General features: G+C 66.8%; 103 protein-coding genes, 4 tRNA genes and 3 pseudogenes (1 of these 110 only partly in view). 61 read left to right on the forward strand and 49 right to left on the reverse strand.

All coding sequences use genetic code 11. The features are described 5' to 3' along the window. Window positions 1-118: 118 nt before the first annotated feature. The gene (locus tag LMJ29_RS01900; RefSeq protein WP_229603488.1) at window positions 119-1,252 is read right to left on the reverse strand and encodes an LLM class flavin-dependent oxidoreductase; all 1,134 of its coding nucleotides are present in this window, start codon (window positions 1,250-1,252) and stop codon (window positions 119-121) included. Between the two features lie 269 nt (window positions 1,253-1,521). Between LMJ29_RS01900 and LMJ29_RS01905 the strand changes: the two genes are divergently transcribed. From LMJ29_RS01905 to LMJ29_RS01920, 4 genes are all read left to right on the forward strand, one after another. Next, the gene (locus LMJ29_RS01905; protein ID WP_229603490.1) at window positions 1,522-2,034 is read left to right on the forward strand and encodes a flavin reductase family protein; all 513 of its coding nucleotides are present in this window, start codon (window positions 1,522-1,524) and stop codon (window positions 2,032-2,034) included. A gap of 69 nt (window positions 2,035-2,103) precedes the next feature. Further along, complete coding sequence (locus LMJ29_RS01910) at window positions 2,104-2,931, forward strand: SDR family NAD(P)-dependent oxidoreductase (RefSeq protein WP_229603491.1); 828 nt, start codon at window positions 2,104-2,106, stop codon at window positions 2,929-2,931. A gap of 14 nt (window positions 2,932-2,945) precedes the next feature. Next, on the forward strand, window positions 2,946-3,755 hold the full coding sequence (locus LMJ29_RS01915; protein WP_229603493.1) for an SDR family NAD(P)-dependent oxidoreductase: 810 nt from the start codon (window positions 2,946-2,948) through the stop codon (window positions 3,753-3,755). Window positions 3,756-3,758: 3 nt separating this feature from the next. After that, window positions 3,759-4,523, forward strand: a complete 765-nt coding sequence (locus tag LMJ29_RS01920) for an SDR family NAD(P)-dependent oxidoreductase (protein WP_229603495.1) — start codon at window positions 3,759-3,761, stop codon at window positions 4,521-4,523. 213 nt (window positions 4,524-4,736) lie between these two features. Here the strand turns inward: LMJ29_RS01920 and LMJ29_RS01925 are convergent, their stop codons facing one another. From LMJ29_RS01925 to LMJ29_RS01935, 3 genes are all read right to left on the reverse strand, one after another. After that, window positions 4,737-4,910: a hypothetical protein gene (locus LMJ29_RS01925; RefSeq protein WP_229603498.1), complete on the reverse strand. Its 174-nt coding sequence runs from the start codon at window positions 4,908-4,910 to the stop codon at window positions 4,737-4,739. Between the two features lie 274 nt (window positions 4,911-5,184). Next, window positions 5,185-6,108, reverse strand: coding sequence for an alpha/beta hydrolase (locus tag LMJ29_RS01930; protein ID WP_229603500.1), 924 nt, complete (start codon window positions 6,106-6,108; stop codon window positions 5,185-5,187). Next, window positions 6,098-6,931 (reverse strand): SDR family NAD(P)-dependent oxidoreductase, encoded by an 834-nt coding sequence (locus tag LMJ29_RS01935; protein ID WP_229603501.1) that lies wholly within the window; start codon window positions 6,929-6,931, stop codon window positions 6,098-6,100. The genes LMJ29_RS01930 and LMJ29_RS01935 overlap by 11 nt, the downstream gene beginning before the upstream one ends. Window positions 6,932-7,316: 385 nt before the next feature. On the opposite strand from LMJ29_RS01935, the gene LMJ29_RS01940 reads away from it, so the two are divergent. Next, on the forward strand, window positions 7,317-8,447 hold the full coding sequence (locus LMJ29_RS01940) for a helix-turn-helix transcriptional regulator (RefSeq protein ID WP_229603503.1): 1,131 nt from the start codon (window positions 7,317-7,319) through the stop codon (window positions 8,445-8,447). A 122-nt stretch (window positions 8,448-8,569) separates the two neighbouring features. On the opposite strand, the gene LMJ29_RS01945 is transcribed toward LMJ29_RS01940, so the two are convergent. Together LMJ29_RS01945 and LMJ29_RS01950 are read right to left on the reverse strand one after the other, a co-directional pair. Next, window positions 8,570-9,328: a hypothetical protein gene (locus tag LMJ29_RS01945; protein WP_229603505.1), complete on the reverse strand. Its 759-nt coding sequence runs from the start codon at window positions 9,326-9,328 to the stop codon at window positions 8,570-8,572. Window positions 9,329-9,807: 479 nt separating this feature from the next. Then, complete coding sequence (locus LMJ29_RS01950; RefSeq protein ID WP_229603508.1) at window positions 9,808-10,710, reverse strand: LysR family transcriptional regulator; 903 nt, start codon at window positions 10,708-10,710, stop codon at window positions 9,808-9,810. A 128-nt stretch (window positions 10,711-10,838) separates the two neighbouring features. Here LMJ29_RS01950 and LMJ29_RS01955 point away from each other — a divergent pair, with 128 nt between their 5' ends. Further along, window positions 10,839-11,669 carry an oxidoreductase gene (locus LMJ29_RS01955; protein ID WP_229603511.1) on the forward strand — a complete coding sequence of 277 codons (831 nt, stop codon included), beginning with the start codon at window positions 10,839-10,841 and terminating at the stop codon, window positions 11,667-11,669. 240 nt (window positions 11,670-11,909) lie between these two features. Here the strand turns inward: LMJ29_RS01955 and LMJ29_RS01960 are convergent, their stop codons facing one another. From LMJ29_RS01960 to LMJ29_RS01995, 8 genes are all read right to left on the reverse strand, one after another. Continuing rightward, on the reverse strand, window positions 11,910-13,244 hold the full coding sequence (locus tag LMJ29_RS01960) for an OprD family porin (protein WP_229603513.1): 1,335 nt from the start codon (window positions 13,242-13,244) through the stop codon (window positions 11,910-11,912). A 312-nt stretch (window positions 13,245-13,556) separates the two neighbouring features. Beyond that, window positions 13,557-14,378 carry an ABC transporter ATP-binding protein gene (locus LMJ29_RS01965; RefSeq protein ID WP_229603515.1) on the reverse strand — a complete coding sequence of 274 codons (822 nt, stop codon included), beginning with the start codon at window positions 14,376-14,378 and terminating at the stop codon, window positions 13,557-13,559. Window positions 14,379-14,395: 17 nt separating this feature from the next. Beyond that, window positions 14,396-15,187: an ABC transporter permease gene (locus tag LMJ29_RS01970; RefSeq protein WP_229603517.1), complete on the reverse strand. Its 792-nt coding sequence runs from the start codon at window positions 15,185-15,187 to the stop codon at window positions 14,396-14,398. A gap of 13 nt (window positions 15,188-15,200) precedes the next feature. Further along, window positions 15,201-16,046 (reverse strand): ABC transporter permease, encoded by an 846-nt coding sequence (locus LMJ29_RS01975; protein ID WP_229603531.1) that lies wholly within the window; start codon window positions 16,044-16,046, stop codon window positions 15,201-15,203. Beyond that, on the reverse strand, window positions 16,043-17,251 hold the full coding sequence (locus tag LMJ29_RS01980) for an MFS transporter (RefSeq protein WP_229603533.1): 1,209 nt from the start codon (window positions 17,249-17,251) through the stop codon (window positions 16,043-16,045). The genes LMJ29_RS01975 and LMJ29_RS01980 overlap by 4 nt, the downstream gene beginning before the upstream one ends. A gap of 7 nt (window positions 17,252-17,258) precedes the next feature. After that, complete coding sequence (locus LMJ29_RS01985; RefSeq protein WP_229603535.1) at window positions 17,259-18,323, reverse strand: ABC transporter substrate-binding protein; 1,065 nt, start codon at window positions 18,321-18,323, stop codon at window positions 17,259-17,261. Between the two features lie 279 nt (window positions 18,324-18,602). Continuing rightward, window positions 18,603-19,343: a sulfite exporter TauE/SafE family protein gene (locus tag LMJ29_RS01990; protein ID WP_229603538.1), complete on the reverse strand. Its 741-nt coding sequence runs from the start codon at window positions 19,341-19,343 to the stop codon at window positions 18,603-18,605. A gap of 134 nt (window positions 19,344-19,477) precedes the next feature. Beyond that, window positions 19,478-20,554: an ABC transporter substrate-binding protein gene (locus LMJ29_RS01995; protein WP_229603541.1), complete on the reverse strand. Its 1,077-nt coding sequence runs from the start codon at window positions 20,552-20,554 to the stop codon at window positions 19,478-19,480. A 365-nt stretch (window positions 20,555-20,919) separates the two neighbouring features. Here LMJ29_RS01995 and LMJ29_RS02000 point away from each other — a divergent pair, with 365 nt between their 5' ends. Beyond that, window positions 20,920-22,281 carry an LLM class flavin-dependent oxidoreductase gene (locus LMJ29_RS02000; RefSeq protein WP_229603543.1) on the forward strand — a complete coding sequence of 454 codons (1,362 nt, stop codon included), beginning with the start codon at window positions 20,920-20,922 and terminating at the stop codon, window positions 22,279-22,281. 508 nt (window positions 22,282-22,789) lie between these two features. Here LMJ29_RS02000 and LMJ29_RS21005 read toward each other — a convergent pair. Continuing rightward, on the reverse strand, window positions 22,790-23,902 hold the full coding sequence (locus tag LMJ29_RS21005; RefSeq protein WP_319942207.1) for a sigma-54 interaction domain-containing protein: 1,113 nt from the start codon (window positions 23,900-23,902) through the stop codon (window positions 22,790-22,792). Between the two features lie 295 nt (window positions 23,903-24,197). Here LMJ29_RS21005 and LMJ29_RS02015 point away from each other — a divergent pair, with 295 nt between their 5' ends. The 5 genes and pseudogenes from LMJ29_RS02015 to LMJ29_RS02035 all read left to right on the forward strand — a co-directional run. Then, a complete protein-coding gene (locus LMJ29_RS02015; RefSeq protein ID WP_229603545.1) occupies window positions 24,198-25,559 on the forward strand; it encodes an LLM class flavin-dependent oxidoreductase in 1,362 nt (453 codons plus the stop codon). A 57-nt stretch (window positions 25,560-25,616) separates the two neighbouring features. Beyond that, the gene (locus tag LMJ29_RS02020; protein WP_229603548.1) at window positions 25,617-26,531 is read left to right on the forward strand and encodes a TauD/TfdA dioxygenase family protein; all 915 of its coding nucleotides are present in this window, start codon (window positions 25,617-25,619) and stop codon (window positions 26,529-26,531) included. Window positions 26,532-26,678: 147 nt separating this feature from the next. Further along, window positions 26,679-27,299: a glutathione S-transferase C-terminal domain-containing protein gene (locus LMJ29_RS02025; RefSeq protein WP_229603550.1), complete on the forward strand. Its 621-nt coding sequence runs from the start codon at window positions 26,679-26,681 to the stop codon at window positions 27,297-27,299. 87 nt (window positions 27,300-27,386) lie between these two features. Further along, window positions 27,387-28,427: an NADP(H)-dependent aldo-keto reductase gene (locus LMJ29_RS02030; RefSeq protein WP_229603553.1), complete on the forward strand. Its 1,041-nt coding sequence runs from the start codon at window positions 27,387-27,389 to the stop codon at window positions 28,425-28,427. A gap of 26 nt (window positions 28,428-28,453) precedes the next feature. Then, window positions 28,454-28,856, forward strand: a pseudogene (locus LMJ29_RS02035) (2-hydroxyacid dehydrogenase); the annotation flags it as partial. A 1,516-nt stretch (window positions 28,857-30,372) separates the two neighbouring features. On the opposite strand, the pseudogene LMJ29_RS02040 reads toward LMJ29_RS02035, so the two are convergent. Further along, window positions 30,373-31,411, reverse strand: a pseudogene (locus tag LMJ29_RS02040) (IS110 family transposase). Between the two features lie 170 nt (window positions 31,412-31,581). Here LMJ29_RS02040 and LMJ29_RS02045 point away from each other — a divergent pair. The 3 genes from LMJ29_RS02045 (at window position 31,582) to LMJ29_RS02055 (ending at window position 33,462) form a co-directional block, all read left to right on the forward strand. Then, entirely contained in the window at window positions 31,582-32,355 is a 774-nt protein-coding gene (locus tag LMJ29_RS02045) for a hypothetical protein (RefSeq protein ID WP_229603556.1), read from the forward strand. A gap of 95 nt (window positions 32,356-32,450) precedes the next feature. Beyond that, window positions 32,451-32,951, forward strand: coding sequence for a hypothetical protein (locus LMJ29_RS02050; RefSeq protein ID WP_229603558.1), 501 nt, complete (start codon window positions 32,451-32,453; stop codon window positions 32,949-32,951). Window positions 32,952-33,054: 103 nt separating this feature from the next. Beyond that, window positions 33,055-33,462: a hypothetical protein gene (locus LMJ29_RS02055; protein WP_229603561.1), complete on the forward strand. Its 408-nt coding sequence runs from the start codon at window positions 33,055-33,057 to the stop codon at window positions 33,460-33,462. Between the two features lie 368 nt (window positions 33,463-33,830). Here LMJ29_RS02055 and LMJ29_RS02060 read toward each other — a convergent pair whose 3' ends face one another. The 7 genes from LMJ29_RS02060 to LMJ29_RS02090 form a co-directional block, all read right to left on the reverse strand. Further along, complete coding sequence (locus LMJ29_RS02060; protein WP_229603563.1) at window positions 33,831-34,424, reverse strand: nitroreductase family protein; 594 nt, start codon at window positions 34,422-34,424, stop codon at window positions 33,831-33,833. A gap of 229 nt (window positions 34,425-34,653) precedes the next feature. Then, entirely contained in the window at window positions 34,654-36,045 is a 1,392-nt protein-coding gene (locus LMJ29_RS02065; RefSeq protein ID WP_229603565.1) for an LLM class flavin-dependent oxidoreductase, read from the reverse strand. 2 nt (window positions 36,046-36,047) lie between these two features. Next, window positions 36,048-37,277: an SfnB family sulfur acquisition oxidoreductase gene (locus LMJ29_RS02070; protein WP_229603567.1), complete on the reverse strand. Its 1,230-nt coding sequence runs from the start codon at window positions 37,275-37,277 to the stop codon at window positions 36,048-36,050. A 10-nt stretch (window positions 37,278-37,287) separates the two neighbouring features. Further along, a complete protein-coding gene (locus LMJ29_RS02075; protein ID WP_229603569.1) occupies window positions 37,288-38,574 on the reverse strand; it encodes an SfnB family sulfur acquisition oxidoreductase in 1,287 nt (428 codons plus the stop codon). A gap of 53 nt (window positions 38,575-38,627) precedes the next feature. Continuing rightward, window positions 38,628-39,281: a methionine ABC transporter permease gene (locus tag LMJ29_RS02080; RefSeq protein ID WP_229603571.1), complete on the reverse strand. Its 654-nt coding sequence runs from the start codon at window positions 39,279-39,281 to the stop codon at window positions 38,628-38,630. Further along, the gene (locus tag LMJ29_RS02085; protein WP_229603572.1) at window positions 39,265-40,341 is read right to left on the reverse strand and encodes a methionine ABC transporter ATP-binding protein; all 1,077 of its coding nucleotides are present in this window, start codon (window positions 40,339-40,341) and stop codon (window positions 39,265-39,267) included. The genes LMJ29_RS02080 and LMJ29_RS02085 overlap by 17 nt, the downstream gene beginning before the upstream one ends. Window positions 40,342-40,345: 4 nt before the next feature. After that, on the reverse strand, window positions 40,346-41,179 hold the full coding sequence (locus LMJ29_RS02090; RefSeq protein WP_229603574.1) for a MetQ/NlpA family ABC transporter substrate-binding protein: 834 nt from the start codon (window positions 41,177-41,179) through the stop codon (window positions 40,346-40,348). A 458-nt stretch (window positions 41,180-41,637) separates the two neighbouring features. Between LMJ29_RS02090 and LMJ29_RS02095 the strand changes: the two genes are divergently transcribed. Genes LMJ29_RS02095 through LMJ29_RS02115 form a run of 5 tightly spaced genes read left to right on the forward strand, consistent with a single transcriptional unit; the run spans window position 41,638 to window position 46,432 of the window. Continuing rightward, a complete protein-coding gene (locus LMJ29_RS02095) occupies window positions 41,638-42,675 on the forward strand; it encodes an ABC transporter substrate-binding protein (protein ID WP_229603575.1) in 1,038 nt (345 codons plus the stop codon). Window positions 42,676-42,718: 43 nt separating this feature from the next. Beyond that, on the forward strand, window positions 42,719-43,549 hold the full coding sequence (locus LMJ29_RS02100; RefSeq protein ID WP_264758737.1) for an ABC transporter ATP-binding protein: 831 nt from the start codon (window positions 42,719-42,721) through the stop codon (window positions 43,547-43,549). A gap of 2 nt (window positions 43,550-43,551) precedes the next feature. Further along, window positions 43,552-44,331: an ABC transporter permease gene (locus LMJ29_RS02105; protein WP_229603580.1), complete on the forward strand. Its 780-nt coding sequence runs from the start codon at window positions 43,552-43,554 to the stop codon at window positions 44,329-44,331. Continuing rightward, window positions 44,324-45,244 carry a type 2 periplasmic-binding domain-containing protein gene (locus LMJ29_RS02110; RefSeq protein WP_229603583.1) on the forward strand — a complete coding sequence of 307 codons (921 nt, stop codon included), beginning with the start codon at window positions 44,324-44,326 and terminating at the stop codon, window positions 45,242-45,244. The genes LMJ29_RS02105 and LMJ29_RS02110 overlap by 8 nt, the downstream gene beginning before the upstream one ends. Window positions 45,245-45,280: 36 nt before the next feature. Next, a complete protein-coding gene (locus LMJ29_RS02115) occupies window positions 45,281-46,432 on the forward strand; it encodes an acyl-CoA dehydrogenase family protein (RefSeq protein WP_229603586.1) in 1,152 nt (383 codons plus the stop codon). A gap of 80 nt (window positions 46,433-46,512) precedes the next feature. On the opposite strand, the gene LMJ29_RS02120 is transcribed toward LMJ29_RS02115, so the two are convergent. Continuing rightward, window positions 46,513-47,418 carry a LysR family transcriptional regulator gene (locus tag LMJ29_RS02120; RefSeq protein ID WP_229603589.1) on the reverse strand — a complete coding sequence of 302 codons (906 nt, stop codon included), beginning with the start codon at window positions 47,416-47,418 and terminating at the stop codon, window positions 46,513-46,515. 151 nt (window positions 47,419-47,569) lie between these two features. Between LMJ29_RS02120 and LMJ29_RS02125 the strand changes: the two genes are divergently transcribed. From LMJ29_RS02125 to LMJ29_RS02200, 16 genes are all read left to right on the forward strand, one after another. After that, the gene (locus LMJ29_RS02125) at window positions 47,570-48,355 is read left to right on the forward strand and encodes a fumarylacetoacetate hydrolase family protein (RefSeq protein ID WP_229603592.1); all 786 of its coding nucleotides are present in this window, start codon (window positions 47,570-47,572) and stop codon (window positions 48,353-48,355) included. A gap of 15 nt (window positions 48,356-48,370) precedes the next feature. After that, entirely contained in the window at window positions 48,371-49,159 is a 789-nt protein-coding gene (gene dmpH / locus LMJ29_RS02130) for a 2-oxo-3-hexenedioate decarboxylase (RefSeq protein WP_229603595.1), read from the forward strand. A 20-nt stretch (window positions 49,160-49,179) separates the two neighbouring features. Beyond that, window positions 49,180-49,371 carry a tautomerase family protein gene (locus tag LMJ29_RS02135; RefSeq protein WP_229603598.1) on the forward strand — a complete coding sequence of 64 codons (192 nt, stop codon included), beginning with the start codon at window positions 49,180-49,182 and terminating at the stop codon, window positions 49,369-49,371. A gap of 41 nt (window positions 49,372-49,412) precedes the next feature. Then, window positions 49,413-50,354 carry an acetaldehyde dehydrogenase (acetylating) gene (locus LMJ29_RS02140; protein WP_229603601.1) on the forward strand — a complete coding sequence of 314 codons (942 nt, stop codon included), beginning with the start codon at window positions 49,413-49,415 and terminating at the stop codon, window positions 50,352-50,354. Next, window positions 50,351-50,659 carry a 2Fe-2S iron-sulfur cluster-binding protein gene (locus tag LMJ29_RS02145; RefSeq protein WP_229603604.1) on the forward strand — a complete coding sequence of 103 codons (309 nt, stop codon included), beginning with the start codon at window positions 50,351-50,353 and terminating at the stop codon, window positions 50,657-50,659. The genes LMJ29_RS02140 and LMJ29_RS02145 overlap by 4 nt, the downstream gene beginning before the upstream one ends. 46 nt (window positions 50,660-50,705) lie before the next feature. Continuing rightward, a complete protein-coding gene (locus LMJ29_RS02150; RefSeq protein ID WP_229603607.1) occupies window positions 50,706-51,629 on the forward strand; it encodes a catechol 2,3-dioxygenase in 924 nt (307 codons plus the stop codon). A gap of 30 nt (window positions 51,630-51,659) precedes the next feature. Beyond that, a complete protein-coding gene (dmpG, locus tag LMJ29_RS02155) occupies window positions 51,660-52,673 on the forward strand; it encodes a 4-hydroxy-2-oxovalerate aldolase (protein WP_229603610.1) in 1,014 nt (337 codons plus the stop codon). A 17-nt stretch (window positions 52,674-52,690) separates the two neighbouring features. Next, entirely contained in the window at window positions 52,691-53,800 is a 1,110-nt protein-coding gene (locus tag LMJ29_RS02160; protein ID WP_229603613.1) for a hypothetical protein, read from the forward strand. An 88-nt stretch (window positions 53,801-53,888) separates the two neighbouring features. Further along, entirely contained in the window at window positions 53,889-54,791 is a 903-nt protein-coding gene (locus tag LMJ29_RS02165) for a SphA family protein (protein ID WP_229603615.1), read from the forward strand. A 458-nt stretch (window positions 54,792-55,249) separates the two neighbouring features. Then, entirely contained in the window at window positions 55,250-56,146 is an 897-nt protein-coding gene (locus LMJ29_RS02170) for a TauD/TfdA dioxygenase family protein (protein ID WP_229603618.1), read from the forward strand. Between the two features lie 89 nt (window positions 56,147-56,235). Continuing rightward, window positions 56,236-57,279, forward strand: coding sequence for an ABC transporter substrate-binding protein (locus LMJ29_RS02175; RefSeq protein WP_229603621.1), 1,044 nt, complete (start codon window positions 56,236-56,238; stop codon window positions 57,277-57,279). Between the two features lie 4 nt (window positions 57,280-57,283). Further along, entirely contained in the window at window positions 57,284-58,147 is an 864-nt protein-coding gene (locus LMJ29_RS02180) for an ABC transporter ATP-binding protein (protein WP_229603624.1), read from the forward strand. A 46-nt stretch (window positions 58,148-58,193) separates the two neighbouring features. Further along, window positions 58,194-59,060 (forward strand): ABC transporter permease, encoded by an 867-nt coding sequence (locus LMJ29_RS02185; RefSeq protein ID WP_229603627.1) that lies wholly within the window; start codon window positions 58,194-58,196, stop codon window positions 59,058-59,060. Window positions 59,061-59,106: 46 nt separating this feature from the next. After that, window positions 59,107-59,865, forward strand: a complete 759-nt coding sequence (locus LMJ29_RS02190; protein WP_229603629.1) for an SDR family NAD(P)-dependent oxidoreductase — start codon at window positions 59,107-59,109, stop codon at window positions 59,863-59,865. Window positions 59,866-59,958: 93 nt separating this feature from the next. Further along, window positions 59,959-60,942 carry a 2-hydroxyacid dehydrogenase gene (locus tag LMJ29_RS02195; RefSeq protein WP_229603631.1) on the forward strand — a complete coding sequence of 328 codons (984 nt, stop codon included), beginning with the start codon at window positions 59,959-59,961 and terminating at the stop codon, window positions 60,940-60,942. A gap of 182 nt (window positions 60,943-61,124) precedes the next feature. Continuing rightward, window positions 61,125-61,910, forward strand: coding sequence for a sulfite exporter TauE/SafE family protein (locus LMJ29_RS02200; RefSeq protein WP_229603633.1), 786 nt, complete (start codon window positions 61,125-61,127; stop codon window positions 61,908-61,910). Between the two features lie 270 nt (window positions 61,911-62,180). Here LMJ29_RS02200 and LMJ29_RS02205 read toward each other — a convergent pair whose 3' ends face one another. The 4 genes from LMJ29_RS02205 to arsS all read right to left on the reverse strand — a co-directional run bounded on the left by LMJ29_RS02205 (window position 62,181) and on the right by arsS (window position 66,756). Next, window positions 62,181-62,666, reverse strand: a complete 486-nt coding sequence (locus LMJ29_RS02205) for a flavin reductase family protein (RefSeq protein WP_229603635.1) — start codon at window positions 62,664-62,666, stop codon at window positions 62,181-62,183. Between the two features lie 329 nt (window positions 62,667-62,995). Next, entirely contained in the window at window positions 62,996-64,288 is a 1,293-nt protein-coding gene (locus LMJ29_RS02210) for a tyrosine-type recombinase/integrase (protein WP_229603637.1), read from the reverse strand. A 319-nt stretch (window positions 64,289-64,607) separates the two neighbouring features. Further along, a complete protein-coding gene (locus LMJ29_RS02215) occupies window positions 64,608-65,693 on the reverse strand; it encodes an FAD-dependent oxidoreductase (RefSeq protein ID WP_229603640.1) in 1,086 nt (361 codons plus the stop codon). A gap of 97 nt (window positions 65,694-65,790) precedes the next feature. Beyond that, window positions 65,791-66,756 (reverse strand): arsenosugar biosynthesis radical SAM (seleno)protein ArsS, encoded by a 966-nt coding sequence (gene arsS, locus LMJ29_RS02220; RefSeq protein ID WP_229603642.1) that lies wholly within the window; start codon window positions 66,754-66,756, stop codon window positions 65,791-65,793. A gap of 98 nt (window positions 66,757-66,854) precedes the next feature. Here arsS and LMJ29_RS02225 point away from each other — a divergent pair, with 98 nt between their 5' ends. The 3 genes from LMJ29_RS02225 to phaR all read left to right on the forward strand — a co-directional run bounded on the left by LMJ29_RS02225 (window position 66,855) and on the right by phaR (window position 68,968). Beyond that, window positions 66,855-67,535: a TIGR04282 family arsenosugar biosynthesis glycosyltransferase gene (locus LMJ29_RS02225; RefSeq protein WP_229603644.1), complete on the forward strand. Its 681-nt coding sequence runs from the start codon at window positions 66,855-66,857 to the stop codon at window positions 67,533-67,535. Then, window positions 67,532-68,269, forward strand: coding sequence for a glycosyltransferase (locus LMJ29_RS02230; RefSeq protein WP_229603645.1), 738 nt, complete (start codon window positions 67,532-67,534; stop codon window positions 68,267-68,269). Before LMJ29_RS02225 ends, LMJ29_RS02230 begins: the two co-directional genes overlap by 4 nt. Before the next feature lie 159 nt (window positions 68,270-68,428). Beyond that, complete coding sequence (gene phaR / locus LMJ29_RS02235) at window positions 68,429-68,968, forward strand: polyhydroxyalkanoate synthesis repressor PhaR (RefSeq protein WP_229603647.1); 540 nt, start codon at window positions 68,429-68,431, stop codon at window positions 68,966-68,968. Between the two features lie 266 nt (window positions 68,969-69,234). Here phaR and phaP read toward each other — a convergent pair whose 3' ends face one another. Next, on the reverse strand, window positions 69,235-69,804 hold the full coding sequence (phaP, locus tag LMJ29_RS02240; protein WP_229603649.1) for a TIGR01841 family phasin: 570 nt from the start codon (window positions 69,802-69,804) through the stop codon (window positions 69,235-69,237). A gap of 462 nt (window positions 69,805-70,266) precedes the next feature. Here phaP and phbB point away from each other — a divergent pair, with 462 nt between their 5' ends. The 5 genes from phbB to LMJ29_RS02265 all read left to right on the forward strand — a co-directional run bounded on the left by phbB (window position 70,267) and on the right by LMJ29_RS02265 (window position 77,079). After that, complete coding sequence (phbB, locus tag LMJ29_RS02245) at window positions 70,267-71,016, forward strand: acetoacetyl-CoA reductase (protein WP_229603650.1); 750 nt, start codon at window positions 70,267-70,269, stop codon at window positions 71,014-71,016. An 89-nt stretch (window positions 71,017-71,105) separates the two neighbouring features. After that, the gene (locus LMJ29_RS02250; RefSeq protein ID WP_229603652.1) at window positions 71,106-72,284 is read left to right on the forward strand and encodes an acetyl-CoA C-acetyltransferase; all 1,179 of its coding nucleotides are present in this window, start codon (window positions 71,106-71,108) and stop codon (window positions 72,282-72,284) included. 83 nt (window positions 72,285-72,367) lie between these two features. Further along, window positions 72,368-74,074, forward strand: a complete 1,707-nt coding sequence (phaC, locus tag LMJ29_RS02255; protein ID WP_229603653.1) for a class I poly(R)-hydroxyalkanoic acid synthase — start codon at window positions 72,368-72,370, stop codon at window positions 74,072-74,074. Window positions 74,075-74,478: 404 nt separating this feature from the next. Then, entirely contained in the window at window positions 74,479-76,185 is a 1,707-nt protein-coding gene (gene phaC, locus LMJ29_RS02260; protein ID WP_229603655.1) for a class I poly(R)-hydroxyalkanoic acid synthase, read from the forward strand. 60 nt (window positions 76,186-76,245) lie between these two features. Further along, window positions 76,246-77,079, forward strand: coding sequence for a fumarylacetoacetate hydrolase family protein (locus tag LMJ29_RS02265; protein WP_229603657.1), 834 nt, complete (start codon window positions 76,246-76,248; stop codon window positions 77,077-77,079). Window positions 77,080-77,094: 15 nt separating this feature from the next. Here LMJ29_RS02265 and LMJ29_RS02270 read toward each other — a convergent pair whose 3' ends face one another. Further along, entirely contained in the window at window positions 77,095-77,760 is a 666-nt protein-coding gene (locus LMJ29_RS02270) for a dienelactone hydrolase family protein (RefSeq protein WP_229603659.1), read from the reverse strand. Window positions 77,761-77,966: 206 nt separating this feature from the next. On the opposite strand from LMJ29_RS02270, the gene LMJ29_RS02275 reads away from it, so the two are divergent. The 8 genes and pseudogenes from LMJ29_RS02275 to LMJ29_RS02310 all read left to right on the forward strand — a co-directional run bounded on the left by LMJ29_RS02275 (window position 77,967) and on the right by LMJ29_RS02310 (window position 89,769). Then, on the forward strand, window positions 77,967-78,455 hold the full coding sequence (locus tag LMJ29_RS02275; RefSeq protein ID WP_229603661.1) for a CBS domain-containing protein: 489 nt from the start codon (window positions 77,967-77,969) through the stop codon (window positions 78,453-78,455). Window positions 78,456-78,646: 191 nt separating this feature from the next. Continuing rightward, window positions 78,647-78,904 carry a hypothetical protein gene (locus LMJ29_RS02280; protein ID WP_229603663.1) on the forward strand — a complete coding sequence of 86 codons (258 nt, stop codon included), beginning with the start codon at window positions 78,647-78,649 and terminating at the stop codon, window positions 78,902-78,904. A gap of 76 nt (window positions 78,905-78,980) precedes the next feature. Beyond that, window positions 78,981-79,520 carry an Hsp20/alpha crystallin family protein gene (locus LMJ29_RS02285; RefSeq protein ID WP_229603665.1) on the forward strand — a complete coding sequence of 180 codons (540 nt, stop codon included), beginning with the start codon at window positions 78,981-78,983 and terminating at the stop codon, window positions 79,518-79,520. Window positions 79,521-79,574: 54 nt separating this feature from the next. Next, window positions 79,575-82,193 (forward strand): annotated as a pseudogene (mgtA, locus tag LMJ29_RS02290) (magnesium-translocating P-type ATPase); the annotation flags it as partial. A 246-nt stretch (window positions 82,194-82,439) separates the two neighbouring features. After that, complete coding sequence (locus LMJ29_RS02295) at window positions 82,440-83,558, forward strand: CapA family protein (RefSeq protein WP_229603669.1); 1,119 nt, start codon at window positions 82,440-82,442, stop codon at window positions 83,556-83,558. 33 nt (window positions 83,559-83,591) lie between these two features. Further along, entirely contained in the window at window positions 83,592-85,310 is a 1,719-nt protein-coding gene (gene polX / locus LMJ29_RS02300; RefSeq protein ID WP_229603670.1) for a DNA polymerase/3'-5' exonuclease PolX, read from the forward strand. A 346-nt stretch (window positions 85,311-85,656) separates the two neighbouring features. After that, entirely contained in the window at window positions 85,657-87,465 is a 1,809-nt protein-coding gene (gene ftsH / locus LMJ29_RS02305; RefSeq protein ID WP_229603672.1) for an ATP-dependent zinc metalloprotease FtsH, read from the forward strand. Between the two features lie 201 nt (window positions 87,466-87,666). Further along, window positions 87,667-89,769 (forward strand): putative bifunctional diguanylate cyclase/phosphodiesterase, encoded by a 2,103-nt coding sequence (locus LMJ29_RS02310; protein WP_229603674.1) that lies wholly within the window; start codon window positions 87,667-87,669, stop codon window positions 89,767-89,769. Window positions 89,770-89,799: 30 nt separating this feature from the next. On the opposite strand, the gene LMJ29_RS02315 is transcribed toward LMJ29_RS02310, so the two are convergent. The 5 genes from LMJ29_RS02315 to LMJ29_RS02335 all read right to left on the reverse strand — a co-directional run bounded on the left by LMJ29_RS02315 (window position 89,800) and on the right by LMJ29_RS02335 (window position 94,785). Next, window positions 89,800-90,270, reverse strand: coding sequence for a potassium channel family protein (locus tag LMJ29_RS02315; protein ID WP_229603676.1), 471 nt, complete (start codon window positions 90,268-90,270; stop codon window positions 89,800-89,802). Window positions 90,271-90,282: 12 nt separating this feature from the next. Then, window positions 90,283-91,317, reverse strand: a complete 1,035-nt coding sequence (locus LMJ29_RS02320; protein WP_229603678.1) for a DUF2955 domain-containing protein — start codon at window positions 91,315-91,317, stop codon at window positions 90,283-90,285. Continuing rightward, window positions 91,307-92,437 carry an HlyD family secretion protein gene (locus LMJ29_RS02325; RefSeq protein ID WP_229603680.1) on the reverse strand — a complete coding sequence of 377 codons (1,131 nt, stop codon included), beginning with the start codon at window positions 92,435-92,437 and terminating at the stop codon, window positions 91,307-91,309. Before LMJ29_RS02325 ends, LMJ29_RS02320 begins: the two co-directional genes overlap by 11 nt. After that, window positions 92,430-93,965, reverse strand: a complete 1,536-nt coding sequence (locus tag LMJ29_RS02330; RefSeq protein ID WP_229603874.1) for an efflux transporter outer membrane subunit — start codon at window positions 93,963-93,965, stop codon at window positions 92,430-92,432. Before LMJ29_RS02330 ends, LMJ29_RS02325 begins: the two co-directional genes overlap by 8 nt. A gap of 232 nt (window positions 93,966-94,197) precedes the next feature. Next, window positions 94,198-94,785 (reverse strand): NAD(P)H-dependent oxidoreductase, encoded by a 588-nt coding sequence (locus LMJ29_RS02335; protein WP_229603682.1) that lies wholly within the window; start codon window positions 94,783-94,785, stop codon window positions 94,198-94,200. A 174-nt stretch (window positions 94,786-94,959) separates the two neighbouring features. On the opposite strand from LMJ29_RS02335, the gene LMJ29_RS02340 reads away from it, so the two are divergent. After that, entirely contained in the window at window positions 94,960-95,367 is a 408-nt protein-coding gene (locus LMJ29_RS02340) for a MerR family transcriptional regulator (RefSeq protein WP_229603683.1), read from the forward strand. 307 nt (window positions 95,368-95,674) lie between these two features. Continuing rightward, complete coding sequence (locus LMJ29_RS02345) at window positions 95,675-96,058, forward strand: DUF3775 domain-containing protein (protein WP_229603685.1); 384 nt, start codon at window positions 95,675-95,677, stop codon at window positions 96,056-96,058. Between the two features lie 66 nt (window positions 96,059-96,124). Here the strand turns inward: LMJ29_RS02345 and LMJ29_RS02350 are convergent, their stop codons facing one another. The 3 genes from LMJ29_RS02350 to LMJ29_RS02360 all read right to left on the reverse strand — a co-directional run bounded on the left by LMJ29_RS02350 (window position 96,125) and on the right by LMJ29_RS02360 (window position 97,896). Beyond that, window positions 96,125-96,700, reverse strand: coding sequence for a PIN domain-containing protein (locus tag LMJ29_RS02350; RefSeq protein WP_229603687.1), 576 nt, complete (start codon window positions 96,698-96,700; stop codon window positions 96,125-96,127). Continuing rightward, window positions 96,697-97,164 (reverse strand): helix-turn-helix domain-containing protein, encoded by a 468-nt coding sequence (locus tag LMJ29_RS02355; protein WP_229603689.1) that lies wholly within the window; start codon window positions 97,162-97,164, stop codon window positions 96,697-96,699. The genes LMJ29_RS02350 and LMJ29_RS02355 overlap by 4 nt, the downstream gene beginning before the upstream one ends. A 117-nt stretch (window positions 97,165-97,281) precedes the next feature. Next, window positions 97,282-97,896 (reverse strand): alpha/beta fold hydrolase, encoded by a 615-nt coding sequence (locus LMJ29_RS02360; RefSeq protein ID WP_229603691.1) that lies wholly within the window; start codon window positions 97,894-97,896, stop codon window positions 97,282-97,284. Window positions 97,897-98,174: 278 nt separating this feature from the next. Here LMJ29_RS02360 and LMJ29_RS02365 point away from each other — a divergent pair, with 278 nt between their 5' ends. The 3 genes from LMJ29_RS02365 (at window position 98,175) to tal (ending at window position 101,472) form a co-directional block, all read left to right on the forward strand. Then, window positions 98,175-98,882, forward strand: coding sequence for an SOS response-associated peptidase family protein (locus tag LMJ29_RS02365; protein ID WP_229603693.1), 708 nt, complete (start codon window positions 98,175-98,177; stop codon window positions 98,880-98,882). Between the two features lie 582 nt (window positions 98,883-99,464). Beyond that, the gene (dusA, locus tag LMJ29_RS02370) at window positions 99,465-100,475 is read left to right on the forward strand and encodes a tRNA dihydrouridine(20/20a) synthase DusA (protein ID WP_229603695.1); all 1,011 of its coding nucleotides are present in this window, start codon (window positions 99,465-99,467) and stop codon (window positions 100,473-100,475) included. A 67-nt stretch (window positions 100,476-100,542) separates the two neighbouring features. Beyond that, window positions 100,543-101,472, forward strand: coding sequence for a transaldolase (gene tal, locus LMJ29_RS02375; RefSeq protein WP_229603697.1), 930 nt, complete (start codon window positions 100,543-100,545; stop codon window positions 101,470-101,472). Between the two features lie 58 nt (window positions 101,473-101,530). Here the strand turns inward: tal and rssC are convergent, their stop codons facing one another. The 3 genes from rssC to LMJ29_RS02390 form a co-directional block, all read right to left on the reverse strand. Continuing rightward, window positions 101,531-102,013: an anti-sigma factor antagonist RssC gene (rssC, locus tag LMJ29_RS02380; RefSeq protein ID WP_229603699.1), complete on the reverse strand. Its 483-nt coding sequence runs from the start codon at window positions 102,011-102,013 to the stop codon at window positions 101,531-101,533. Then, window positions 102,010-103,200 carry a two-component system response regulator RssB gene (rssB, locus tag LMJ29_RS02385; RefSeq protein WP_229603700.1) on the reverse strand — a complete coding sequence of 397 codons (1,191 nt, stop codon included), beginning with the start codon at window positions 103,198-103,200 and terminating at the stop codon, window positions 102,010-102,012. Before rssB ends, rssC begins: the two co-directional genes overlap by 4 nt. Window positions 103,201-103,387: 187 nt before the next feature. Beyond that, on the reverse strand, window positions 103,388-104,089 hold the full coding sequence (locus LMJ29_RS02390) for an MlaA family lipoprotein (RefSeq protein WP_229603702.1): 702 nt from the start codon (window positions 104,087-104,089) through the stop codon (window positions 103,388-103,390). Window positions 104,090-104,299: 210 nt separating this feature from the next. Between LMJ29_RS02390 and LMJ29_RS02395 the strand changes: the two genes are divergently transcribed. Further along, window positions 104,300-104,566 carry a DUF4404 family protein gene (locus tag LMJ29_RS02395; RefSeq protein WP_229603704.1) on the forward strand — a complete coding sequence of 89 codons (267 nt, stop codon included), beginning with the start codon at window positions 104,300-104,302 and terminating at the stop codon, window positions 104,564-104,566. 57 nt (window positions 104,567-104,623) lie between these two features. Here the strand turns inward: LMJ29_RS02395 and queF are convergent, their stop codons facing one another. The 3 genes from queF to LMJ29_RS02410 form a co-directional block, all read right to left on the reverse strand. Further along, window positions 104,624-105,454, reverse strand: coding sequence for an NADPH-dependent 7-cyano-7-deazaguanine reductase QueF (queF, locus tag LMJ29_RS02400; protein WP_229603706.1), 831 nt, complete (start codon window positions 105,452-105,454; stop codon window positions 104,624-104,626). A gap of 84 nt (window positions 105,455-105,538) precedes the next feature. Beyond that, on the reverse strand, window positions 105,539-106,318 hold the full coding sequence (locus tag LMJ29_RS02405) for an ABC transporter permease (RefSeq protein WP_229603708.1): 780 nt from the start codon (window positions 106,316-106,318) through the stop codon (window positions 105,539-105,541). Continuing rightward, window positions 106,319-107,248, reverse strand: a complete 930-nt coding sequence (locus LMJ29_RS02410) for an ABC transporter ATP-binding protein (RefSeq protein ID WP_229603710.1) — start codon at window positions 107,246-107,248, stop codon at window positions 106,319-106,321. Between the two features lie 166 nt (window positions 107,249-107,414). Here LMJ29_RS02410 and LMJ29_RS02415 point away from each other — a divergent pair, with 166 nt between their 5' ends. After that, window positions 107,415-107,822: a PA2817 family protein gene (locus LMJ29_RS02415; RefSeq protein ID WP_229603711.1), complete on the forward strand. Its 408-nt coding sequence runs from the start codon at window positions 107,415-107,417 to the stop codon at window positions 107,820-107,822. 94 nt (window positions 107,823-107,916) lie between these two features. Here the strand turns inward: LMJ29_RS02415 and LMJ29_RS02420 are convergent. From LMJ29_RS02420 to LMJ29_RS02435, 4 genes are all read right to left on the reverse strand, one after another. Next, window positions 107,917-107,992 (reverse strand) — tRNA-Gly (locus LMJ29_RS02420). A gap of 88 nt (window positions 107,993-108,080) precedes the next feature. Beyond that, a tRNA-Gly gene (locus LMJ29_RS02425) sits at window positions 108,081-108,156 on the reverse strand. An 88-nt stretch (window positions 108,157-108,244) separates the two neighbouring features. Then, window positions 108,245-108,320, reverse strand: a tRNA-Gly gene (locus tag LMJ29_RS02430). A gap of 4 nt (window positions 108,321-108,324) precedes the next feature. Next, window positions 108,325-108,400: transfer RNA gene (locus LMJ29_RS02435), tRNA-Glu, on the reverse strand. Window positions 108,401-108,677: 277 nt separating this feature from the next. Between LMJ29_RS02435 and LMJ29_RS02440 the strand changes: the two genes are divergently transcribed. Then, a complete protein-coding gene (locus LMJ29_RS02440) occupies window positions 108,678-109,337 on the forward strand; it encodes a glutathione S-transferase family protein (RefSeq protein WP_229603713.1) in 660 nt (219 codons plus the stop codon). Window positions 109,338-109,400: 63 nt separating this feature from the next. Here the strand turns inward: LMJ29_RS02440 and LMJ29_RS02445 are convergent, their stop codons facing one another. After that, window positions 109,401-110,285 carry an ATP-binding protein gene (locus tag LMJ29_RS02445; RefSeq protein WP_229603714.1) on the reverse strand — a complete coding sequence of 295 codons (885 nt, stop codon included), beginning with the start codon at window positions 110,283-110,285 and terminating at the stop codon, window positions 109,401-109,403. Window positions 110,286-110,393: 108 nt separating this feature from the next. On the opposite strand from LMJ29_RS02445, the gene LMJ29_RS02450 reads away from it, so the two are divergent. Next, window positions 110,394-111,213 carry the 5' end (the start) of a hybrid sensor histidine kinase/response regulator gene (locus LMJ29_RS02450; protein ID WP_229603716.1) on the forward strand. The gene runs 1,505 nt beyond the window's last position, so 820 of the gene's 2,325 nt are visible here — the first part of the coding sequence; its start codon is at window positions 110,394-110,396; the stop codon falls past the right edge of the window.

Below are 111,213 nucleotides of genomic sequence, written 5' to 3' on the forward strand. Positions count from 1 at the left end.
CAAGTCCGGCGTGCCGTTCGATCGCCAGCGAGCCATTGCTCACTGATGGGGAAGACGGTATCTACAAAGGCAGTCCGCGGCCCGATTCGGGCAACGGACTTCCGGGTGCTCCGCGTGATCAGCCCTGCTTCTGCTGGTTGCGGAAGTAGGGGATGACCTTCTCGCCGATGTTCTTAAGCGTTTCCAGCTGCGCCCACTGCGGCACGGTGCCCATCTGGCAGATGAACAGGATCTCGTCGGCGCCGGCGTCGATCAGGCGCTGCACGTAGCCGATGCAGTCCTCGACGGTGCCGTAGGCGTGGTTGGGGTTCATCATCGCCTGGGTCGGGTCGGAGAAGTCCACGGTCACCTCCTCGGAGGCGAAGCGCGACCGGATCACCGCCTGGCCGTTGCCGTCGACGAAGGTGTCGTCCTTCCACTTCTCCGGGTCCGGGCGCTCGCCGCCGGCGTACCAGTAGGCCAGCGACTCCATGAAGTAGCGCTGGCCGCGGATGCCGATGGCGCGCGCCTTGTCGTTGTCTTCGAGGACGATGGCCGGGCACAGCGCGGCGATGTGACGGTTCGGACGGAAGCCGACCTGGTTCTTCTCGTTACGGTTGTCCCAGGCCTCGTGGTACACGGCGACCTTCTTGGCGATCTCCTCCGGGCCGCCGAAGCCCAGCACCAACGCGCCCATGCCACGGCCGCCGGCGTTCTTCAGCGACTCGGTGTTGGTGCAGGCCAGGTACATCGGCGGGTGCGGGTCCTGGTAGGGCTTGGGATGGATCGGCCGCTTGGGGATCTTGATGAAGTCGCCGTGATGCTCGATCTCGTCCTGCACGAAGATCTTCGGGATCAGGTACATCGCCTCGTCGATCTGCGGGTGCAGGGTGGTCAGGTCGTAGCCGAAGGTGCCGGCTTCCTGCTGGGTGCCGCCCTTGCCCACGCCGAAGTGCACGCGGCCCTTGGACAGCAGGTCGAGGGTGGCGATGCGCTCGGCCACCTTGACCGGATGATTCATCGCCGGCGGCAGGCACACCACGCCGTGGCCGATGCCGATGCGCTCGGTCTTGCCGGCGACGAAGGCCAGCACGGTTTCCGGCGCGGACATGTGCGAGTAGTTGGTCAGGGCGGTGTGCTCGACGCACCAGAAGGTGTCGAAACCGAGCTTGTCGGCCAGCACGGCCTGCTCGACGGTCTCGTCGAACACGCGGCGGTCGCCCTCGCGGGAGGCGTCGAGCGTCTGGGCTTCGTAGATCAGGGAGAATTTCATGCGCAACCCCTTGTTGTTTTGGGAGTGGTCGGGTCCGGCTGTACCGGATCTCGGGCGCATGGTCGGAAATGAAGGAGGGGGCAGATACATCCGATCAGACTAGCCAATTCGGCCCGCCGCCCAGGCCGGGAATGCCCGGCCCACGCGGGCTCCGGGCGGGCGGGAGGCAGCGGCGAAAGCACCAATTTTTGCTAGTCCCATGGGACGATGCCGGTCGTTTGACGCAGATCAAGAATCGGCCCGACACAACCCATGAGGAGGGCCGAACCATGAGCCAGACCGATCTGAAATCCCAGATGCTCCAGGCGATGCGTCGCCTGGCCAAGTCGGTGACCATCATCACCACCAGCAACGGCAGCGAGCGCTTCGCCATGGCCGCCACGGCGGTCGACTCGCTGTCCACCGAGCCGCCGTCGCTGCTGATCTGCGTGAACCAGAGCGCCTCGCTGCACGCCGTGCTCGACGCCGGCGCCGACTTCTGCGTGAACATCCTCGGCCACGAGCAGGAATACCTGTCGCACCTGTGCAGCGGCCCGATCAAGGGCGAGGGGCGCTTCCAGCAGGGCGACTGGCAGACCAGCGCCGCCGGCACGCCGTACCTGGCCGACGCCCAGGCGGCGATCCTCTGCAAGCAGGACGGCAAGTTCCGCTACGGCACCCACACGGTGTTCATCGGCCGCATCGAGCAGATCCACCACCACGGCGAGATCAGCCCGCTGGTCTACGTGGACGGCAGCTACACCACCACGGCGATGCCCCTGCCGCTGGCCGCGGCCAGCTGAGCCGCGCCCGCCCATTCGCGAGCGGGGCGCCGCCTGCGCGGGCCGCCCCGCCCGATCCGAGGAATTCCCATGAGACTTGCTGACAAGGTCGCGCTGGTCACCGGCGCCGGCTCGGGCATCGGCCGCGCCACCGCCGAACTGTTCGCCGCCGAAGGCGCCCGCGTGGTGCTGGCGGACATCGACGAGGCGGCGGCGCGTCGCGTGCTGGCGGAAATGCCGGTGGGCACCGACGGCCTCGCCCTGGGCTGCGACATCGCCAACGGCGCCGCCGTGGAGCGGCTGTTCGCCGAGGTCGAGCGGCGCTACGGCCGCCTCGACGTGCTGGTCAACAACGCAGGAATAGGCCAGGTGCCCGGCGACGGTTTCGAGCACTACCAGCAGCGCATGACCCTGCGCAACGCGCAGTTGGCGGCCGGCAAGACGCCCGACGTGTTCACCGACATGATCGTCGACCTGACCGACGCCGGCTGGCAGCGCCTGCTCGCCATCAACGTCAACGGCGCCTTCTACTGCAGCCGCGCGGCGGTGCGCCTGATGATCGCCAGCGGCCGCCAGGGCTCGATCGTCAACGTCGCCAGCCTGTCGGCGCTGAGCGGCGAGGGGCCGCTGGCCTACTGCACGGCCAAGGCCGCCATGCTCGGCATGACCAAGTGCCTGGCCCGCGACCTCGGCCCGCGCGGCATCCGGGTCAACGCGGTGTGTCCGGGGCCGACCCGCACGCCGATCATGCAGTCGATCTCTGCCGAGTGGGTGCAGGCACTGGAACGCGCCATCCCGCTGGGGCACATGCTCGAGCCCGAGGAGATCGCCCGGACCTGCCTGTTCCTCGCCTGCGACGAATCCAGCGCCTTCACCGGCCAGACCCTGGCCGCCAGTGGCGGCATGTTGATGCTTTGACAAGGAGAACAACCATGAGTGTGAGCATGCAGGACAAGGTGGCGCTGATCAGCGGCGCCGGCACCGGTATCGGCGCGGCCACCGCGCAACTGTTCGCCGCCCAGGGGGCGAAGGTGATGATCTGCGGGCGCCGCCCGGCCCCGCTGGAGGCGGTGGTGGAGAAGATCCGCGCGGCCGGCGGCGAGGCCGACTGGGTGCAGGCCGACGTCACCGACGAAGCGGCCATCGAGCGCGCGGTGGCGCGTACCGTCGAGCGTTTCGGCCGCCTCGACGTGATGGTCAACAACGCCGTCAACTACACCTGGGGCCCGCTCGCCCAGCTCAGCACCGAGGACTGGCAGCGCAGCCTGCGCGGCAGCCTGGACGTGGCCTTCTTCGGCACCCGCGCGGCGTTCCGCGCCATGGCCGGCCGCGGCGGCTCGATCGTCAACCTCGGCTCGGTGGTCGGCCTGCTCGGCAGCCCCGGTCTGTCCGCCTATGGCGCGGCCAAGGCCGGCGTACTCAACTTCAGCCGCGCGGCGGCCCTGGAAGGCGCCGCCGAGAACATCCGCGTCAACGTGGTGATCCCCGGCGTGGTATGGAGCGAGGGCACCAGCGAGGCGCTGCGCAACGAGGAAATGGCCGCCGGCACCGCCCGCGCCGTACCCATGCGACGTATCGGCGAGCCGATCGAGGTGGCCAACGCCATCCTCTTCCTGGCCTCGGACGCCTCTTCCTACATCACCGGGCAGAGCCTGGTGGTCGACGGCGGCAAGACCTGCGAACTTAACGTCGGCGCCACCGACTACACCTCGCAGACATCCAGCGAACTCAGAGGAGAATAAGAAATGCACAATCTGTTGAACTCGCCGGCCAGCCCGGTACTGGTCACCGGCGGCGCTTCCGGCATCGGCGAAGCCTGCGCCGAGGCCCTGGCCGCGGTGGGCCGCCCGGTCATCATCTGGGACCTGCAGGAAGAGAAAGCGAAGGCCGTCGCCGCGCGCCTGGCCGAGCAGTACGCGGTGGCCTGCCTGGGGATCGGCATCGACCTGTGCGACGCCGAGGCCATCGCCCCGGCGCTGGCGCGCACCCGCGCCGAACTGGGTGCGCCGGGCGGCCTGGTGCACGCCGCCGGGGTGGTCGACCAGAGCGGCCTGGAAGGACTCACCGCGGCGCGCTGGGACGCGGTGCTGAACGTCAATCTGCGCGCCATGGCCCTGCTGGTGCAGGCCATGCTGCCGGACCTGCGCGCCAACCCCGGTTCCTCCGTGGTCGGCATCGCCTCGATCAACGCTACCCTGGGCAACGGCCTGATCCCGTCCTACAGCGCCTCCAAGGGCGGCATGCTGTCGATGGTGCGCTCGATGGCCGACGCCCTCGGCGCCGACGGCATCCGCGTCAACTCGGTGTCGCCGGGGCAGATCCTCACCCCGATGGTCGCGCCCATCGCCGCGGCCCATCCGGGTATGTTCGAGCGGCGCATCCTGCTTGGCCGCCTCGGCCAGCCCGAGGAGCTGGGCCGGGTGGTGCGCTTCCTGCTCTCCGACGAGGCCAGCTACATCAACGCGGCCGAGATCGTGGTGGATGGGGGCAATATCTCGTCGCAGCGCTGAAGCGGCTGACGAACGACGCCCGCCCCCAGGCACGTAAGTGCGTCAGGGCGGGCGTTGTGCTTTGTGGCTCCGGCAGAGCGGAGCGTGCGTTGTCGGGGCGAATTCATTCGCCTGGAGGCCGTGCAAGGGCGAATGAATTCGCCCCTACAGGGTCTGTGCGCGTGTCCGATTTCTTAGATCGCCGCATCTTGCAGGCATAGTGCCTTGCGGCGCTCAACAGATCAGGCCGTGCGCCTGCGCGGTCATCAGGGCGATGGCCGCCGCTTCGGCCTGTTGCTCGGCGGCCAGCGGAGGGCGGTTTTCCTGGTGCTTCTCGTCATCGGGGCGTACCGCTATCTCGTCGCGGCGCCGCCCCGCGAACAGCTCGGCGATGGCATTCAGCAGCATGGCGTTGGTCTTCCTTATGTCGGGGCGGATTCGTTCGCCTGAAAGCCCCGTAAGGGCGAATGAATTCGCCCCTACAGGTCATGGGCTGGCCCGGTCGTCCGGGTGAGCGCGCTGCATCCGCGAGCAGCTCAACGGTGGCATCCAACGGCATGGCGATGGTCTTTCGCCTGTAGGGGCGAATTCATTCGCCAAGCAGGCCCACAGCCTGCCCTGGGCAACGTCCGGGGGCCGCGTTGTGGCCCTTGGCGAATAAATTGCCCCTACAGGGTCATGCTCAGGCCAGCGCGTTGCGCAGGTCGGCGGCCGCGAGGGCGAGGGCCGCGGCGGCGCCTTCGACCACCGGGGCGAAGCTGATAAAGCCGTGGATCATCCCCGGGGCGCGCTGCACGCGCACTGCCACGCCGGCGGCTTGCAGGCGCTCGGCGAAGGCCTCGCCCTCGTCGCGCAGCGGGTCGAACTCGGCGCTGAGCAGGGTGGTGGCCGGCAACTGGGCGAAGTCGTCGGCGAGCAGCGGCGAGGCCAGCGGCTCCTCGGCCTGCTCGGGGCGCTCCAGGTACTGCTCGCGATACCAGTGCATCATCTCGCGACTGAGCAGGTAGCCGTCGGCGAAGGCGTCGTAGGAGGGGCTGGCGCAACGCAGGTCGGTGACCGGGTAGAACAGGCACTGGTAGGCGACGCGCGGGCCGCCCTGCTGCGCGGCCTGCAGGCAGGCGACGATGGCCAGGTTGGCGCCGGCGCTGTCGCCGGCCACGGCCAGGCGACTGGTGTCGACCTGCAGCTCGTCACCGCGCCCGGCCAGATCGCGCAGGGCGTGGAAGGCGTCCAGCGCCGCGGCCGGATAGCGCGCCTCGGGCGCGCGGCGGTAGTCCACGGAAACCACCACCGCGCCACTGAGCAGGGCCAGGCGGCGGCACAGCTCGTCGTGGCTGTCGAGGTCGCAGAGCACGAAGCCGCCGCCGTGGTAGAACACCAGCAGCGGCAAGCCGGGCTGCGCCTGCGGTCGGTACAGGCGCGCCGCCAGCGGGCCGGCGGCGCCGGCGACGCTCAGCTCGCGCACCTCGGCCAGCGGGGTCGGCGCGCACATCGGCGGCATGCGGGTGGCTTGGCGCAGGGTGGCGGCATCCAGGCGGGCGTAGTCGGGGGCCGGCTGGGCGGCCATCTGTTGCAGCAGGGCGGCGATCTGCGGATCAAGCGACATGGGCGTCTCCTTGCGGGTCGAAGGGGGCGAACTGCGGGTTGCGTTCCTCCAGCACCGACTGCAGGCGGGCGCGCAGCGCCGGCTTGAAGCCCTTGTGCGGCAGGATCCAGAAGCGTTTCTCGGCGATGGCGGCGAACACCCGTTCGGCCAGCTCGGCCGCGCTCATGCCCTGGCGGATCTGCCCGTCGAGCAGGCGATTGAGCTCGTCGCCGGCGCCCCGGCCCTGGTCGGAGGTCATGATTTCGCTGATCACCGGCCCCGGGCACAGCACGGAAACACCTACCTGCGTCTGCAGGGCGGCCATCTCGTAGTGCAGGCTCTCCGAGAGCGACACCACCGCCTGCTTGGTGACGTTGTAGGCGGCCATGAACGGGCTGTTGAGCAGGCCGGCGAGGGAAGCGGTGTTGACCACGTGGGCCGGCCGGCCCTGGGCCAGCAGCAGCGGCAGGAAGGCCCGCACGCCGTTGATCACGCCGCCCAGGTTGACCGCCAGGGCGCGCTGCCACTGCGCATCGCTGAGTTCCCAGCAGCTGCCGGTCTGCATCACTCCGGCGTTGTTGAACAGCAGGTCGACCGCGCCGAAGCGTTGCACGGCGGCGTCGCGCAGGCGCTCCACCTGCGCCGCGTCGGCCACGTCGGTGACCTGCGCCAGCACCTGCGCGCCCTGTTCGCGCAACTGCGCGGCGAGCCGCTCGAGCGCCTCGCCGTCGCGGTCGGCGAGGACCAGCTGCAGGCCCTCGGCCGCCGCCCGTTCGGCCAGGCCGCGGCCGATGCCGCTGGCCGCGCCGGTGATCACCGCGACCCGGTGCTGTGGTTGATTCATGTCTGCGTGCTCCTCGCCGGTCAGTCAATGCCTGCGGCTATTTTTCCGGCATGAGGATCCGCGGCATCGTCTGAGCGGACTAAGGCAAACAGCAAAACTGCGGGGACAATGCGCTGCAGCGTGCGCCTCCAACGGCCCGCCGGCCTAGCGGACGGGTGCTGCGGTTTTCACTGCCAGGGGGAACAGCTTGATGAATGCATCACAGCGGATCGTCGATTTCGCGAGTCCCGCAACCGCCGTGGCGGACCTGCCGGCGGCGTCGTCCGCGCGGTCCGCGGAGGGCCGGCGAGCCCCCGATTCCGCCCACCGCGCGGGCCGTTGCGCCTGCGTGGAAGGCAGTACTATGCTGAAATTCTCCGATAATAATTACAAAGATCCCTCGATCATGACTGCTTCTATCTCTCTCGAACATTTCAGCGAGATGCTCGGGCTTCTCTACCAGGGACCTTTGGAATCCGTGCCCTGGAATACCTTCCTGGACCGGCTCAAGGTTGCGCTGTCGTCCAAGTACGCCACCTTCATCCTGCGCCCGCCGAGCCAGCATGTGGACGGCCTGAGCATTACCACCGCGGGGTCCTCCGAGGAGGTCACCAGCGCCTACCACCAGCACTTCTACCGCCTGGACCCCTTCGTCGACCTGCCGAACCGCAAGGTGGTCTCGCTCACCGAGTTCGTCTCGATGAACGAGTGGCTGAAGTCGGACTTCTACAAGAGCTTCATGGAGCCGAGCGACGTGTTCCACGTGCTCGGCGCCGACATCAACACCCCCGACGGCGCGCAATGCCGCATCCGCATCAGTCGCGGGCGCAGCGACCCGGCCTTCGACCAGGCCGACAAGGACCTGCTGACCCTGTTGCTGCCGCACCTGGAACGCGCGGTGATCCTGCACATGCGCCTGAACCGCATGGAGAGCGAGCGCGACCTGTACGCGGGCGCGGTCGACCAGATGGCGGTCGGCACCATCCTGCTCGACTCGGACGGCAAGGTGCTGCAGATGAACCGGGTGGCCGAGCAGCTGGTGCAGGAGAAGGACGGCGTCAAGCTGGTCGCCGAAGGCCTGCAGGTCGGCACGCCGCGCGACGGCCAGCAGTTCCGCCAGCTGGTCAAGCAGGCCCTGCTGTCGCAGAAGAGCGGCAACCCCTCGGTCGCCGAGGCGATGCGCGTACAGCGCCCGTCCGGGCGCGCCGACCTCGGCATCGTGGTGCGCTCGGTGCCGCCGGGCGAGTGGAGCGAGGGCAAGCAGTGCCCGGCGGTGGCCATCTTCATCGGCGACCCGGAGCAGGAGTCGCGCGCACCGCAGGAGATCGTCCGCGCGCTGTTCGACCTGACCCCGGCGGAAACCCAGCTGGCCCTGCTGCTGGCCAACGGCCTGACCCTGGACGAGGCTTCCGACGAGCTGGGCATCAGCCGCAACACCGCTCGCGCGCACCTGCGCTCGACCTTCTCCAAGACCGGCGTGACCCGCCAGACCATGCTGGTGCGCCTGATCCTGCGCAGCGTCGCCACCCTCGGCTGAGGGTGGTCCGGCGCACGAGGGGCAGGGCGCGGCAAGCGGAGCTGCCGCAAGGCATTAACGAAAATGGCTCGGCCCGTACTTCCGCACAGGTCCGAGCCATTGCTCATGCGATAGGTTTGCCGCTACGGCGCTTTCTTCCGCTCGACGTTCTTGGCCAGCAGGTTGAGCTTTTCCACACTTCGCCCCAGATACATGATGGCGCTGCGGGAGATCAGCGTCTGGTTGCTGGCCTTCAATTTCTGGCGCACGAATCGGTAGTCGGTAATCGCTTCCCGGAGTTCGCTCTCCATGTTCGGCTCAAGCTTGAGCAATTCCTCGAAACGCGAACCGATGCGCTGGTCGATCGCCTCGAAACTGCCTTCGCCACTCTTCACCGAATATTCGCCGATATTGATGAACGCCTGGCTTTCATAGAGCAGCAGCATGCGTCCCATATCCAGGCTCAGCTGGTTAAGTCCGGCAACTACCGGGCTTGTCGCGCCCATCTTCAGATAGGCGCTTTCGGCGGCCTTTTCCAGGTCGCCATGAGCACGCAATATGGGCATCAACGACGAGGTATACAGGACGCGGACATCTTCCGGTTCCTTCTCGATAGAGTCGATTGTCGCCTTCAACTCCTGCAGGGAATCGGCGATGCCGGGCTGGTCGGCGACGCCGCCTGCCAGCGTATCGAGATCCCGCAGATTCAGCCGATACTCCTCGCGCACCTTGGGGTCGAAGGCCGATGCCGGGTCCTGACTGTTGAAATAGACCAGCAGGTTGGAACACAGCATGAATCCGTGGGTGCGGATCTCATGCAGTTGCTGGGCGACGGAGGAGTCCGCCCTTGCGGCTGAGGAAACGAGCAATAAGAGGACGGCGAGAATAATCCCGGGGTTCATGGGCATAATCCTTTTGGGCGTTCGGTAATAGCGTTGTTATTTTTCTGGCGAACAGTTCCACACTGCACGGAGTGATCCCTGCTGCGTGCTCGTCATGGCGAATGGGTGTCGGCAGTTGATTGAGGCATCTCGGCTGCCTGCCTGCGATGTTAGATCGCTCGCGCACACCCGCCTATAGTCCGCTCGGACGATATTGCAAATACCGAAATCCCTGGGCTCAATGCCGGATGCGAACGCGATAATCCATGACTATCCATGGAAAAGTGGATACTTGAACACACAAGTACCACAGGTATTTTTGCTGCCACTGGATATCGCGGCGGGCGGATGCTTTCGTTCGAGCGTCACACCCCCAGGCTGCACAATATCTGAGTGAAGTCCGACGACTCGCTGCACAATTAATTGCGCCCGGCTCTCTTTCAATTATTAATAAATTGATGCTGATCCCGAACACGCTGGCCTTGCCCTCGGCAGGCGGCTCACGGGTGGTCGCGGCGGGCGGCGCGGGCGAATTCGATGAAGGCCTTGAGCGGCGCGGGCAGGTGGCGGCGACTCGGGTAGTAGAGGTGCAGGCCAGGGTAGTGGGGGCACCAGTCGTCCAGCACCTGGACGAGGCGCCCGTCGGCGACCGGCTCGCGGACCATGTCCTCGAAGACGTAGGCCAGGCCGGCCCCCTGCAGCGCCGCGCCGACCATCAGGCCGACGTCGTCCAGAGTCAACGGCCCGTCCACGGCGATCTCCAGGGCGCTGCCGTCGCGCTCGAATTCCCAGCGATAGAGCACGCCGCCGGGGAAGCGATGACGGATGCATGGCAGACCGTGCAGGTCCTGCGGACTCTGCGGAACGCGATGGCGGGCAAGCAGCGCCGGCGCCGCCACCACCACCGAACGCAACGGAGGACCGATCGCCACGGACACCATGTCCGCCTCCAGGCGCTCGCCGAAACGCACGCCGGCGTCGAAGCCGGCGGATACCACGTCCACCAGCGCATCGTCCGAGACGATCTCGACGTGCACGTCCGGACAGGCTTCGAGAAAGCGGCTCACCAGCGGCAGCAGCACCAACTGGGTGGCGGCGCGGCCGGCGTTGATGCGGAGCGTCCCGGCGGGTTTAGCGCGGAAGTCGTTGAGGTCGTCCAGCGCATCGCCGATGTCGCGGAACGCCGGCCTGACGCGCGAATACAGGCGCTCTCCCGCCTCGGTCAGGGCCACGCTGCGGGTGGTGCGGTTGAACAGCCTGACCCCCAGGCGCTCCTCCAGGCCGCGTAGCGCATGACTGATGGCCGACGGCGACAGGCCGAGCTCGACCGCCGCCCGGCTGAAGCTGAGGTGCTCGGCGATGCTGAGGAAGATGGTCAGGTCGGCGAGGGCGACGGGCTTCATTGATGAACCATGCTCACAAGGTCATGTCGCTTTATTGGGATTATCACAGCAGTGCTCGAATCATAGAGTGACAGCAACTCATCGAGAAGGCCCGGCACGGTGCAGGGCCACTGAGTGGAGGAGTTGCCATGCGCACTTGGCTGATTACCGGGGCATCGCGGGGTTTCGGCGCCCTGATCGCAGAACAAGCCCTGCAGGCCGGCGATGCCGTCATCGCCACCGCCCGCAAGCCCGCCGACGTGATCGCCCGCCTCGGCGAGCAACCCAACCTGCTCGCCGTGCGGCTGGACGTCACCCGGGAAAGCGACGCGCTGGAAGCGGTGGCCGCCGGCATCGAGCGCTTCGGCCGCATCGACGTGCTGGTCAACAACGCCGGTTATGGCGTGCTCGGCGCGGTGGAGGAAACCAGCGCCGGCGAGGTCGAGCGGCTGTTCGCCACCAACGTGTTCGGCCTGCTCAACGTGACCCGCGCGGTCCTGCCCCATATGCGCCGGCAGCGTTCCGGCCACGTGATCAACATCTCCTCGATTGGCGGCTACCAGGCCTACCTGGGCTGGGGGGTATACGGCGCCACCAAGTTCGCGGTGGAGGGCATCACCGAGGCGCTGCACCAGGAGCTGGCGCCGCTGGGCATCCACGCCACGGTGGTCGAGCCCGGCTTCTTCCGCACCGACTTCCTCGACGAGCAGTCGCTGGTGAAAACCGCGCTGGAGCTGGCGGACTACGAGGAAACCGTCGGCGCCATGCGCCGCTTCGCCCACGCCGCCAACCATGCCCAGCCCGGCGATCCGCTCAAGCTGGCGGAAGCCATCCTCGCCCTGGTGAACGCCCCCAACCCGCCGCAGCGCCTGCCGCTGGGCAGCGATACGGTGGCGCGCATCGAGGAGAAGAACCGTCTCGTGGCGGCCGAGCTGGCCGAATGGCGGGCGCTGGCCATGTCCACCGACATCGGGGCGTGAGCCACTCCAGCCGCCATCCGGGGCGGCGGGCGCTGGCCAGGGGCCTGCCGGCCGACGAGCCTCGGCCCCCGCGGTGCCGGGGGCTGCGAGGAGGGACTGCCGGAAAGGGATACGACCGACAGTTTCCTTCGTGGGTGAAAAAAGGGCCTGTGCTGCTCGCCAGGCCCAAACCCCATGGGCGAGGGCTCCAAGGGGGAAAATCGTTGCTGCGGGGCGGCACCGCGGGCCGCCCGCGTGCGGTTACAGCAGCGGCAGGCTGTAGCTGACGATCAGGCGGTTCTCGTCGATGGCGGTGGTCACGTCGCTGCGCAGCGAGGCATTCAGCCAGGAGAAGGCGACACCCTTGAAGGCGCCGCTCTGCACCACGTAGTCGAGACGCAGGTCGCGTTCCCACTCGCCGACATCGCCCGAGCGGCCCGCCACGTCATAGTCCACGCCCTTGTTGTAGATCGCCTTGGCGGTCAGCCCGGGCACGCCGGCGGCGGCGAAGTCGTAGTAGTAGGAGGCGATCCACACGTCGGCGCCGGGGGTGCGGAAGCCGCCGATCTGCCGCTCGGCGATGGTGTAGGCGCTGACCCCGGCGCCCTGGTTGAGCAGGCCGAGGATGCTGTCGCCGCCGTTGTGCTGGTAACCGAGGCCCAGGGCGTGGCCGCCGACCTTCCAGGTGAACTGGGCGCTCGACAGCTGGCTGTCGATCTCGCCCTTGTCGGGGTCGCCTGCCGGGCGGGCGGTATCGCCGGCGACCGACCAGCCCTCGGCGCGCCCCGCGGCGCTGGCGTTCTTGCCGTCGGAGCTGCTGTCGAAATAGCGCAGGTCGCTGACCAGGCTGCCCAGCGGCAGGGCCAGGGTATGGGTCAGGCCGACGAAGTGCTGCTCGTAGTAGTCCTCGAGGTTGCCGTAGTAGTACTGCAGCAGCAGGTTCTTGCCGATCCGGTAGTCGGCGCCGCCGTAGTAGAACTTGTTGGTGTCCGGCTTGTTGGGGCCGGCGGCGCTCAGCCCTTGGCGATCGCTGGAGGCGCGCAGCTTGGTGTGTTCCAGCTGGCCGCCGATCAGGGTCAGGTTGTCGATCTCGTTGGAGGTGATCTGGCCGCCCTCGTAGGTCTGCGGCAGCAGGCGGCCGTCGTTGTAGACCACCACCGGCAGCTTGGGCAGCAGGGTGCCCAGGCGCGCCTCGGTCTTGGAGATGCGCGCCTTGCCGGTCAGACCCAGATGGCTGAACTCGTCCGCCGCCTTGCCGTTGCTTTCCAGCGGGAACAGCTGGCCGGGGGTGCGTTCGATGCCGGCCTTGCCTTGGCGGCCGCCGGAGTCGAGCTTGACGCCGAGCAGGCCGAGCGCGTCGACGCCGAAGCCGACCGCGCCCGGGGTATAGCCGGAGGTGTAGTTGAGGGTGAAGCCCTGGCCCCACTCCTTGACCGAGGGAAGGTCCTGGTCGCGGATGTCCTGATTGAAATAGAAGTTGCGCAGACCCAGGCTGGCCTTGCTGTCTTCGATGAAACCTTCGGCGGACGCCTGCTGCACGGTTGGCAGACCCACGATGCCCGCCACAATGGCCACGGCCAGAGTGGACTTGTTCATTGCTGATGCTCCAGATGATCGAATGCTGTGAGGCGGCCGTGCGGGCGTTTCGTGGTCGAATTGGCTGTCATGGCCGACTGGTTGAGCGACGTTTGGTGTCGGCGAGAGCAACGCTAAGCGAATCCCTATAATTCCAAAAAGAATTATTAATTTGGTGTTAATACTTCGTTTGAATATAAGAATTCGGGCGTGCGAAAGCGCCACCGGCAGTGCCGGCGGCGCCTCGCGGAAGAGGAAAAGGGACGGCAGGCGGTGTCCGCCGCAGCGGGCGGACGGAGCCCGGCCGGCGCGCGCAGACGCCGCGGTCGGGCGTTACCAGGCCATGGCGTAGCTGCGGAAGGCGCGCTGTTCGTGCTGCGGATGCAGCAGCGGCGAGGCCTGGTGCTGGCTGAAGTCCTGCAGGATGTCGTTGCGCAGCTCGGCCAGGCGGTAGTCCTCGCGGCGGCGCGGGTGCGGCGGGTCGATCTCGACGATGCGCTTGATCCGCCCCGGACGCGGCTCCATCACCACCACCCGGTCGCCGAGCAGCACCGCCTCGTCGACGTCGTGGGTGACCAGCACGGTGGTGATGCCCTCGGCCAGCCAGATGCGCGCCAGCTCCTCCTGCAACTGGGCGCGGGTGAGGGCGTCGAGGGCGCCGAAGGGCTCGTCGAGCAGGAGGATCTTCGGCCGGTTGACCAGGCCGCGGGCGATGGCCACGCGCTGGCTCATGCCGCCGGAGAGCTGCGCGGGATAGGCGCGGGTGAAGTTCTTCAGGCCGACCAGTTCGAGGTGGCGGTGCACGGTGTCCAGGCGTTCGGCCGGGGAGAGCGGCGAGTTGGCCAGCGCCAGCAGCACGTTGTCCTCGACGCTCAGCCAGGGGTACAGGCGGTGGTCCTGGAACACGATGCCGCGCTCGGGGTCGGTGCCGCGGATCGGCTCGCCGTCGAGCAGCAGGTGGCCGGCGCTGGCTTCCTCGAGGCCGACCAGCAGGCGCAGCAGGGTGGATTTGCCGCAGCCGCTGCCGCCGACGATGCTGATGAACTCGCCCTGGCGGATGTTCAGGCTGATGTTCTCCAGCACGCTGAGTTCGCCGTCCTTGACCGCGAAGCGCTTGTCGACCCCCTTGAGGGTCAGGAAATCGGTCTTGCTCATGGAAGTTTCCTTACGAATCAATGGGGGCGCACGCGCCAGGCCAGGGTGCGGGTCTCGATCCAGGCGGCCAGCCGGTTGAGCAGCAGGCCGACGGCGCCGACCACCACCAGGCCGTAGAGCACCTGGTCCATCTCGAAATGCTCGCGGCCGTCGATCATGGTGTTGCCGATGCCGGGACCGGCGGAGAAGAAGTATTCGGCGCCGATGGTCGCCAGCCAGGCGTAGATCAGCCCCAGGTGCAGGCCGGTGAAGATCGCCGGCGCGGCCGAGGGCAGCACCAGCTTGAACAGCCGCTGGGTGCGCGACAGGCCGAGCACGCGGGCCACCTCGTACAGCTCGACGCGGGTGGCGCGGATGCCCTCGAAGCTGTTCAGCGCCACCGGGTAGAACACCGCCAGGGCGATGAACGCCACCTTGGCCGGCTCGCCGAAGCCGAACCAGGCCGACAGCAGCGGAATCCAGGCGAACAGGGCGATCTGCTTGGCGGCATGGAAGGTCGGGCCGACCAGCCGCTCGGCCAGCCGCGACAGGCCGAGCAGGGTGCCGAAGGCCAGGCCGATCAGGCCGCCGACCACGAAGCCGGTGAGGTTGCGCTGCAGGCTGGCACCGAGGTTGTGCCACAGCTCGCCGCCGACCGCGGCCTGCCAGAAGGCGTCGAGCACCGCCGGCGGGCTGGCGACGATCTTGGTGTCCACCCACTGCAGCGCGGTGGCCAGCCACCACAGCAGCACCAAGCCGGCCGGCACCACGGCGCCGCGCAGATCGGGCCGGCGCTGGAGGAAGGGAAAGCGTTTCGCAAGGTCGGTCATCTTGTTGTTCTCCTCAGAACGCCTGGCGCTGCCAGCGTTGCAGGCGGGTTTCGATCAGCGCCAGGCCCTTGTCGAGCAGCAGGCCGACCAGGCCGATCACCAGCATCGAGACGATCACCAGGTCGAGCTGGAACATCTGCCGGCCGTCGACCATCAGGTAGCCGATGCCCTCGCTGGAGGCCAGCAGCTCGACGGTGACCAGGGCGATCCAGCCCTTGGTCAGGGCGAAGCGCACGCCGGTGAAGATGCTCGGCAGCGCCGCCGGCAGGATCACCCGGTGCAGGCGCTGCACGAGGTTGAAGCGGTACACCTGGGCCACCTCCAGGTAGCTCGCCGGGATGTTGCGGATGCCGGCGAAGGTATTGATGGTCATCGGCACCAGCACCGCCTTGGCGATCACCAGGTACTTGAGCCCCTCGTCGATGCCCACCAGCATCATCAACAGCGGAATCCAGCCGAGCACCGGCACCTGGGCGATGGCCTGGAACAGCGGCCACAGGTAGGCCTCGACCTGGCGCGACAGGCCCATCAGCAGGCCGAGGGCGAGGCCGACCAGGCCGCCGAGCAGCGAGCCGATCAGCACGCGTTGCAGGCTGATCGACAGCTCGAACCACAGGTCGCCGCTGCGCGCGAGATCGAGGAAGGTCTGCAGCACCAGCTCCGGCGGCGGCAGAATCTGCGCCGACACCCACTCGCGGGTCACCGCGGTGTGCCAGAGCAGCAGCAGGGCGGCCGGCAGCAATAGCGCGCCGGCCTTGACGCTCAGCCAGTTGAGCGGGCGGGCAAGCCCCGGCGACTGCCAGTGCCAGCGCCAGTGGGGCAACGAACGCGGCACCGCCGCGGCTCGGGTCGTGCTCATGGGGAAGTCCTCCGGGCGGAAAGATCGGGTAGCGGGCCGCGCAGCTGGCGCAGCAGGAAGCCGGCGAACGGCAGGATGAACAGCAGGAACAGCGGTTGCAGGCCGAAGCGGGTGCCGAGCAGGCCGCCGAGCAGGCAACCGCTCATGCTGCCGGCCGGGCCGACCAGCGCGGCGAGGCCGGCGACCCGGCCGTGGCCCAGGCGCAGGCCGCTGCGCGCGTAGCTGGACAGGGTGGTCACCTGCAACATGCCCAGGCTCGCGCCCAGCAGCAGGCCGCCGGCCCACAGCAGCGCCGCCTGCTGGCCGAGGCCGAGGATCAGCAGCGCGGCGATGCACAGCAGCAGGCTGGCGACGAAGCCGTTGCGGCTGCGCGCGCCGAACAGCCGGCCCAGCAGGAACAGCGCGAGGATGAACGCCAGGCCGTGGCCGCTGAGCAGGGCGGCGGCCTGCTGCGCCGACCAGCCGTAGTCCTGCACGGTGATGGCGACGATGAAGAAGGCGAAGAACACCGCCGCCGCCTGCACGCAGAAGTCCAGCAGGCTGTTGCCGCGCAGCTGGACGTCGCCACGCAACAAACCGAGCTGGCGGCCGACCGCGGCCAGGCTGAGCCGTTCGGCGACCTTGCGCTTCGCCGGGTAGCTGCGCAGTACCAGCGGCGCCAGCAGCACCGGCGCCACGAAGGCCAGGCCGATCAGGCTCCAGCTGCCGGCCGCGCCACGCCAGTCGACCAGCAGCGCCGCCAGGGTCGGGCCGATCAGCAAGAGGCCGATCATCTGCGAGCCGCGGAACCAGCCGGCGCGCGCCTCGCCCATCTGCGCCAGCTGCTGCATGAACACGGTGTTCAGCGACACGAAGCGGCACGGCATGCACAGACCCGCCAGCAAGGTCAGCGCCAGCAGGTACAGCGGGTGGGGCACCAGCGGCACCAGCTGGTAGACGCCGCCGGCCAGCAGGCTGCCGAGCACGAACAGGCGCAGCGGCCCCAACCGCTCGACCAGCACGCCGCACGGCAGGCTGGTGAGCAGCAGGCCGGCGGTCTGCGCGCCGGCGATCAGCCCCAGCTGCAGCGGCGAAGCCTGCAGGCTGATGGCGTACAGCGCGGTGGTCACCTTGGCCAGGCCGACGCCGATGCCGGCCAGGGTGGCCAGCAGGATGAAGCCGGCGAGGCTGCGCCCGTGCGCCAGTCCGGCGGTCGTCGTGGTCATGCGCGGCTCACCGGGTCAGCGGCTGGTTGGCGGCGTCGTATTCGGGCCACAGCTTCTGCAGGCCGAGCTGCTTGATCGCGGTGTCGACGTACTTGGGCTCGACCCAGGCGGTCACGTTGACGTCGCCGCGCAGCAGGCCCAGCTCCTTGGACTCGGCGACGGTGGCGCGGTAGCGGTCGACGAAGAACTCGTCGAGACGCGGCGAGTAGCGGCGCACCAGGGTCAGCTCGCCCTGCTCGGCGCGCAGCGACTCGACCGGCGTGCCGGACTTGGCCCACAGCTCGAAGGCGGCCTTGTCGTTCTCCGGCGCGGCCACCCAGGCGGCGGTCTTCACCAGGCCGTTGACCACCTTCTGGACGATCTCGGGGTGCTGCTGCTCGAAGTCGCCGTCGACCAGCACGTGGGTCTGGCGGGTCAGCCGGGCGTCCACCGCGCGGGTGTCGTAGATGATCCGGCCGACGCCGTTCTTCTGCAGTTCGAAGGCGGTGGACGACAGCCAGGCGCCGTCGATGTCCCTGGAGGCCAGCGCCGCGCCGGCGGTGGGGAAGTCCATGTTGAGGGTGCGGAAGTCGCGGTCGCTCAGCCCTTCGCGCTTGAGCGTTCGCGCGGTGGCCAGCTGCAGGTTGGTGCCCTTGAACTGGGCGACCTTCTTGCCCTTGAGGTCGGCCAGGGTCTTGGCCGGCGAGTCGGCCGGCACCACCAGGTAGTTGGAGGCGAGCAGGCCGTCGGCGGCGATCAGCCTGGTGTTCAGGCCGCCGGCCTTGCCGATCACCGCCGGCAGGTCGCCCTGCCAGGCGAAGTCCAGCTGCTTGTTGGCCAGCGCCTCGTTGACCGCGGGACCGGCGCCCTTGAAGTAGGTCCACTCGACCTTGATGCCGTCGGCCTTGAGCTCCTCCTCGATGGCCTGGCGCTGGTGGGCCAGGCTGGTGACGCTGGAGGAGGCGAAGGGGATGCCGCCCTTGCCCACGGTGGCCAGGCCAAAGCGGATCACCTGGGGTTCGCCGGCGAGGGCGGCGCCGAACCAGCTGGCGCCGAGGGCGGCGACGAGGGGGAGGAGCAGTTTGCGTTTCATGGGGAAATTCCTGTTTCCGTCGATGGGAGGCTTGCCGAAGCGCCGGGGCGCGGCAGGTACGGGGGACGTTGCAGGTGTTATGCCAATGACTTTCAAGTAGTTAAATTGAAATGCCATATGGACATAACGAAGCGAAAAAACGCCCGTCTGACGGGCGCGGCGCCGGTCGAGCGGGTGGCGCCGCTCTGGCGCCGGCGGGCCGCGCCGGCCGGGGGGTCTCAAGGCTGTGGGGAATTGCGCAGCGCGGGCGGCGGACTGTGGGAAAGTCCGCAGCGCCGCTCAGGTGCGCGTCAGGTTGGACAGGCTGAGCACCAGGCCCGAGGCCAGCAGCAGCCACAGCACCAGGTAGCGGAACTGGCGGTCGTCGACCCGCCGGTACAGGCGCATGCCGAGGAAGGTGCCGAGCATCATGGCCGGCGCGCACAGCAGGGTCAGCCGCCAGACCTCGCCGGTCAGCAGGCCCTGGGCGGCGTAGAGGCCCAGCGCGATGCACAGGATCACCAGGTTGTAGGGCTGGCAGACGCCGCGCTGCAGGTCGGCGCGCCAGCCGCGCAGGCCGCACCAGATGGTCGGCAGCGGCCCCGGCAGGCCGGACAGCCCGCCGAGCATGCCGCCGCCGGTGCCGACCACGCCGTCGGCCAGCCGGCCGCCCCAGGCGCTGAGCACCGGCAGCTGGCGCAGGCTGAGCATCAATCCGGCATAGCCGACCAGGAACACGCCGAGCAGGCCCTTGAGGAGCTGCGCATCCACCAGGCGCAGCGCCAGCACGCCCAGCGGCACGCCGGCGGCGCCGCCGATCAAAAACGGCCAGATGCGCGTCCAGGTGACCGCGCGGCGCACCATGCACAGCGACTGCACCTGGCCGATGACCGAGCAGGTCACCACCAACGCGGCGGCGATCGCCGGGTCCAGCACGTACAGCCAGAAGCCCAGGGCGGTGAGCCCGGTACCGAAGCCGCTGAGGCCGGTGACGAAACCGCCGCACAGGGCGCCGGCCAGGATGATCGCTTCGGCAAGCACGTCGGGGTTGTCTCCATGAGGGGAGCGCCGCGGGCGGGGGCGGCGGCGCAAAACAGGAAAGCCGCTCGGGCCTGATGGCCGGAGCGCCCTGGCGAGGCGAGCGCAGGCACGGCGGCCTGCGCGTTTGGGGAGGGTCAGCGGCTGCCCACGCGGTTGTCGGCGTCGTACACCGGCCACAGCGCCTGCAGGCCGGCCTGCTCGATGGCGCGCTCGACGTACTTGGGCTCGACCCACTGGGCGACGTCGACGTCGTTGCGGATCAGCCCCAGCTCCTTGGACTCCTTGACCGTGGTGCGGTAGCGCTCGATGAAGAAGGCGTCGATGCGCGGCGAGTAGTTGCGCAGGAACGACTGGCCGGCCTGCACCTGGCGCAGCGCTTCGACCGGCGTGCCGGAGTTGGCCCACAGCTTGAGCGCCTCCTCGCGGTTGGCGTCCGCGGCGGCCCAGGCGGCGGCCTTGACCAGGCCGTTGGCGACCTTCTGGACGATCTCGGGATGCTTCTGTTCGAAATCGCCGTCGACCAGCACGTGGGCCTGGCGGGTCAGGCTGGCGTCGACGGCGCGGGAGTCGTAGATGATCCGGCCGATGCCCTTGTCCTGGAACTGGAACGCCTCGGGGCCGAACCAGCCGCCGTCGATGTCCTTGGAGGCCAGCGCCGCCGAGGCGGTGGCGGTGTCCATGTTGACCAGGCGGAAGTCGCGGTCGCGGAAGCCCTCGCGCTTGAGGGCGCGCAGGATCACCAGGTGCAGGTTGGTGCCCTTGAACAGCGAGACCTTCTTGCCCTGGAGATCGGCCAGGCTCCTGGCCGGGGAATCGGCGGGCACCACCAGGTAGGTCGAGTTGAGCAGGCGGTCGGCGGCGATCAGTTTGGTATTGAGGCCGCCGGCCTTGCCGACCACCGCCGGCAGGTCGCCCTGCATGGAGAAGTCCAGCTGCTTGTTGGCCAGCGCCTCGTTGACCGCGGGGCCCGCGCCCTTGAAGTAGTGCCACTCGACCTTGATGCCGTCGGCCTTGAGCTCCTCCTCGATGGTCTGGCGCTGGTGGGCCAGCTCGGAGGTGTTGTCCGGCGCATAGGGCACGCCGCCCTTGCCGACGGTGGCCATGCCGAAGCGGATCACCGTGGGGGCCTCGGCGGCCAGCGCGGCGGCGCCCGGCAGCAGGCTGGCGCTCAACAGGCCGAGCAGGGTGACGGCCAGCAATTTCTTCTTCATCGCAGTTTTCCTTTTCGCAGAGGCACGCAGGACAAGGCAGGCACGACGCCTGATAAATGCGAAAAAGCAATTGATATGCCGGATTCAAAAACTCACCGGCATATGGGGAGCCGGCACGCGCGTGCCGCAGGCGGCGCGCAGGAGCGGCGTGGCGCGGCCAATGGGCGCAAGCCGTCCGCTGCTGCGGAAAAACCCACAGCCCGCGCGGCGCTTTGCCGAAAAGCCAACAGCAGCATTGACCCGCCATAGCCTGACGGGGCAGGGCGAGGGCCGGGCGGCAAGGTCCGGCGGGCGTTGGCATGCCGGCTGCTATGGCACGGCAACCCTGCGGCGGAAATGCCGCCCGATTGCCCAAAGGAATCCCCATGAGCCAGCGCCAACTTGCCCTCAACGCCTTCATCCTGCCCACCGGCCACCATATCGCCGCCTGGCGGCGCGCCGACGTGCCCGAGCACGCCAACCACGACTTCGCCGAGTATGTGCGGGTGGCCCAGGCCGCCGAGGCGGCCAAGTTCGACGCGGTGTTCGTCTCCGACTCGGTGGCGGCGGCCGCGGGCAACGGCGGCAGCAGCCTGGAAGAGCTGGCTCTGACCGCGCGCGGCACGCGCCTGGAACCCTTCACCCTGCTCGCGGCGCTGGCCGCGGTGACCGAGCGCATCGGCCTGATCGGCACGGTGAGCACCACCTACAACGAGCCCTACCACCTGGCGCGGCGCTTCGCCTCGCTGGACTGGATCTCCGGCGGGCGCGCCGGCTGGAACCTGGTGACCTCCTCGGCACCGGCCGAGGCGCTCAACTTCAACCAGAGCGAGCTGCCCGAGCACGGCGAGCGCTACCAGCGCGCCGGGGAGTTCCTCGACGTGGTGCAGGGCCTGTGGGACAGCTGGGAGGACGACGCCTTCGTCCGCGACAAGGCCAGCGGCCAGTTCTTCGACCCGGCCAAACTGCACGTGCTCGATCATCAGGGCCCGTTCTACCGGGTCAAGGGCCCGCTCAACGTGGCGCGCTCGCCGCAGGGCTACCCGGTGCTGGTGCAGGCGGGCTCCTCGGAGCCTGGCAGGGAGATCGCCGCGCGCAGCGCCGAGGCGATCTTCACCGCCCACCAGAGCCTGGAAAGTGCCCAGGCCTTCTACGCCGACGTGAAGGGGCGTCTGGCCAAGTACGGCCGCCGGCCGGACGAGCTGAAGATCCTGCCGGGCATCTTCCCGGTGGTCGGCCGCACGGAGGAGGAAGCGCAGGCCAAGTACCGCGAGCTGCAGGAGCTGATCGACCCGCGCGTGGGTGTCAACCTGCTCAGCGCGCTGGTCGGCGCCGACCTGTCCGGCCACGACATCGACGGCCCGCTGCCGCCGCTGCCGGTCACCAACCAGAACCAGAGCCGCCAGGCGCTGGTGCAGGAACTGGCCGCGCGCGAGAAGCTGAGCATCCGCGAGCTGTACCTGCGCATCGCCGGCGCGCGCGGCCACTGGACGGTGGTCGGCTCGGCCGCGCAGGTCGCCGACCAGATCCAGCAGTGGTTCGAAAACGGCGCCGCCGACGGCTTCAACGTGCTGGCGCCCTGGCTGCCGGGCGGGCTGGACGAGTTCATCGAGCTGGTGGTGCCGGAGCTGCGCCGCCGCGGGCTGTTCCGCGAGGAGTATTCCGGCAGCACGCTGCGCGAGCATTTGGGTCTGGCGCGGCCGGAGAACCAATACGTCGCCGGACGTCGCCAGCGCGCGGCGAGCTGACGGCGCAGCAGGCCGCCCTGCGGCGGCCTGTTGGCGAATAAATTCGCCCCTACAGAGGACGATCGCCATGGCGCAGGAAGCCGTTGTCGAGCTGCTCGCCGGCGCAAAGCACTGGCCTCGGAGACAGCGCCAACGCGGCAACCGTGTGGGGACGCATTCATTCGCCTGGCGGGGCCGCGCTGGCGAATGAATTCACCCCTACAGAAGAGCATCGCCATGGCGCTGGAAGCCATCGTCGAGCTGCTCGCAGGCGCGACGCGCTGGCCCCGGAGACAGCGCCAACGCGGCAACGGTGTGGGGACGAATTCATTCGCCTGACGAGGCCGCGCTGGCGAATGAATTCGCCCCTACATCAGGAGCATCGCCATGGCGCAGGAAGCCATCGTCGAGTTGCTCGCAGGCGCGGCGCGCTGGCCCCGGAGACAGCGCCCGCGCACGAACCCTGTAGGGGCGAATTCATTCGCCTTTACGGGGCCTTCAGACAATGGATTCGCTCCGCCCATCAACCTCACCCGGCACTGCCGAAACGCGCCCCCGCCGGCGGTGGCAGCAGGTCGTAGCGCTTCATCAGGGTCCGCAGGGCGTGACGGCTGATGCCCAGGCGGTCGGCGCTATGCACCTGGTTGAAGTGGTGGCGGGCGAGGGTGGTCTCGACCAGCAGCTCCTCCCAGCGCGCCAGCAGCTCCGGATGGTCGTGGTCGAGCAGTTCCTGCAGCTGCTGGCGAATGCCCTGCCACAGCTGGTCGGTCGGCGCACCGGCGCCTCCCGTCGCGGCGTGGGCGCTCGCGGTCGCGCCCGGCACCAGCGCGGGGGCCGCGCGGCGGGCGAACTGCAGGTGGCGGCCCTCGATCAGCGCGCCGCCGGCCAGCAGGGCGGCGGACAGCAGGGTGTTCTCCAGCTCGCGGATATTGCCCGGCCAGCTGTGCGCCAGCAGACGCTGCACGGCATCGGCCGCCAGCTCGGGCAGGGGGCGTGCGTGCTCGCGGGCGAACTGGCCGAGGAAGTGCTGGGCCAGCGGCAGGATGTCGCCCGGGCGGTCGCGCAGCGGCGGAATGCGCAGGGTGACGATGTTCAGGCGGTAGTAGAGGTCTTCGCGGAAACGCCCGGCGGTGATCGCCGAGTGCAGGTCGACGTGGGTGGCGGTGATGATGCGCACGTCGATGGGAATCGGCTTGCGCCCACCGACGCGCACCACCTCGCGCTCCTGCAGCACGCGCAGCAGCTTGACCTGCAGGTTGAGCGGCAGGTCGCCGATCTCGTCGAGGAACAGGGTGCCGCCCTGGGCGGCTTCGAACCAGCCCTCGCGGCGCGCGTTGGCGCCGGTGAAGGCGCCGGCCTCGTGGCCGAAGAATTCGCTCTCGGCCAGGCTTTCGTTGATGGCAGCGCCGTTCACCGCGACGAAGGGGCCCTTGCGGCCGCTGCGCTTGTGCAGGTGACGGGCCAGCAGTTCCTTGCCGGTGCCGGTTTCGCCGTGGATCAGCACCGGCACAGTGCTGGCCGCGACCAGTTCGGCCTGGGCCAGCAATTGCTGGGAGCGGATGTCGGCGAACAGCAGCGCCTTGGCCCGGATTTCCTCGCGGCTGTTTTCATGGGGAGCCAGAGTCAGTACGGGTGCGTTCATGGCGGCCTCGCTTACTACGGGTTCTCGATTCCAGAGGACTCTAGCGGCATATCCTTATGTTTAAAAATAATCATATTTGATTTGCATATATCAATAATGGAATAAAGCTCGAAAGGAGCCTTGCTGGCGAAAAACCCGCAGAACGCGGCCACCGCTGCGCAAAATCCAACAGTTGCGAGTGATCGGCCGGCAAAATCCGCGAAATAGCGGGCTTTTGGCGATTGGCACGCTTGCTGCTATCACCCTGTCAGCGCCGCAGCGAGCGGCGAGTCGCATCGCACTGACAGGGAATCCCATGAGCCAGCGTCAACTCAGTCTGAATGCCTTCCTGATGGCCACCGGCCATCACATCGCCGCCTGGCGGCACCCGGACGTGCCGGCCGGCGCCGAGCTGGACTTCAAGCAATACCTGAAGGTCGCGAGGCTGGCCGAGGCCGCCAAGTTCGATGCGCTGTTCGTCGCCGACGGCGTGGCGGTCAGCCTGGAAAGCGCCGGCAGCTTCGACGTCGCCGCGCGCACCGCGCGGGCTTCCTACCTGGAGCCGTTCACCCTGCTGTCCGCGCTGGCCGCGGTGACCGAGCGCATCGGCCTGATCGGCACGGTGAGCACCAGCTTCAACGAACCCTTCCACCTGGCGCGCAAGTTCGCCTCGCTGGACTGGATCTCCGGGGGCCGCGCCGGCTGGAACCAGGTGACCTCCAACACCCTGGCCGAAGCGCAGAACTTCAATCGCGACCAGCATTTGGAGCACGCCCTGCGCTACGAGCGCGCCGACGAATTCCTCGACGTGGTCAAGGGCCTGTGGGACAGCTGGGAGGACGACGCCTTCCTGCGCGACAAGGCCAGCGGCCAGTTCTTCGACCCGGCCAGGCTCCATGAGCTGAACCACCGCGGCAAACACTTCCAGGTCAAGGGCCCGCTCAACGTGGCGCGTTCGCCGCAGGGCTACCCGGTGCTGGTGCAGGCCGGCTCCTCCGAGGCCGGCAAGGAGATCGCCGCGCGCACCGCCGAGGCGATCTTCACCGCCCACCAGAGCCTGGAAAGCGCCCAGGCCTTCTACGCCGACGTCAAGGGACGCCTGGCCAAATACGGCCGCCGCCCCGAGGAGCTGAAGGTGCTGCCCGGCATCCTCGCCGTCGTCGGCCGCACGGAGGAGGAGGCACAGGCCAAGTACCGCCAACTGCAGGAGCTGATCCACCCGCAGGTCGGCCTGTCGCTGCTGTCGGGGATGATCGGCGCCGACCTTTCCGCCTACGACCTCGACGGCCCGGTGCCGCAGGACCTGCCGGAAACCAACGGCGGCAAGAGCCGCCAGGCGCTGCTGCTCGATCTGGCCGCACGCGAGCAGCTGAGCATCCGCGAGCTATACCTGCGCATCGCCGGCGCGCGCGGCCACTGGACGGTGGTCGGCACCGCCGAACAGGTCGCCGACCAGATCCAGCTGTGGTTCGAGAACGGCGCCGCCGACGGCTTCAACGTCATGCCGCCGTGGCTGCCGGGCGGTCTGGAGGACTTCATCGAACTGGTGGTGCCCGAGCTGCGCCGTCGCGGGCTGTTCCGCACCGAGTACGCCGGCACCACCCTGCGCGAGCACTTCGGCCTGGCCCGGCCGGAAAACCAGCACGTCCTGCGGCGCCAGCAGCGCGCCGCGAGCTGAACACCCACCTTCGCTTTGCCAACGAGATCGGCGGCATTACCGCCAGGGAGAACCGACATGAGCCTGACCATCAAACCCATCACCGGCCGCATCGGCGCCACCGTCCACGGCGTGCGGGTGACCGACCTCTCCGACGAGCAGTTCGCCGAACTGAACCAGGCGCTGCTCAAGCACAAGGCGCTGTTCTTCGCCGACCAGCACCTCACCGACGCCGAGCAGGAAGCCTTCGCCGGCCGCTTCGGCGACCTGGTGGTGCACCCGACCACGCCGTCGGAGGCCAACACCGCCGGCATCCTCGAAGTGGACTCCGAGCGCTCGCGCGCCAACTCCTGGCACACCGACATCAGCTTCGTGGTCGACTATCCGAAGATCACCTTCCTGCGCGGCGAGGTGATCCCCGAGTTCGGCGGCGACACCGTGTTCGCCAACACCGTCAGCGCTTACCAGGACCTGCCGGCGCCGCTGCAGCAGCTGGCCGACAGCCTGTGGGTGCGCCACACCAACGACTACGACTACGCCGCGCCCAAGCAGATCGCCGCGGTGGCCAACAAGCGCTTCCGCGAGCAGTTCACCTCCACCGTCTACGAGAGCGAGCACCCGCTGGTACGCGTGCATCCGGAAACCGGCGAGAAGGCGCTGCTGCTCGGCCACTTCGCCGAGCGCATCGTCGGCCTCAGCTCGCGCGACTCGCGCGCGCTGCTCGATCTGTTCCAGGCGCACATCGTCAAGCTGGAGAACATCGTGCGCTGGCGCTGGAGCAAGGGCGACCTGGCGGTGTGGGACAACCGCGCCACCCAGCACATCGCCGTCGACGACTACGGCAGCGCCCGGCGCATCGTGCGGCGCAGCACCGTACACGGCGAGATCCCGGTGTCGGTCAGCGGCGAGAGCAGCCGCGCGATCAAGCCCAGCGCCGACACCCGCACCCCGCTGACCGAGGCCGACAAGCCGGCGGTCAAGAAAGCCAGCTGAGGCAGCGCGACTACGAGATAGCGGCGCAGGGAGGCGCCGAGGCAGGAAGCCAAGCGTGGGGCAGGGCGTCAGGACGACGCCCGCGCCGCACACCCCTTTATCCCGGACGATCGCCGTGTGGCGGTCGTCCCGTTCGTGAGGTATTGCATGAGCGTTCTCTACGTTTCCCCCGGCGCCTGCTCGCTGGCCGCCCACAGCCTGGTCCACGAGCTGGAGCTGCCGATCCACATCGAGCAGGTCGCCCTGCGCACCCCGGATTCGCCGATCCACCGCATCAACCCGCTGGGCCGGGTGCCGGCGCTCTCGCTCGACGACGGCACGCTGATCACCGAGAACAGCGCGATCCTGCCGTATCTGGCCGACCTTGCCCCGCAGGCCGGGCTGTTCGCCCCGGCCGGCAGCGCCGAGCGCGCGCAGATCCAGAGCTGGCTCGGCTACCTGACCTCCGAGGTGCACGTCGGCGGCTTCCGTCCGCTCAACCGCCCGGAGCGCTACTCGGCCGACGCCGCTGCCCATCCCGGCATCCGTGCCCAGGCCGCCGAGCAGTTGCACCAGGCGCTGGCGCACGTCGACCGCCATCTGGAAGGCCGCCAGTGGCTGGTGGGCGAGCGCTACAGCATCGCCGACGCTTACCTCGGCGTATTCGCCGGCTGGCTGCCGTGCCTGGGCGAACGCTTCGCCGACCTGCGCAACCTGGCCCGCGCTCGTGAGGCGTTCCAGTCGCGCCCGGCGACCGTCAAGGCGCTGGTCGCCGAAGCCGCACGCTAGGCACCGCACGGCTCCACCCATTCCGCTTGTCCCTGCCGTCGCCACCCGAGTGGCGGCGGCTTTCCCTTTTTTCCGCAGGAGAGACCGATGCGTTACCGCCCACTCGGCACCACCGACATCCAGGTCAGCGCGCTGGCGCTGGGCAGCATGACCTGGGGCGAGCAGAACAGCGAAGCCGAGGGCTTCGCGCAGATCGACCGCGCGCGCGCCGCCGGAATCAACTTCATCGACACGGCCGAGATGTACCCGGTGCCGCCCCGCGCGGAAACCTGTGGCGCCACCGAGACCATCATCGGCAACTACTTCAAGCGCCATGGCGGCCGTGAGCAGTGGATCATCGCCAGCAAGGCGGCGGCGCCGGGCAACGGCATCACTCATATCCGCGAGGGTCGCAACCACTTCGACCGCGCCAACCTGGTCGCCGCAGTCGAAGGCAGCCTCAAGCGCCTGCACACCGACTACCTCGACCTCTACCAGCTGCACTGGCCGGACCGGCAGACCAACTTCTTCGGTCAGCTCGGCTATACCCACGATCCGGACGCGCATATCACCCCCATCGAGGACACCCTGGAGGTGCTCGACGAGCTGGTCAAAAGCGGCAAGATCCGCCATATCGGCCTGTCCAACGAGACGCCCTGGGGCGTGCACCGCTTCCTGCAGCTGGCGGAAAGCCGCGGCTGGCCGCGCGTGGTGTCGATCCAGAATCCCTACAACCTGCTCAACCGCAGCTTCGAGGTGGGTCTGGCGGAGATCGCCATCCGCGAGCAGGTGGGCCTCTTGGCCTACTCGCCACTGGCCTTCGGCCTGCTGTCGGGCAAGTACGAGAACGGCGCGCGGCCGGAAAAGGCGCGGCTGACCCTGTTCGAGCGCTTCCAGCGCTACAACAACCCGCAGGCGCGGCGCGCCGCCAGCGCCTACGTCGCCCTGGCGCGCGAGCACGGCGTCGATCCGGCGCAGCTGGCGCTGGCCTACGTGACCAGCCGGCCGTTCCTGACCAGCAACATCATCGGCGCCACCACGCTGGAGCAGCTGGACAGCAACCTCGCCAGCTTCGACCTCAAGCTCAGCAACGAGCTGCTGGCCGGCATCGAGCGCATCCACACCGAGCAGCCCAACCCGGCGCCCTGAGTATCTCCGTCCCCCGCAGGCAGCTCTGGCGCGGTTCCGACGAGCTGCTCCGAGAGGCCTATTTCGTGGTGCTGGGGGAGCCGCGCAGTGAGCAGACCCGCCAGCTGATCGGTGGCCGCGAGCTGGCGCTGATGAAGCCGGGCGCCATCCTGGTCAACGTCGCCCGCGGCCAGATGGTCGACGAGGCGGCGCTGGTCGAGGCGCTGCAGAACCGGCGAATCTGCGCCGTTGGCCTGATGTCTACGAGAAGGAGCCGCTGCGCGAGTCGCCGCTATTCACCCGGCCCAACATGGTGACACTATGGCGCGTCGGCTCGGCCACCCACGAGACGCGCCAGGCGATGGCCGAACTGCGCCGGGCAACCTCGAGCGCGCGTTGCTCGGCGGCACGTTGCGGCATAGGGTCAACCCGCAGGTACGGGTGGGGTAGGGCACGTGTCCGCCCCCTCGCGTGGGAATGGCGGGGAGATCCCCCGGTTGTACCGATCTCGTCCCCCGCGCTACTCTCGACGCCCGCAATCAGCGCATACAAAGGGATTTGGCGTCATGGTGCATAATCCGCCTACACCGTCATCACTCTTGTCAAAGCCGCGTTTCAGAGCGGCTTCCCTTTTCTCTTGCGGAATTTTATTCACCAGACCCGCTCGGGGTGTTATACACCAGCTGGTGTCTATTTATAGTTGGGCGGCTTAAGTGTCTAACCTCACGCATCGATTTAAGCCGAGTCATGAATAGCGCACTAACCGCCGAAATTCGACGCTTGGGTGGCGCCCCCACTGATGAGGTTTGGAGATGGTTTCTATGCAATGGGCCGCACGGCAGTTCATTTACTTGGAGTCAAACTCGCGGTGAGCCTCCAGGCTACGTTGGAGTTGAGCACCTTCAGTCCATCGTCGCAGAGAGAATGCAGGCCGATCCATCCTTCATCGCCCGAACCAAGCATGTTGTCGAGTTGGCGTTGTCATCTTCAGATCAGGACTTCCTGTGCCGTGCCATTCAGGTTGCATCGGTGGTCGGCTCAGAGAGCAATCTGAAACGTCTTGCGCCCTTTACATCTAATGAAAATTCTGCTGTTTCAGCACACGCAAAGGCCGCTGTGTTCTACCTAAAGAGGCGACTTCGTGAAGGAACCGCTAAGTGAAACCGACCCAGCCGCCCAACAATCCGCTCCAGCGGACAGTCAGCCAGCTTCGCTGTCTGCCTGCCGCTGAGCTTCGTCGTTAGGCGCCGTCTATGAAGTTGTGGCACGCGGCTTTTTCCCTTGTGCTCATATGCACAGGCGAAGCCTCCCAGTCGCAGGAGATCCGAAGCGCATCTATCGAGCCAGGTGTCAGTGCATCAGCCAAGCTCGTAGATGGCTCGCTTGTCGTCGTTCTCGCAGGTTCCAGATCGCTCGTACAAACCTACCCGCTGGAATTGCCGGGCTCTGCACACGTTCGCTTCGTACGCATCAATCGGGACAAGACGCCAGATCTGGAAGTCTGGCATCTAGATGAAGGCATGGGCACGTACACCATCCACTATCTGTTCCTGTACTCACAAACAGCCAAGGGGTTTGTTCTGCTTCAACCAAAGTGCGGGGAGGCCTTCATGAACTTGCGTGTTATTCGCCCTGGAACTTTTAATTACTCTACCTTCAGTGTCGTAAAGAGCTCCTGGGATTCATGCACCGATGACGCCTAACCCTATATGGACTCTCCCCACAAGTGGTGAGTAAAGCCTTGCCAACCCTGTCGTCAGTGCGGTTGCATTCGTATATCCGGCCTTCGCTGGGCGTTGCCGCCCGGGCCACTCTGTAGTTCGCGCAGCGGGAGCCAAGCGCTCAATCGATCACCAGGATCAGGATTGTTATCAGCCTTGTTCCGCTGCAGGACTCGCCTGTTCCGACAGTGTCGCTGTTCACCACAACCACCAGAAAACTGTCTCCCGATTACCCCGGTCCGCCGTCAGGCGGGCTGTCCGTTCTGCCAGTCGCCGCTGAAGCGCCGTTGGTGACACCCCACCGCCCAGCAGATTCGCACCAGCTTGTTGGCCAACGCCACCACCGCCTTGTTGTGGCCGATCCGCGCCGCGGTTTCCACCGCCCAGCGTTGTAGCTTGGTCAACCGCTCCGGGGTGTTGGCCTGGCAACGCTGCGCTGCCAGCAGGGCCGCTCGCGCGCCGTGGATCAGCAGGGTGCGCACGTAGGTCGTCGGCTGATGTGCCCCAGTTTGCGCCGGTCCCCGCTGCTGTATTCGCGCGGCGTCATGCCTAGCCAGGCGCTCAGCTGGCGGCCACTGGCGAAGCGCTCGGGTTGACCGACCGTGGTTTTCATGGCGCTGGCGGTCAGCACGCCAATGCCGCGGACTTCGTCGAGCTTGCGCACGATGGCGTCATCGGCGTGCCAGCGCTGGAGTTGCTGTTCGCACTCGGCCATACATTGCTCGTAGAGGTTGATTTCGGCCAGGACGATTGCAGCTGGCCGCGCTGGGCTGCTACCTCGGGATGCTCGGCCAATGCGTGGGCAGCGCGGATAAAGGCAACTGTCGAAGCCGGCGCTTCGATGCCCATTTCGCGAAAGATGCCGCGCAGCAGGTTGATGCGCTGGGTGCGGCTCTTTTTCCAGGTCTCGCGCAGGCCATGCAGTTGCTGGAGCTGTTGCTGCTCGTGGGTCTTCACCGGTATCGGGTGGATGTCGGCGCAGCGCGCGGCTTCGAGGATGGCATCGCAGTCGTTGCGGTCGGTCTTGTTGCGCCGCCGGTAAGGCCGTACGTAGCGCGCATGCAGCAGGATCACCCGATGGCCCAGCGCCTGGGCGAAACGTCCCCAGTAGTGCGCCGTGCCGCAGGCTTCCATCAGCCACTCGACCGGCTCGGCTTGCCCCTGTATATAGTGACGAAACGCCTCGCGATTCAGCCGCTTGCGCTGAATCACCTGCCCGGCACGGACGCTCTCGGCAACCTGGTAAACGGACTTGGCCAAATCCACTGCAATCTGCTTGCACATCGCTGACACCCTCCAAACGCCACTCACGGCACCTCTGGTGCGGGTAAGTGTGGTGCAGGGAGAGTCCATTACAGCACTCAACTGTCGCTCACTTCGTTCGCTGGACGTCCAAAAGCTGCGCTTTTGGCCGCCCGTTAGCTTAATCGTTAGCTCTTCATACCGGAAACCTGATGGCAGATATAAATAGGTACGAAAAAGAGCTTCATTACGAGAAAGCCAAGTCGTTACTAGCTAGCAACGATTTACAGGATTTACGGTACGCCTGCTTAGAGTTGAGGTATTTCATTGAAGCTCACGCGTACCAGCAACTGCTAGCTGGAGCTGAGGACATACCAAAAACAGTAATAGAAACCTGGCAGCCGAATAAAGCAATAAAATTATTGTTAGCATTCGACGACCTCGCCGACAAGGACTTGCACCTAAGCATATATGATGGAAATGGCGAACCAATAGACACAATAACCTACAACAATATCCCAATAAAGGATCTAAACAAGCTGTATAACTCGCTAGGAAGTTATCTACATCTTCCAATGCCCAAGAAGCTTGCAAGCTACACCATCAACAAAACACAAATCACTAAGATACTCGAGCAATTAGGCAAGTTGACCAAAGGGAATTTGGTAGTAGTAAAAGGCAGTTATCAACACTTCCCATGCGAAGCTTGCGGTCAAAATATCGTATACACAACCCATTATGTTAACTCCAATGAATCAATTGAATGCCAAAACGACTCGTGTCGCGTAACGCATGCGATTAAATCCTCCGAAGACCATGTTTCATTCGGGGCAAAGTACGTTTTTGAGTGCGGCGTTTGCCACAGCGAAGCATCAGTATTTTTCTCCAAAATAGAAGATGGCTACAAATTCAAATGTGATCACTGCAATACAGAATATACATTTGAGATGATTCTGAGGGGCATGCCCGTTGAAGAGCAAAGCTAACAAATGGTTCAAGTCGTTCGCTTCGCTCACTGCGGGGCCGGCTAAAGCCGGCCCCTTAACCAAACGTTATGCATCTTAAAGCGAAGGATCGACAGATGCTCCCCATTACAAGATCACACTACAGAAATTGGTATCCCATCGATAACCGCTATGACTACTACACGTGGCCCATGCAAATTTCAGCGAAGTGTAGGTCTTGCGATGGTTTAGTTATATTCGCCGCGCAAGAGAGGCAGGGGTTTAGGCAAGTTGATCCAGGGGTCTACCTTGTCAGCAAACTACCAACAAGTGCCAGCATCAAAGGTCGCGGCATCTGCTCAAATTGCAAAAAAATAACCGAACACATTAGCTGGCCAACTGATGCTTTCTATTCAATAAAGTTAGCGGCGGGCAACGTGTGGGCCTGGAATGCTGAGTACCTCCAAGTGCTAAAGCAGCACGTAATAGGCAAGCAAAGGAGCGATGCAGCCTATGCAAGAGAAAATGCCCTATTTCTTTACTATCTTGCAAGGCTTCCAAAATATGTGATGCTTAAGAGAAACCGCCCACTCCTGCTCAAAAAGATCGATGCTCTCCTGTCAGTCCGTGCCGCATAACAAACGGTTCAAGACCGTTCGCTTCGCTCACTCTGGACGCCCGCAAGCTACGCTCGCGGTCGCCCCTTAACCTGTCCGTTAGAGCAATCACAGGCACAACAGCATGCAACCGAGACTCCTAGCCCTTCTCACTGCAGTTCTCCTTCCTACGTTTGCGTTTGCTGACTGCAGCAACCCCATTCCAGTAAGTAAGCTTTTGGCAGAGACTCAGAACTACGATGAGAATCCTGTATGCGCCACAGGAAAAATAAATATTGAATTCGAGGAAAACGATCTCTCTGAGGGCAATAAATCAATATGGCTGGGGTTCTTTAAGCGCGGCAGCACTAAAGAGGAAATTGCCAAAGACCAAGCTCGGATGGATGCATGGGCCGCAGAATTTCAAGGCAAATGCGTATATGTGAACGGTCACTTCAGCACAGCTACTAAGGGACACTTCGGCATGTGGCCAGCAGGCATAAATAGCATAAGCAATATCACAGCCGCCCCTAAAAATACGTGCAAGCTCTAACAATGCGTATATGGACTCTCCCCACAAGTAGTGAGAAGTAGCTTTTCCAGCCCTGTCGTCAGTGCGGTTGCATTCGTATATCAGGCCTGTACCGGGCGCTTGCGCCCTGGCCATTCTATAGTTCGCGCAGCGGGGGCCAAGCGATCAATCGATCCCAAGGATCAGCATTGTTATCGGCCTTGTTCCGCTGCAGGACTCGCCTGTTCCGACAGTGCTGCTGCTCACCACAACCACAAGAAAACCAAAACCCTGCTGTCTGCCCGTTCCGAGGCTGATGCTCGGCGGGTCGGTCGGCCGTACGCAAGAGCATCACCGGGGGCGAAGGCACGCAGCCGCTGTCTTCGCCCTGGGTTTTCCTGGCTCAAGCCTTACAGGCTGAAGTCGCCCTCGGCGACGATGGCCTCCAGGGCCAGACGCGGGCTGGGGGTTTCCCGCGCCTGCAGGGCCTCGGGCAGGCTGGCGGCGTCGCCGCGCTTGCCGACCGCGACCATCGCCTGGATTTCATACTCGGCCGGAATCTTCAGCTCGCGGCGCGCCAGCTCCTTGTCGAAGCCGGTCATCGCGTGGGTGTGCCAGCCGGCCAGGTGCGCCTGCAGGGCGAAGAAGCCCCAGGCGGCGCCGGTATCGAAGGCATGCGAAGGGGCGGGCTGCGCCTCGCTCTTGCCCGGCGGCACGAAGCTGGTCTTCGAGACGACCACCAGCAGCGCCGAGGCGTGCTGCGCCCAGCCGCGGTTGAACTCGATCAGCAGGCTCAGGTAGCGCTGCCAGTCGGCGCTTTCGCGGCGCGCGTAGAGGAAGCGCCAGGGCTGCGAGTTGTAGGCCGAGGGCGCCCAGCGCGCGGCTTCGATGAAGCCGAGCAGGGTGGCCTGGGGAATGCTCTCGCCGGTGAAGGCGCGCGGCGACCAGCGCTCGATGAACTGCGGATCGACGGCGTGGGTGGCGACGCGAGGGTTCTTGCTCATGGACTCTCCTTGGGGATTGGGCGCGAATCGGCCGCGGGGCTATAGGGACTGGGGCCATATTGCCTGATCGGCGGCCGGGGTGGGTGCCCGGCGCTCGGCGCCCGGTGAAAGCGGCAAGCCGCGCGGGCGGCTCAGGGCAGGGTGTACAGGCGCTGGTTGTCGGCGTTGAGCTTTCTGACCAGCAGGCCGACGCCAGGGTGGAGCAGAGAGTGGAAGAGGGTACGCAGCTTCATGCCGGTGCTCCCTGGCGGATGGCGGTGGTGGACGGAACGTGACGCTGGGCGGCGGCCGGGTGGCGCGCCGGCAGGCGGTCGCCTTCGCCGAACAGCTTGTGGCGCAGGCTGCCCTCGGCGTAGGCGGTCTTGTACGAACCGCGGCTCTGCAGCTCGGGGATCACCAGGTCGATGAAATCGGTGTAGCTCTCCGGGGTGACGGTGCGCGACAGGTTGAAGCCGTCGACGCCGACGTCGTTGGCCCAGGATTCCAGTTCGTCGGCGACGTAGCTGGCGTCGCCGACCAGGGTCGGGTAGCGGCTGCCCAGGCGGAAGCGGTCGAGCAGCTTGCGGCGGGTGAGGGCGTTGGCCTGGGCGGTCTGCGCCGCCGACTCGATGGCGTTGCCGCCGCGATAGTCGATCGGTTCGTCGAGGCCGTAGCGGGCGAAGTCGACGTTGACGCTGCTGGCGAAGTGGGCCAGGCCGGCCTCGGCGCTGGCGTGCTGCCAGTACTCGTCGAACTTCTCCTGCGCCTCGCGGCGGGTCTTGCCGACCACCGCGGCGATGCCGGCGAAGATCTTCAGGTCCTCCGGCCGCCGCCCGGCGGCCACCGCCTGGGCGCGCAGCTCCTCGACCACCTTGCGGGTGGTGGCCTTGTCCTGGGCGCTGATGAAGATCGCCTCGGCGTGGCGGGCGGCGAACTGCTGGCCGCGCGGCGAGGTGCCGGCCTGGAACAGCAGCGGCGTGCGCTGGATCGACGGCTCGCTGAGGTGGTAGCCGTCGAGCTGGTAGTAGGGCCCCTGGTGCTGCACGCGGTGTACCCGGCTCGGGTCGGCGAACACCCGCGCGGCCTTGTCGCGGCGCACCGCGCCGTCTTCCCAGCTACCTTCCCAGAGCTTGTAGACCAGCTCCAGGTAGTCCTCGGCGCGCGCGTAGCGCTCGTCGTGGGCGGTCAGGCCGTCCAGGCCCATGGCCTTGGCGCCGCTCTCCAGGTAGCCGGTGACGATGTTCCAGCCGATCCGTCCGCGGGTCAGGTGATCGAGCGTCGAGATGCGCCGGGCGAACAGGTAGGGCGGCTCGTAGCTGAGGTTGGAGGTGATGCCGAAGCCCAGGTGCTTGGTCGCCGCGGCCATCGCGGAGACCAAGAGCAGCGGGTCGTTGACCGGCAACTGGATCGACTCGCGCAGGGTGAGGTCGAGCGAGCGCTGGTAGACGTCGTAGACGCCGATGATGTCGGCGATGAACAGGCCGTCGAACAGGCCGCGCTCCAGGGTTCTGGCCAGGTCGGTCCAGTACTCGAGGGTGTTGTAGTCGACCGAGTTGTCGCGCGGGTGGGTCCACAGGCCGTGGTTGATGTGGCCGACGCAGTTCATGTTGAACGCGTTGAGCAGGATCTGCTTCTTCGCCATGGTCAGAGCGCTCCGTGCCGCGGGGGCAGCTGGTCGTTGAGGTAGTAGTTGCCGACCGCGTGGAATTTCCAGCGCACCGGGTCGTGCAGGGTGTGGGTGCGCGCGTTGCGCCAGAAGCGGTCGAGGTTGTGTTCGCTTAGGCTGGCGCCGCTGCCGGCCAGCTCGAATAGCTTCGAACCCGCTTTGAGGGCGATCTCGGTGGTCAGCACGCGCGCCTCGGCGACCGCCACCGAGGCGGCCGCGACGCTGCGCTCGTCGGGCGCGGCCTGGGCGGCGTCGACCACCCGCCCGGCGCGGCGCAGCAGCGCCTCGGCGGCGGTCAGGCGCACGGCGAGGTCGCCGACCCGTTCCAGAATCAGCGGATCGTCGCTGGCGCGCTCGACGCCCGAGTCGATCCACGCCCGGCTGTGCTGGCGCACGAAATCGAGGGCGGCGGCGTAGGCGCCGCGCGCCATGCCCAGGTCGAGGGCGGCGTGGATGATCTGCGCCAGCGGGCCGATGGTGGTCGGGCGGTCGAAGGAGGCCTTGAACGGCACCACCCACTCGTCCTGCACCGGCACGTCGGCGAAGATCACCGAGCCGCTGCCGGTGACGCGCTGGCCGAAGCCGTCCCAGTCGTCGACCACGCTGACCCCGAAGCTCTGCCGTGGCACGAACACCAGCCAGCCGGCGCCCTCGTCGTCCACCGCCAGGGTGGGGATCCAGTGGGCGAACAGCGAGCCGGTGCAGTAGTACTTGCGCCCGTCGATGCGCAGCCGGCCCTGGGCGTCGCGCGACAGGCGGGTGCGGCGCTGGAAGTCCTTGTGGCCGATTTCGGCCAGGGCGTTGCCGAAGCGCTGGCCCTGCAGGGCCAGCTCGTAGAAGAAGCGCTTCTGCGCCTCGCTGCCGCCGACGCGCAGCACCTCCAGCGAGTAGTAGTGGTTCTGCGGGATATGGGCGAGGGAGCTGTCGGCGGCGGCGAGGATCGCCGTCACCTCGGCGAGGGTGACGTTGGACACGCCGGCGCCGCCGTACTCCTTCGGCACGCTGATGCCCCACAGGCCGCTTTGCGTGAAGCGCTCGATCTCCTCCCACGGCAGGCGGCGCTCGCGGTCGCGGCGCGCGGCTTCGACGGCGAATTCGCCCGCCAGCTGGCGGGCCACGGCGAGCGCCTCGGCGTCGTCGCGCAGCACGGCCACCGGGCCGGACGTGGGGCTGACGAAGGAGGCGGCGATCTGCTCGAAAATGCTCATGGCGGGCTCCTCAATTCCACTGGTGGCGCTTGGGCAACACGCCGTTGAGCGCGTAGTTGCCGAGCAGGTGGTACTTCCAGCGCACCGGGTCGTGCAGGGTGTGGGTGCGCGCGTTGCGCCAGTGGCGGTCGAGGTTGTGCTCGCTGCGCGTGGCGGCGGTGCCGGCCAGCTCGAACAGCTTCTCGCTGGCCTCCAGGGCGATCTCGGTGGTGAGGATCTTGGCCATGGCCACCGCCACCGAAGCCTCGGCGCTGGACTCGGCGGTCACCGGCGCGCTCGCGATGCGGTCGAGGGTCTCGGCGGTTTCGCGCAGCACCTCGTTGGCGGCGTGCAGGTCGATCTGCAGGCGGCCGACCGCTTGGACGATGTAGGGGTCGTCGCTGGCGCGTTCGCCGCCGAAGTCGGTCCACGGCCGCGAGCGTTCACGCACGAAGGCCAGGGTGTCGTCGACCGCGGCCTGGGCGATGCCGGCGTCGATGGCCGCCTGGATCAGCTGCGAGGCCGGGCCGCTGAGGCCCGGGCGGTCGATCAGCTGCCACACCGGCAGCACGCTGTCGGCCTCGACCTCGACGCCGCTGAACTGCACGCTGCCGCTGGCGGTGGTGCGTTGGCCGATACCCGTCCAGTCGTCGATCACCTTGACGCCGGCGCCGTGGCGCGGCGCGAAGACCATCACGGTGCGGTCCTGTTCGTCCTGGGCGCGGCTGGGAATCCAGTGGGCGAACAGCGCGCCGGTGGAGTAGAAGCGCGTGCCGGTCAGGCGTAGGACGCCGTCCTCGCGGTGCAGACGGGTGGTCTGCGCCAGCATGCTGGCGGTGCCGCGCGCCGGCCCGGCGTTGCCGAAGCGCTCGCCGGCCAGCACGCGGCCGTACAAGAGCTGCTTCTGTGCGTGGCTGGCGATCTCGTGGATGGCGGCCAGCACGCCGAACTGGTTCTGCGGGATCTGCCCGAGCGCCGGGTCGGCGGCGCACAGCAGGCGGAACACCTCGGCGATGGTCGCGTAGGAGGCGCCGGCGCCGCCGTACTCCCTGGGCACGGCGATGCCGCCCAGGCCGCTGGCGCTGTAGCGATCCAGCTCGTCCCAGGGCAGGCGGCGCTCGCGGTCGCGCTCGGCGGCGCCGGCGGCGAATTCGCCGGCGAGCTGGCGGGCGACGTCGAGGGCCTCGGCGTCGCTGCGGATCACCCGCACGCGGCCCGGATCGAGCGGCAACGGGCGCGGATCCCCGACACGCAGCGTAGTACGCAGCGCAGTCGCCCCCGGCGCCGCCTCGGGGCGGCGCTGCAGAATGTCGGACATGGCGATACTCCTGGCGGGTGGCCGCCGGCGGCGGCGCCCGCATGTCGAAAGGGTTACTTGCGTTTGTTGAGGGCGTGGGCGAGACGGTCGCCGCCGAACTGGATGAGGGTCACCAAGAGCACCAGCAGGACGATCACGGTGACCATCACCTGGGTGTCGAAGCGCTGGTAGCCGTAGCGGTAGGCCAGGTCGCCCAGGCCGCCGGCCCCGATGGCGCCGGCCACCGCCGAGGCGTTGATCATGCTCACCAGGGTGATGGTGAAGCCGGCGACGATGCCCGGCCGCGCCTCGGGCAGCAGCACGTGCCAGACAATGTGCCGGCGCCGGCAGCCCATGGCCTGCGCCGCCTCGATCAGGCCGCGGTCCACCTCGCGCAGGCTGACCTCGGCGATGCGCGCGAAGAATGGGATGCAGGCCACGGTCAGCGGCACCACCGCCGCCCACACGCCGTAGCTGGTGCCGACGATCAGGCGGGTGAAGGGGATCAGCGCGACCATCAGGATCAGGAAGGGGATCGAGCGCAGCACGTTGACCACGCTGCCGATCGCGCCGTTGGCCCAGCGCGCCTCGAAGATGCCGCCGCGCGTGCTGGTGACCAGGAACAGCGCCAGCGGGATGCCGAGCAGCAGGGTGATCGCCGAGGAGGCGCCGATCATCAGCAGGGTGTCGAGGGTGCCCTGCAGCAGGCGGTCAAGCAGCAGTGACATAGCCCAGCCCTCCCACCTTGTCGGCCAGGCCGCGGGCCCGTTCGAGAATCGCTGCCTGCGGCTCGCGCGAGTGGACGCCGACCAGCAGGTGGCCGAGCGCGCGGCCCTGCACGCGGTCGATGCCGCCGTGCAGCAGACGCGCCTGGGCGCCCAGCGTGCGGCCGATGGCCAGCAGGTCCGGCTCGCGCAGGCTGGCGCCGGTGAAGTGCAGGTCGAGCAGGAACAGGCTGCGCTCGCTCTCCGGCTGCGGGCGGATGCGCCCGACCAGATCCTCCGGCAGGTCGTGCTGGCGGGTGCCGAGCAGGCTGCGGGTGACCTCGTGCTGCGGATCGCCGAACACCTGCCACACCGGGCCTTCCTCGACCACGCGACCGCGCTCGAGCACCACCACGCGCTGGCAGATCTCGTGGATCACCTCCATCTCGTGGGTGATCAGCACGATGGTCAGGCCCAGGCGGCGGTTGATGTCGCGCAGCAGGGCGAGGATCGCCTGGGTGCTTTCCGGGTCGAGCGCCGAGGTGGCCTCGTCGCACAGCAGGATCTGCGGCTCGTGGACCAGCGCGCGGGCGATGCCGACGCGCTGCTTCTGCCCGCCGGACAGCTGCGCCGGGTAGACGTCGCGCTTGTCGGCCAGATCGACCAGCTGCAGCAGCTCGGCGACCCGCCGCTCGATCTCCGCCGGGCGCTTGCCGGCGACCTTGAGGGGCAGGGCGACGTTGTCCCAGACGGTCTTCGCCGACAGCAGGTTGAAGTGCTGGAAGATCATGCCGACCCGCCGGCGCAGCTCGACCAGCTGGTTCTCGTCCAGCCCGCCGAGGTCCACGCCGTCGATGCGCACCTGGCCGGCGCTCGGCTGCTCCAGGCGGTTCAAGGTGCGGATCAGCGACGACTTGCCGGCGCCGCTGCGGCCGATGATCCCGAAGATCTCGCCGCGGCGGATGCTCAGGTCGATGCCGTCGAGCGCCCGGACCACGCCCTGGGCGCCGCGGTAGGTCTTGCTCAACCCTTCGACGCGGATGTGGGTGAGCGCCTGCTCGATATCGGCTTCGTAGCGGCTCATGGCATCAGTTCTCCCAGCCCGGCGAGTAGAGCTTGCCCTGGGTCTTGTCGAGAGCCGCGCGGACCACCGGCGAGTTCTGGTAGACCTTGATGAAGGTGCGCAGGCGCGCGTCGTCCTGGCCTTCGGGGCGGGTGACGAACTGGATGGCGTAGATCTTCTGGTCCTGGCCGTCGAAGATCAGCGCGCTTTCCGGGTCGATGGTGCCGGCCAGGCGCAGGTAGTGCGGCATGCCCTGGGCCAGGTCGACGTCGTCCAGGGTGCGCGCCAACTGCACGGCCTCCAGCTCGATGATCTCGATCTTCTTCGGGTTCTCCACGATGTCGGCCACGGTGGTCTGGAAGCCGGTGCCGGGTTTCAACTTGATCAGCCCGGCCTTCTCCAGCAGCAGCAGGCCGCGCGCGCCGTTCACCGCGTCGCCGGCGATGGCCACCTTGGCGCCCACCGGCAGCTCGGCCAGGCTCTTGTACTTCTTCGAGTACAGGCCGACGTTGTTGATCACCCCCGGGGCGACCGGCTTGAGGTCGAAGCCGCCTTCCTTGTTGGCGTTGGTCAGGAAGGGGATGTGCTGGAAGTAGTTGGCGTCGATGTCGCCGGCGGCGAGGGTGACGTTGGGCGTCTTCCAGTCGCTGAACTCGACCAGCTCGACCTTGACGCCTTCCTTGGCGGCTTCCGCGGCGGCGACCTCCAGCACCGGCACGAAGGCGGCGGTGGTGCCGAGCTTCAGCGGCTTGTCGCTGGCGGCGTGGGCGACGCCCAGCGCCGAAGTGGCCACGGCCGCCAGGGTCAGCGACTTCAGCCATTTGGCGACGGCGCGGGACAGGGAAGTGGGGGTGGACATATATAGAACTCCTGAATTCGAATTCGCATTGATCGATAGCGCCGAGTGCGCGGTGAATTGATCAGGAGCAAGTTGGATGCCAGTTTCGAAATAACTCGGCGAATACGACTGATATTGTTGGTTTTATCTGGATCGCTGTCTGAATGTGCGGTGAAGTGTTTGCCGACTGTTGCCAGGCAGACAGTTTGTCGGTGAACAACAGGCGCATTGCTGAGCGGCTGGGCGGCAACTTCCAATAATTGAAACCTGCTGCCGGCGAGTGCGCTTCAACGCGCTGCTGGATATTCAACAGTTCGTGCGTCTGGCTGTCGCTATTTGCGCAGTTGCGCCTCGCCTAGATGGTTTTTTCTAGATAAATCATAGTCTTGGAGATTTTTCTTCGACTGGCACAGCTATTGCTGAATCCCTGGCATTCGATTCGGGCTGAACTCAGCCAAGCGTGCCAAGGAAAAAATCAGATGAGCGTTAATATCAGTCGCAGGTCGGCCCTCAGAACTCTCGCCCTGTTCGGCGGCGCCGGCGCCGCGAGTCTCGTGTTGCCGGGATGCTGGGAAAAGGACAGCGCCAAGAGCGCCGCCGCGCCCGCCGTGGTGAAGAGCGTCGGCGAAAAGGTGGTGGAGTTCAAATACCCGGACAACCCGTCGTTCGACCTGATCTATCTGGCCGAGGAACTGGGTTATTTCGAAGGCACCCTGGCGCGGCCCAAATATGTCGGCAAGATCGCCGCACCGCAGCTGATTCCGCTGGTCGGCACCGGCGAGATCGACTTCGGCATGCGCATGGTGCCGCTGGTGATTTCCGCGATCGCCAGCGGCCTTGACCTCAAGGTGGTGTCCGCCGGCGGCAAGACCCTCGAGGAGGCGCCGCACATGAAGTACTTCGTGCGCAAGGACTCGGGCATCCGCACGCCCAAGGACCTGGAGGGCAAGACCGTCGGCTTCAACAGCTTCGGCGCCTGCGCCGAGTTCGTCACCAAGACCTACCTGCGCCAGCACGGCGTCGACGTGAACAAGATCAACTGGCTGGTGGTGCCGGACAACCAGGGCGAGCAGACCCTGGAGACCGGCAATATCGACCTGGCGATCATCCATCCGCCGCATTCCGGCGGCGCCGAGCACAACCCGGCGCTGCACAAGCTGTGGAGCGACTACGACCTCGACCGCGGCCTGGGCGGCATGGCGCCGTACAGCGCGCACGGCAGGTTCATCCGCGAACATCCCGAGGCGACCCGCGACGTGGTGCGCGCCGTCGCCCGCGCCGCCAACTGGGTCAACGCCAACCCGGAGGAGGGCCGCAAGATCACCGCCAAGCGCATCGGCATGGATCTCAAGAACGTCGAGCGCTACGCCTACGTCGACAACCTAGTGATCACCGAGCCGCCGATCCAGTACTACATCGACATCCTCGAGGCCGAGGGCAAGATCCCGCGCGGCAAGGTCGCCGTGAAGGACGTCTACACCAACGAGTTCAACCCCTTCGCCGGCCAGCAGGCCTGAGGAGCGCAGCGTGAGCGCCAAGATAGTGGCACGCGACCTGCGCATGGAGTTCAGCGCCAGGAACGAGCGCGGCCAGGCCGAGCGGGTGGTCGCCCTGCAGGACTTCGACCTGGAGATCCGCGAGGGCGAGTTCCTCTCGGTGCTCGGCCCCTCGGGCTGCGGCAAGTCGACCTTCCTCAGCATCCTCGCCGGGCTGGCGGAGAAGAGCGGCGGCAGCATCCACATCGACGGCCAGCCGCTGGTGGGCATCAACGCCAACCAGGGCGTGGTGTTCCAGGGCTACGCGCTGTTTCCCTGGCGCACCGTGCTGGAGAACATCGAGGTGGGCCTGGAGATCCGCGGCGTCGGCAAGGCCGAGCGGCGCGAGCGGGCCCGCGAGTACCTGGAGCTGGTCGGCCTGCACGGCTTCGCCGCGCGCTACCCGCACGAGATTTCCGGCGGCATGAAGCAGCGCGTGGCCATCGCCCGCGCGCTGGTCTACCAGCCGGACGTGCTGCTGATGGACGAGCCGTTCGCCGCCCTCGACGCGCAGACCCGCGAGATCCTCCAGGGCGAGCTGCTGCGCATCTGGGACAAGCACAAGATAACCATCGTGTTCATCACCCACAGCCTCGACGAGGCGATCTACCTCTCCGACCGCATCGCGGTGATGACCCACCGGCCCGGGCGGGTCAAGGAGATCCTCGAGGTGCCGCTGGCGCGCCCGCGGCTGGCCGAGGTGCGCAACTGCGCGGAGTTCGTCCAGCTGCGCCAGCGCGCCTGGGAGGTGCTCAAGGACGAGGTGCGCTTCGCCTCGGCGCCGGTGCCGGCACCGACCTCGATACGCGCGGCCGACTGGCCGGCCAGTGCGCAGACCGCCGAAATAAAGGGGTAACCATGAAGTTTTCGCTGAATCTGTCCGGGCTGTTCGAGCGCAGCCTGGGCATCCTCGTTTTCGTGCTGGTCTGGGAGCTGCTGCCGCGCCTGGGGTTGGCCAATCCGGGCTACCTGAGCCCGCCGTCGGCGGTGCTGCAGGCGATCTGGGAGATGGCCCACAACGGCGCGCTGCTCAAGCACCTGGAGGCCAGCCTGTACCGCTCGCTGGCCGGTCTGCTGCTGGCCGTGGCCAGCGGGGTGAGCCTCGGTCTCTTGATGGGCTGGTTCGCCCGCTTCGAGGCCTTCGTCGATCCGCTGCTGCAGTTCTTCCGGCAGACCTCGGCGCTGGCGCTGTTCCCGGTGTTCATCCTGTTCTTCGGCATCGGCGAGCTGTCCAAGGTGGCGATCATCTTCTGGGCGTCGTTCTGGCCGATCCTGCTCAGCACCATCAGCGGGGTGAAGCAGGTCGACAAGCTGCTGATCGACTCGGCGCGCTCGATGGGCGCCTCGCGCGGCTTCCTGTTCGCCAGGGTGGTGCTGCCGGCGGCCGCGCCGTCGATATTCACCGGCATCCGCCTGGCCGGCGCCTACTGCGTCACCGCGCTGGTGGCCGCGGAGATGATCGGCGCGCACTCCGGGCTAGGCTTCTTGACCCTCAACTCGCAGGAGGTCTTCCAGGTGCCGAGCATGTACGCCGGGATCCTGCTGCTGGCGTCGGTTGGCCTGCTGCTCAACTTCGTCCTGGCCCTGCTCGAACGGCGGCTGACCCGCTGGCGCAAGGGGCTGACCCACAATGCCTGAGCTGCTGCTGCCGAGCGGCGCGCACTGGCGCCGGTGCCTGACGGCGGGCGCGGCGCGAGCGCTTCCCCGCGCCGGCCACGTGCGCCTGGCGCTGCTGGCCGCGCTGCTGATCGGAACCGCCCTGCTGGCCAGCCACTGGCTGGCGCCACGCCCGGCCGACCTGCCGCCGGGGCCGCTGCTCGGCCAGGCGCTGGCGCGCGGCAAGCTGCTGGTCGGCGTGCGCGAATACCGCCGCCCGGCCTTGCCCGGCGCCACCGTCGCCGCCGAACCGGACGTGCTCGACGCAGCGCTGGCCAAGGAACTGGGCGCCTACCTGGGCGTGCCGGTGGAGCTGGTCGGCCTGCCGGCCGCGCAGCAGGAGGCGGCGCTGGCCGAGGGGCGCATCGACCTGCTGATCGCCGGCAGCGCCGAGCGCCCGGCGCCGGTCGGCGCGCTCGCCGTGCCGCCTTCGCCGCGCCATGACGAGGGCGCGCTGCTGGTGTTGCGCGGCCTGCCGCTGGAGGCGGCGGCGCCCTTGCGCGGGCGCAGCCTGTGCCTGGCCGAGGGCAGCCCCTACCGCCACCAACTGGTCGCCCGCCACGGCGCGCAGGCGCGCCTGTATCCCTCGGCGGTGCACGCCATCGCCGCCTTCCAGGCCGGCGAGTGCGCCGCGCTGGCCGAGGAGGCGAGCCTGGTCGACTGGCTGCTGCAGCAGCCCGAATGGCGTTTCCACCGCCGCCTGCCCATCGCGCTGCGCGCCGAGGACGCCGGCCACGTGCGCCTGCCGGCCGGCGATGCGCAGGGCAGGGCCTGGCTGGGCGCCGCCCTGGCCGACTGGCAACGGCGCGGCGCCCAGGACGCCGCCCTGGCGCACTGGATCGGCGAGCTGAGCGTCGACGTGCTCAAGCTCGACCAGGGTCTGATCTGCCACTGAATCGCACCACCACCCGACCGATAGAGTCCATCCGCAATGAATATCCCCCTGGATTCCCTGCTCGCCCGCCTCAAGGCCACCGCGGTCGAGCGCGATGCCCGTGGCGGCCACGCCGCCGAGGAAAAGGCGCTGCTGCGCCAGGCCGGCCTGCTCAACCTGTCGATCCCGCGCGTGTTCGGCGGCGAGGAACGCCCCTGGCCGGAAATCTACGCCCTGGTGCGCCGCGTCGCCGCCGTCGACAGCGCGCTGGCGCACGTGCTGGCCTTCCATCACCTGCAGGTCGCCACCGTGCTGATCTACGGCAACGACGAGCAGCACGAGCGCCTGCTGCGCCAGACCGTCGAGCGCCAGCTGTGGTGGGGCAACGGCATGAACCCGCTGGACCGCCGCCTGCTGGCGCGGCGCGGCCAGGACGGCCTGCGCCTCGACGGGGTGAAGTCGTTCTGCTCGGGGATCGTCGGCTCGCAGCTGATGACCCTCTCGGCGGTGCTCGACGACGCCGCCCAGCCGCTACTGGCGGTGGTCTATACCGAGCACCCCGGCGTGCGCATCGTCGACGACTGGGACCCCATCGGCCAGCGGCAGACCGACAGCAACTCGGTGAGTTTCGCCCAGGTGCCGCTGGCCGAGCGCGACGTATTGCGCGCCCCGGAGGTGACGCCGACGCCGTTCCACACCCTGCGCAACTGCTTCGCCCAGCTGGTGCTGGTCAACCTGTACCTGGGCATCGCCGAGGGCGCCTTTGCCGAGGCGCGCCAGTACGCGCACACCCAGGCCCGCCCGTGGCTGGCCTCGCCGGCCGAACACGCCACCGACGACCTGTTCACCCAGAACCGCTTCGGCGAGATGCACGTGCAGATCGCCGCCGCCCGCGCCCTGGCCGACCGCGCCGCCGACAAGGTCGCCGCCGCCTACGCGCGCGGCCCGGCGCTGACTGCCTTTGAGCGCGCCGAGGCGGCGGTGGCGGTAGCCGAGGCCAAGGTGCTCGCCCACCGCGCCGGACTGTTCGCCAGCCAGGAGCTGTTCGAGGTGGTCGGCGCCCGCGGCACCAAGGCCGCGCTGGGCTTCGACCGCTTCTGGCGCAACGTGCGCACCCACACCCTGCACGACCCCATCGACTACAAGCTCAACATGCTCGGCCGCTGGGCGCTGAAGGATGAGGCGCCGGATCCGTTGAATTATTCGTGAATAGCTCCCGGGTTGGGCCAATTCCCCCTACAGGGGGATGGTGGCTTGCTGCACTTGCCGCGTTTTCCGCTGACGACCTTTCAGCTGGCCGCCTCGACGGACGCATCCTTCAAGTCGCGCAACACCTTCAGGAACGACTGCAGCACCGGCGACTGGTCGCCCTTGCGGTACAGGCAGATCAGCTCGATCGTGGAGTCGCCCCGGCTGTGCAGCGGGCGATAGACCACCCCCGGCAGGCGCAGGTTGATCGCCGCCCGCGGCACGATGCTCACCCCCAGGCCGCCGCCGACCAGGGCGATGCTGGTGGTGACGTCGCTCACCTCGTGGGCCACTACCGGCTGCGCCGCGTAGTGCTCGTACATCCGCTGGATCTGGGTCACCAGGCTGCCGCGCACACCGCGCGGGTAGAGGATCAGCGGCTCGTCGAGCATGTCCGCCAGGTCGATGCTCGGCTGCTGCGCCAGCCGGTGGCCTTCGCCCAGGGCCAGCATCAGCGGCTCGTGGCGCACCTCTTCCTGGGCGATGTCCGGCTCGGCCGGCACCAGGCGATTGAAGCCGATGGTCAGGCGCCGCTCGCGCAGGGCCTGGATCTGCGCGTCCTTGTCCATCTGGTGCAGGGCGATCCTCACCCCGGGGTAGGCGGTGGTGAAGCGCTTGAGCACTTGCGGAATGAAATCGAGGATGGCCGAGCCGAAGATGCCGATGGCCAGGCTGCCGCGCTGCCCGGAGGAGAGCGATTTCGACTCCTCGGCGGCGAACTGCAGCTCGCCGAGAATCCGCTGGGCGTGGTGGTAGAAGGCTTCGCCGGCCGCAGTCAGCGCCACCCGCTTGGAGTTGCGCTCCAGCAGCACCGCCGCGATGTCCTCCTCGAGCTGCTGGATCTGCCGGCTCAGCGCCGATTGCGAGATGTAGACCCGTTCGGCGGCGCGATTGAAGTTGAGTTCCTCGGCCACCGCGACGAAATAGCGTAGCTGCCTGATTTCCATTACTGGCTTTCCTCTCGCCCGCAACGATGCATAAAAGTCATTGATCGTTGAATATACAGCATTGGACTGCATCGCTGCCTGACCCTAACGTGGTGTCACAGCCGCCGCCGATCCGCGGCGGCCCCTCCCAGGCCCACATGGCAGGCTTTCCATGCAGTCGACCCCAATCGAACAGTTGAGCGACGAGCTGTACCGCGCGCTCAAGGACAACCAACCCATCGCTCCGCTCAGCGAGCGCCATCCGCAACTGACCCTGCAGCAGGCCTACGAGCTGCAGCTGAACGTGCTCGCCCGCCGCCAGCGTGAGAACGGCGAGCGGGTGATCGGCAAGAAGATCGGCGTCACCAGCCAGGTGGTGATGGAGCAGCTGAAGGTGGACCAGCCGGACTTCGGCCACCTGACCTCGGCGATGCTGCGCGCCGACGGCGCGGCCATTGCCGTGGCGGACCTGATCGCGCCCAAGGCCGAAGGGGAGATCGCCTTCCTGCTCAAGGAGGACCTGCGCGGCCCCGGCCTCACGGTCGCCGACGTGCTGCGCGCCACCGAGTGCGTGATGCCGTGCATCGAGATCGTCGACTCGCGGATTCGCGACTGGCAGATCCGCATTCAGGACACCGTGGCCGACAACGCCTCGTCCGCGCTCTTCGTGCTCGGCGATGCCGCGGTCGATCCGCGCGAGCTGGAGCTGGGCCTGGTCGGCATGACCCTGGAGCTCAACGGCGAAATCGCCAGTACCGGCGCGGGCGCCGCGGCGCTGGGGCATCCGGCCAATGCCGTGGCCTGGCTGGCCAACACCCTGGGAGGCTTCGGCATGGCCCTCGAGGCGGGCGAGGTGATCCTCTCCGGCGCCCTGTCCGCCATGGTGCCGGTCAAGGCCGGCGACAACCTGCGCATCAGCCTGGGCGGCATCGGCTCCGCCAGCGTGCGGTTCACCTGATTGGAGCGAAGCGAAATGGCACTCGACCGGCAGACCATCGAAGAACTGGCCTTGCACCTGGACGGCGCGGAGCAGCAGGCGCGCGCCGTCGCCAAGATCACCGACGCCTTCCCGGACATGGACTGGCAGGACGCCTACGCCATCCAGGACGCGATCCGCGAGCTGAAGCAGGCACGCGGCGTGCGCATCGCCGGCCTGAAGATGGGCCTCACCTCCCACGCGAAGATGCGCCAGATGGGCGTGGTGGAGCCGATCCACGGCTTCGTCACCGACTACGGCGCGGTGGCCGACGGCGGCGAGATCGATACCCGCGGGCTGATCCATCCCAAAGTGGAGGCGGAGATCGCCTTCGTCACCCGGCGGGCGCTGCGCGGTCCGGGCTGCCACGTCGGCACGGTGCTGGCCGCCACCGAACTGGTGCTGCCGGCGGTCGAGGTGATCGACTCGCGCTACGAGAACTTCCGCTTCGACCTGAAGAGCGTGATCGCCGACAACACCTCCTCGGCGCGCTACGTGCTCGGCGGCCGCCCGCACTCGGCGCGCGGCCTCGACCTGAAGAACCTCGGCGTGGTGATGGAGCGCAATGGCCGCATCGTCGCCACCGCCTCCGCCGCCGCGGTGCTGGGCCACCCGGCGCAGAGCGTGGCGATGCTGGCCAACATGCTCGGCGCGCGGGGCCGCGAGATCCCGGCCGGCACCCTGATCCTCACCGGCGGGGTGACCGAAGCGGTCGCCGTCGAGGCCGGCGACAACGTCAACGTGCGCTTCCAGCATCTGGGCAGCGTATCCATGCGCTTCGTTTGAGCGCCCTCGGGAGAAGCAACATGCCGATCATGCAAGTCCACCTCGTCGCCGGTCGCAGCGAAGCGCAGAAAGCCCGTCTGATCGAGGCTCTGACCGCAGCCGCAGTGGAGGCGCTCGACGCGCCCATCGAGTCGGTGCGGGTGATCATCAACGAGGTACCCAACACCGATTTCGGCATCGCCGGACAGACCGCCAAGCAGCGCGGGCGCTGAGCGCCGCGGATCGAACACAACGACAACTACAAGGAGATCCCATGAACGCGACATCCACTCGCTGCAAGGTGGCGATCATCGGCTCGGGCAACATCGGCACCGACCTGATGATCAAGGTGCTGCGCCACGGCCAGCGCCTGGAGATGGCCGCCATGGTCGGCATCGACCCGGCCTCCGACGGCCTGGCCCGCGCCCGCCGCCTGGGCGTGGCGACCACCGCCGACGGGCTGGAGGGCCTGCTGCAGCTGCCGGGCTTCGACGAGATCGGCATCGTCTTCGACGCCACCTCGGCGCAGGCCCATGCCCGCCACAACGAGGCGCTGCAGGCGCGCGGGGTACGAGTCATCGACCTGACGCCGGCGGCCATCGGGCCCTACGTCATTCCGGCGATCAACCTCGACGCCGAGTTGCAGGCGACCAACATCAATATGGTGACCTGCGGCGGGCAGGCGACCATCCCCATCGTCAAGGCCATCGCCCAAGTCACCCCGGTGCACTACGCCGAGATCGTCGCCTCGATCGCCAGCAAGTCCGCAGGCCCGGGCACCCGCGCCAATATCGACGAGTTCACCGAAACCACGTCGAAGGCCATCGAGGTGATCGGCGGGGCGCAGAAGGGCAAGGCGATCATCGTCCTCAACCCGGCCGAGCCGCCGCTGATCATGCGCGACAGCGTGTTCGCCCTCTGCGAGCCGGCGGACCGGGCGGCCATCGCCGCCAGCGTGGAGGCCATGGTGGCGCGGGTGCGCGACTACGTGCCCGGCTACCGGCTCAAGCAGCAGGTGCAGTTCGAGCCGGTCGACACACCGGTCAACGTGCCGGGCGTGGGCCTGCGCCGGGGGCTGAAGGTCTCGGTGTTCCTCGAGGTGGAGGGCGCCGCCCACTACCTGCCGGCCTACGCCGGCAACCTCGACATCATGACCTCGGCGGCGCTGGCCTGTGCCGAGCGGTTGGCGGAGGCGGGGCGGGGGACACGGGCATGAAGCCGGCGCGCCTGCGCATCCGCGAGCGGGTCAGTGGCGCCGTATTCGCCGTGGAGCAGGGCAGCGCGCTGCTGCCGGCGATGGAAGCCGCGCGTTGCCAGGCCATCGCCGTGGGTTGCCGCAACGGCGGATGTGGCGTGTGCAAGGTGCGGGTGCTGCAGGGCGACTTCGATGTCGGCCCGATGAGCCGGCGCCACGTATCGGCGGCGGAGCAGGCCGACGGCCTGGCGCTGGCCTGCCGGTTGTACCCGAGAACGGACATGGAGATCGAACGAATTCTCGAACCCGTTGCAAGAAAGCACTGAATCGATCGTTGAACCCAGCAAAACAACTACAAAATCAGGTGATCCTATGAAAAAAGGTGTTCTGCGCCCCGGCCATGTACAGATCCGCGTGATGGACATGCAACAGGCGCTCAAGCATTACGTCGAGCTGCTCGGCCTCATCAAGACCCATCAGGACAGCCAGGGACGGGTCTACCTGAAGGGCTGGACCGAGGTCGAGCGCTTCTCGGTGGTGCTGGTGCCGGCCGCCGTGCCCGGCATGGACTTCATGGGCTTCAAGGTGATCGACGACCAGACCCTGAGCCGGCTGGCCCTCGACCTGGCCGCCTTCGGTTGCCAGGTGGAGCACATCCCTGCAGGCGAACTGGACTTCTGCGGCCGCCGGGTGCGCTTCCTCGCGCCAACCGGACACTGGATCGAGCTCTACGCGGAGAAGGAGTACACCGGCCGCTGGGGCGTCAGCGAAACCAATCCCGAGGCCTGGCCGCGTGGCCTGCGCGGCATGCGGGCGATGAGCTTCGACCACTGCCAGCTGCACGGCAGCAACCTGCCGCTGACCCGCGAGCTGTTCGTCGACGTGCTCGGCTTCCATCTCAGCGAACAGGTGCTCGACGCCAACGGCAACAGCGTCGCCGACTGGCTGTCGATTTCGATCAAGGCCCACGACATCGCCTTCGTCGGCGACGGCAACGACGGCGCCTTCCACCATGCCGGCTTCCTGCTCGAGACCTGGGAGACGCTGCTGCGCGCCGGCGACCTGCTGACCATGACCGACACCTCGCTCGACGTCGGCCCGACCCGGCACGGTATCACCCATGGGCAGAGCATGTACTTCTTCGACCCCTCGGGTAACCGCAACGAGGTTTTCGCCGGCGGCGACTTCCACTACCCCGACCAGAAGCCGGTCACCTGGCACGAGAAGGACCTGGGCAAGGCGATCTTCTATCACAGCCGCATGCTCAACGAGCGCTTCCTGACCGTGATGACCTGACCCGGCGCGCTATCCCAGGAGGGAAACCGCATGAACAAGAAACTCTATATCTCCGACGTGACCCTGCGCGACGGCAGCCACGCCATCCGCCATCAGTACACCTTGGACGACGTGCGGGCCATCGCCCGCGCGCTGGACCAGGCTCGCGTGGACAGCATCGAGGTCGCCCACGGCGACGGCCTGCAGGGCTCGTCGTTCAACTACGGCTTCGGTCGCCACAGCGATCTCGAATACATCGAGGCGGTGGCCGGCGAGATCAGCCACGCGAAGATTGCCACCCTGCTGCTGCCGGGTATCGGCACCGTGCACGACCTGCACAATGCCTACGCGGCCGGAGCGCGGGTGGTGCGCGTCGCCACCCACTGCACCGAGGCGGACGTATCCCGCCAGCACATCGAGTACGCCCGCCACCTCGGCATGGACACCGTGGGCTTTCTGATGATGAGCCACATGATCCCCGCCGCGCAGCTGGCCGCGCAGGGCAAGCTGATGGAAAGCTACGGCGCCACCTGCATCTACATGGCCGACTCCGGCGGGGCGATGAGCATGCAGGACGTGCGCGAGCGCATGCGCGCGTTCCGCGCGGTGCTGAGGCCCGAGACCCAGCTCGGCATGCACGCCCATCACAACCTGAGCCTCGGCGTGGCCAATTCCATCGTCGCGGTGGAGGAGGGGTGCGATCGGATCGACGCCTCGCTGGCCGGCATGGGCGCCGGCGCCGGCAATGCGCCGCTGGAGGTGTTCATTGCCGCCGCCGAACGGCTGGGCTGGAACCACGGCACCGACCTTTACCGGCTGATGGACGCCGCCGACGACCTGGTGCGCCCGCTGCAGGACCGCCCGGTGCGCGTCGACCGCGAGACCCTCGGCCTCGGTTACGCGGGCGTCTATTCGAGCTTCCTGCGTCACGCCGAGCTGGCGGCGGACCGGTACGGGCTGAAGACCCTGGACATCCTGGTCGAGCTGGGCAAGCGGCGAATGGTCGGCGGCCAGGAGGACATGATCGTCGACGTCGCCCTGGATCTGTTGAAGAAGGCCGGCTGAGGCGACGGAGCACGCACATGAACGACAAGAACAATATGAATGCGGTCATTGCGGAAAACCCGGCGCACGCCGGCCTGGTCTTCACCCGGCAGCCGCTGCGCGGGCTGCTGGGCCTGGCCGGGGTCATCGCGCTGTCGCTGGCGCTGATCGGTTGCTTCAGCGGCGAGTTCTTCGCCACCTGGGTGACCTTCTTCGTGGTCTGCTGCGTGCCGGTACAGATCGTCCTGTCGATGCTCTGGCGCAACCAGTACCCGGCCTGGCTGGGCGGCCTGCCGCAGCCGGCGCGGGGGCTGGGCCTGCTCGGCCTGGCGCTGCTCGGCGGCGCGCTGGTCGCGATCCTGGTGTTCGTCACCCAGGCCCGTCTGGCCGGGCCGCCGACGCCGTTCACGCTGATGTACGTGATCTTCTGCGTGCTGCTGACCTTCTGGTGGGTCATCGTCTGGGAGTGCTGGCCGCTGTCGGCGCTGACCCGGCAACCGCTGGCGCTGGGCCTGGGCACGCTGCTGGTCGCCTACCTGCTCGGCTACCGGCTGTTCACCGCGCTGTTCGACTTCTCGGCGCTGGCCGGCGCTCCGTTCTATCGCGCCGATCTGGACCCGCACGGCGCGGTGCCGGCCTTCGAGATGCTCGCCTTCGCGGTGACCACCGTCGGCGTGATGTTCGCCTGCATGCTGCTGGACTTCTGGCCGCTGGCGAACATCCCGCGGCTGTGCCGGCAGCCCGTCGCCGGGTTGGCGCGCAGTGCGCTGGTGCTCGTGCTGAGCGGCATCTTCTACGCGGCGGGCACCCGCGGACTGGGCATCGAGCCGGTGCCCTTCATGGTGCATGGGGCGATCGGCCTGCTGTTCGGTGCGCTGGTGCCGCTGCTGATGTTCGAGGGGCAGTTGTTCGCGCCGCTGGCGCAGCCGCTGCGCGGCGTCCTGCAACTGGGCGTCGCCGTGCTGGCCGGCGCCGTGCTGCCGCGCCTGTACTGGGCCGGGGCGCCCTGGCTCAGCGGCCCGCTGAGCGCGGGCGCCCCGGCCTACGGCCAGGAGCTCTGGCTGGCCTCGGCGCTGCTGGCCATGACCTTCCCGCTGCTGGTGGCCTTCAGCCAATTCCTCGACTTCTGGCCGCTGCGCCGAAGCTGATCCCCCTCCCGTCACCTTTCCCCGAACGCGCGCCCGACACCGTCAGGCGAGGCCGGGCGCGCGTTCGCCCTGAAAATGGATCATCGACATGCACAACAACAATCGACATCCCGGGCTGCCGCTGTGGCTGGTCGCCGCCCTCGCTGGCGCCGGGCAGGCCTGCTGGGCCACCGAAGGCCGCGGCTCGTCCTACCCCATGGGGGCGGAGAACTACATGTCCGGGGCGCTGCCGCCGCCCGGATGGTACGCCCAGGTCTACGCCGAGCATTACACCGCGGAGGACCTCAAGGACGACGACGGCCATTCCCTGCCGGTGGATTTCCGTCTGCGCGCCAGCGTGATCGCCCCGCGCCTGGTGTGGGTCACCGAGCAGAAGCTCTTCGGCGGCGACCTGGCACTGCAGACCATCGCCCCGCTGGTCGACCTAAGCGTGACGGTCAATGGCGACCGCGATCATCGCCAGGGCCTGGGCGACATGATCTTCGGACCCGCCTTGGGCTACCACTACAGCGACCAGTTTCATGCCGTCTACGCGCTGGACATCATTGCGCCGACCGGCGAGTACGAACGCGGCCGGCAGGCCAACATCGGCCGCCACTACTGGGCGGTCGAGCCAGTGGCGGCGTTCAGCTACGTCGATCCCGCCGGCCCGAACCTCGACCTGAAGCTGATGTACGACTTCAATGCGCGCAATTCCGCCACCGACTACCGCTCGGGGCGCGAGGCGCACGCCGACTATGCCCTGGGCTGGGGACTGGACAATGGCTGGGTGGTGGGCGTCGGCGGCTACGTCTATCGCCAGGTGAGCGGCGACGACCAGTCCGGTGCGCAGGTGGACGACAACAAGGGGCGCGCCTTCGCCATCGGTCCTTCGCTCAAGTACAGCAGCCCGTCCGGCTGGTTCCTCACCGCCAAGTGGCAACAGGAAAGCGCCGTGCGCAACCGTCCGGAAGGCGACGCCTACTGGCTGAAACTGACCATGCCGCTGTAAGCCCGTGTCGGGCGTGCGCTTCCGCTCCCTGAGAGCCCGGGAGCGCACGCCCGACTTTCTCTCTCGGCCATGCGCCAGACGCTGGCGCCGGCACGCCCGTCGCGCGCCGATCGACGCGATCACAGAGAAAATTGCTACCTCGGCAAGAACACTGTCCGCCTCGCGGCGCTGGTCGGCCGGATGTGATTGGCGCTCAGCCCGACGTATCGCAGCCGCCGCTCTGGCCCGCGCCTTTCGCCTTTCGGCGCGGAGAAGTGGAGCGTTCCGTCGGGAGTAGCGAAACCCTCATAAAGATAGGCAAAAAGATTATTTAAGATCGATTTTATATTCCCATATAGTCTCTTTGCCGCGTACTTATAGGCCAACCGTTGAGCCGCGCATGAACCGGATGGACGCGCCACCCGCGTCCGCATCGATCCCTCGCGTTACCCACGCGACCATGCGTATGGAGTGCTCCCATGTCTGCGGTTGAAGCCCTGTTGGCCGTTCCCGAAAGCCCGTCCCAGTCGTTCGAGGTGCGTCCGCTGGATGCGCCGTTCGGCGCGGAGATCCTCGGTCTCGATCTGTCCCGGCCGCTCAACGCGGAAGACTTCGCCAGCGTGCACCACGCCCACCTGGTTCACGGCCTGCTGGTGTTCCGCGACCAGCACATCACCCCCGAGCAGCACATCGCCTTCAGCCGCCGCTTCGGCGAGCTGCAGATCCACGTGCTCAAGCAGTTCCTGCTCGCCGGCCATCCGGAGGTGTTCATCATCTCCAACATCGTCGAGAACGGTCAGCCGATCGGCTTGGGCGACGCCGGCAAGTTCTGGCACTCCGACCTGTCCTACAAGGAACTGCCCAGCCTCGGCTCGATGCTCTACGCCCAGGAGCTGCCGGAGGAGGGCGGCGACACCCTGTTCGCCAGCCAGCAGCAGGCCTTCGAGACCCTGCCGGCCGAGCTGCGCCAGGCCATCGAAAGCAAGCACGCCGCGCACTCCTACACCGCGCGCTACGCCGACGAGGTGTTCACCGGCATCCATCGCCCGACGCTGACCGCCGCGCAGCTCGCCGAGGTCAAGGCGGTGGTTCACCCGGTGGTGCGCACCCACCCGGAAACCGGGCGCAAGGGCCTGTTCGTCAACGAGAACTTCACCACCCATATCGAAGGGCTGGCGGAAGACGAAAGCCGCGCGCTGCTCGCCGAGCTGTTCGCCCACAGCGCGCGCCCCGAGTTCGTCTACCGCCACAAGTGGCAGCCCCACGACCTGCTGTTCTGGGACAACCGCGCGCTGATCCACCTGGCCACCGGCTGCCCGTCGCATCTGCGCCGGCGCATGCACCGCACCACCATCCAGGGCGACGCGCCCTTCTGATTTCCCTTTTTCCAGCGCAGCCCCCATCCGCCGTGCCCGCGAGGCGCGGCCGGGGCTGCGCGCATCGGCCATTTTTCGAGGAGTTCGCCATGACCTTCAAACCACGTTTCCCCGCTCTGTCCCGTCTCGGCCGCCTGGCCGGCGGCGTCGGCCTGTCGCTGAGCCTCCTGGCCGGCGGCCTGGCGGCGCCGACCGTGGCCCACGCCGAGGGCGAGATCCGCATCGCCGAGCAGTTCGGCATCGTCTACCTGCTGCTCAACGTGGTGCGCGACCAGCAGCTGATCGAGAAGCACGGCAAGGAAGCCGGCCTCGACATCAAGGTCGACTGGACCCAGCTGTCCGGCGGCGCGGCGGTCAACGACGCGCTGCTGTCCGGCTCCATCGACATCGCCGGCGCCGGCATCGGCCCGCTGCTGACCGTCTGGGACCGCACCCACGGCAAGCAGAACGTCAAGGGCGTCGCCTCGCTGGGCAACTTCCCCTACTACCTGCTGAGCAACAATCCGCAGGTCAAGACGATCGCCGACCTGACCGAGAAGGACCGCATCGCCGTGCCGGCGGTGGGCGTGTCGATCCAGTCGCGCTTCCTGCAGTACGCCGCCGCCAAGCAGTGGGGCGACAAGGAGTTCGACCGCCTGGACAAGTACACCGTGGCCCTGCCGCACCCGGAGGCCACCGCGGCGCTGACCAGCGGCGGCACCGAGCTGACCGGCCACTTCTCCAACCCGCCGTTCCAGAACCAGGCGCTGGACAACCCCAACGTGCACGTGGTGCTCGACACCTACAAGCTGCTCGGCCCGAACTCGCCGACCGTGCTGTACAGCACCGAGAAGTTCCGCGCGGAAAATCCGAAGACCTACCAGGCCTTCGTCGCCGCCCTGGCCGAGGCGGCCGAGTTCGCCCAGAAGGACAAGGCGGCGGCCGCCGACACCTACATCCGCGTGACCAAGGCGAAGATCAGCAAGGAAGACCTGCTGAAGATCATCGACAACGAGCAGTTCCAGTTCAGCGTGACGCCGACCGGCACCTACCAGCTGGCCGAGTTCCTGCATCGCGTCGGCGCGCTGAAGAACAAGCCGGCCTCCTGGCAGGACTACTTCTTCGCCGACCCGCGCCTGGGTCAGGGGAGCTGAGTCGATGAACGCGCTGTTGCAAGGCCACACGGTCAGCAATCTCGCCCCCGTGGCGCCCGTGCGGGCGCTGCTGGAGGTGGACAACGTCAGCCTGGAGTACCGCACCCCGCAGCGCGTGGTGCGCGCCACCCACCAGGTGAGCTTCGCGGTCGATCCGGCCGACCGCTTCGTGCTGCTCGGCCCGTCGGGTTGCGGCAAGTCGAGCCTGCTCAAGGCGGTGGCCGGCTTCATCGCCCCGCAGGCCGGCGAGATCCGTCTCGATGGCAGGCCAGTGAGCCAGCCCGGACCGGATCGCATCGTGGTGTTCCAGGAGTTCGACCAGCTGCCGCCCTGGAAGACGGTCAAGCAGAACGTCATGTTCCCGCTCCTGGCCTCGCGCACGCTGGGCCGCAAGGAGGCCGGGGAGCGCGCCCTGCATTATCTGGACAAGGTGGGCCTGGCGGCTTTTGCCGACGCCTATCCGCACACCCTGTCCGGCGGCATGAAGGCGCGCGTGGCCATCGCCCGCGCGCTGGCCATGCAACCGAAGATCCTGCTGATGGACGAGCCGTTCGCCGCGCTCGACGCGCTGACCCGCCGCAAGATGCAGGAGGAGCTGCTGGCGCTGTGGGAGGAGGTGCGCTTCACCCTGCTGTTCGTCACCCACTCCATCGAGGAGGCGCTGGTGGTCGGCAACCGCATCCTGCTGCTGTCGCCGCATCCGGGCCGGGTGCGCGCCGAGGTGCACAGCCACCAGTTCGACCTGCACAGCCTGGGCGGCGTGGCCTTCCAGCAGACCGCGCAACGCATCCATCGGCTGCTGTTCGACGAAGAGGTGGCATCCGTGCCGCTCGATCTCGGCTTCCAGGACATCCGTCTGTCCTGCTGATCCGCTGCCTTTCGCTTTACAGGCCTGGCTTTACAAGAGAACCGCCATGCATCCCGCATCCCCCGTGCGTCACGAATACGAAATCGACCTGCAACCGCTGACCGACCAGCCGCTGGAGCGCGCGCTGCCGCTCGCCACTCGCCTGTGGCAGCTGGGCTGGCTGCGCAAGAGCCTGATCCTGCTGCTGCTCGCCCTGGCCTGGGAGCTGGCCGCGCGCTACCAGGGCAACGACCTGCTGCTGCCGAGCTTCCTGCAGACCGCCCGCGCCTTCGCCGAGGGCATCGCCAGCGGCGAACTGCTGGAAAAGGTGGCGATCTCCCTGGGCGTGCTGCTCAAGGGCTACCTGCTCGGCATCCTGCTGGCCCTCGCGCTGACCACCTTGGCGGTGTCCACCCAACTGGGCCGCGACCTGCTGTCGACGCTGACCGCGATGTTCAACCCGCTGCCGGCCATCGCCCTGCTGCCGCTGGCGCTGCTGTGGTTCGGCCTGGGCGAGAACAGCCTGATCTTCGTGCTGGTGCATTCGGTGCTGTGGGCGCTGGCGCTGAATACCTACGCAGGCTTTCTCGGCGTTTCCGAGACCCAGCGCATGGCCGGGCGCAACTACGGCCTGCGCGGCCTGCGCTTCGTCGCGCTGATCCTGATCCCGGCGGCGCTGCCGGCGATCCTCTCCGGCCTCAAGGTCGGCTGGGCCTTCGCCTGGCGCACGCTGATCGCCGCCGAGCTGGTGTTCGGCGCGTCCTCGGGGCAGGGCGGTCTGGGCTGGTACATCTTCCAGAACCGTAACCAGCTGTACACCGACAAGGTGTTCGCTGGCCTCGCCGTGGTGATCCTCATCGGCCTCTTGGTAGAGAACCTGGTGTTCAGCCTGCTGGAGCGGGTCACGGTAAAGCGCTGGGGCATGCAGCGCTGAAAACCAGCGCCATTCGATTCATGTAGTCGCAACGAGAGATTTGCAGATGGGCAAGATCGTTTTCATCACCGGCGCCACCTCCGGCTTCGGCCGCGCCGCGGCGCGGCGCTTTGCCACCGACGGCTGGTCGCTGGTGCTCACCGGGCGCCGCCTGGAACGCCTGCAGCAGTTGCAGGACGAGCTGGGCAGGGCGGTGCCGGTACATATCGCCGCGCTGGACGTGCGCGACGCCGAAGCCGTGCAGCGAGTTGTCGCCGAGCTGCCGGAGGGCTTTCGCCAGGTGCAGGCGCTAATCAATAACGCCGGCCTGGCGCTGGCGCCGCAGGCCGCGCAGAACGTCGAGCTGGCCGACTGGCACACCATGATCGACACCAACATCAAGGGCCTGGTCAACGTCACCCACGCGCTGCTGCCGACCCTGATCGCCACGGGGCGCGGCGCCAGCATCGTCAACCTCGGTTCGGTGGCCGGGCAGTGGCCCTATCCGGGCAGCCACGTCTACGGCGCGAGCAAGGCCTTCGTCCAGCAGTTCAGCTACAACCTGCGCTGCGACCTGCAGGGCAGCGGCGTGCGGGTCACCGACATCGCCCCGGGCATGGCCGAGACCGAGTTCACCCTGGTGCGCACCAAGGGCGACCAGGCCGCCTCGGATCGCCTGTACCGCGGCACCGAGCCGCTCTCCGCCGAGGACATCGCCGAGCAGATCTTCTACGTGGCGAGCCTGCCTGCGCATATCAATATCAACCGCCTGGAAGTCATGCCGACCCGCCAGGCCTGGTCGCCATTCGCGGTGGATCGCGACTGATGCGCGTCGGTTCGCTGCCGGGCGCCGCTGGCAGCTTGACCGGCGAAAGCACCCGGCTTCACCCTGTCGCCCCCTTCCGTGCACGGAATCGCCATGAAAAAGAACGTCTTCGTCTTCAGCCGCCTCAGCCCCGAGCACCAGGAACGCCTGCGGCAGAACTTCAACGTGACCCTGCTCGACCCGGCGGGCGACATCGACGCCCAGTACGCCGCGGCGCTGCCCGGGGCGCACGGCCTGCTCGGCGTCGGCCGGCCGTTCGGTCGCGTCCAGCTGGCGCAGGCCGGGCAGCTCGAGGTCATCTCGAGCATCTCGGTGGGTTACGACAACTACGAGCTGAGCTATCTGAACGAGCGCGGCATCCTGCTCACCAACACCCCGGACGTGCTCACCGAAACCACCGCCGACCTCGGCTTCACCCTGTTGATGGCCGCCGCGCGGCGGGTGCCGGAGCTGGACGCCTGGGTCAAGGCCGGTCATTGGCAGGCGCCGGTCGGCCCGGCGCAGTTCGGCAGCGACGTGCACGGCAAGACCCTTGGCATCCTGGGCCTGGGCAATATCGGCGCGGCCATCGCCCGCCGCGGTCGCTTCGGCTTCAACATGCCGGTGCTGTACAGCGGCAACAGCCGCAAGCCGGCGCTGGAGCAGGAGCTGGGCGCGCGCTACTGCGCCTTCGACGAGCTGCTCGGCGCGGCCGACTTCGTGGTGCTGGTGGTGCCGCTGAGCGCCGCGACCCACCACCTGATCGGCCGCCGCGAGCTGGCGCTGATGAAACCGAGCGCCATCCTGGTCAACGTCGCACGCGGCCCGGTGGTCGACGAGGCCGCGCTGGTCGAGGCGCTGCAGAACCGGCAGATCCAGGCCGCCGGCCTCGACGTCTACGAGAAGGAGCCGCTGCGCGAGTCGCCGCTGTTCGCCCTGCCCAACGTGGTGACCCTGCCGCACGTGGGTTCGGCCACCCATGAGACGCGCCGGGCGATGGCCGAGCTGGCGCTGGACAACCTCGAGCGCGCACTGCTCGGCGGCACGCCGCAGCACATGGTCAATCCGCAGGTACGGGAGGAGGGCGTCGCCCGATAAGGAAAGCGCCACTGCCGGGGCATCGCCACATGGCCAACGCCCGCGCTCCCGAGGGCGGGGCGTTCGGTCGTGCGCGCAAAGTGGTTATAACTACAGGCCACATCGTTCTAAACGCTTATACCAAAAAGCCGATATCCTCGCGCCACCACACGAGGGTTTGACCTCGCATTGCAGGGGTAATGATGGATTCGGCGATTTTCGGTTTCGTGTTTGCAGGTCTGGTGGTCGGCTTCATCGTCGGCATGACCGGTGTTGGCGGTGGTTCGTTGATGACGCCGATCCTGCTCTGGTTCGGCATCAACCCGGCTACCGCGGTGGGCACCGACCTGCTGTACGCGGCCATCACCAAGTCCAGCGGCGTGCTGGTGCACGGCAAGAACAAGAACATCGACTGGTCCATCACCGGCTGGCTGGCACTCGGCAGCGTCCCGGCCGCGGCGCTGACCCTGTGGTTCCTGCACAACCTGAACTCCGATCCGCAGGCCCTGAACGCGCTGATCAAGCAGGCGCTGGGCTTCGTGCTGCTGCTGACCGCGCTGGCGATCCTGTTCAAGAAGCAGCTGATGGCCTTCGCCACCAAGCACGCCGGCGATCGCTTCCACGTCAACGGCCCGCTGCTGAATGCGCTGACCGTCTTCACCGGCGTGGTCCTCGGCGTGATGGTGACGCTGACCTCGATCGGCGCCGGCGCGCTGGGCACCGTCGCCCTGTTCATGCTCTATCCGTTCCTGCCGGTCCGTCGCCTGGTCGGCACGGAGATCGCCCATGCGGTGCCGCTGACCCTGGTCGCCGGCCTCGGCCACGCCGGCATGGGCAGCATCGACTGGCAACTGCTGGGCTACCTGCTGATGGGTTCGCTGCCGGGCATCTATCTCGGCAGTCATATGACCGGACGGGTTCCCGAGCATGTGCTGCGTCCGTGCCTCGCGGTCATGCTGACCTTCGTGGGTATCAAGCTGGCGTTCTGAGCCAGGCCCCCGGCAACAGCGAAAGACTCCAAGCCCGCCTTCCGGCGGGCTTTTTGTTTGGAGCGGATTTATCTCCCGCGCCGTTCAGGGGCGGGGTCTCGTAGCCTCGGGAACGCTGTAGTCAGCACTGATCTTCGGGTTTTCGTAGTGAATGTAGTTGCAGACTGCGCAAACCAGCCGCTGATGCGTGCAGATTTCCAGGCCCGTGGCGTACGCGGCTCCAGTGCAAAAGCGCCGCCAGGGGGAGGGCGGTCGGTTCTGAAAGGGGGGTCAGGCGAAGTTGGGCAGCCCGCCCAGTTTGCCCTTGTAGTAGATCATCGGCGTCACCTCTTCCGTGGGCAGGATCAGGTTCTTCACCGCGCCGATGATGATGGCGTGGTCGCCGCCGTCGTATTCGCGCCACAACTCGCACTCGATGATCGCCGTGGCCTTGCTCAGGAGCGGGTTGCCCAGCTCGCTCAGGTGCCACTCGATGCCCTCGGCCTTGTCCTTGCCCTTCTTGGCGAAGGCGTAGGCCTCGGCCTGCTGGTCGGCACATAGCAGGTGGATGGCGAAGCGCTTGCTGTTGCGCAGGATCGGGTAGGTGTCCGAGGCGTAGTTGGGACAGAACAGCACCAGCGCCGGATCGATGGACAGCGCGCTGAAGGCGCTCACGGTGATCCCGACGATTTCGCCGTCCGCATCCAGGGTGGTCACCACGGTGACTCCCGAGGGGAAGGAGCTCATGACTTCTTTATACAGGCCGGGTTCGATCATCTCGATTACCTCCTAGCGCATCCCGAAGGGATCGGGCATCAGTCTGACGATCTTGCGGATTTCAAAGCTCATGAGAATCTCCGGCAGGGCTTTGGCTTCTTGTCTTATGGTCTACCAAAACACCGGGCATGCAAGCCCGGTTTTCGCCGCTGTGTATCCGCTCGTCACCAGCTCGACAGCAACTCAAGCTGGGGAATGTCCAGCAAAGGCAAGCTCGTGCCACAGGCCCGGCTAGAGTCCCAATGGCGCAAAGCCTGGGCAAACAGCGCTGTGAACCACCGGTAACCCGGCCGTGCCGCCTGGCATGCCGGTGTTGCGAGGATTCCAGGTCACTCCTTGATGCGCAGATGCTTCACCGAGTGCGCGCGCTGCTCGTCCAGCGAGTTGTAGTAGGTGTTCTGCGTGGTGCTCAGACTGTTGTGGCGCAGGTCGGCCTGCAGGTCCTTCATGTCGCGGTGCGGCGCATCGAAGGTCGCCGAGGTGTGGCGCAGCCAGTGCAGCGAGGCCGAGCGCAGGTGGTCGATCTCGTCGTTGCTCCAACCCTCGCTTGCCATGCGCGCCAGCGCGCGGTCGAAGACTTCCTGCAGCAGTAGACGCAGGTGGCGGTCGGAGAGCCCGGCGCGGCCTTTAAGGGTGGCGAGGAGGGGATGCGTCTCGTGGGGCGAGGGCTTGGCAGGCAGGCCCAAATGGCGGCGATAACGGGTCAGGTAGATGTTGATGTAGTCGTCACGCACGCTGATCTTCGCCGCCTTGTTGCCCTTGCCGACCACGTGGAACCACCAGTTGCCGGTGGTATCGCGGCGAAAGTCGCCCATGGTCGGCTCCCAGTTGTCGCGTCCGACCAGATCGGAAACCCGCAGGTACATGGCGAACAAGGTCGCGAGGATGAACAGCGTGCGCTCGTGGACCTCGGGATCCTCGTCGGCCATGCGCTCGGCGGTCTCGATCACGTAGCTCCATTGCAACGGGGTGAGCGAGCGACCCGAGACATCCAGGGTGTTGCGCTGCTTGTAGACCGATTTCTGCTTGACCGCGCGGAACGGGTTGACCTCGGTGAGGCCTTCGTCGATGGCGTGCTGGAAGAAGCTGCCACAGACGGCGAATACCTGGGCGACCGAGCCCTGGGACATCCGGTATGGGCGGTTTTCCACATCCTGGGTGGAGTCGGCCAGGGCGCGGTTGCGCTTGGGCACGGTCATGCTGAAGGGTCGCCAGTCTTCGTTGACCACGTAGCTGTCGGATTCGAGCTTCTTGCGGCCGCCGATACGAACGAAGCGCGAACGAACCATCGGCCCGATCCAGTCCCTGGGCGGGCGCAGACAGAATTCCATGAAGGCTTCGGCATCGCGCCGGCGCAGTTCCAGCAGCGGTTTGCGGCCGATCAACAAGGCCCACAGCAACAGACGCTCGACATGGGTGCGGTAGGAATTGAAGGTCGTCTCGTTGCCCGCGTAGGACTTGAGGAAGCCACGCACCGCCAGGTAACCCTCGACGGCCTGCGACTCGACCGGGAAGTCGGCGAGGTAAGCGCGCACGGCCGGCAGTTCCTCGCTGAGCTGCAGGAAATTCAGTTCCAGGAAGCGGTCGTAGGTATCGAACAGCGGAGACGGCGTGGTGGGCATGGCGGATTTTCTGTCCCTGATGGAATGGGCGATGCAAAGCGCAAAACAGGCAGCGCTGCGGGGGCTATCCGCATTATATGCAATTTCCGGGTCTGGTGATTATCGGATATTGCATATCCCTGGAGGGCCTTCCCCCGGGTTTCAGTTAAGGCTCTGGCCGGCTTTGACCGTCGACAGGATACGCCAAGCGGTCCAGGCAACGCTCGCCATGCAGCACGTCTTCACTACTCCAATCCATTGCACTTCATCTAACTGACGGGCTTCAGCCGCTGCGTTGTGCCGTCGGGCCGGACCTTCTCCTGCTCCTTCCGAGTGGTAATCAGGTTCGGCCCGCAGCGCCATGCAGGCGCATGAAGCGGCGATCCAGAAAATCCTTCCAGCGGCCGCACAACACGCCTTCCGCAGTCAGTCCGGCCCAGCTCAGCAGCGCGCCGCCGCGGCCATCGGCAAGCAGCGCCAGGGCGCGCGCCTGAGGACGGTAACTGTCGAGCGCTTCGCCGCCGAGGACATGGGCCAGATTGGCCGCCAATACCGGGCCTTGGCGAACGGCGTAAACGCCGCTATGTGGCGTGCCGGGCAGACTGGCGCAGTCGCCCGCGGCGAGGATCTGCGGATGCGACAGGCTCTGCAGCGTGGCGGACACGGCCACGAAGCCCCGCGCATCGACGCTCAGCCCCGAGGCCGCCAGCCACGGCAACGGGCTTACGCCACTCGCCAGGACCAGCCGCGCGCCCCTCCAGACAGGCCGACCGGCCACTTCCAGGGCATCGCCGCGAATTCGCTCCACCGGGCAGTTTTCGTGGATCTGCACGCCGGCGGCCTGCAAATGACGGAGTGCGCGCCCGCGTAGCGCCGGCGGATGGCCGGCGAGCAGATGGGTGGCGCAGAACAGCGACAGCGCCGGCACCTGGCGTGCCATGGCCAGGGCCAGTTCGACGCCCGCCGCGCCGCCGCCGAGGATCGCCAGCGGCGCGGGTCGCCGCTGCCATTGCTGCCAGCGGGCGATGAAGTCGGCGAACGGCTTGACCGGCAGCACCTCGACGGCGACGCCGGTCTGCTCCAGCGCCGGCAGCCGCGCCCCCGGGTTCAGCGACAGCCAGCGCCCACGCAGCGACGCGCTGCCAGCCAGGCGCAGCGTCCGCGTCTCGGCGTCCATGGCGATCACCTGTGCCGGCACCCAATCGATGCCGGCCGCCACACAACGCGGCTGCAGCGGGATACGACACTCCTCGAGGGCATAACGGCCGGCCAGTAGTCCCGGCAGCATGCCGGAATACCAGGCATAGGGATCAGGCGAGACCAGCGCGACGCGGCCTTGCGGGCGTCGCCCACCAGCCCAGAGCCGCAGCACACCCAGGTGAGCGTGGCCGGCGCCGGTGAGAATCAGGTCGAAATCGGTGGTCACCTGCCCTCTCCCGTCATGCGCCCTGCTCCGCCCCCCAACGGCGCAACGACGCGGGCCGGTGGTCGGATGTATGACGCAGCCTCAGTCACTACGCCCGTCAGCCCTTGAGTGCGCCGCCGCAACTGGAGCCCTGTCCGGCGGTGCAGGCGAAACAGTGGTCACGGGTGACTATCGGGTTGCCGTCCAGCGTGGTGCGCAGCAGGTCACGCAGGTGCGCGCGCTCGTGGCCGATCAGTTCGAGCGGCAGGCCGAGCATCTGATTGAAGTCGCAGTCGTACAGGTAGCCCTGCCAGTCGACACTGACCAGCGAGCGGCACATGACCGCCGCGAGGTTCTCCGCGCGGTAGCTGTCCTTGAGCAGCTGCAGGTAGGCGTCGAACTGGCCGCGGCTGACCAGGGTACTGCCGAACCGGGCGATCGGCTGGTTGGTGATGGTCAGCAGGTGGTCGAAGACGATACCGTACTCGGCGGCCAGGTGCGTCTTGTAGTCGGCCTCCAGCGCCGCCTGCGGTGGCGGCAGGCTCGGCCCCTGCGGGTTGTATACCAGGTTGAGCACCAGGCCGCGGCCGGGCTGGCCGTAGCCGAGCGCGTTGAGGCGGCGCAAGCCGGCAATACTGCGCTCGAATACCCCCACGCCGCGTTGGCGGTCGACATTCTCGCGGGCATAGCACGGCAGTGACGCGGTGACCTCCACACCCTCCCCGGCCAGGAACTCGGCCAGATCCTCGAAGCCCGGCTCGCCGAGGATGGTCAGGTTGCAGCGATCGATCACCCGCAGGCCCGCGCGTCGCGCGTGGCTGGCCAATTCGCGAAAGCGCGGATGCATCTCCGGCGCGCCACCGGTCAGATCGAGCGTGTGCACCGGGTGGGCGTCGATGACTTCGAGAAGCACCGCCAAGGTGGCATCGTCCATGCTCTCGGTGCGCGTCGGCCCGGCGTTGACATGGCAGTGCAGGCAGCGCTGGTTGCAACGGTAGGTCAGATTGACCTGCAGGGCCTCGAGACGGCCGCGACCGATGGCCGGGAAGTCGAGGAGATTGAGCAGCGGCAAGGTGTCGTGCATGGCGCGGTCTCCTGCAGCCGATAACGGCGAAAGGCGCACGGACGCCCATACTCACTATATAGATTTTCCGTGGCCCGCCCATCTGCCCGAGTCCAGCCATGCATGATCGAAGCTGCCCGTGCCCTGCCCTGATCCTGGTCTGCAAGCGCCCCGCCCTCGGCCACGGCAAGCAGCGCCTGGCCGCGCGCCTGGGTGCCGTGGCGACCCTCGAGATGGCCGAGCGACTGCTCGACTGCGCCCTGGAGGATCTGGCGCAATGGCCCGGCGCACGGGTGATCGCCCCGGACGCGGCGACGCATTGTTCCTGGGCCCGCGAACTGTTGCCTGACTGTCTGTGCCTGCTCCAGTCCGCCGGCAATCTCGGTGAGCGTCTGAACGCCCTCGACCGCCAACTGCGCGCGGCCGGCGAGCGGACGCTGATCTTCATCGGCAGCGATGCGCCGGCCCTTACCGAGGACGACTACCGGCGGGTACGCAGCGCCCTGGGCGAGGTGGACAGCGTGCTGCTCGCCGCCCGCGACGGTGGCGTGGTGCTGATGGCTTCCAATCGACCCTGGCCGGATCTTGCCGAACTGCCGTGGAGCACGCCGCAGCTGGGCGAGTCGCTGGCCACCGCCTGTCGCCAGGCCGGGCATTCGCTGCAGGTCTGCGGCGAATCCTTCGATGTGGACGAGCCCGCCGATCTCGCCTGGATCCGCCGGGCACTGGCGGACGATCCGCGACCGGCGCGACAACGGCTGCTCGCCACGCTGGCCAGCTTGGGTGAGGTATGCGCATGAACCAGGCCGCCGCGGTGAGCGTGATCATTCCCTGCCTGCACGACGAGGAGCACCTGGAGAGATTGCTCGGCCAGCTGCGCAGAACGGCACAGATGGAGGTACGGCCGCCGCAGGTCATCGTGGTCGACGCCGGGCGCAGCGAACAATGCCGGGACCTATGCCGGGACCACGACGCCCTCTGGGTCCCATTCGCACCCTGCCGTGGCGAGCAGCTGCGGCAGGGCGCGGCGCTGGCTGGCGGCGACATCCTATGGTTCCTGCATGCCGACGCCGTGCTCGACGGCCAGCCGCTGGCCGCCCTGCGCCGGGCCGTCGCCGATGGCGCGGTCGGCGGTTTTTTCGCTTTCCGCTTCGCCGGGGCACCGTGCTGGCAGGCGCGCGTGCTCGAGTGGGCGGTGAATCGGCGCACGCAGGTCGGCGTGCCCTACGGCGATCAAGGCCTGTTCGCCCGGCGCGATGCCTATTTCGCCGCCGGCCAGCATGCGCCGTGGCCGCTGTTCGAGGAGGTGCCTCTGGTGCACGGTCTGCGTGCGCTGGGCGGCTTCCGCCGCCTCGGCCACGGACTGCGGGTCAGTTCACGACGCTGGCAGCGCGACGGCTGGTGGCGACGCGCGCTGCGCAATCGCCTGCTAGCCTTGGGCTTCACCCTCGGCATCGCGCCCCAGCGGCTGGCCCGTCTGTATGCGGGCCAGGCAACGGTCTCGGCGACAGGCCAGCAGCAGGCGCACCGGTAGCCGTGATCGCACCACCTACAGCGTGCTGCCTGGAATAGAGAGGCTCCCTGCGCAGGGCCGTTTCGTCGCCCTCCGCTTGACGCAGGGGCGAAATCCTTGCCGGTCGTCTTTTTGGGTTAACATGCGGTCATCACCTCCGCCTCGACGAGAGTTCGCAGCATGCCCGATTCCGGCCGCAAGAATGTCCGCCTGATCAAGAAGTACGCCAACCGCCGGCTCTACGATACCCAGACCAGCACGCACATCACCCTGCAGGACATCCGTCAGTTGGTCATCAACGAGGAGCCCTTCCAGGTGGTGGATGCCAAGTCCGGCGAGGACTTGACGCGCAGCATCCTGCTGCAGATCATCCAGGAAGCCGAGAGCGACGGCGAGCCGATCTTCTCCACCGACATGCTCAAGGGCATCATCCGTTTCTACGGTCCCTTCCAGGGCATGCTCGGCAATTATCTGGAGAAAAGCATCCAGGCCGTGCTGGACATCCAGGCCAAGACCGGCCAGCAGTCGTCGCAGACCTGGAGCGACTTCATGCGCAGCCAGTTGCCGGTGATGCAGGACCTGATGGGTCAGTACGTGGAGCAGTCCAAGCAGCTATACCTGAACACGCAGAATCTGTTCGGCATGTTCCCCGGCTTTCCTGGGGCCGCAGGACGCGGCGAGAAGGACAAGAAGGACGACGGGAGCGACAACAAGGCCTGAGAGGGTCACCCATGGCGCATGGAAGCACCAAATCCGTGCAGTACCTGCCGCAGCAGGCACTGCACGTCAATCTGATCGGGGCAGACCGTCAGTCGACTGCATGTCGCCTGACTGACCAGTCCTGGAACCGAAAGCGCTGTGGCTTTCGGCGCAGTTTGTCGCGAGCGAAGCGTGTTCCCCAACATCGTGGCTGCGCGAGTGTCAGCACTCGCCTACAGCCTCGCCTGCCCGCGGCCCCTTCCTGCCTTTCCTTGCATTACATCGACTTACTTGCTGCGGGTACCGGTAGCCTTGGTGGCTTCGCGGGTAGCCTGGCCGGCAGCGCTGGCGGCGGCGGCGATGCCGTTCTCGGCGATTTCCGCAGCCTGCTTGGCGGTCTTCTGCGCAGTCTCCAGCACGTTGCCAGCGGTTTCCACGGCCGACTTCAGGACGGCGACGGCCGACTCGGAGCCAGCTGGCGCGTTCTTTGCAATTTCCTCAACAAGCTCTTGGACCTGCTGGGTGCCGCGGGCGACCTGGCTCTCGCCGAGCTTGGCGAGATCGGCCTGCAGGCTGGAAACCAGATCGTACACCTGACGACCGTACTCCAGGGCGCGTTCGGCCTGTTGAGCCGGATGGGCGATGGTACCGAGCACGGAGGTGAAGGTTTGCGGATCGCGGGCGGCGAACAGCTTGCTGGCGTTGCTGAAGTTCTCCTCGCTGATGGTGCGCAGGGTGCTGATTTGCAGGGTGGTGATCTGCTCGAAGCCCTTGAGGACCTTGCTGTTCAGCTGCTGCAGCAGCTCGAGGTTGGCTTTCTGGGACGCCTGCAGTTTTTCCGAATCGAAGAAGGACATGGATGAGTCTCCCGAAGATGAGAAAGGCCTGAAGCCAAGTAGAGGTGCCTGTTAGCACCGTCCTGCGATTGAATTCTTGGTGATCGTAGGAAAAACTGCAAGCGATTTTTTGTGCGCTGCACAAAAAAAATTCCAAACACGCCATGATGCCTGTGGAGGCCAAAAACGCCGAAATAGCTCAAAAATGCCAAGCAATAGCTGTTATCTGTTTCTGATGTGTGTCAAAAAGACCTTCCTTCCGACATATGCTCAGAAGGATTTTTTGCGAAGCAATAGGAGGAACCCCTTCGCCAGCGAGAGCCGGGACGCTTCTCGTCAAAAAAACGCAATCATGCCGAAGCAAGGTAGGCCTGTCGGGCCTGCACCTCAGCCTGAAGCCAGGGAACCCAGGCGGACCGCCACATCCGACCTCCCCCGGCGAAGTTGTTTAGCTTTCTCATATGTCTAACGGAGTGACTGAGCATGACCAACAACAACAAGCGCATTGCACTGGTAACTGGCGGCATGGGTGGTATCGGCACGGCTATCAGCCAGCGCCTGTATCGTGATGGTTTCATCGTGGTGGTCGGCTGCAGCAGCCAGTCCACCCGTAAGGAAGCCTGGCTGGAACAGCAACGCCAGGAAGGCTACGAGTTCCACGCCATGGCCAGCGACATCACCAGTTGGGACGACGTGGTACGCGCTTTCGCTCAGGTACGCGAGGAGGTGGGCCAGATCGACGTTCTGGTTAACAACGCGGGCATCACCCGCGACACCACCTTCAAGAAGATGACTCCGCAGGACTGGAGCGCGGTGATCTCCACCAACCTCAACGGCCTGTTCAACACCTCCAAACAGGTCGTCGATTCGATGCTCGAGCGCGGTTGGGGCCGCATCATCAATATCTCCTCGGTCAACGGCCAGCGCGGTCAGTTCGGCCAGACCAACTACTCGGCAGCCAAGGCCGGCATCCATGGCTTCACCATGGCGCTGGCCCGCGAAGTGGCCAGCAAGGGCATCACCGTCAACACCATCTCTCCCGGCTACATCCGCACCGAGATGACCGGGGCGATCCGTGAAGACGTGTTGGAGAAGATCATTTCCGGGATTCCGGTCGGCCGCATGGGCCAGCCGGAAGAAATCGCTTCCATGGTCTCCTGGTTGGCTTCCGACGAAGGCGCCTATGCCACTGGCGCCGACTTCTCGGTCAACGGCGGCCTGAACATGGCCTGATCGGCTCTGCCGATCCCTGGCGGCGCCCGGTTCACTCCGCCGGGCGACCGCCCCTTCTCCAGTTCCCAGATTTCAGCAGAGGTTCTTCCATGAACGACGTTGTCATTGTCGCCGCTACCCGTACCGCCATCGGCTCCTTCCAGGGTGGCCTGAGCAGCATTCCCGCCCCGGACCTGGGCGCTGCGGTGATCCGTCAGGTGCTCGCGCAGAGCGGCGTGAAGCCGCAGGATATCGACGAAGTGATCCTCGGCCAGGTGCTCACCGCAGGCAGTGGCCAGAACCCGGCCCGCCAGGCTGCGATCAAGGCCGGCCTGCCGAACGAAGTGCCGGCGCTGACCCTCAACAAGGTGTGCGGCTCGGGTCTCAAGGCCGTACAGCTGGCCGTGCAGGCCATCCGCTGCGGCGACGCCGAGCTGATCATCGCCGGCGGCCAGGAGAACATGAGCCTGTCGCCCTACGTGCTGCCCAAGGCCCGTACCGGCCTGCGCATGGGCCATGCCCAGCTGCAGGACAGCATGATCCAGGACGGCCTGTGGGATGCCTTCAACGACTACCACATGGGCATCACCGCCGAGAACCTGGCCAAGCGCTTCGAGATCACTCGCGAGGAGCAGGACGCCTTCGCCGCCGCCTCCCAGCAGAAGGCCGCCGCAGCCATCGAGGCCGGCACCTTCAAGGCCGAGATCACCCCGATCCTGATCCCGCAGCGCAAGGGCGACCCGCTGGCCTTCGCCACCGACGAGCAGCCGCGCGGCGACACCACCTACGACAGCCTGGCCAAGCTCAAGCCGGCCTTCAGCAAGGACGGCAGCGTCACCGCCGGCAATGCCTCCAGCATCAACGACGGCGCTGCCGTGGTGTTGCTGGCCAGTGCCAAGAAGGCCGCCGAACTGGGTCTGCCGGTACTGGCCAAGATCAAGGCCTACGCCAGCTCCGGCGTCGACCCGGCGATCATGGGCATCGGACCGGTATCGGCCACCCGCCTGTGCCTGGAGAAGGCCGGCTGGAGTCTCGACGACCTCGACCGCGTCGAAGCCAACGAGGCCTTCGCCGTGCAGGCGCTGAGCGTCAACAAGGAGCTCGGCTGGGATACCAGCAAGATCAACGTGAACGGTGGCGCCATCGCCCTCGGCCACCCGATCGGCGCTTCCGGCTGCCGCATCCTGGTCACCCTGCTGTACGAACTGCAGCGCAGTAACCTGAGCAAGGGCCTGGCCACCTTGTGCATCGGTGGCGGTCAGGGCGTGGCCCTCGCAATCGAACGCTGATATGGTCTGAACACCCCCGCACCCTGCGGTGCGGGGGTGTTGCCAGTCGGATACCAGCAGCCTCTTGATAGCGGACACCTGTGATGGATAACTCCCCGCCCTTCTCGGCCTTCTTCTCGGCCAACCTGCCCTTCGTCGCCCGGGCAGCCCTCGAACAACTACGCATCTGGGTACGCCACAATCCCTGGTTCCAGGGCAAGAACACCGACAGCTGGTTCCAGGTCGAGGGCGCGACTCTCGACCGTTTGCAGACCGAGTACGGTGGCGAATGGGCCCAACTCGGCATGCAGATGCTGACCCGTCAGCCGTTCGCCTTCACCGATGCGCGCTTTGCCGGCAATGCCTGGAGCCAGCCGCTGTTCGGCTCGCTGGCCGCCCTCTACCTGCTCAACTCGCGCTTCCTGATGCGTCTGATCGACGAGTTGCCGATCGAGTCGGGCAAGATGCGGCAGCGCCTGGTGTTCCTGGTCGATCAACTGATCGCCGCCGGGGCGCCGAGCAACTACCTGAACAGCAACCCCGAAGCGCTCGAGCGCGCCGTGCAGACCGGCGGAGCCAGCCTGTTCAGCGGCCTGCTGCACCTCGCCAGCGACCTCAAGGAAGGCAAGCTGCGTCAGTGCGACAGCAGCGCCTTCGAGGTCGGCGTCAACCTGGCCACCACGCCCGGTCAGGTGGTCTACGAGAACCCGCTGTTCCAGCTGATCCAGTACACGCCGCAGAGCGAAACCCAATACAAGCGCCCGCTGCTGATCGTTCCGCCGGCGATCAACAAGTTCTACATCCTCGACCTGCAACCGGAAAGCTCGCTGGTGCGCTACGCCCTGGAGCAGGGCCAGCCGGTGTTCCTGGTATCCTGGCGCAACGCCGACGAGAGCGTCGCCACGGCGAATTGGGACGACTACGTCGAGCAGGGCATCATCGAGGCGATCAAGGTCACTCAGGCGATCAGCGGCGAGCAGCAGCTCAACATGCTCGGCTACTGTGTCGGCGGCACCCTGCTGGCCTGCGGTCTTGCCGTGCTCGCCGCACGCGGCGAGAAACCGGCCGCCAGCCTGACCCTGCTGGTCACCCTCCTCGACTTCGAGGACACCGGCGTGCTCGACGTGTTCGTCGACGAGGAGATCGTCCGCTACCGCGAGCGCACCATCGGTGGCGAAGGCGGCAACTTCGGCCTGTACCGCGGCGAGGACATGGGCAACACCTTCTCCCTGCTGCGCCCCAACGAGCTGTGGTGGAACTACGGCATCGAGAAGTACCTCAAGGGCCAGAAGCCGCGCTCGCTGGACCTGCTGTTCTGGAACAACGACCACACCCATCTGCCCGGCCCGATGTACTGCTGGTACCTGCGCCATGCCTACCTGCAGAACGACCTGAAGTCCGGCCGCCTGCAGGTCTGCGGCGAAACCGTCGACCTCGGCAAGCTGGACATGCCGACCTACCTGGTCGGCACCCGCGAGGACCACATCGTGCCGTGGCGCAGCGCCTTCGCCAGTTCGCGCCTGCTCAAGGGGCCGACCCGCTTCGTGCTCGGCGCCTCCGGGCACATCGCCGGCATCATCAATCCGCCGGCGAAGAAGAAACGCAGCTACTGGACGAGCGAGGCGCTACCGAGCGATCCGGACCAGTGGTTCGCTGCGGCCAGCGAGCATCCCGGCAGCTGGTGGGGCGACTGGACCGAGTGGCTGGCCAAGACCTCCGGCGAGCGCGTCCCGGCGACCGGCAAACTTGGCTCGAAGAAGTATCCGCCGCTGGAAGCGGCACCCGGCCGCTACGTCCTGCAACGCAACTGAGATAAGCAACCGGCCCGCCTCGTGCGGGCCGGATTGCATCGCCTCCTTTCTCCCTCCCCTTGATCCCCGACCGTGCCACGCTGGAGCTCCGCCAGCACAGCGCATCCTCCCTCTGCAGGCGGCGCCACCGCCCGGTAATCCGCCGTGCCCCCAGGTGCCCCGGGCAAAGTGCTTTGCATTGCACGACTGTCACCAATTTTCACCAGCACTGACCGCCATGGCTGTCATGCAATGAAAAATACCTGACGCTGGATGTAAAGCATGTGGGGGTATGAATCCCTAGATTGGCTGTTCTGCACGCGAAGCTGGACGATTTCGCTGCACAGGTGCCCCCTGCCAACGGCGTAGCCATGGCCACGGAGGGCTTTCTGCCGATACAGCTGCCTCAGGTAGCGGATACAAGAATGACCAATATCCCGCCCTTCTCGGCCTTCTTCCCGGCCAACCTGCCCTTCGTCGCCCGTGCTGCCCTGGAGCCGTTGCGCTTCTGGGTGCGCCAGAGTCCCTGGTTCCAGGGCAAGGACACCGACGCCTGGTTCGACGTAGATGCCGCGGCTCTCGATCGTCTGCAAGGCGAATACAACAGCGAATGGGCCCAGCTCGGCATGCAGATGCTGACCCATCAACCATTCGCCTTCAGCGACTCGCGCTTTGCCGGCAGAGCCTGGAACCAGCCGCTGTTCGGCTCGCTGGCCGCCCTCTACCTGCTCAACTCGCGCTACCTGATGCGCCTGATCGACGAGTTGCCGATCGAATCGGCCAAGCTGCGCAAGCGCCTGGGTTTCCTGGTCGAACAGCTGATCGCCGCCGGGGCGCCGAGCAACTACCTGAACAGCAACCCCGAAGCGCTCGAGTACGCGGTGCAGACCGGCGGAGCCAGCCTGTTCAGCGGCCTGCTGCACCTGGTCAGCGACCTCAAGGAAGGCAAGCTGCGCCAGTGCGACAGCGGCGCCTTCGAGGTCGGCGTCAACCTGGCCACCACGCCTGGCCAGGTGGTCTACGAGAACCCGCTGTTCCAGCTGATCCAGTACGCGCCGCAGAGCGCCACCCAGTACAAGCGCCCGCTGCTGCTGGTACCGCCGGCGATCAACAAGTTCTATATCCTCGACATGCAGCCGGAGAGCTCGCTGGTGCGCTACGCCCTGGAGCAGGGCCATCCGGTGTACCTGATGTCCTGGCGCAACGTCGACCAGAGCATGGCCGCCACTACCTGGGACGACTACGTCGAGCAGGGCATCATCGAGGCGATCCGCGTCACCCAGGCGATCAGCGGCGAGCAGCAGCTCAACATGCTCGGCTACTGTGTCGGCGGCACCCTGCTGGCCTGCGGCCTGGGTGTGCTCGCCGCACGCGGCGAGAAACCGGCCGCCAGCCTGACCCTGCTGGTCACCCTGCTCGATTTCGCGGACACCGGCGTGCTGAACGTGTTCGTCGACGAGGAGATCGTCCGCTACCGCGAGCGCACCATCGGTGGCGAAGGCGGCAACTTCGGCCTGTTCCGCGGCGAGGACATGGGCAACACCTTCTCCCTGCTGCGTCCCAACGAACTGTGGTGGAACTACGGCGTCGAGAAGTACCTCAAGGGCCAGAAGCCGCGCTCGCTGGATCTGCTGTTCTGGAACAACGACCACACCCATCTGCCCGGCGCCATGTACTGCTGGTACCTGCGCCACGCCTATCTGCAGAACGAGCTGAAGTCCGGCCGCCTGCAGGTCTGCGGCGAGACCCTCGATCTCGGCGAATTGGACATGCCGACCTATGTGGTCGGTGCCCGCGAAGACCACATCGTGCCGTGGCAGAGCGCCTTCAACAGCGGGCACCTGCTCAAGGGGCCGACCCGCTTCGTGCTCGGCGCCTCCGGGCACATCGCCGGGATCATCAACCCGGTCTCGAAGAACAAGCGCAGCTACTGGACCAACGAAGCGCTGCCGGCCGATCCCGCGCAGTGGCTGGAAGGCGCCGTCGAGCAGCCCGGCAGCTGGTGGACCGACTGGGCCACCTGGTTGGGGCAGCATGGCGGCAAGCGCGGCAAGCCGGCCGCCCGCCTCGGCTCGGTCGACTACCCGCCGCGCGAACCCGCACCCGGCCAGTACGTGCTGGATCGCGGCTGACCCTCGGCGCCCGACCCGCCGGCGCGGGTCGGGTTCCGCTTCCTGAGCAGAGAGCCTGCCATGCGCTATGTCCATTTCCTCCACCGGGGCGAGCCCACCCTCGGCGTGCGCCGCGCCCAGGGCGTGCAAGTCCTCGGCAACGAACCCCTGGAATTGCTGCTGGCGCGCGGTGTCGATCTGCTGCGCTATGCCGACCAGGCGCAGGGGCCGCTGGTGCAGGTGGAGGCCGCTGCCTTCCTGCCGCTGCTGCGGCAGCCGCCGAAGATCATCTGCGTCGGCCTCAACTACGCCGAGCACACCCGCGAGACGGCCTTCGTCCAGCCCGACTATCCGACCTTCTTCGCCCGCCTCCCCTCAAGCCTGACCGCGCACAACCGGCCGCTGGTGCGCCCGCGAGTCTCCGACTCGCTGGACTACGAGGGCGAGATGGCGGTGGTGCTGAAGAGCGGCGGGCGGCATATCCGCGAGGAGGACGCCCTGCGGCACGTCGCCGGCTATACGCTGTTCAACGATGCCTCGGTACGCGACTACCAGTTCAAGTCGCCGCAATGGACGGTGGGCAAGAATTTCGACGACACCGGGGCGTTCGGCCCGGAGCTGGTCACCGCCGACGAGCTGCCACCCGGCGGCAAGGGCCTGCAGATCGAAACCCGCCTGAACGGCCGGGTGGTGCAGTCGGCCAACACCAGCGACATGATCTTCGACATCGCCAGCCTGATCGCCACGCTGAGTGCCGCGATGACCCTGCAGGCGGGCGACGTGATCGTCACCGGCACGCCCGCCGGCGTCGGCTTCAGCCGGGAGCCCAGGCTCTACCTCAAGGCCGGCGACCGGGTGGAAGTGACCATCGAAGGAATCGGCACCCTGAGCAACCCAGTGATCGATGAAGCCTGAGCGCCGACCCGCCCTTCAAGCCGACCGCAGGTAGCGCCGGAACCACTCGTCCGCCAGCTGCGCCACCACCAGCAGCTTGCCCGGCTCCTCGAACAGATGGGTGGCCCCGGGCACCACCTCCAGGTGCTTGCTGCCGGCCAACCGTGCCAGGCTGGCGCGATTGAGGGCGAGTACTTCGTGGTCTTCGCCGCCGACGATCAGCAGGGTTGGCGCGCGCACCTCTTCCAGGGCATCGCCGGCCAGATCCGTGCGTCCGCCACGGGAAACCACGGCGGCGACCGCGTGTTGGCGCTGCGCCGCGCATATCAGCGCCGCTGCGGCACCGGTGCTGGCGCCGAATAACCCAAGGAGCAGCGGGTGCAGGCGCTCGTCGGCTTGCAGCCAGTCGACCACCCCGGCCAGGCGCCTGGCCAGCAGCGGAATGTCGAAGCGGAACTCGCGGGTGATTTCGTCCACCTGCTGCTCTTCCATGGTCAGCAGATCGAGCAGCAAGGTACCCAGGCCGAGGTCGTTGAAATAACGCGCCACCTGCTGGTTGCGCGGACTGAACCGGCTGCTGCCGCTGCCATGGGCGAACACCACCAGTCCCTCGGCGTCGTGCGGCAGGGCCAGATCGCCGTGCAGCACGGCGTCGTCGAGGCTGAGGATCAGGCTGCGCGGCGGCCTCTTCGGAGCGATCATGGCGACATCCCCCGCTATCGTCCCCCTTAGCTTAGCCGGCGCCGCGACGGGCGGCGGCCGTATGTCCGATCGGGGTCGCCCCTGCACCGCCCCAGGGGTCTAGAATCAACAAGATGCCTCTTTGCTCATCCGGAGGATGAGGTATCGGTCCACGCGACGGCGTATTCGGGATCAGCCTGCGCAGCCGCTCAGCGAGGAGCATGAAGATGAACGTCAGCGAAGTCATGCAGACGCCGGCCCAGAGCTGTCTCCCCGACGACAGTCTGGAAATGGCCGCGCAAATGATGGCGCAGAACGATTGCGGATCGATCGCCGTGGTCGACGAGGCCAACCATGCGATCGGCATCGTCACCGACCGCGACATCGCCCTGCTGGCCGCCGATCGGCACCAGCCGCTATGGGAACTCAAGGCTGCCGACCTGTCCGGCCGCCATGACCTCTATACCTGCCGCGAAGACACCGACGTGCACGAAGCCCTGCACCTGATGGCCGACAAGAAGGTGCGGCGCCTGCCAGTGGTCGGTGCCGATGGCGAACTGCACGGCATGGTCGCCATGTCGGACATTCTCCACCGCCTGCGCATGTCCGGAAGGGCGACCCAAGACACCGCCGAGGACTGGCGTGAGGCCCTAGAGACCTTCAACCACATCACCACCCCCAGCCTGCCGATCACCACGCCCGACAGGAGCATGTGAGACCTTCCCGCCGGCTGCCCGGTCCGCGGACAGCCGGTGCCTTCAACCGGACCCCGTAGGTCCGAACTTGACCATGATCAGGAACGTCAACGTTCGCGGATGGCCTAGACTCCAAGGAAGTGTCGCCAGCGTGCCAGCAGTGGGGAGCACCTCCTTCATGCTTGAAAACCCGGGCCTGCCCTCTTCGGCCGATGCTCGCGAGAGCCCGTCAGCTGCCGCGCCTGCACTGCTTTCCGCTCAACCTGCAAGGCAGCGAACTGCTGCGGCTCGACGCCATCACTCGGCGCTCGCGCCCACTGCCACGTCGTCTGCCCAACCGCTCCCGCGACCGCGGCCTGGTGAAAATCCGCGGCCGCGAGTTCTGCATCAAGGATCTGCACCGTTTGCAACAACTCTGCGGGCGACGCCCGCCCGAGATGGCCGGCGGCGAGTGCGAGGCCGGGGCTTGATCATAATCAAAGCCTACCGACCCACCTCGTCCGACAGTCAGCCAAGCCCCTATCGGACCACCGAGGAGGAACCGCAATGACTGATGAAGAAAACAAGATCAACGTGGAAAGCGATGACAAGGCTGCCAAGCAAAACCCCATCGCCAACGCTCTGCGTCCGCTGGAGAACCTGCGCCGGCAGGTCGACAGGCTGTTCGAGGACTTCGATCCCGGCCGTCGCATGCCCTTCGGTCGTGGCGGCTTCGACCTCGACCCGTTCTGGCGCCGCGAGATGAGCTCTACCGGCATGCCGGCCGTGGACATCGTCGAGAAGGATGATGCCTTCGAGATCACCGCCGAACTGCCCGGCATGGACGAGAAGAACATCGAGGTAAAACTCAGCCACGGCAACCTGACCATCAAGGGCGAGAAGAAGGATGAGCGCGAGGAGAAGAAGAAGGACTACTACCTTTCCGAGCGCCATTACGGCTCTTTCCAGCGTACCTTCGGCCTGCCGGACGGTGTGGACGCGGAGAAGATCGAAGCCCATTTCGCCAAGGGAATTCTGACCCTCAGGCTGCCCAAGAAACCCGACGCGATGCAGAAGGAAAAGACCATCTCGATCAAGACCACCTGACCCAGTCGCAGCCCCGCGCATCGCGGGGCTCGTCTTCCCTCAGACGGGACGCCTGATGCCGCCATGTCTGCCCAAACTCCGCAGCACGCGGTAGTCAGCCTCCAGCAGGACGCATCGCCCTATTGGAGCCGTCCCGTCGAGCAACTGCTGACCGATCTCGGCACCCGCCGCGAGGGCCTGACCGGCGCAGTGGCTGCCGAACGCCTGGCCGCCAATCCCACCTGCGAACGACGACCGCACCGCTTCCCCCTGCTGTTGCTCGAGCAATTGCGCAGCCCGCTGGTGCTGATCCTCATCTTCGGCGCGCTGATCGCCCTGCTGGTGCGGGACTGGCTCGATGCGCTGATCATCCTCGTCATCGTGCTGTGCAGTGCGCTGCTCGGCGCCTGGCACGAACGCCGCGCCTCGCATGCCATCGACCAACTGCGCCGGCGCATCGCCATCCAGGCCCGGGTACGCCGCGACGGCGGGGTGGTGGAAATTCCCGCCGCCCAGGTGGTGCCCGGCGACGTGGTCGAGCTGGCCGCCGGCAGCCTGATCCCCAGCGACGGTGTACTGCTGGAGGCGCGTAACTGCTTCGTCAGCCAGGGCCTGCTGACCGGGGAGACCTTCCCGGTGGAAAAGCAGGCGGGGCCGGTCGCCGCCAGCGCGCCACTGGTCGATCGCAGCAACTGTCTGTTCATGGGCACCTCGCTGCGCAGTGGCAGCGCCACCCTGCTGGTGGTGGCCGCGCGCGCCGACAGCGAGGTCGGCCGCATCGCCCGCAGCCTGGCCCTGCGCCCACCGGAAACCGAGTTCGAACGCGGCCTGCGCCACTTCGGCGTGTTGCTGCTGCGGCTAATGCTGGTGATGACCGTGCTGGTGCTGGGGGCCAACATCCTCCTGCAGCGGCCGACCATCGACACCCTGCTGTTCGCCATCGCCCTGGCCGTGGGCCTGTCGCCGGAGCTGTTGCCGGCGATCCTCGCCGTCACCCTGGCCAAGGGCGCGCAGCGCATGGCCGGCGCCGGGGTGATCGTCCGCCACCTCAACGCCATCGAGAATCTCGGCTCGATGGACGTGCTGTGCACCGACAAGACCGGCACCCTGACCCGCGGCGTCGTGCAGCTCGACGGCGCGCTGGGGGTCACCGGCCAGGCGGACGCCGACGTGCTGCGCCTGGCCTGGCTGAACGCCCACCTGCAGAGCGGCCTGCGCAACCCGCTGGACGAGGCGATAGTCGCCGCCGGGGCGAGTGCCGGCGTGGCGGCCAACGGCGCGCGCAAGCTCGACGAGCTGCCCTACGACTTCACCCGCAAGCGCGTCAGCGTACTGGTGCGCACTGGCGACGGCCCCCCGCTGTCGATCACCAAGGGCGCGCTGGACAGCGTGCTGGCCGTCTGCGTCTGGGTGCGCAACGGCGGCGCGCACGAGAAGCCGCTCGACGACACCGCCCAGCGGGCCATCCGCGAGCGCTACGCGCAGTGGAGCACCCAGGGCTACCGGGTGCTCGGCCTCGCCTGCAAGGCACTGGCCACCGACGCCGGCAGGGCCGAGGAGCAAGGGCTGACCTTCGTCGGTTTCCTGTTGTTCTTCGACCCACCCGAGCCGGGCGTGCGGCAGACCCTCGCCGATCTGCGCCACCTCGGCGTGGCGGTGAAGATCATCAGCGGCGACAACCAGCTGGTCGCCCGCCACGTCGCCGAGGCGGTGGGCATCGCCGTCGAGCGGGTGGTCACCGGCGCCGAGCTGGCGCAACTCAAGGAAGAGGCGCTGCTCAACCTGGCGCCGCGTGTGGCGCTGTTCGCCGAGGTCGACCCGACCCAGAAGGAGCGCATCATCCGCGCCCTGCAGAAGACCGGCCACGTGGTCGGCTTCCTCGGCGACGGCATCAACGATGCCCCCGCCCTGCACGCCGCCGACGTCGGCATCTCGGTCGACAACGCGGTGGATGTGGCCAAGGAGGCGGCCGACTTCGTCCTGCTCAAGCACGACCTGCAACTGGTACGCCACGGCATCGACGAGGGCCGCCATACCTTCGCCAACACCCTCAAGTACATCTTCATCACCACCAGCGCCAATTTCGGCAACATGCTCAGCATGGCCGCCGTCTCGCTGTTCCTGCCCTTCCTGCCGCTGCTGGCCAAGCAGATCCTGCTCAACAACTTCCTCTCCGACGTGCCGGCGCTGGGCATCGCCGCCGACCAGGTCGACCGCGAGTGGGAGCGCACGCCGCACCGTTGGGACCTGCCCATGGTGCGCGATTTCATGATCGGCTTCGGCCTGGTCAGCACCCTGTTCGACCTGCTCACCTTCGGCGTGCTGCTATGGTTCGCCGGCGAAGTGGCCGAGCTGTTCCGCACCGGCTGGTTCGTCGAGTCGCTGCTCACCGAGATCCTGATCATCTTCGTGGTGCGCACCTGGAAGCCCTGCTGGCGCAGCCGGCCGGGCCGCCTGCTGCTGGGCAGCTCGCTGGCGGTGATCCTCGTCACCCTCGCCCTGCCCTACAGTCCGCTGGCGCCCTGGTTCGGCCTCGTCCCCCTGCCGCCCGACCTGCTGCTGGCGCTGCTGGTCATCTGCCTGCTGTACGCCGGCGCCTCGGAGCTGTTCAAGCAGAATTTCTACCGCCACCACCACCACCCTTCGGGTCGCGCCCATCGCCAGCGCGGTCATCCCCAAGCGCCGCGCGATTGACCCCTGCGCGGCGAATCGCCGCCAGTGATCTTTAATGAAGGGTGGAAACAGTGGAGGGCGAGCCGACCCGCAGCCCACCCTGCCCACTCCGCCAGCAACGGCACCTGCGCGCGTCGGGCAATCTGCGGCGATGTGCGGGGGCACTCCGAAGGGTCTGTTCTGCCGGCACTGGCAGATAGAGAGCAATACGCGGAAGGAGCGCTTTCACCGTCACTGCGGCGGCTCGTCGCCGCAAGGCAGATTTCCATGGACAGCACGGATGCCTCGCTCAGCCTGTTCCTTCTCGGCGATGTGATGCCGGCCCGCGGCATCGACCAGATCCTTCCCCATCCCGGCGATCCGCGCCTCTACGAGGACTACGTGCACGATGCCCGCGACTACGTGGCGCTGGCCGAACTCCGTTGCGGCCCCATCGAGCGGCCGGTGGACTTCGCCTACGTATGGGGCGATGCCCTGGTCGAGCTGAAGCGCCGCCATCCGCAGGTGCGCCTGGTCAACCTGGAAACCGCGGTGACCCGCCACGGCCGCCCGGAACCCAAGGGCATCAACTACCGCATGACCCCGGAGAACTTCCCCTTCCTGCGCGCCGCCGGGATCAACTGCTGCACCCTGGCCAACAATCACGTGCTGGACTGGGGCGAGATCGGCCTGCGCGATACCCTCGACGCCTTCACCGCCCACGGCATGCCTTGGGCCGGCGCCGGCCTCGACCGCGCCGGTGCCGAGGCGCCGGCGGTGATGATGCTGCCCGGCGGCCGGCGTCTGCTGGTATTCGCCTTCGGCCTGGCGGACAGCGGCATCCCTACCTGGTGGGCAGCCGGTCCGCACCAAACCGGGGTGGCGCGGCTGGACGACCTGTCGCCGCGCAGCCTGGCCCACGTGGTCGACCTGATTCACGCGGCGCGTCACGCTGGTGACCGCGTACTGGTGTCGTTGCATTGGGGCGCCAATTGGAGCTTCGCCGTGCCCACCGAGCAGCGCACCTTCGCCCATGGACTGATCGAACAGGCCGGCGTCGACCTCATCCACGGCCACTCCTCGCATCACATCAAGGGCATCGAGGTGCATCGCGGCCGGCTCATCCTCTATGGCTGCGGCGATCGCCTCAACGACTACGAGGGCATCGAGGGACACAGCGCCTTTCGCGGCGACCTGGGGCTGCTGTACTTCGTCCATCTGCACGGCGACGGCCGTCTGCAGTCGCTGGAAATGGTGCCGACCCGCCTGCAGCGTCTGCGCATCGAGCGCGCCGAGGGCGTGGACCGCCGCTGGCTGTACGACAGCCTGACGCGCGAGTGCGCGCTGTTCGGTTGCAGCGTGCACAGCCAGGCCGACGGCGCCTTCGCCCTGGGCTGGCCGCCCTAGCCGGTCGCCCTGCCGCCACAACGGGATACCGTCATGACCATCAACAACGCCAAGATCGCCGCCGTGTTCGAGGAGATCGCCGACATCCTCGAACTGCAGGGTGCCAACGCCTTCCGCGTGCGTGCCTACCGCAACGCCGCACGGGTGGTGCGGGCCTTCGCACCGGACATCGCCGAGCTGCTCGCCAGCGGTCAGACACTGCCCAAGCTGCCCGGCATCGGCGAGGACCTGGCGACCAAGATCGCCGAGATCGCCGGCACTGGCCAGTCCGCCCAACTGCAGCGCCTGCGCGGCAAGGTGCCGGAGGGGCTGCCCGAGTTGCTGACGATTTCCGGGCTCGGCCCCAAGCGGGTCGCCCGCCTGTGGCACGAGCTGGGCATCCAGACCCTCACGGAATTGCGCCAAGCGGCGCGCAGCGGACGCATTCGCACCCTGGAGGGCTTCGGCGGGCGCACCGAGGAACGCCTGCTGCAGGCGGTCGATCAACTCCTGCATACCTCGCAGCGCCGCCCGCTAGGACGCGTCGCGCCGGTCGCCGAGCACCTGCTGGATCTGCTGCGCGAGGTACCGGGCGTGCTCGAGGCGGTTATCGCCGGCAGCTTCCGCCGCGGTCGCGATACCGTGGGCGACCTGGACATCCTGGTCAGCGCGCGCGCCGGCTGCCCGGCGATTCCCCGCTTCACCGCCACCCCCGAGGTGGCCACCGTGCTGTCCGCCGGCACCACCCGTGCCAGCGTGCTGCTGCACTCGGGTCTGCAGGTCGACCTGCGTCTGCTCCGGCCGGCCTCGTGGGGCGCTGGCCTGGTCTACCTGACGGGCAGCAAGGCCCATACCATCGAGCTGCGGCGCATGGCCCAGGACCAGGGTTTGAAGATCAGCGAGTACGGCGTGTATCGCGGCCGGCAGCGCATCGCCGGGGCGACCGAGGAGTCCGTCTATCAGACCCTCGATCTGCCATGGATCCCTCCCGAGCTACGTGAGGCGCAAGGCGAGATCGCCGCCGCGGCGGCAGGCAAGTTGCCCAAGCTGGTGGAACTCGACGACCTGCGCGGTGACCTGCATGCCCACACCTACGCCAGCGACGGACAGAACAGCCTGGAGGAAATGGCCGCCGCCGCCCGGGACGCCGGTCTTCAATACCTGGCGATCACCGACCGCACCTGGAGCGCCTCCGTCGCCCGCGGCCTGGATGCCGACGCCCTCGCCCGGCAGATCGACCAGATCGACGCCCTCAACGCACACCTCACCGGCATCACGCTGCTCAAGGGTGTCGAGGTGGAGATCCTCGAGGACGGCAGCCTCGACCTGCCGGACAGCCTCCTCGCCCGCCTCGATCTGGTGGTCGGCGCCGTGCACAGCGCCTTCGCCCTGGCCAAGAAACAGCAGACCCAGCGCCTGCTGCGCGCCCTGGAGCACCCGCACTTCAGCATCCTCGCCCACCCCGGCGCCCGCCTGCTCGGCGAGCGGCCACCGATCGAATACGACTTCGCCGCCGTGCTCGAAGCCGCGCGCCAGCGCGGCTGCGCCCTGGAGGTCAACGCCCAGCCCGAGCGCCTCGACCTCGACGATGTGCACTGCCGCGCGGCGCGCGACGCCGGTGTGGCCATCGCCATCTGCTCGGGCGCGCGCAGCGTCGACGACTTCGCCTGCTTGCGCTTCGGCGTCGGCCAGGCCCGACGCGGCTGGGTGGAGGCCGCGGACGTGCTCAACACCCGCCCGCTCGCCAAGCTCCGCCGCATGCTCAAGCGCTGATCCGCCGCCAGTGGCTCCGGCGCTTCCCGCGCTACCCCCTGCCGCCCCTGATTACCGGTAGGGCACGTTGTGGAGGCGGGATCTTCTCTCTCCGTATGATTATGGTAAATAACGAATTATAAAAAGAGCCGGCGATACCACCGCAGCCCGCTACCGACGTGCTCGCCGCCGTGCCGGGGACCGTCTTCACCGCGTAGGCGGAACGCGCATCCTCATTCGCCATCGAGCCGATGCCCCACCGACCGATTGCGCCCATCCCCTCCGCTAACGAGAGCAGACAGGCGTTCGCCGACGCCCAGGGTCTATCCTGCACAGGCAAGGCATGAGCACGGCGCGGGGGTGATGCGTGGACAAGAAGTTTCAGTGGAACGCCTGGTACTTCCTGCTGGCCTTCAGCCTGCTGCTGATGTTCCAGGGCTGGTGGGCCGAGCGTCAGGCGGTCGAGCCGATCGCCTACAGCGAATTCCTCAAGCTGCTCGAACAGAACAAGCTGGCGGACATCCGCATCGACAACCAGCAGATCAGCGGCAAGCTGCTCGAACCGATCAACAATCGCAGCAACTTCGTCACCAACCGCGTCGACCCGGCGCTGGCCGAGGAGCTGGCGCGTTCGGGCGCGCAATTCTCCGCCATCAAGGAGAACACCGCCCTCTCCGCCCTCCTCTCCTGGCTGCTGCCGCTGGTGGTGATCTTCGCCTTCTGGAGCTTCCTGTTCCGGCGCCTGACCGACAAGCAGGGCCTCGGCGGTCTGGTCAGCGTCGGCAAGTCTAAGGCCAAGGTGTACGTCGAGCGCGACACCGGGGTGACCTTCGAGGACGTGGCGGGCATCGACGAGGCCAAGGCCGAACTGGAGGAGATCGTCTCCTTCCTCAAGGATCAGCCCAGATACAGCCGTCTCGGTGCGCGCATTCCCAAGGGCATCCTGCTGGTCGGCCCGCCCGGCACCGGCAAGACGTTGGTGGCCAAGGCGGTCGCCGGCGAGGCCGGGGTACCGTTCTTCTCCATCTCCGGCTCGGAGTTCGTCGAGATGTTCGTCGGCGTCGGCGCCGCACGGGTGCGCGACCTGTTCGAGCAGGCGCGCAAGGCCGCGCCCTGCATCATCTTCATCGACGAGCTGGACGCCCTCGGCAAGGCCCGCGGGGGCGGCCCCTACGGCGGCAACGACGAGAAGGAGCAGACGCTCAACCAGCTGCTCGCCGAGCTGGATGGCTTCGATCCGCGCGAGGGCGTGGTGCTGCTGGCCGCCACCAACCGCCCGGAGATACTAGACCCGGCGCTGCTGCGCGCCGGCCGCTTCGACCGCCAGATCGTCGTCGATCGACCCGATCGCAAGGGCCGCCTGGCCATCCTCAGGGTGCACATCAAGCGCATCCAGGCCGCCAGCGACGTCGACCTCGACCAGGTCGCCGCCATCACCCCGGGCTTCACCGGTGCCGACCTGGCCAACCTGATCAACGAGGCCGCCATCCTCGCCACCCGGCGCGGCGCCGAGAAGGTCAACATGGACGACTTCACCCGCGCCGTGGAACGCATCGTCGCCGGTGCCGAGCGCAAGGGGCGCCTGCTGCTGCCCCATGAGCGCGAGGTGGTCGCCTACCACGAGATGGGCCACGCGCTGGTCGCCAGCACCCTGCCGGGCATGGACCCGGTGCACAAGGTTTCGATCATCCCGCGCTCCATCGGCGCGCTCGGCTACACGTTGCAGCGACCGACCGACGACCGCTTCCTGATCACTGCCGCGGAGCTGAAGAACCGCATGGTGGTGCTGCTCGCCGGGCGCGCCTCGGAGCAGCTGGTGTTCGGCGAGATTTCCACCGGCGCCGCCGACGATCTGGCCAAGGTCACCGACATCGCCCGCCAGATCGTCACCCGCTTCGGCATGAGCGCCGAGGTCGGCCAGGCCGTGCTGGAGCGGCAGAGCAACAGCTTCCTCGGCGAGAACGTGATCGCCATGCGCGAGAAGGACTATTCCGAGCAGACCGCGCGCGAGGTCGACCTGGCCGTGCGCCAGCTGATCGACATGGCCTATCAGCGCGCCGGCGAGATCCTCGACGAGCGCCGCGCCGATCTGGACGCCGGCGCCCGCCTGCTGCTGGAGCGGGAAACCATCACCCCCGACGACTTCCCCCCGCTGCGCCCGACGGCCCAGGACTGAAACGCAGGGCTGAAAAATACCGCCAGCGCCGGGAGCTTTCGCCACCTGCCACAGTCCAATCCGGGTTGACGGGCGAGACGCCAAGGTTCACATCTATTCTCAATACAACGGGCCGCCACCCAGCCAAGGCAGGCCTGCAGGCGCGCCGCTCACGAACAAGATTGGCTGGAAACCCTACGTGCGCACTGGAGCGTCCAGCTCATGAGCCAACCCGCCCGGCCGTTGCGGCTGTTGCTGATCGAGGATGACGAGGACGACTTCCTGGCCGTCCGCAGCCTGCTGCGCGAGTCGGAGATCCCCAACTACGTGCTGGACTGGGCGAACAGCTACGAGCGCGGCCTGAACGCCATCGACAACCCCAGCCACGATCTCTACCTGATCGACTACCGCCTTGGCGACGAGTCCGGCCTGGATCTGATCCGCCATGCCGCCGACCACAATCTGGCGCAGCCGCTGATCCTGCTCAGCAGCGTCCAGGAAGTCGATTTGGGCGTGCAGGCCATCACCCTCGGCGCCAGCGATCATCTGCTCAAGGGCGAATTCGACGGCCGCCAGCTCGGCCGCAGTATCCGCTACGCCCTGGAGCGGACGCGGCCATGCCGTGCCCGGGGCAGGAGCAATACTCGCGCGGCCCTGCTGCAGCGCTGCCTGGAGGCCAGCTACAACGGCGTGATGATCGCCGACGCACAATCCGACGACTATCCGATCATCTACGTCAATCCGGCCTTCGAGCGCATCACCGGTTATTCGGCCAGCGAGGTGCTGGGGCGCAACGTCCGCTTCCTTCAGGGCCGGCAAACCCAGCAGCCCGGCATCGAGGCCATCCGCCGCGCCCTGGCCCGCCAGCGCGAGGCCCACGTGGTGCTGCGCAACTTCCGCAAGGACGGCAGCGCCTTCTGGAATGACCTGTACATTGCTCCGGTGCCCGACGAACACGGCGTCGTCACCCACTACATCGGCGTGCAGAACGACATCTCCGAGCGCAAGCGTTTCGAGTCGGAGCTGGCCTACAACGCCAGTCACGACGTGCTCACCGGCCTGCCCAATCGCTCGCTGCTCGAGGACCGCCTGCAGCAGGGTTGCCAGATCGCCCGCCGCTACGTCCGCGAGCTGGCGGTGATGCTGATCGATCTCGATGGTTTCAAGCCGATCAACGACACCCTCGGCCACGCGGTCGGCGACAAGGTGCTGGTCGAGGTGGCGCAGCGCATGGCCGACGAGATCCGTCCCGGCGACACCCTCGCCCGCCTGGGCGGCGACGAGTTCGTGGTGGTGCTGCCGGATCTCGCCCACGGCGAAGACGCCCTGCTGGTGGCCGAGCGGCTGATCCGCAGCATCGCCCGCCCCTACCACTTCAACGAGCTGCACCTGCACGTCACCGCCAGCATCGGCATCACCTTGAGCGACGGCGACATCGAGCAGCCGATGAAGCTGATCCAGGAAGCCGACCTGGCCATGTACCAGGCCAAGCAGCACGGTCGCAACAACTACCAGTGGTACACCGAGCACCTCAACCAGGAAGTCAGCGAGCGCATGACCCTGCGCAACGAGCTGCAGAAGAGCATCGGCAGCATGAACTTCGAGCTGCACTACCAGCCGCAGATCGACGCCCGGCGCGGCGCGGTGATCGGTAGCGAGGCGCTGCTGCGCTGGATGCATCCCGAGCGCGGGCTGATCTCACCGCTGCGCTTCATTCCGGTGGCCGAAGATACCGGGCAGATCATTCCGATCAGCCAGTGGGTGCTGGACACCGCCTGCCGACACAACCGCGATCTTCTCGACCGCAACTGCGTGCACGGACCGATTTCGGTGAACATCTCGGCGGTGCACTTCCTGCGCGACAACTTCGTCGCCACGGTGCAGCGCGCCTTGGACAACAGCGGTCTGCCGGCGCACCTGCTGGAGCTGGAGATCACCGAGAGCGTGCTGCTCAAGGACGCCGAACGGGCGATCCGCCTGCTGCACGAGCTGAAGGAGCTGGGCGTCGGCCTGGCTCTCGACGACTTCGGCACCGGCTATTCCAGCCTGAGCTACCTGAAGGACCTGCCGATCGACAAGGTGAAGATCGACCGCTCGTTCATCGAGGACCTGATCCGCGATCCGCGCGACGCCGCCATCACCCAGGGGATCATCTCCATGGCCCACCACCTCGAACTGCAGGTGGTCGCCGAAGGCGTGGAAACCCTCGAGCAGGCCGATTTCCTCAGCCGCAGCCAGTGCGACGTGTTCCAGGGCCACCTCTACGCCCGGCCGATGCCGTTCGCGGAGCTCGAGGCCTACCTGCGCCAGCGGCAGAGCGTCTGAGCGCACCGGGCTGCCGGGTCGCGCCGATGGTCAGCTCTTGTTCGACAGGTCGCCGAGCTGCAGACGGTTCAGGTTGTGCTTGATGACCTCCTTCACCGCCGCGGTCATCACCCCGGTAGAGATCCCCAGCATCAACACGCCGTTACCGGCCTCCAGCGCACCGAGCAACCGCCAGGGTTTGGACAGCACGATGTCGCCATAGCCCAGGGTGGCGAAGGTGACTCCCGAGTAGTACACCGCCGTGGTGAACTCCCCGAACTCGCCGAGCAGCATGAACAGACCGGCCCAGACGAGGATCTGCAGGAAATAGCCGAGCATCATCAGCAGCATCACTGCCCCCAGCACCCCGAAACCCCACAGCAGGGCACTGCCGTCCCCGCCGGCCGGGCCAAGGTGCTGATAGCGTCGTACGTAGTGGTGCAGGCAGAGCACCACGATCATCGCCTCCATGACCAGACAGAGCAGCATCACGGGAAGGCCGACCAGCAGGTTGAGCAGCATGGGGAGTTCTCCTCAGCAGCCGGGCTGCTGCACGCGGCGGCGCAGGCGGCGCTGGTCGAGCAGATAAACCATCAGCCAGGCGTACAGGCTGATGGCGACGAACAGGCCCAGACGCACGGCGAAGGCACTGTAGACATCCTTGCCGGTGGCGCTGTCCTCCACCGACAGGCCGAGCAGGATCAGCATGGTCACCAGGCAGTTGAGCCAGAAGCCCGGGCTCAGCCGGGTGGCGCGCAGCACATACAGCTGGCGCGCCAGCAGCAGGGCGAACAGCCAGGCCCACAGGAAGAACATCCACAGGTGCACGAACAGCTTCAGCGCCAACCAGAACAGGATGGCGAGACATCCGGCGAGCAGGGTCGAGCCGAGCAGCTCGCGGGCGGCACTGCGCACCGTGGCGGTACAGCTCTGCTGCCCGAGGCCGACCGCCTTGAGGATGATCGGCATGTAGGCACCCGGGTTGATCAGCGCCAGCAGGAAGGCCGGCAGCACCACCAGCGCGGCGCGCAACGCGACCCAGTCGGCTTCCGCTCCCGCCAGCACCGGCGCCGGTGGCGCGGCGGGAACGCCGGCGGGCTCGGGAAACAGCCCGTGACCGATGGCCAGCGCCAGCACGGCGAGCAGCAGGCCTTTCACCAGCGCCTCGATGACCGTCAGGGCCAGGCCGAAATCGCTGGTGCCGGCGGCGGAAATCATGGTCAGGCCGATGACGAGGAAGGTGCCGACCAGCTTGTTGCCGCCACGCAGGCCATGGCGGAAGGCGAGGAACAGGCACAGGCCGACCAGCAGCACGCCGGCGAAGGCGAAGTGGCGCAGCAGCGGAATCAACAGCAGCCCACTGCCGGTGGTCAGCGTCGCCATCAGCGCCAGCCCCAGGCCAGCCTTGAGCGACAGGGGGCGGTTCACGCTGGCGAGCAGGAATACCGCGAACACCGGAGCGATCACCGGCAGCGGCAGACCGAAGCCGAAACTGGCCGCCACCGCCAGGGCGGTACCGAGCCCCATACGCAGCGCGCGTTGCGCCCGCGGGGCACGCTCAGTAGGCATAGGACAGCCAGCTCATCAGCCAGAGAAACAGCCGGCCCAGCAGGTTGAGGGGATTGCCCTCGGTGGGGAAGGCCATCACTTCGGCCTGTCCACCGACCCGGATACCCTGCAACTTCTCCACCTCGCCCGGCGCGAACTCGACGATCACCGGGAAGCGCTGGGCCTGGCGCAGCCAGTCGCGACTGTTCTCCACCGTAGGCAGGGTGCCGGGGGCGCTGCTCTGCCCCACGCTCACCCCGTAGCCGACGCTGCGCACCTTGCCGTCGAAGATCCGTCCGGGCAGCACGTCCAGCACGATGCCGACCGGGGTGCCCGGTGCCAGCCGTCCGAGGTTGTTCTCGGTCATGTCGGCGCTGATCCATACGTCGTGGATGGCGATCAGGGTCATCACCGGATTGCCCGCCGCAGCGAACTGGCCGACGTCGGTGCGCAGGTCGGTGATCAACCCGGCCGAACGGGCGTGAACCTGGGTATTGGCGAGATCCAGCTCGGCCTTTTCCAGGGCGGTGGCGGCACTGCGCAGCAGGGCATTCTGCTCCTCGTTGCCACCCTGCTGCTCGCGCGCCCGCTGCACCTCGGCATGCGCCGCGGCGACCTGGCTGACCGCCTGCTGGTGGGTGGCGCGCGAGACTTCGAGGCGACGCAGGGAGATGGTGCCCGGGTCCTCGCGGTACAGGCGCTCGAGGCGTTGCCAATCCTGCTGCGCCTTGAGTTCGTCGGCCTGGGCGGCGCGCAGCTTGGCCTGCGCCGCATCGATGCCGGCGGTGCTGGCGCCAATCTGCCGGCGGGTCGATTCCAGGTCGGCGCGCGCACGGTCGACGGCGATCTGGTAGTGCTGGCGATCCACCTCGAAGAGCAACTCGCCGGCCTTGACGTCCTGGTTGTTGCGCACTTTCACCTGAGTCACCCGACCGGCGACCTCGGCGGCCACCGGCACCACGAAGGCCTGCACGCGCGCCTGCTGGGTATAGGGGGTGAAGCGGTCGGCCAGCAGATACCAGAGCAGGCTGAGGACGATCAGCACGACCACCCCCTTCACCCCGCGGTTGACCGGAGCGGCGGGCGGCTCCGGCGCCTGCTGGACCGCGACCTGGGGGCTGGGCTGCTCTACGTCATTCATGATGATCGCCTTCCTGGTAGGAGGTCGGGGGACTGCCGCCCTCCGGTTCGTCGAGCAGGTCGTCCCAGTCGGTGCGCTGCTGCATCTGCGCGCGGCTGGCCGCGTCGAGCCGGGGCTGGGCACTGCGCCAGCCGCCGCCGAGCGCCTTGTACAGCGCGATCAGGTTGCTCACTGCGCCATTGCGGGTGACCAGGTAGGCGTCCTGCTGCACCAGCAGCGCGCGCTGGGCATCCAGCACACGCTGGAAGTCGGCGTAGCCCTCGCGGTACTGGGCGCTGGCCAGGGTCAGCGAGCGCTCGGCCGACACCGCTGCCTCGCGCAGGATGCGCTCGCGCTCCAGCGCCTTGGTCAGGCCACGCGCGGCATCGTCGGCCTCGCGCGCCGCCTGGCGTACGCTGTCGCGGTAGACTTCGATCAGTTGCTGCAGGCGGGCGTCCTGCACGCGCACGTTATTGGTGATCCGTCCGTAGTCGAGGATGTTCCAGCGCAGCGCGGGGCCACCGACCAGGTCGAGAGTATCGGGCGCGCCATCCAGCGTGCTGCTCGACCAGACGATGCTGCCCAGCAGGCTCAGCGAGGGATACAGATCGGCCTTGGCCACCCCGATGAGCGCCGACTGGGCCGCGACGTTGTACTCGGCGGCGCGGATGTCCGGCCGGCGGCGCAGCAGCTCGGCCGGCACTTCATCGAGCACGGCGCGGTCGACGAGCGGGATCAGCCCTTCCCGCTCGGCCAGCTCCGGCAGCTGCGAGGGTGGACGGCCGACCAGCACGGCGAGGGCATTGCGTGTACGCGCGACCTGATCCTCAAGATCGGGGATGCTGCTCAGGGTGCCAAGGTATTGGGTCTTGGCCTGCTGCAGGTCGAGCTCGTCGCTCTGCCCGCTGGAGAACAGCCGCTCGGTAATCTCGTAGCTGCGCTTCTGCTGTTCGGCATTGCGCCGGGCGACACGCAGGCGCGCCTCGCTGGTGCGCAGGGCGAAATAGGTGTCCGCCACCTGGGCGCGCAGCAGCACCAGCACGTCCTCGTAGTTGGCCTCGGCGGCGAAGTAGGCGGCATCGGCTGATTCGATGGCGCGGCTGAAGCGCCCCCAGAAGTCCAGCTCCCAGCCGACATCCAGGCCCAGGCTGTGCTGCCAGAACTGGCTGTCGCGCGGATTGCGTCCGCCGGACTCGTTGTGGTCGAGATAGACGCTGTCGGCGCTGAGCTGCTGCAACTGCGGGTAGCGCCCGCTCCGGGCGATACCCAGTTGGGCGCGAGCCTCCATCACGCGCAGACCGGCGATGCGCAGGTTGGCGTTGTAGGCGTCGGCCTCGGCGATCAGGCGATCCAGCACGGGGTCCTCGAACACCCGCCACCATTCGCGGATGTCCGCTCCGGCGCGCCGTTCGCTGGCCTGCTCGATGGCCGGGCTGCGCCACTCATCGACCCAGGCCTCACCGGGCGATTGGAAGCCCGGCCCCAGGCGTACGCAGCCAGCCAGGCCGAGCATGCAGGGCCAGAACAGCCTTCGGGAAAGAAGCCGCATCATGCAGGCTTCTCGCTTCAGGTTGGCTTTCGCTCATCCGCCCCGCCATGGCGCCGATGTCCACCTGCCTCGGCCGGCAGGCTGCGCCATGACCGCCAGATGCCCAGCCTCGCGGAAAAATGCATTTCCACCATCGCCTGTCTCCTTGTCCTTGCGAATCGCCTTGGGCCCCTGCTACCGCTCAGCATAGCCGGCCGGTCGCAGGAGCATGGCAAGAAGACAGCGGTCTCGGTTACGCGCCCGCCGCCTGCCGGCCGAACTGGGCGGCAAGGCCGGTCCAGCTCGCCCTGCGCTCCGCCGAGGCATTGATGACCGGCCCGAAGCTGGTCACCTTGACGGGCTTGATGCCGCTGAACTCCAGGATGGTCCGCTTCATCTGCTGATGGCCCGGCATGCGGAATATCCAGCGGTAGTACCAGGGCGGGGTATCCATGGTGACCAGCAGGTGGGCCGAGCGTCCGGCCAGCAGGCGGTCCCAGAACTGCGAATTTTCCCGGTACTTGAACGCGAAGCCCGGCAGGAAGATGCGGTCGATGAAGCCCTTCAGCAACGCCGGCATCGCGCCCCACCAGGTCGGATAGACGAACACCAGATGCTCGGCCCAGGCGATGTCTTCCTGGGCTTTGCGCAGATCGGGCTCCAGTGCCTGTTCCTTGCGGTAGCCTTCATGGAGGATGGGATCGAACGCCAGCTCGCCGAGGCGGATTTGCCGGACTTCGCTTCCCGAGTCGAGCGCCGCTTCGACATAGGCATCGGCCAGGTGCCCGCACAGGCTGTCCGATGAAGGGTGTCCGAGAATCAGTAGTATTTTCTTGCTCACGACTTTACCTTGCGCACGCCAATGGAAACCGGAACGAGGGTAAAGTCTCCCCCTGTAGGCAGAGTCAAGTCGGCGGCGGCCGGTTCGGTTGGCATGCGTCGTGCGCCACCAGGCGCCGGAGGGGGCGCCGTGGTCTACTCTTCACCCGCTCGCCCGTGAAATGGAACTTGCAGGATGTACATAGGAAAAGCAGCCAAACTGTCCGGAACCACGATCAAGAGCATTCGGCATTACGAGAAGATCGGCCTGATCCCCCAGCCGCCGCGCACGGGCAAGTATCGGATATACAGCCAGGAAAGCGTCGACGTACTGCGCTTCATCAAGTGCGCCCAGCAACTGGGCTTCAAGCTCAAGGAGCTGCAAGGCATTCTCGGCGAATACACGGGCAGCGAATTCCCCTGGGAGCAGGCGCAACTCGAAATCGCCAAGAAGAAGGACGAACTGGCCCTCCAAATCGAAGCACTCCAGCAGCTCTATCAGGGATTGGTCGAGTTCGAAAAGAACCTCATGGATGCCAGGGAGGAATGTCATTTGCTCCGCAGCGCCCACGCCGAAAAAAAACCGGCCTCATCAGCGAGCTGAACCTTTTGCTGCAGCGTGCCGGCTATCCGCGCTGCCGGCTGGCTGCAGAAGCATAGCGTCCCGTCGGGCCGACCTTCTCCTCCGGGCCCAATCCCATCCTCGAACGATAATCCGGGCTTCGGAGCCGGCGTTGGTCGGCCTGTCGAACTGACTGCTCGGCGCGGGAGCGGACGAAGCCCGGCGACTCGGCGGTGTTCTCACCACCTCGCCTTCTCAGCCCCTCTGCGTCGCGCCAGCCACAGCCGGGCAAGATGCTCCATCCGGTCCATACTTAAATGCTGGACCCGTAAAAAAGAGGAGCACGAGAATGCTCAGCGTCAATCCCGAAACCATTTCCCGGCTCATCGACTTGTCCCGTGCCTTCCATGCCAAAGAATCGGTCGTCATTCCCCAGGAGCCCAACAGCCCGAGCGACGACTGGGCGTTGCAGGCCTTGGCCGACCACGGGGATGACGAGTATTACGGCGAATTCGAATCGATCATCGATGACCTGGAGCCGGATCAGCAACAGGAAGTGGTGGCACTCATGTGGCTGGGACGCGGCGATGCGTCGCTGGAGGAATGGAGTGATCTGCTCACCCAAGCCAGCGAGCAATGGAACGAACGAACCGCCGAATACCTGATCGCCCATCCGTTCCTGGCGGAGTATCTGCGGGAAGGATTGGATCTGCATGGGTACGAAAGCGAATGATCTCGCCATGTGGCGAGGCGATGGCGCTGACGGGCACGCCGCGCAAAAGCTCCGGGGATGTACCGCTCAGATCAACCGCTCATAGCCCGAGAGCACCTTGACGCTCTGCGTCAGCCCCTGGAGCGAGAGCCGCTCAAGGAACTCGCGAGCGGTGCGCGGTGGATTCTTCAGCGAGGCGCGCTGCGCCTGGGCCGCCTGCAGCACCGCCGCCTGATCCAGATCGAAGAGATCCGCGATGAAATCATCCGGGTGCATCGCCTCGATCTCGAACGGCTCCAGCGCGTCAGGCGGGAAGTCCTTCAGATTGAACGTCACGATAACCGACGCACCACACTTGATCGCCGCAGCCAGCACATGCCGGTCATCCGGATCCGGCAGGTCGAGCGCGCGGCCTAGCGACTCATACCCGCTTACCAGAGCATCCGGTACCGCCCGGTCCATGATCGAAGAGGTACGGTCCAGTTGCTCGCGCGTGAGATCCGGCCGGTTGAGCAGCAGGTTCCGCTTCCACTCCTCATGGATCTCGGCCGTCCAGCGCGCACGATAAATACCGGTCAGTGCCAGGTGCATGAGGAAGTCGCGCAAGGGGGCCGGATACAGAACATTGGCGTCATACACCGCAGTGAACGGCGAGTGCCTCATTCGTAGCCCATCCCCAGCTCCTGGGCTTGCGCGGCAAGTTCATCCATCGCCTGGCGACTTTCGGCATCCCTGCGCTGCTTGTACGCCATGAGATCGGCGAACTTCACCCGGCGATGGCGACCGACCTTGGTGTGCGGGATGACGTTCTCATCCAGCAGCTTTACCAAGTGAGGACGCGAGACATTGAGCAGATCCGCGCCCTCCTGCGTGGTCAGCTCCGCATGGATCGGTACGACCTTGACAGCATTCCCCATGGCCAGCTCGCCGAGGATTTCATCGAGTAGCCGCAGGGCAAAAACAGGCAGCTCGACCGTGTGCGGGCGCTGCTCGTCATCCACGATGTCGATGCGCTGGGTTTCCAGCTTCGTCGACAGGAAGGCAGCCAGTTGGCGGCGAGACTCCACGGCGGCAGCAATCTCCTTGTCGCCAGGAAGCATTGTGCGATCGAGGTCCGCGAGGGTCATGGGCGTCTCCAGGAAAGGATTGAGGCAATCACTCCCGACCTTTTAATCGAAATAAACGAAAACCACAACAAACGAAATAAACGAAACGATGAAAGGCGGATGGCCACACCTCGCCAGTCAGTCCCTTGCCAAATGGCCGTCGATCAACCCCGCCACCTCGGCGGCATGGGTAAAGCCCAAGTCGTGGCCACCGTTGGGGATGACGTGCAACTCGGCGCGAAGCAGCAACTCGGCGAGGCGCTGGCCGACGCGGACGGGGCTGATCGGGTCGGCGTCGCCCCAGAGCAGCAGCACCGGCATGTGCAGCTCGCCCAGCCGGCCGCTAAGGTCGGTGCGGTCGTCGAGGAACCAGCGCGGCAGGTTCGGGTTGGCAGCGGCGAAGTCCGGGCGCCAGTCCTGCGCGCCCAGAGCGGACATGTCCACTCCGCCCGAGGTAACGGTCAGCACCAGGTGGGTGACCCAGTCGGGCCGCTCCAGCGCCGCGCACATCGCGACGATGCCACCCATGGACTGCGCCACCAGCGCGGTCGGCTGGTCGATCTCCGGCAGCACACGGGCCACCAGATCGGTCATGCCGGTCACGCCCGGGTCGGGCGGCGTATTGCCGAAACCGGGCCAGCCGATATGAACCTGCTGCGCCGGATGGGCCAGACGCTCGGCGGCCGGACGCCAGAACCCGGTATCGCCGGAGGCGCCGGGCAGGAACAGGAGTTTGGAAGGGACAGTATTCACCGGATCGGTCCTTGAAGGTGAGGGAATGCAGCTACGTTACAGCAAGACAGGCCTCTACTTGCCCGCCCTCCGAGCAACAGCGTCATCGGCTGATCGACCAGCGCCCCGCCACCTCACCGACCTCGCCGCTGCATTCGAATCCATAGGCAACATAAGCCGCGACCCAATCCATCTGCGGTGCCGATCGCCAGGCTGCTTGCCAAGGCGACTGCCCAACGGTCGGTCATTGGTCCTGTTACGGATCTAGGCTGGGGGGAGGCGAGCCTGCGGAGATGGTCATGTGCGGCAGATTCGTGCAATCCCTGATTCCGGTCGAGTATCTGGAAGCACTAAACATCGAGCTGCCGATAGTGGGCGGCTTCGATCCGGAGCCGATCGGCCGCTACAACGTGGCACCGCGTACCCGCGTCCTGCTCCTGCATCAGGAGGAGGATGAACTTCGGCTGGAGCCGGTCCCCTGGGGCTACGCCCCGTCCTGGGCGATCGGCTCTCGCCCGCCGGCGATCAACGCCAGGGTCGAGAAGGTGGCGACCGGGGCTTTCTGGAGGGGGGCATGGAAAAGCGGACGCGCAGTGGTTCCGGCGGACGGATGGTACGAGTGGAAGCCGTACCCGGCCACCCCGAAGCACAAGCAGCCGTACTACTTCCGCCTGAAAGACGGCGGCCCGCTGTTCTTTCCCGCCATTGGCCAGCTGCCCCGCCATGGTCGGGAGATCCGGGAGGGGGATGGCTTCGCGACGATCACCATGGCGAGCGACGGCGGCATGGCCGAGATTCACGATCGCCGGCCGGTGGTGCTGGGGCCGGACGAGGCGAAGGCGTGGCTCGATCCGGGATTGGCACCCCGAGAAGCTGAGGAGATCCTCCTGCACCGCGGGCTGCCGGCGGAGGCGTTCGAGTGGCATGCGGTGGGACGTGAGGTGGGGAATGTGAAGAGTGAGGGAGCGGGGTTGATAAAGCCGATCAAAAGCAAGAAGGAAAGCTGAAGGCGAGCTGTGATGACTATAGGTTGCTCATAATCCGAGTCGCACCCCGAATTCTGGAGACGCTACGAACACAGTCTTCCAAGAGCCCCATCAGCGAACGGTAACCGGCAGGTGCCACTTTGACTGGCGCCCGATAGACCAGCGCATACACCACATCGGAGAGCTACCCCAGCAGTTACCGCTTGGACTCATGCGCTGCCCATCCGGCAAACCCAAAGCCGCCGCCGGCACACGTAGCTGGCATATGACCGCCCTGATTCGAATGGAAAATCCCCTGCTGCGGCAGTCCTCTCGGCACGTAGGCCATATCGAGCGCAGGCGCCACCAGCCCCGTCGCCTGTCCCTTGCCCCAGACCAGAGCCGCCTGCTTACGGTCGAATGTCCAGCTTCCTGATAAACTCGTGCACCATCACGCATGGACCTGATCTGTGCCCTAGAGCCACTGAGTGCTCTTGCGGCAACGCGATGTGGTCGTGCCCATTCGATTTGTCACATGACGTTTTTGATTTGCTACATCGTAGCAATGGCCTTTGAAAAACACGGAAAAGCGGGCCAAAACGGCACAAAATCAGACACCCAAGAATGCTACAGAAATCAGCCTCAAACGCAGCAACCACGCGGCCTGAGCCGTCCCGCCGCTTCAGCGTCGCACCCATGATGGACTGGACAGACCGCCACTGCCGCTTCTTCCTGCGCCTGCTGTCCAGGAACACCCTCCTCTACACCGAGATGGTCACCACCGGCGCGCTGCTGCATGGCGATCGCCAGCGTTTCCTGGCCTACGACTTGAGCGAGCATCCGTTGGCACTGCAGCTCGGCGGCAGCGTGCCGGCGGAGCTGGCGGCCTGTGCGCGGCTGGCCGAGGAAGCCGGCTACGATGAGGTCAACCTCAACGTCGGCTGCCCGAGCGATCGGGTGCAGCACAACATGATCGGCGCCTGTCTGATGGGGCATCCGGCTCTGGTGGCCGACTGCGTCAAGGCCATGCTGGATGCGGTAGCCATTCCGGTGACGGTCAAGCACCGCATCGGCATCAATGGCCGCGACAGCTATGCCGAGCTGTGCGACTTCGTCGGCCAGGTCGCCGAGGCCGGTTGCCGCAGCTTCACCGTGCATGCGCGCATCGCCATTCTCGAGGGCCTGTCGCCCAAGGAGAACCGCGAGGTGCCGCCGCTGCGTTACGAGGTGGCCGCACAGCTCAAGCGCGACTTCCCGCAGCTGGAATTCATCCTCAACGGCGGGATCAAGATCCTCGATGAGTGCCAGGCGCATCTCGAAACCTTCGACGGCGTGATGCTCGGCCGCGAGGCCTACCACAACCCCTACCTGCTGGCCCGCGTCGACCAGGAGCTGTTCGGCGTCGAGCGTCCGGTACCGAGCCGCGGCGAGGTGCTGCGCCAGCTGCGTCCGTACATCGAGCGGCACATGAGCGAGGGCGGCGCGATGCATCATGTCACCCGCCACATCCTCGGCCTGGCCCAAGGCTTCCCCGGCGCGCGGCGCTTCCGCCAGGTGCTGTCGGTGGACGTGCACAAGAGCGACGATCCGCTCGGCGTGTACGATAGGGCCATCGAGCTGCTCGGCAACCACTGAAAGGCCATTGAGCGGGGGACTGGGCTCGGTTAATGTCGGATGATCTGTAACGACAGGGTTTCGTCTGATGTCATCCAAGCTGGAGCAACTCAAGCAGTACACCACCGTGGTCGCCGACACCGGCGACTTCGACGCCATCGCCCGCCTGCAGCCGGTGGACGCCACCACCAACCCTTCGCTGCTGCTCAAGGCCGCCGCTCTGCCGCGCTATGCCGACCAACTGCAAGCGGCCATCGCCGGCGCCGGGGGCGATCTCGGCCTGGCCTGCGACCGCTTCGCGGTGGCGGTGGGTCGCGAGATCCTGCAGATCATCCCCGGCCGGGTCTCCACCGAGGTGGACTCGCGACTGTCCTTCGACAGCGCCGCCACCATCGAACGCGCCAGGCGTCTGATCGGGCTGTACGAGGCCGCGGGCATCGGTCGCGAACGGGTACTCATCAAGGTCGCCTCGACCTGGGAAGGCATCCGCGCCGCCGAACAGCTCGAGCGCGACGGTATCCAGACCAACCTGACCCTGCTGTTCTCCTTCGCCCAGGCGCAGGCCTGCGCCGACGCCGGGGTGTTCCTCATCTCCCCCTTCGTCGGCCGCATCTACGACTGGTACAAGAAGGCCGAGGGCCGCGATTTCGCCGGCGCCGAGGATCCGGGCGTGCAGTCGGTGACGCGCATCTTCAACTACTACAAGGCCAACGGCTATGCGACCGTGGTGATGGGCGCCAGCTTCCGCAACCTGGGCCAGATCGAGCAACTGGCCGGCTGCGACCGCCTGACCATCAGCCCCGAGCTGCTGCAACAACTGGCCGCCGACCAGGGCGAGCTGCCCCGCCACCTGGGAAGCGAGAACGCCCGGGGCGAGGCTCGCGAGAGCCTCGACGAACGCGCCTTCCGCTGGAAGATGAACGAGGACGCCATGGCCACCGAGAAGCTGGCCGAGGGCATCCGCCTGTTCGCCCGCGACCAGGAAAAGCTCGAGGCGCTGCTGGCCGGCAAGGCCTGAGCCCCCGAGAACGAAAAAAGCCGACCTGCAAGGGTCGGCTTTTTTGTTGGTGCGGGACTCAGTTGCGTTCCAGCGCCGTCACCAGGTCGCTGAACGCCTCGCGATTGTGCTCGTTGAGCCCCATGAGGATGCGGTGCGCTTCCAGCACCTTGGCCTTGACCAGCTCCTCGGAGAGATCCTGGGCCGGCAGGTCGCGCAGACACTCCGGGCAGGGCAACGGGGTGCTCACCACGTTGAAGACCTGCTCGAAGCCCATGGACTCGAGCAGGCGGGAGATGTCGGCGTTGGTGCTGACCAAGGTCGGCAGCAGGCCGATCTTCTGCCGCGAGAGGATCGACAGCTTGGCCAGCAGGCCAAGGGTGGTGCTGTCGATGCTGGAGGTTTCCGTCAGATCGATGATGATCGAGGAAAAATTGTGGGCACCGAAGATCCGCTCGATGGTGGCGTCCAGGGCGGAACACAGGGTCAGGCGCACCTCACCGACGAACTTGAGAACGAAAGTGCCGTTCTGCTCGGCAAACTGGATCTTACCCGTACTCATGCAAACTTCCTGCTCAGCACCAGTAAGGCAATATCATCGGGCATCTCGCCGAGGTTGGCCAGTCCGAACACCCGACTCAGCCCCTCCAGGCTGCCGCCGGCCTGACGGACCATCTGCGGCAGCATCGCCTCCTTCTCCTTGAGCGTCTCGCCGGGCAACAGGTCGAAGATGCCGTCGGAGAACAGGGTCAGGCTGAAATGATCCGGTAACACAAGTTCGTGATCCTCGTAGGTAGCTTCCTCGAAGAGGCCGACCGGCAGTCCGCGCCCCTCCAGGTAGCGTGCTTCGCCGTCGCTGTAGAGCACCGGCAAGGGCAGGTGGCCACCGATGCTGTAGGTCAGCTTGCCGGTACTCTCGTCGATCACGCCGCCGAGCATGGTGACGTGCTTGCCCAGCTTGCAGTTGATCAGTCCGCGGTTGATGTGGCCGAGCACGTCGGAAGGATGGAATTCCGGCATGGGACGGTTGCGGTGGCGCCGCGACTCGTAGAGCAGGCGGGTGGTCATGAACTTGAGCAGTACCGTGACGAACGCCGACGAGGCGCCGTGGCCGGAGACGTCTGCCAGGTAGAAGCCGATGCGGCGCTCGTCGATGCGGAAATAGTCGACGAAGTCGCCCGAGAGATACAGCGAGGGAATGATGCAGTGGGCGAAATGGAATTCGCCCGCCTGCCAGGGCATTTCCGGCAGCATGTTCATCTGCACGTGGCGGCCGGCGTTCTGGTCTTCCTGGAGCAGGCTGAGGCTGGCCTGCAGCTCGCGGTTGGTGGCTTCCAGGCGCTCGCGGTAGCGACGGTTCTCCTGGCGCAGTCGGGCGCGGTCCAAGGCGCGGCGCACCGAGTGATCGAGCACGGCGAGATCATCCAGCGGCTTGACCAGGTAATCGGCCGCACCGAGTCGCAGGGCCTCGACGGCGTCGCTCATATCCCCGGCGGAAGAAACCACGATCACCGGCACACCGCTGTCGCGTTCGCCGAACTCGCGTACCAGCTCGAGGCCACCCAGCCCCGGCACGTTGAGGTCACAGATGACAAGGTCAGGCTGTTCCAGTTCGAAAAGCTGCAGACCGCGCCTGCCGCCGGCAGCCTGCAACACACAGTAACCGGCATCCTCGAGGTAGGCATGCAGCTTGGCACGCACCTCATCCTCATCGTCAATGACCAGCAGCTTGGCACTGATTGTGTGCATGAATCGTCCAGGCAAACGGCGCCGCGGGCGGCTTTGGAGACGTGTTCAACTACGGGGACCACACGGGGCGGCCGATCTATGGCGCGACAGTACTCGCATCGGCTACCGGGTTCAAGACGCAAAGAGGAGGAGGAAATAAACGCTTGCAACGTCTGAAATCCATCCTCCGGGCGCCCTGCCCCGGGCCTTAGAAGTCGTCCTCGACCTGGCCGTCCTTGACCTTGAACTCGCGATTCTGCAAGTAGGCGTTGCGAATGAACACGTACTTGTCGCCGGCGATCACCTTCTCGGCCGACAGCAGTTCTGCGCGGCTATCGACGATGTCCACCGCCTGTACGGTATTGCGCGTCGGCACGTGGCTGATGTGCCCCTTCATGCCGGCCATGCTGTCCGGAACCAGGCCCACGGCATCGCGCGGATTGCTCGGGCCGAAGAACGGCAGCATCAGGTAGGGACCGCTGCCCACACCCCACGCGCCCAGAGTCTGACCGAAGTCTTCGTCGTTGCGCTGCAGGCCGGCATGGCTGGCGACGTCGACGAAGCCCAGCACACCGAACGTGGTGTTGAACAGGAAGCGGGCGGTATCGACGCCGGCATCCTGGAACTTGCCCTGCAGAACATCGTTGCCGAAGTTGCGGATCTCGCCCACGTTGGCGAAGAAGTTGCCAATGCCATCTTCGACGAATTGCGGCGTTACTGCCTGGTAGCCTTTTGCCAGCGGCTTGAGGGCATAGGTATCCAACTTGTCGTTGAACACGAATACCGGACGGTTGAAGGATTCCCAGGGGTCATCTTCACTGGCCTGGCTGATCGCGGGTGCAATGGCCAGCCCGGCCACCGCCAGCAGACGGGCCGAGCCCAGCAGCCACCGAGCGCAAGTCTTGCGCATGAACTTTCTCCTTGAACAATCGGCGCGACCGGCCATCATCGGCCAACCGCATCAAGCCGCGCAGTATATAGGGGTATAAAGTTTTTGCAGCCACAACCGACCGGCGTTCGCTTGATGTCGGTCACCCGCTTGCGCCTCGGCTGGGTTAGTCTTTCAGCTACAGGGTAGCGATCCGCACCGCTGCCCTTCCACCGCAGAAGGAAGATCGTCATGCCCGAAAGCCAACTCCAGCAGCAACTTCAAGACCTGCGTGACCAGCTGGCCGAGGATCCGCCACTGAACGCCGAGGACAAGGCCGCGCTGATCGAGCTGATGAGCGAAATCGAGCTAAGGCTGGCTCGCGAGATCGCCAGCGAGCCCGACGCGAACCTGGTCGATGGCGTCAATCTGGCGGTGGAGCGCTTCGAGGCCAGCCATCCGACCCTGGCCGGCAGCCTGCGCTCCATCGTGCAGACCCTGGCCAACATGGGCATCTGAAACGCACCTGCCGACAACTCGAAGCCGACACGCGCAGGTCGGCTTTTTCGTTTCCGCTTACTGGCGCACCAGGCGCCGATTGTCCAGGCTGACCGCATGGGTGCTGCGGCAGGGGTTGATGTCCAGGCCGCCGCGGCGCACGTAGCGCGCGTACACGGTCAGACGCTCGGGCGCGAGGCGCTCTTTGAGATCCAGATAGATGCGCTCCACGCACTGTTCGTGGAAGTCGCCATGCATGCGCAACGACACCACGTAGGCCAGCAGCGCAGCACGGTTCAGCGCCGGACCGGCATAGTCGATCACTACCGTGCCCCAATCCGGCTGGCCGGTGACCGGGCAGTTGGACTTCAGCAGGTGGCTGTAGAGGGTCTCGCTGACCAGCCGCGAACGGTCACAGACCAGCAGCCCGGCATCGGGCGGGCCGTAGCGGTCGATGGCGATATCCAGATCGTCCAGGCACTCGCCGGCCGGAAGTGCCACCCCCTCCGCCGCCACCTCGTCGAGGCCGCGCACGCGCACCGCCACCGGCGCGCCGGCGGCGGCGGAGAGGTCGCGCGCCAGCACCTCGACCAAGGCCTCGCGACTGGCGAAGCGGGTCTGGTTCAGCGAGTTGAGGTACAGCTTGAACGACTTCGACTCGATGATGCACGGCGAATGGGCCGGGATGGCGAACTCGCCGATGGCCACCAGCGGCTTGCCCTTGTCGTTCAGCCAGGACAGCTCGTAGCAGTTCCACAGGTCGACGCCCACGAAGGGCAGCGCCTGCGGGTCGATACCCAGCTCGTGCCACTTGGGCGCGCGCGGAATGGGAAACAGCAGCTCGGGGGCGTACTCGGCCACGTACTCGGTGGTCTTGCCCAGCGGGGAATGGTGGACGTCTTGCGCCATTGCGAAACTCGAAAAGCGGAAAAGGTGAAGCCTGACGGCCGCCAGCGGCAAAGGCAAGCCCGCCCGGCGTCCGCCCGGCCGGAGTCACTGGCGCATGCCCACGCCGCGCTTGAGCAAGCGCAGGCTGACCGCGTAGAGAATCGCCGCCGCCAGCAGCATCAGGGTGACGGCCGTGCCGATGTGGATGTCGGAAACACCGAGGATGCCGTAGCGGAAAGCGTTGACCATATGCAGGATGGGATTGGCCAGCGATACCGTCTGCCAGAACTCGGGCAGCATGCTGATCGAGTAGAACACCCCGCCCAGGTAGGTCAGCGGGGTCAGCACGAAGGTCGGGATGATAGAGATGTCGTCGAAGTTGCGCGCGTAGACCGCATTGATGAACCCGCACAGCGAGAAGATGGTCGCCGCCAGCAGGATCACCGCGAAGGTGACCAGCGCGTGGTGCACCTGCAGGTGGGTGAAGAACAGCGAGAGCGCGGTGACGATGGCCGCCACCGCCAGGCCGCGCAGCACGCCGCCGATCACGAAGCCGACCAGGATCACGTGCGGCGAGGCCGGGGAGACCATCAACTCCTCGACGGACCGGTGGAACTTGGTGCCGAAAAAGCTCGACACCACGTTGCCGTAGGAGTTGGTGATCACCGACATCATGATCAGCCCTGGGACTATGTACTCCATATAGGAGAAGCCGCGCATGTCGCCGATCTGCCGGCCGATCAGGTTGCCGAAGATGACGAAGTACAGAACCATGGTGATCGCCGGCGGCAGCAGGGTCTGCGGCCAGATGCGCATGAAGCGGCGCACTTCCTTGTGGACGATGGTTTGCAGCGCCACCCAGTTGGCTTGCAGTTCGACAGACATTCACTGGCCTCCGGCGAGATTCTTGGCCACCAGGGAGACGAACAGCTCCTCCAGGCGGTTGGTCTTGTTGCGCAGGCTGAGCACCTCGATGCCCTTGGCGGCGAGCTGGGCGAACAGCGCGTTGATACCCTGGCTCTTCTCCACCTGCACCTCCAGGGTCAGGGGATCGACCAGGGCCACCGGGTAGCCCTCGAGCACCGGCACCCCCTGTTGCGGGCTGCGCAGGTCGAGGAGGAAGGTCTCCACGTGCAGCTTCATCAGCAACTCGCGCATGCTGGTGTGCTCGACGATGCGGCCGTGGTCGATGATGCCGATGTTGCGGCACAGCTGCTCGGCCTCCTCCAGATAGTGCGTGGTGAGGATGATGGTGATGCCCTGCTCGTTCAGCTCGGTCAGGAAGCCCCACATCGAGCGGCGCAGCTCGATGTCCACGCCGGCGGTGGGCTCGTCGAGGATCAGCAGCCGCGGCTGGTGGACCAGCGCGCGGGCGATCATCAGCCGCCGCTTCATGCCGCCGGAGAGCATCCGCGAGGGTACGTTGCGCTTCTCCCACAGGCCCAGCTCGCTCAGGTACCGTTCCGCACGCTCGCCGGCGACGCGCGCCGGGATGCCGTAGTAGCCGGCCTGGGCGACGACGATGTCGAAGGGCTTCTCGAACTGGTTGAAGTTGAACTCCTGGGGCACCACGCCCAGACAGCGCTTGAGTGCCGAGGGTTCGCGGTCGAGGTCGCGGCCGAATACCTCAACCGTGCCGCTGGTCTTGTTCACCAGGGTGGAGAGAATGCCGATGGTGGTGGATTTGCCCGCCCCGTTGGGGCCGAGCAGGGCGAAGAAGTCGCCCTCGGCGACCTCCAGATCGATGCCCTTGAGGGCCTGGAAGCCGTTGCCATAGGTCTTGGTCAACTGGCGAATGGTCAATGCAGGGGTCATGAAGGCAGCCGCGCGTAAAAACGAGAGCACTAGATAGAGGCTACCCGCGACAAATGCAACCTTGCCGAGGGCCGGAAAAGGCCATTGTCGTGTCCCGCCATGCCAGCGACGGCAGGCGAACCCCGGCTGCTATACTCGCCGACCGTTTCACTCAGGACCCCCTGCCATGGCCAACTACCTCGACCATCACCTCGCCCTGCTCGCCCACCTGCGCACCATTCTGGCCGCCCTGGGCGAGGCCGAGCAGGTGCCGGAGGAAAACCACGCGCTGTTTCTCGAGCGCTTCGACGAACTGCTGGCCGATCTGCCGCGGCAGACCGAAGACGCCATCGGCCAGGGCCAGGAGCTGATCGTCCAGGTGTTCCACCGCTACCCGCAGATCGCCCACCTGGTGCCGCGCGACCTGCTGTGGTTCTTCGCCGGCGACTGCCTGCACTACATGCCGGACGAGGAGATCGATCTGTACCAGCAGCTCGACGAGCGCCGTTTCGCCGCCGAGGAGAATGACGAGCCATTCGACTGGGAGCGCGAGAAGCAGCTGCTCGCCCTGCCGGACGACAGCCCCCGCCACTGAGCCCGAGCCCGCCTCTCCCGCGCGGAGAGGCACCGGCCAGCAAAACGCGCGCATAAAAAAAAGACGCCACCCGAAGGTGGCGTCTTTTTCGATTTGGAGCGGGAAACGAGACTCGAACTCGCGACCCCGACCTTGGCAAGGTCGTGCTCTACCAACTGAGCTATTCCCGCGTTGCCTTTCGGCTGCCAGGCTCTTCGCCTGGCGCCCGGATCATCTCCGGACGTTACGCTCCGCTTTCGCGTTGCGCCTGTTGCAAACTGGAGCGGGAAACGAGACTCGAACTCGCGACCCCGACCTTGGCAAGGTCGTGCTCTACCAACTGAGCTATTCCCGCATTGCCTTTCGGCTGCCAGGCTCTTCGCCTGGCGCCCGGATCACCTCCGGACGTTACGCCCCGCCTTCGCGTTGCGCCTGTTGCAAACTGGAGCGGGAAACGAGACTCGAACTCGCGACCCCGACCTTGGCAAGGTCGTGCTCTACCAACTGAGCTATTCCCGCATAGTGGCGTCCCCTAGGGGACTCGAACCCCTGTTACCGCCGTGAAAGGGCGGTGTCCTAGGCCACTAGACGAAGGGGACGCGGCCTGGAACTTATAACAGCTTTGACTGCCACATTTTCCAACTTCCTCGCTATGCTAGCGTCTTGCTTTCGCTTTGACTCATGCTTCGCTTCGGAAGTGCGCGCATTCTAGGAAGCGACCACCAAGGCGTCAACCCCTCCTTTGAATTTTTTTTCAAATCAATGGCTTGCGCTGAATTGGCGACTCACTCGAATGAACCCGCACCGCCCCTGACGAACAGCTTTGACGTGCTATAAACGAACCCCCTCCTCAACCCGCATCAAGGATCTGCCCTCATGAGCATGACCCTCTATGGCGCCCCGCTCTCCCCGTTCGTCCGCAAGGTCCGCCTGCTCCTGGCGGAAAAGGGCCTCGACTACCAACTGGAAATCATCGCCCCACTGCAACAACCGGACTGGTTCTACGACATCAGCCCGCTGGGCCGCATCCCCGGCTTCAAGCACGACGACCTGGCGCTGGCCGACTCCAGCGTGATCGGCCAGTACCTCGAGGAGCGCTTCCCCGAGACGCCGGCGCTGTATGGCGATACCCCGGAGACAAAGGCGCGCATCCGCTGGCTGGAGAAGTATGCCGACTACGAGCTGGCCCCGCTGGCCACCTTCGCGGTGTTCTTCAACCGCGCCCTGAAGCCGATGCGTGGCCAGCCCTGCGACGAGACCGCGGTGCAGGCCGCCCTCGACAAGCTGCCGAAGCATTTCGACTATCTGGAGAAGGTACTGGACGGCGCCGACTACTTCGTCGGCAATCGCCTGAGCGCCGCTGACCTGGCGTTCGCCTGCCAGCTGATCAACATGCAGCACGGCGGCGAGGCGCTCGACGCCGGCCGCTGGCCCGGTCTGGCCGACCTGCTGTCGCGCCTGTGCCAGCGCGACAGCGTGCGGGCGATCCTGCCGGGCGAATGCAGCGCCCTGGAGAAGCTGCTCGCGCGCGCTTAGACCACCGCCTGAGTCGGCGTCCGGGGCCGCCGAGCGGGCGGTCCCGGACGTTCAGGGCGAAACTCAGCCCGCCAGCAAACGCAGCCCCACCCAGTGCCGGGCGAATTGCTGGGCACAGCGCCCGTTGCGGTTACCGCGCCCGGTGGCCCAGCGGATCGCCAGCTTTTCCAGCTCCTCGTCCCAGTGCCAGGCCAGGTCGGCGCGCGCTGCCAGCACGCCGATCCAGTGCTGCACCACCTGCAGATACTCCGGCTGGGTGAAGGGATAGAAGGACAGCCACAGGCCGAAACGATCGGACAGGGCGACCTTGTCTTCCACCGCCTCCGAGGGATGCACCTCGCCATCCACCAGGGTCGCGTCCAGGTTGTCGCTCAGCCGCTCGGGCACCAGATGGCGGCGATTGGAGGTGGCGTACAGCAGCACGTTGTCCGGCGCCTGCTCAAGGGAGCCGTCCAGCACGCTCTTCAATACCCGATAGTCGCCCTCGCCGGATTCGAAGGACAGGTCGTCGCAGAACAGCACGAAGCGCTGCGGCAGGCCGGCCAGCAGCTCGACAACCCGCGGCAGGTCGGCCAGATCGTCACGCTCGATCTCGATCAGGCGCAGGCCTTCCTCGGCGTACTCCGCCAGCAGGGCGCGCACCAGCGACGACTTGCCGGTACCCCGCGCGCCCCAGAGCAGCGCATGGTTGGCCGGCAGGCCGGCGACGAACTGCCGGGTGTTGCCTCCGAGCACCTCGCGCTGGCGATCCACGCCGAGCAGGTCGTGCAGGTGCAGGTCGAGACGCACCTCGAGCGGGCGCAGCCCGCCGTGCCGGCCCTCGCGCTGCCAGCGGGCCGCCAGGCAAACATTCCAATCGATGGGCGGCAGCGGCTGCGGCAGCAACGGTTGCACACGCTCGAGCACCTGCTCGACGCGCTCCAGAAACTCATTCAGACGATTTTCCACGCAAGACTCCCTGCAATGAACTGAGACATCCGCAGCGCCGGCGCCGGCGGCGGATCGGCTATCCTTGACGACCGCCCGCAGATCGGGACGCCGCACTTCAATCCCCGTATGGACATACCTCTCAAGCAACGACTTTCCTTCCGGCAGGCCAGCCTGACGGTCATGGTGGCCTTCGCCCTGGGTGCGTTGTTCAGCCTGATTCAGGTGGCGCTCGATTATGCCAGCGAGGACGCGCTCATCAACCAGGAGGCCGACGCTCTGCTGGAGATCAGCCAGGCCCCGGCCCTGCGCGCGCTGCGCGACGGCGACTCCGCACTGGCCAGCGAACTGATGCAGGGCCTGCTGCAGTCGCCTGCCGTGATGGGCGCCGAACTGCTCGGCGCCGAGGGTACTCCGCTGGCCAGCCTGTCCCGTCCAGCCAATGCCGGCGGCTGGGGTGCACGCCTGAGCAGCCTGCTGTTCGGCGCGGGACGGAGCATCGAGCGACCGCTGCCGCCCGGCTCGCCCGGCTCGCCCCTGCTCGGCCGGCAGCGCCTCGAGATCGACACCTACGTCTACGGCAGCCGCTTCCTGCATCGCGCCGCCGTCACCCTGGCGGTCAACTTCGTCAGCTGCCTGCTGCTCAGCCTGATCCTGCTGGGCCTGCTCTACCTGCTGCTGACCCGCCCGCTCACCGCCCTGATCGGTGCCCTGCGCCAGCGCGATCCGCTGCGGAGCGAGCAGCCGCCGCTGCCCTGCCCCAGCGGTCATCAACGCGACGAGATCGGCCTGCTGGTAGCCGCCTGCAACCGTCAATTGGCCCTGCTCGATAGAGAAATCGCCCAGCGCCGGGCCGCCGAGGAACGCCTGACCTACTCGCTGGCCGAACTGGAGGAGCGCGTGCGCCTGCGCACCACCGAACTGGAGAGCACCAACCGCGAACTCCTCG

It is taken from the genome of Pseudomonas oryzagri, from assembly GCF_020831405.1.
Taxonomy (GTDB): Bacteria; Pseudomonadota; Gammaproteobacteria; order Pseudomonadales; family Pseudomonadaceae; genus Geopseudomonas; species Geopseudomonas oryzagri.

Excerpts from the sequence above, each read along its gene's own strand:
- phaC (WP_229603653.1), top strand. The coding sequence starts at position 72,368 with ATGGATAACTCCCCGCCCTTCTCGGCCTTCTTCTCGGCCAACCTGCCC.
- LMJ29_RS02045 (WP_229603556.1), top strand. The coding sequence starts at position 31,582 with ATGGCAGATATAAATAGGTACGAAAAAGAGCTTCATTACGAGAAAGCC.
- LMJ29_RS02230 (WP_229603645.1), top strand. The coding sequence starts at position 67,532 with ATGAACCAGGCCGCCGCGGTGAGCGTGATCATTCCCTGCCTGCACGAC.
- LMJ29_RS02000 (WP_229603543.1), top strand. The coding sequence starts at position 20,920 with ATGAGCCAGCGCCAACTTGCCCTCAACGCCTTCATCCTGCCCACCGGC.
- LMJ29_RS01905 (WP_229603490.1), top strand. The coding sequence starts at position 1,522 with ATGAGCCAGACCGATCTGAAATCCCAGATGCTCCAGGCGATGCGTCGC.
- LMJ29_RS02250 (WP_229603652.1), top strand. The coding sequence starts at position 71,106 with ATGAACGACGTTGTCATTGTCGCCGCTACCCGTACCGCCATCGGCTCC.
- LMJ29_RS01955 (WP_229603511.1), top strand. The coding sequence starts at position 10,839 with ATGCGCACTTGGCTGATTACCGGGGCATCGCGGGGTTTCGGCGCCCTG.
- LMJ29_RS02050 (WP_229603558.1), top strand. The coding sequence starts at position 32,451 with ATGCTCCCCATTACAAGATCACACTACAGAAATTGGTATCCCATCGAT.
- LMJ29_RS01970 (WP_229603517.1), bottom strand. The coding sequence starts at position 15,187 with ATGACCGACCTTGCGAAACGCTTTCCCTTCCTCCAGCGCCGGCCCGAT.
- LMJ29_RS02325 (WP_229603680.1), bottom strand. The coding sequence starts at position 92,437 with ATGAATGACGTAGAGCAGCCCAGCCCCCAGGTCGCGGTCCAGCAGGCG.
- LMJ29_RS02030 (WP_229603553.1), top strand. The coding sequence starts at position 27,387 with ATGCGTTACCGCCCACTCGGCACCACCGACATCCAGGTCAGCGCGCTG.
- dmpH (WP_229603595.1), top strand. The coding sequence starts at position 48,371 with ATGGCACTCGACCGGCAGACCATCGAAGAACTGGCCTTGCACCTGGAC.
- LMJ29_RS02100 (WP_264758737.1), top strand. The coding sequence starts at position 42,719 with ATGGAGTTCAGCGCCAGGAACGAGCGCGGCCAGGCCGAGCGGGTGGTC.
- LMJ29_RS02190 (WP_229603629.1), top strand. The coding sequence starts at position 59,107 with ATGGGCAAGATCGTTTTCATCACCGGCGCCACCTCCGGCTTCGGCCGC.
- LMJ29_RS01925 (WP_229603498.1), bottom strand. The coding sequence starts at position 4,910 with ATGCTGCTGAATGCCATCGCCGAGCTGTTCGCGGGGCGGCGCCGCGAC.
- LMJ29_RS02265 (WP_229603657.1), top strand. The coding sequence starts at position 76,246 with ATGCGCTATGTCCATTTCCTCCACCGGGGCGAGCCCACCCTCGGCGTG.
- LMJ29_RS02135 (WP_229603598.1), top strand. The coding sequence starts at position 49,180 with ATGCCGATCATGCAAGTCCACCTCGTCGCCGGTCGCAGCGAAGCGCAG.
- rssB (WP_229603700.1), bottom strand. The coding sequence starts at position 103,200 with ATGCACACAATCAGTGCCAAGCTGCTGGTCATTGACGATGAGGATGAG.
- LMJ29_RS01920 (WP_229603495.1), top strand. The coding sequence starts at position 3,759 with ATGCACAATCTGTTGAACTCGCCGGCCAGCCCGGTACTGGTCACCGGC.
- LMJ29_RS01930 (WP_229603500.1), bottom strand. The coding sequence starts at position 6,108 with ATGTCGCTTGATCCGCAGATCGCCGCCCTGCTGCAACAGATGGCCGCC.
- LMJ29_RS02075 (WP_229603569.1), bottom strand. The coding sequence starts at position 38,574 with ATGTCCGACATTCTGCAGCGCCGCCCCGAGGCGGCGCCGGGGGCGACT.
- LMJ29_RS02085 (WP_229603572.1), bottom strand. The coding sequence starts at position 40,341 with ATGAGCCGCTACGAAGCCGATATCGAGCAGGCGCTCACCCACATCCGC.
- phaC (WP_229603655.1), top strand. The coding sequence starts at position 74,479 with ATGACCAATATCCCGCCCTTCTCGGCCTTCTTCCCGGCCAACCTGCCC.
- polX (WP_229603670.1), top strand. The coding sequence starts at position 83,592 with ATGACCATCAACAACGCCAAGATCGCCGCCGTGTTCGAGGAGATCGCC.
- LMJ29_RS02340 (WP_229603683.1), top strand. The coding sequence starts at position 94,960 with ATGTACATAGGAAAAGCAGCCAAACTGTCCGGAACCACGATCAAGAGC.
- LMJ29_RS02095 (WP_229603575.1), top strand. The coding sequence starts at position 41,638 with ATGAGCGTTAATATCAGTCGCAGGTCGGCCCTCAGAACTCTCGCCCTG.
- LMJ29_RS02055 (WP_229603561.1), top strand. The coding sequence starts at position 33,055 with ATGCAACCGAGACTCCTAGCCCTTCTCACTGCAGTTCTCCTTCCTACG.
- LMJ29_RS02440 (WP_229603713.1), top strand. The coding sequence starts at position 108,678 with ATGAGCATGACCCTCTATGGCGCCCCGCTCTCCCCGTTCGTCCGCAAG.
- LMJ29_RS02275 (WP_229603661.1), top strand. The coding sequence starts at position 77,967 with ATGAACGTCAGCGAAGTCATGCAGACGCCGGCCCAGAGCTGTCTCCCC.
- LMJ29_RS01935 (WP_229603501.1), bottom strand. The coding sequence starts at position 6,931 with ATGAATCAACCACAGCACCGGGTCGCGGTGATCACCGGCGCGGCCAGC.
- LMJ29_RS02070 (WP_229603567.1), bottom strand. The coding sequence starts at position 37,277 with ATGAGCATTTTCGAGCAGATCGCCGCCTCCTTCGTCAGCCCCACGTCC.
- LMJ29_RS02310 (WP_229603674.1), top strand. The coding sequence starts at position 87,667 with ATGAGCCAACCCGCCCGGCCGTTGCGGCTGTTGCTGATCGAGGATGAC.
- LMJ29_RS01965 (WP_229603515.1), bottom strand. The coding sequence starts at position 14,378 with ATGAGCAAGACCGATTTCCTGACCCTCAAGGGGGTCGACAAGCGCTTC.
- LMJ29_RS02330 (WP_229603874.1), bottom strand. The coding sequence starts at position 93,965 with ATGCGGCTTCTTTCCCGAAGGCTGTTCTGGCCCTGCATGCTCGGCCTG.
- LMJ29_RS01960 (WP_229603513.1), bottom strand. The coding sequence starts at position 13,244 with ATGAACAAGTCCACTCTGGCCGTGGCCATTGTGGCGGGCATCGTGGGT.
- LMJ29_RS01940 (WP_229603503.1), top strand. The coding sequence starts at position 7,317 with ATGACTGCTTCTATCTCTCTCGAACATTTCAGCGAGATGCTCGGGCTT.
- phaP (WP_229603649.1), bottom strand. The coding sequence starts at position 69,804 with ATGTCCTTCTTCGATTCGGAAAAACTGCAGGCGTCCCAGAAAGCCAAC.
- LMJ29_RS02280 (WP_229603663.1), top strand. The coding sequence starts at position 78,647 with ATGCTCGCGAGAGCCCGTCAGCTGCCGCGCCTGCACTGCTTTCCGCTC.
- LMJ29_RS02200 (WP_229603633.1), top strand. The coding sequence starts at position 61,125 with ATGGATTCGGCGATTTTCGGTTTCGTGTTTGCAGGTCTGGTGGTCGGC.
- dmpG (WP_229603610.1), top strand. The coding sequence starts at position 51,660 with ATGAACAAGAAACTCTATATCTCCGACGTGACCCTGCGCGACGGCAGC.
- LMJ29_RS02020 (WP_229603548.1), top strand. The coding sequence starts at position 25,617 with ATGAGCCTGACCATCAAACCCATCACCGGCCGCATCGGCGCCACCGTC.
- LMJ29_RS02150 (WP_229603607.1), top strand. The coding sequence starts at position 50,706 with ATGAAAAAAGGTGTTCTGCGCCCCGGCCATGTACAGATCCGCGTGATG.
- LMJ29_RS01950 (WP_229603508.1), bottom strand. The coding sequence starts at position 10,710 with ATGAAGCCCGTCGCCCTCGCCGACCTGACCATCTTCCTCAGCATCGCC.
- phbB (WP_229603650.1), top strand. The coding sequence starts at position 70,267 with ATGACCAACAACAACAAGCGCATTGCACTGGTAACTGGCGGCATGGGT.
- LMJ29_RS02145 (WP_229603604.1), top strand. The coding sequence starts at position 50,351 with ATGAAGCCGGCGCGCCTGCGCATCCGCGAGCGGGTCAGTGGCGCCGTA.
- LMJ29_RS02410 (WP_229603710.1), bottom strand. The coding sequence starts at position 107,248 with ATGACCCCTGCATTGACCATTCGCCAGTTGACCAAGACCTATGGCAAC.
- LMJ29_RS02415 (WP_229603711.1), top strand. The coding sequence starts at position 107,415 with ATGGCCAACTACCTCGACCATCACCTCGCCCTGCTCGCCCACCTGCGC.
- LMJ29_RS02065 (WP_229603565.1), bottom strand. The coding sequence starts at position 36,045 with ATGGCGAAGAAGCAGATCCTGCTCAACGCGTTCAACATGAACTGCGTC.
- LMJ29_RS01995 (WP_229603541.1), bottom strand. The coding sequence starts at position 20,554 with ATGAAGAAGAAATTGCTGGCCGTCACCCTGCTCGGCCTGTTGAGCGCC.
- LMJ29_RS02285 (WP_229603665.1), top strand. The coding sequence starts at position 78,981 with ATGACTGATGAAGAAAACAAGATCAACGTGGAAAGCGATGACAAGGCT.
- tal (WP_229603697.1), top strand. The coding sequence starts at position 100,543 with ATGTCATCCAAGCTGGAGCAACTCAAGCAGTACACCACCGTGGTCGCC.
- LMJ29_RS02405 (WP_229603708.1), bottom strand. The coding sequence starts at position 106,318 with ATGTCTGTCGAACTGCAAGCCAACTGGGTGGCGCTGCAAACCATCGTC.
- LMJ29_RS02185 (WP_229603627.1), top strand. The coding sequence starts at position 58,194 with ATGCATCCCGCATCCCCCGTGCGTCACGAATACGAAATCGACCTGCAA.
- LMJ29_RS02395 (WP_229603704.1), top strand. The coding sequence starts at position 104,300 with ATGCCCGAAAGCCAACTCCAGCAGCAACTTCAAGACCTGCGTGACCAG.
- LMJ29_RS01915 (WP_229603493.1), top strand. The coding sequence starts at position 2,946 with ATGAGTGTGAGCATGCAGGACAAGGTGGCGCTGATCAGCGGCGCCGGC.
- LMJ29_RS02295 (WP_229603669.1), top strand. The coding sequence starts at position 82,440 with ATGGACAGCACGGATGCCTCGCTCAGCCTGTTCCTTCTCGGCGATGTG.
- LMJ29_RS02315 (WP_229603676.1), bottom strand. The coding sequence starts at position 90,270 with ATGCTGCTCAACCTGCTGGTCGGCCTTCCCGTGATGCTGCTCTGTCTG.
- LMJ29_RS01975 (WP_229603531.1), bottom strand. The coding sequence starts at position 16,046 with ATGAGCACGACCCGAGCCGCGGCGGTGCCGCGTTCGTTGCCCCACTGG.
- LMJ29_RS02355 (WP_229603689.1), bottom strand. The coding sequence starts at position 97,164 with ATGACCCTCGCGGACCTCGATCGCACAATGCTTCCTGGCGACAAGGAG.
- LMJ29_RS02015 (WP_229603545.1), top strand. The coding sequence starts at position 24,198 with ATGAGCCAGCGTCAACTCAGTCTGAATGCCTTCCTGATGGCCACCGGC.
- LMJ29_RS01945 (WP_229603505.1), bottom strand. The coding sequence starts at position 9,328 with ATGAACCCCGGGATTATTCTCGCCGTCCTCTTATTGCTCGTTTCCTCA.
- LMJ29_RS01980 (WP_229603533.1), bottom strand. The coding sequence starts at position 17,251 with ATGACCACGACGACCGCCGGACTGGCGCACGGGCGCAGCCTCGCCGGC.
- arsS (WP_229603642.1), bottom strand. The coding sequence starts at position 66,756 with ATGCACGACACCTTGCCGCTGCTCAATCTCCTCGACTTCCCGGCCATC.
- LMJ29_RS02110 (WP_229603583.1), top strand. The coding sequence starts at position 44,324 with ATGCCTGAGCTGCTGCTGCCGAGCGGCGCGCACTGGCGCCGGTGCCTG.
- LMJ29_RS02320 (WP_229603678.1), bottom strand. The coding sequence starts at position 91,317 with ATGCCTACTGAGCGTGCCCCGCGGGCGCAACGCGCGCTGCGTATGGGG.
- LMJ29_RS02210 (WP_229603637.1), bottom strand. The coding sequence starts at position 64,288 with ATGCCCACCACGCCGTCTCCGCTGTTCGATACCTACGACCGCTTCCTG.
- LMJ29_RS02105 (WP_229603580.1), top strand. The coding sequence starts at position 43,552 with ATGAAGTTTTCGCTGAATCTGTCCGGGCTGTTCGAGCGCAGCCTGGGC.
- LMJ29_RS02080 (WP_229603571.1), bottom strand. The coding sequence starts at position 39,281 with ATGTCACTGCTGCTTGACCGCCTGCTGCAGGGCACCCTCGACACCCTG.
- LMJ29_RS02025 (WP_229603550.1), top strand. The coding sequence starts at position 26,679 with ATGAGCGTTCTCTACGTTTCCCCCGGCGCCTGCTCGCTGGCCGCCCAC.
- LMJ29_RS02175 (WP_229603621.1), top strand. The coding sequence starts at position 56,236 with ATGACCTTCAAACCACGTTTCCCCGCTCTGTCCCGTCTCGGCCGCCTG.
- LMJ29_RS02345 (WP_229603685.1), top strand. The coding sequence starts at position 95,675 with ATGCTCAGCGTCAATCCCGAAACCATTTCCCGGCTCATCGACTTGTCC.
- LMJ29_RS01900 (WP_229603488.1), bottom strand. The coding sequence starts at position 1,252 with ATGAAATTCTCCCTGATCTACGAAGCCCAGACGCTCGACGCCTCCCGC.
- LMJ29_RS02365 (WP_229603693.1), top strand. The coding sequence starts at position 98,175 with ATGTGCGGCAGATTCGTGCAATCCCTGATTCCGGTCGAGTATCTGGAA.
- LMJ29_RS02205 (WP_229603635.1), bottom strand. The coding sequence starts at position 62,666 with ATGATCGAACCCGGCCTGTATAAAGAAGTCATGAGCTCCTTCCCCTCG.
- LMJ29_RS02115 (WP_229603586.1), top strand. The coding sequence starts at position 45,281 with ATGAATATCCCCCTGGATTCCCTGCTCGCCCGCCTCAAGGCCACCGCG.
- LMJ29_RS02140 (WP_229603601.1), top strand. The coding sequence starts at position 49,413 with ATGAACGCGACATCCACTCGCTGCAAGGTGGCGATCATCGGCTCGGGC.
- dusA (WP_229603695.1), top strand. The coding sequence starts at position 99,465 with ATGCTACAGAAATCAGCCTCAAACGCAGCAACCACGCGGCCTGAGCCG.
- queF (WP_229603706.1), bottom strand. The coding sequence starts at position 105,454 with ATGGCGCAAGACGTCCACCATTCCCCGCTGGGCAAGACCACCGAGTAC.
- LMJ29_RS01985 (WP_229603535.1), bottom strand. The coding sequence starts at position 18,323 with ATGAAACGCAAACTGCTCCTCCCCCTCGTCGCCGCCCTCGGCGCCAGC.
- LMJ29_RS02090 (WP_229603574.1), bottom strand. The coding sequence starts at position 41,179 with ATGTCCACCCCCACTTCCCTGTCCCGCGCCGTCGCCAAATGGCTGAAG.
- phaR (WP_229603647.1), top strand. The coding sequence starts at position 68,429 with ATGCCCGATTCCGGCCGCAAGAATGTCCGCCTGATCAAGAAGTACGCC.
- LMJ29_RS02180 (WP_229603624.1), top strand. The coding sequence starts at position 57,284 with ATGAACGCGCTGTTGCAAGGCCACACGGTCAGCAATCTCGCCCCCGTG.
- LMJ29_RS21005 (WP_319942207.1), bottom strand. The coding sequence starts at position 23,902 with ATGAACGCACCCGTACTGACTCTGGCTCCCCATGAAAACAGCCGCGAG.
- LMJ29_RS02165 (WP_229603615.1), top strand. The coding sequence starts at position 53,889 with ATGCACAACAACAATCGACATCCCGGGCTGCCGCTGTGGCTGGTCGCC.
- LMJ29_RS02390 (WP_229603702.1), bottom strand. The coding sequence starts at position 104,089 with ATGCGCAAGACTTGCGCTCGGTGGCTGCTGGGCTCGGCCCGTCTGCTG.
- LMJ29_RS02060 (WP_229603563.1), bottom strand. The coding sequence starts at position 34,424 with ATGAGCAAGAACCCTCGCGTCGCCACCCACGCCGTCGATCCGCAGTTC.
- LMJ29_RS02160 (WP_229603613.1), top strand. The coding sequence starts at position 52,691 with ATGAACGACAAGAACAATATGAATGCGGTCATTGCGGAAAACCCGGCG.
- LMJ29_RS02125 (WP_229603592.1), top strand. The coding sequence starts at position 47,570 with ATGCAGTCGACCCCAATCGAACAGTTGAGCGACGAGCTGTACCGCGCG.
- LMJ29_RS02225 (WP_229603644.1), top strand. The coding sequence starts at position 66,855 with ATGCATGATCGAAGCTGCCCGTGCCCTGCCCTGATCCTGGTCTGCAAG.
- LMJ29_RS01910 (WP_229603491.1), top strand. The coding sequence starts at position 2,104 with ATGAGACTTGCTGACAAGGTCGCGCTGGTCACCGGCGCCGGCTCGGGC.
- LMJ29_RS02170 (WP_229603618.1), top strand. The coding sequence starts at position 55,250 with ATGTCTGCGGTTGAAGCCCTGTTGGCCGTTCCCGAAAGCCCGTCCCAG.
- LMJ29_RS02350 (WP_229603687.1), bottom strand. The coding sequence starts at position 96,700 with ATGAGGCACTCGCCGTTCACTGCGGTGTATGACGCCAATGTTCTGTAT.
- LMJ29_RS02120 (WP_229603589.1), bottom strand. The coding sequence starts at position 47,418 with ATGGAAATCAGGCAGCTACGCTATTTCGTCGCGGTGGCCGAGGAACTC.
- LMJ29_RS02270 (WP_229603659.1), bottom strand. The coding sequence starts at position 77,760 with ATGATCGCTCCGAAGAGGCCGCCGCGCAGCCTGATCCTCAGCCTCGAC.
- rssC (WP_229603699.1), bottom strand. The coding sequence starts at position 102,013 with ATGAGTACGGGTAAGATCCAGTTTGCCGAGCAGAACGGCACTTTCGTT.
- LMJ29_RS02195 (WP_229603631.1), top strand. The coding sequence starts at position 59,959 with ATGAAAAAGAACGTCTTCGTCTTCAGCCGCCTCAGCCCCGAGCACCAG.